Below are 99,118 nucleotides of genomic sequence, written 5' to 3' on the forward strand. Positions count from 1 at the left end.
CACCGAGGGTGCCGGGGGCGGGCACGCGCCGGACATCATGACGGTGGTCTCGCAGCCCAACGTGCTGCCCAGCTCGACCAATCCGACCAGGCCGTTCACCGTCAACACCGCCGAGGAACACCTCGACATGCTGATGGTCTGCCACCACCTCAATCCGGCCGTGCCCGAGGATCTCGCCTTCGCCGAGTCCCGCATCCGGCCGTCCACCATCGGCGCGGAGGACATCCTCCACGACCTCGGCGCGATCTCGATCATCTCCTCCGACTCCCAGGCCATGGGCCGCGTCGGTGAGGTCATCCTGCGCACCTGGCAGACCGCCCATGTGATGAAGGGCCGCCGGGGCGCGCTGCCCGGCGACGGCCGCGCCGACAACCACCGGGTACGGCGCTATGTCGCCAAGTACACGATCAACCCGGCGCTCGCGCAGGGCCTCGCCGCCGAGATCGGGTCCGTGGAGACCGGCAAGCTGGCCGACCTGGTGCTGTGGGAGCCGGCGTTCTTCGGGGTGAAGCCGCTGCTCGTGCTCAAGGGCGGCCAGATCGCCTACGCGCAGATGGGCGACGCCAACGCCTCCATCCCCACCCCGCAACCGATCCTGCCCCGCCCGATGTTCGGCGCGATCGGCCGGGCCCCGGCCGCCAACTCGGTCAACTTCGTCTCGCGGTTGGCGATCGAGGACGGGCTGCCCGAACGGCTGGGCCTGGGCAAGGAGTTCGTCCCGATCCAGTCCACCCGCGCGGTCACCAAGGCCGACCTGCGCGAGAACGACGCCATGCCGGACGTACGGATCGATCCCGACAGCTTCGCCGTGCACATCGACGGCGAGCTGGTCGAGGCGGTACCGGCGGCCGAACTCCCCATGGCCCAGCGCTACTTCCTCTTCTGAGGTCACGGATGTCCAGAGCAGCGCTGCTCGTCCTGGCCGACGGCCGCTTCCCCGCCGGAGGGCACGCCCACTCCGGCGGGGCGGAGGCCGCCGTCAAGGCGGGCCGCATCACCGACGCGGCGACCCTGGAGCACTTCTGCCGGGGACGCCTGCACACCACCGGCCTGGTCGCCGCCTCCCTCGCGGCGGCGGCCGTACTCGGCGTTCGGGCAGGGGAGTTGGACGCCGCCGCCGACGCCCGCACCCCGTCACCGGCCCTGCGCACCGCCGCCCGGCGGCTGGGCCGCCAGTTGGTACGGGCGGCACGCGCCACCTGGCCGTCCCCCGAACTGGACGCACTGACGCGTGAGTTCCCGAAGGGAGCCCACCAGCCCGTCGTCCTCGGCCTCACCGCCCGCGCGGCCGGTCTGGAGCCGCTGGACGCCGCCCACTGCGCGCTGTACGAGAGCGTGAGCGGCCCCGCGACCGCCACCGTACGGCTGCTCAGCCTCGATCCGTTCGACGCCACCGGCGTCCTCGCCCGGCTGGCACCCGAACTGGACCGGGTGGCGGACCGTGCCGTGGAGGCCGCCCGGCGCGCACTGACCGAGGGAGTGGACGCCCTGCCCGCCGCGTCCGCGCCCCTGCTGGAGATCGGCGCACAGGCGCACGCCGCCTGGCCGGTCCGCCTCTTCGCCTCCTAGAGGCCCCGCGACAACGTCACTTGGAGCCGCACATGCATCTCGACCACACCCACACCGGCCCGGAGGCCGTCAGCGCCGACGCGCACCGCCCCGACGGCAACCGGCGCGCCCTGCGCATCGGGCTCGGCGGTCCGGTCGGCTCGGGGAAGACCGCGACCGTCGCCGCGCTGTGCCGGGCGCTGCGCGACGAACTCTCCCTCGCCGTCGTCACCAACGACATCTACACCCGCGAGGACGCCGAATTCCTGCTCCGTGAAGCCGTGTTGCCGCCCGAGCGGATCACGGCCGTGGAGACCGGCGCCTGCCCGCACACCGCGATCCGCGACGACATCTCCGCCAACCTCGAAGCCGTGGAAGACCTGGAGGACGCCGTCGGCCCGCTCGACCTGATCCTGGTGGAGTCCGGCGGCGACAACCTCACCGCGACCTTCTCCAAGGGCCTGGTGGACGCCCAGATCTTCGTGATCGACGTGGCCGGCGGCGACGACATCCCGCGCAAGGGCGGACCCGGCGTCACCACCGCCGACCTGCTCGTGGTCAACAAGACGGACCTCGCCCCCTACGTCGGCTCCGACCTCGCCCGGATGGCCGCCGACGCCAAGGCCCAGCGGGCCGAACTCCCCGTCGTTTTCCAGACGTTGCGCGTCGAGAACGGCGTCGGTGAGGTGGCGGGCTGGGTGCGCGAGCGGCTCACCGCGTGGACGGCGTGACCGCCGCCGGCGTCCGCGCCCGCGCCCGGATCGAGGCCCGCGCCGACGGCCGGGGCGGCACCGCCCTCCCCGTGCTGGAGGGCGACGGCCCGCTCGCCCCGCGCCGCACCCGCGCCCACGGCACCGAGGCCCGTGTCCTGCTGGTCGGCGCGATGAGCGGACCGCTCGGCGGTGACCGTTTCTCCGTCGAGGCCCGGGTGGGCGAGGGCGCCCGGCTGCACCTCGGCTCGGCCGCCGCCACCCTCGCGCTGCCCGGCCAGGCCAAGGGCGAGGCCCGCTACGACGTACGGCTCGACGTGGCCGCCGGGGGAGAGCTGCACTGGCTGCCCGAGCAGCTCGTCTCGGCCCGGGGCAGCGACCTGCGGGTCACCACGTGTGCCGAACTTGCGCCCGGTGCCCGGCTGTTGCTGCGCGAGGAACAGGTGCTCGGCCGGGCCGGGGAGGAGCCGGGGCGGCTGATCAGCAGGCTCACCGTCCGCCTCGCGGGCACCACGCTGCTCGACCAGGAGTTGGGCTGCGGCCCCGGAGCGCCGGGTGGCTGGGACGGGCCGGCCGTGCTCGGGGGGCATCGCTCGGTGGGGCAACTGGTGCTTGTGACGCCCGAATTGCTGGAAAACCCGGCGGAAGCGCGGATGCTGGGGGAGGGCACCGCACTGATGCCGCTCGCCGGACCGGCGGTCCTCGTCAGCGCCGTGGCACCCGACGCGCTCACCCTGCGCCGCCGTCTGGACGAGGCTCTGGCGCTCCTGACCGCCGATCGGAACTGACCATCCGTTTATCGGATTGGTAAAGAAGGTCGACCAACCCTGTTCTCAGACGGCTCACAGCCGAGAGGATTCCCCGCCTGACCACTCGCAGTGAAGTCACGGGGAGGGGACCCCTTGAGGGAGAACAAGCCGAAGAGCCGTCTGCTGGCGCTGAGTTCGGCCGGCGCGCTCGTCACCGCCACGCTGATAGCCGGCGCGGTGACCGCGCCCGCGGCCAGCGCCGACAGCGGCCGGGGCCAGGACCGCGAGGCCCTCGGCGCCGCCACGGCCGCCGCCCGCGCCGCAAAGGCGGGCATCGACTGGCAGGACTGCCCCGCCGACTGGGGGCTGGAGAAGCCCATCCAGTGCGGCTGGGTCTCGGTGCCGCTGGACTACGCCAAGCCGGACGGCAAGCAGATCAAGCTCGCCGTCGACCGCATCGGCAACACCGGCACCAAGGAGGAGCGCCAGGGCGCCCTCATCTACAACCCCGGCGGCCCCGGTGGCTCCGGCCTGCGCTTCCCGCGCCGGGTCACCACCAAGAACGCGCTGTGGACCAACACCGCCAAGGCGTACGACTTCGTGGGCTTCGACCCGCGCGGCGTCGGCCACTCGGCCCCCATCTCCTGCGTCGACCCGCAGGAGTTCGTCAAGGCGCCCAAGGCCGACCCGGTGCCCCGCGACGAGGCCGACAAGCTCGCCCAGCGCAAGCTCGCCCGCGAGTACGCCGAGGGCTGTGCCGAGCGCAGCGGCGCGATGCTGCCGCACATGACCACGCCGAACACCGCCCGCGACCTGGACGTCATCCGGGCCGCGCTCGGCGAGAAGAAGCTCAACTACCTGGGCGTCTCGTACGGCACCTACCTCGGCGCCGTCTACGGCACGCTCTTCCCGGGCCACATCCGCCGGATGATCGTCGACAGCGTCGTCGACCCCGCGCGCGAGAACATCTGGTACGAGGCCAACCTGAACCAGGACATCGCCTTCGAGCGCCGCTGGAAGGACTGGCAGTACTGGGTCGCCGCCAACGACGCCGCCTTCCACCTGGGCACCACCCGCGCCGCCGTGCAGGAGCAGTGGCTCAAGCTGCGTGCCACCGCCGCGAAGAGCCCGCTCGGCGGAGTCGTCGGCCCGGCCGAGCTGATCTCCTTCTTCCAGAGCGCCCCGTACTACGACTCCTCGTGGGTGCCGGTCGCCACGGCGTTCAGCAAGTACGTCGCCGGTGACACCCAGGCCCTCGTGGACGCCGCCGCGCCCGACCTGTCGGACACCGCGGGCAACATCTCCGCGGAGAACGGCAACGCGGTCTACACCGCCGTCGAGTGCGCCGACGCCAAGTGGCCCACGAGCTGGCAGAAGTGGGACCGGGACAACACCCGGCTCCACAAGGACTACCCGTTCATGACCTGGGCGAACGCCTGGATGAACCTGCCGTGTGCCACCTGGCCCGCCAAGCAGCAGAACCCGGTCGAGGTCGGCACCCGCAAGGGCCTGCCGCCCGTGCTGATCGTGCAGTCCACGCGGGACGCGGCCACTCCCTACGAGGGTGCCGTCTCGCTGCACCAGCGGTTCAAGGGCTCGCGGCTGATCACCGAGGAGGGCGCCGGCTCGCACGGCGTGACCGGCCTGGTCAACCCGTGCGTCAACGAGCGGGTCGACGCCTATCTGCTGACCGGCGAGCTGGACGGCTCCGACGTCACCTGCGCACCGCACGCCACGCCCAAGGCGTAGCAGCGCGGAGCATGCATGAAGGAAGGGCGGCCGGAGGATCTCCGGCCGCCCTTCCCGCGTCTCCGTCTCAGTGCCGCCGGGTGAACCGGCGTGTCTTGGCCGCCTCCGCCTCCGCCTTCACCTCGGCGGCGTAGCGGTCCACGTACTCCTGGCCGGACAGCTCCAGCACCGCGCACATGATCTCGTCGGTGACGGCCCGCAGGACCGCCTTCTCGTCCTCCATCCCCGCGTAGCGGGAGAACTCCAGCGGCTCGCCGAAGCGGATCGAGATCGGGCGCAGCCTCGGAATCTTCCGGCCGGGCGGCTGGGCCTCGAAGGTGCCGATCATGGCGCAGGGCACGACCGGCGCCCCGGCCTTCAGCGCCATCACCGCGACCCCGACCTTCCCCTTGTACAGCCGTCCGTCGTGCGAGCGGGTGCCCTCGGGATAGATCCCCAGCAGCTCGCCCCGGTGCAGCACCTTCAGCCCCTCGCGGACGGCCGCCTGCCCGGCCTCCTTGCCCGAACGGTCCACCGGGATCTGGCCCGCGCTGCGGAAGAAGAAGGCCGTCAGCCGGCCCTTGAGCCCCGGACCGGTGAAGTACTCCGCCTTGGCGAGGAAGGTGATCCGCCGCTTCAGGATGGCGGGCATCAGAAAGTGGTCGGAGAATGAGAGATGGTTCCCGGCGATGATCGCCGCGCCCGACTCCGGCACATGGTCGAGCCCCTCGATGCGGGGGCGGAAGACCAGTCGGAGTACCGGGCCCAGCAGCACGTACTTCAGCAAGTGGTAGAACAACGGCTCCCCCTCGCTCGCAGCGGCCTGTGCAGACACCTGTTACCGCCGGACACCGGGCTCATGCTCAGCGCGCGGCGAATTCGCGGAAGCGGCCCTGTCGGCGGCGCTTTCCGGCGGCTCTGTCCACAGGCCAGAACACGCTGCATCCGCAGCCGTTACATTGGGCGAAATAGTGACAGATCAGCCGGAGAGCGGCTGACCCGGCGAAGAGGAGGGCCCGTCCATGCTGACGGTCGACCTGGCCAGGTACCCCTTGCTCCTGGCCGCCGCCGCGGAGCCGGACCAGCTCCTGCCCGCCAGGGAGCAGATGGCCTTCACGCTGGGCTTCCACATCATCCTGGTGCCCTTCGGCGTGGCCCTGACCTCCCTCATGCTCATCGCCAACTACCGGGGGCTGCGCAAGGGGGACGAGGCGGCGCTGGTGCTGGCCCGGCGCTGGTCCAAGGTGGCCGCCGTCCTCTTCGCGGTCGGCGCCATCACCGGAACGGTCCTCTCCTTCGAGCTGGGTCTGCTGTGGCCGGGGCTGATGGGGAAGTACGGCGCCGCGTTCGGGTTTCCCTTCGCCATCGAGGGCCTGTTCTTCTTCCTCGAGGCCATCTTCGTGGCCATCTACATCTACGGCTGGGACCGCATGCGGCCCTGGGCCCACTTCTGGTCGGGCGTGCCGGTGGCGCTGGCCAGCATCGGGGGAGCGGGCGCCGTCATCGCCGCCAATAGCTGGATGAACCAGCCCGGCGGCATCACGGTGCGCAACGGCCAGGTGGTCGACGTCCGGCCGGGCGAGGTCTTCTTCAACAACGCCTTCTGGCTCCAGTTCTGGCACATGCTGCTCGCCGCCTACATCGTGGCCGGATTCGTGGTGGCCAGCGTCTACGCGGTCGGCATGATCCGGGGCCGGCGCGGCCACTACCAGAAGCTCGGCTTCCTGATCAGCTTCGTCACCGCCGCCGTCGCCCTGCCGGTGCAGATCTTCGTCGGGGACACCATCGCCCGTCAGGTCTTCGACTCCGAGCCCGCCAAGTTCGCCGCCATCGAGCTGCTGCCCACCACCGGCACCCACGTCCCCGAGACCCTCGGCGGGTTCCTCATCGACGGCGAGGTGCGCTACGGCATCTCGGTGCCCTGGGTGGCCTCCATCCTGGCCGGATTCAAACCCTCGACCCGCATCCAGGGGCTCGACGCCGTTCCCGCCGACGTCAGACCCACCACCGCCCAGGTCAACATCGTGCACTGGGCGTTCGACATCATGGTGGGCACCTCCATGCTGATGCTGGCCGTCGCCGCCTGGTTCGTGTGGCTGTGGTGGAAGCGCAGGAACACCCTCCAGACCAACCGCTGGTTCCTGGGCGCCGCCTCCCTGTGCGGCATCGTCTCGATCGTCAGCCTGGAGAGCGGCTGGGTGGTCACCGAGGTCGGCCGCCAGCCGTGGATCGTCGTCGGGCTGCTGCGCACCAGAGACGCGGTGACCACCCAGGGCAACCTCTGGCCCACCTTCGCCGGGGTGCTGGTGCTCTACACGGCGGTCGGCATCGGAGCCATCTGGGTGCTGCTGTCGATGAAGCGACGCTGGCACAAACAGGGCGACGAGAACGTCCACGTGCCCTACGGCCCCGATGCCGCCTCCGGCTCCCGGCGTGAGCGCTCCGATGGGAAGGTGCTGTAAATGGCCGAGCTGGTCGCGGTATTCCTCTTCATCGGCGTCGTCGCCTACGCGGTGCTCGGCGGTGCGGACTTCGGCGCGGGCTTCTGGGACCTGATCGCGGGCGGCGCCAAGCGCGGCCGCGAGCCACGCCACCTGATCGACGTCTCCCTCGCCCCGGTCTGGGAGGCCAACCACACCTGGCTGATCTACTGCCTGGTCGTCCTGTGGACCGGTTTCCCCTCCGCCTTCGCCGCCATCACCACCACCCTCTACATCCCGATGATCCTGGCCCTGCTCGGCATCGTCCTGCGCGGCGCCGGCTTCGCCTTCCGCAAGGCCACCGTCCGCACCGAGGAGCAACGCCTGTACGGCGCGGCCTTCGCGCTGTCCTCGGTCCTGACGCCGTACTGCTTCGGCGCCATCGCGGGCGGCCTGGCCTCCGGCCGCGTGCCCACGGCGGGCAACGGCGACGCGGTGTCGAGCTGGGTCAACCCCTCCAGCATCCTCGGCGGCATCCTCGCCGTCCTGGCCTGCTCCTACCTCGCGGCCACGTATCTGACCGTGGAGGCGCTGCACCGCGACGACCACAAGCTCTACCGGTACTACCGCGACCGGGCGATGGCGGCCGGAGCGGTCACCGGCGCGGTCAGCATCGCAGGCATCTTCGTCCTCCAGGCCGACTCGCCGCGCCTCTTCGACCGGCTCAGCGGTCCGGCGCTGCCCCTGGTGGTCCTCGCGGCCGTCGGCGGCCTGGCCGGACTGGGCCTGCTGTGGGCCAGGCGGACCATCGGGACCCGGGTCGCGGCGGCGGGCGCGGTCGCGCTGGTCGTGGTCGGCTGGGGCGTGGCCCAGACCCCGTACCTCCTGGGCACCCACCTCTCCATCACCGAGGCCGCCGCACCGAACGCCTCTCTGGCAGTCGTCGTCGGCGTCGCCATCGTCGCGGGCCTGCTGATCGTGCCGTCGCTGGTGCTGCTGTTCCGGCTCAGCGGCCGGGGCGACGTGGGCGTGGGCGACCGGCCCTTTCGGGGCGGCGTGACGGAGGACCGCCGGGGCATGGGGGAGGGCACGACCGAGGGCGAGCGCGGTGCCGACCGGAACGGCGTGGGCGAGGCCGGCCGGGGTGCCGGGGGCAGGGGAGGCCGGGGTGCCGGTGCCGCGCTGGCCAAGGGTGCCCGCAGCACCGCGGCGAAGGCCGGCCACACCCCCGCCGTACCGCCCGGTCCGACCGCCGTGCAGAACGTGCGGCCCCGGCACCGCTGGGTGCCCTACGCGCTGTGCGCCGGAGCCGTGACGGCGACGGCGGTCGCGGGTGCGCGGGCCACGCGGCCGGACGCCCGTTGGTACCGCGAGCTGAACACCCCCGACTGGCAGCCGCCGCCCTGGGCGTTCGGCGCGGTCTGGACCCCGCTGTACGCCTCGATCGCCGTGGCGGGCGGCCGCGCCCTGAACGCGGCTCGCGGGCCGGAACGGAAGGCCCTGGCCGGGGAGTTCGCCGCCAACCTCGCCCTGAACGCAGGCTGGAGCAACCTCTTCTTCCGGCTCCGCAGCCCCCTCGCCGGTCTCGCGGGCACGCTGCTGCTGGACGCGAGCAACATCCGCCTCCTCACCCGCGTCGCCCGTACGGACCGCAAGGCGGCCATCACCCTGGTGCCGTACGCCGTCTGGTGTGCGTACGCCACCTGCCTGAACGCCTCGATCGTCGCCCGCAACCACGAACCCCGGCACCGGGGGCCGGCCAGGAGCTGAGCGGCGAGTCCCACTGCGACCCGCGCGAGGTGCGCTCGTAGGATGACCGGCATGCCCGGCACCACCCACGAGCGCACCTCGCGACCGCCCCAGCGGCGCTCGCCCGCGCTGCTGGTGCTCGCGGTGCTGGTCGGGCTGCTCGGCATGCACGCACTCGCACCGGTCGGCGGCACCGGGCACCCGGAGCACACCCACGCAGTCCACGCGGGCGCCGTCATCGACGCGCCCGGCGACTGCCCCGACGGGCACTGCGGCGGCCACCAGCTCCATCACGCCGACCCGGCCTGCGCCTCCGGCGCCGTGACCGGCGGCCCCGAGCTGCCGGTGCCCCTCGCGGGCGTGGCCCACGCAATCCAGCCATGCGGCGACCCCCGCACCCGCGCCGCCACCGCGCCGGACGGCGCCCGCGCACCACCCTCCCTGGCGGAACTCCAACTCCTGCGGATCTAGAGGCACCCACGACCGCGCCCCCGGTGGCGTGGCCGTCCGCACGCGTGCCCGACATCCCTTTCACCCACAGGAGTTCCAGCATGACCACCTACCACGCGATCCGCCGTGCCGCGCTCGGTGTCGCCACCGCCTCCGCCGTCGTCCTCCTCGCCGCCTGCGGCGCGGACAAGCCGACCGGCACCCACACGGCCCACGGCGCCCCGGCGGCGTCGGCCACGGCCGGCACCCACAACGCCCAGGACGTCACCTTCGCGCAGGGCATGATCCCGCACCACCAGCAGGCCCTGGAGATGGCCCGGCTCGCCCCCGGCCACGCCGCCTCCGCCGAGGTGAAGGCGCTCGCCGCCCGGATCGAGAAGGCGCAGGACCCCGAGATCCGCACCATGACCGGCTGGCTGAAGTCCTGGGGTGAGGAGCCCCCGATGGCCGGCATGGACCACTCGCGCCACGGCGGCATGGCGGGCATGTCCGGGATGATGAGCGCCGACGACATGACCGCGCTGGAGAAGAGCACCGGCGCCGACTTCGACGAGAAGTTCCTGACCCTGATGATCATCCACCACCAGGGCGCCGTGGAGATGGCGCAGACGGAGAAGGCCAAGGGCCGGGACAGCCGGGCCACCAAGATGGCGGACGACGTGATCGCAGCGCAGAGCGCCGAGATCAAGCAGATGAAGGGCCTGCTCGCCCAGAAGTGAGCAAGAGGGCGGGGCCGGGACTGCGAAAAGCCCCGGCCCCGCCCGTACAGCCGGGGATCAGCCCGCCTGCCCCAGCACCTTCTCCAGCGTGCCCAGCGCGGAGCGCAGCTCGTCCGCCGTGACCGTCAGCGGGGGAGCGAGCCGGATCGTGGAGCCGTGGGTGTCCTTGACCAGGATGCCCTCGCGCATCAGCCGCTCGCTGATCTCCCGGCCGGTGCCCAGCGCCGGGTCCACGTCCACGCCGGCCCACAGACCGCGCGCCCGGAACCCGGTCACCCCGTGCCCGGCCAGCGCCTGAAGCCCCTCGCGCAGGACCACGCCCAGCTCATCGGCCCGGCGCTGGAACTCACCCGTCTCCAGCAGCCCGACCACCGCCGTGCCGACCGCGGCCGCCAGCGGATTGCCGCCGAAGGTGGAGCCGTGCTCGCCCGGACCCAGCACGCCCATCACCTCGCGCCGGGCCACCACCGCCGACACCGGCACGATGCCGCCGCCCAGCGCCTTGCCCAGCAGCAGCACGTCCGGCACGACCGACTCGTGCTCCACGGCGAGGGTGCGCCCGGTGCGGCCCAGTCCGGACTGGATCTCGTCCGCGATGAACAGGCACCCCTCGCGCCGGGTCAGCTCTCGCACCCCGGTCAGATAGCCCGCGTCCGGGATGATCACCCCGGCCTCGCCCTGGATGGGCTCGATCAGTACCGCGGCCGTGTTCTCGTCGACCGCCTCCTCCAGCGCGGCCAGGTCGTTGTACGGCACGATCTTGAAACCGGGCGTGAAGGGGCCGAAGCCCGCCCGCGCCGACTCGTCGGTGGAGAAGCTGACGATGGTCGTCGTACGGCCGTGGAAGTTGTCCGCCGCGACCACGATCGTGGCCTGCCCGTCGGGCACGCCCTTCACGTCGTACGCCCATTTGCGGGCCACCTTGATGCCGCTCTCCACCGCCTCCGCGCCGGTGTTCATCGGCAGCACCATGTCCAGACCGGTCAGCGCGGCGAGCCGCTCGGCGAACTCGGCCAGCCGGTCGTTGTGGAAGGCGCGGGAGGTCAGGGTCAGCCGGTCGAGCTGGTCGTGCGCGGCCTGGATCAGGGCCGGGTGGCGGTGGCCGAAGTTGAGGGCCGAGTAGCCCGCCAGCATGTCGAGGTACCGGCGGCCCTCGACGTCCTCCACCCAGGCGCCCTCGGCCCGTGCCACGACGACGGGCAGCGGGTGGTAGTTGTGCGCGAGCACCGGCTCCTCCGCCCGGATCAGGTCGGCGGACGTGCGCGCGTGCGCGGGTGCGGTCATGAGCGGATCTCCTGAGTGCAGCACTTGATGCCGCCGCCTGCCTTGTGCAGTTCGGACAGGTCGACGGGCACGGGGTCGTAGCCATGGGTCGCCAGGCGCTCGGCGAGCACCTCGGCCTGGGGGGCGATGAAGACGTGCCGGCCGTCGGACACGGAGTTCAGGCCGAAGGCCATCGCGTCGTCACGGGTGGCCAGCACCGCGTCCGGGTACAGCCGCTGGAGCACCTCCCGGCTGCCCGCCGAGAAGGCTTCCGGGTAGTAGGCGATGTTGTCGTCGTCCAGCACGAACAGCGCCGTGTCCAGGTGGTAGAAGTACGGGTCCACCAGGGTCAGCGTGATCACCGGGTGGCCGAAGAACTCCTGCGCCTCCCGGTGGGCGTCGCGGGTGGTGCGGAACCCGGTGCCGGCCAGCACGTACCGGCCGGTCCACACGAGGTCGCCCTCGCCCTCGGTGACCGCCAGCGGGCGGTACACGTCGTACCCCGCCGTCTGGAACCAGGAGTCGTAGTGGAGCGACTCCGGGCGGCGCTCCGGGGCGTGGAACAGCGAGCCGAAGACGCGGCCGCCGACCACGAAGGCCGCGTTGGCCGCGAAGACCATGTCCGGCAGGCCCGGCACCGGCTCGACGGCGTCCACGGTGTGCCCGTGGGCGCGGTAGGCGTCGATCAGCGCCTGCCACTGGGACTGGGCGCGGTCGACGTCCACGGGCGTGTCGGGACGCATCCAGGGGTTGATCGCGTACTGCACGGTGAAGTGCCTGGGTTCGCAGACCAGAAAGCGCCGGGGGCGCTGCACACGGGTATCGGCCACAGAGGGTTTCCTCCGCTTTCCAGTGTGTTACTCACGGGGGTGACACCACGGTAGAAACTCCGGCCGAGGCACGACAAGCGACGAAAGCTGCGTGATCGCGCAGGATCGCTGCGCATCCGCCGGGCAGAACGCACGAGACCTGCGCGTTCAGCGGGTTTGACCGGCGATCACTCGGGTGCGGCCTGGGTGGCGCCCGCCTCGGGGCTCTCCGGGAGGAGGTGGGACAGCACCATCACGCTGATCGTCTTCCGGATGAACGGCTCGGCGCGGATGCGCTCCAGCACACCCTCGAAGTGCTCCACGTCCCGCGCCCGCACGTGCAGCAGGGCGTCCGCGCCGCCGGTCACCGTCATGGCCGCGGTGATCTCCGGGTGGTTGCTGACCACCTCCGCGAGCCGCCGGGGCGGGGCGGCGCCCTCGCAGTAGACCTCGACGTACGCCTCCGTGCGCCAGCCGAGCGCCGAGGGTTTGACGGTCGCCGTGAACCCGGTGATCACCCCGGTCTCCCGCAGCCGGTCGACCCGCCGCTTGACCGCCGTGGCCGACAGCCCGACGGCCGCGCCGATCTCGGCGAAGCTGCTGCGGGCGTTCGCCATCAGCGCGGTGATGATCTTGCGGTCGAGGTCGTCGAAGGACGCGGCCCTGCTGTTCACGCGGCCACTGTAATCACCTCTGCGTGACCGCCAGCGCCACCGTCAGCAGCCCCAGCACCACCCAGCCGAACCACAGCCAGCCGTTGCCGCCGAGCGCGACCGTGTACGCCGTGACGACGACCAGACCCCCCACGGTCAGCGCCCCCATCACCCTGGTGGAACCGTCCGCCTTGCTGGAACCTCGCATGGAACCCGGCATCGCGGCACCCTCCTCGTGGTCCGTCCACCACCATCGTGCCCCGGTTCCGCTGCCACCGGCACTCCGATGGCCGAGCCGTTCCGTGCGGGTCCGTGCGGGATCAGCCCTCGCGCGCGCTCAGCGAGGCCAGATAGGCGTTGTACGCCTCCAGCTCCTGGTCGCCGTTCCGGTCCGCCGCCCGGTCCTTGCGGCGGGCCTGCCGCTGCTCGGAGCGGTACCACTGGAACAGCAGCGCGATCAGCACCAGCACCGACGGGATCTCGCTGAACGCCCACGCGATACCGCCGGCCGCGCCCTGGTCGGAGAGCGCGTCGATGCCGAGCGAGGCGGGCGGGTTCTTGAAGGTCTCCACCATCGGCTCCGACGCCATCATCAGCGCGATGCCGAAGAAGGCGTGGAACGGCATGCCCGCGAACAGCTCCAGCATCCGCATCAGATGGTTCGGCCGGTGCGGGCCCGGGTCGACACCGATGATCGGCCAGAAGAACACCACGCCGACCGCCAGGAAGTGCACCATCATGGCGATGTGCCCGGCCTTGGACCCCATCAGGAAGTCGAAGACCGGCGAGAAGTACAGCGCGTAGAGGCTGGCGATGAACAGCGGGATGGTGAACGCCGGATGCGTGATGAACCGCATGTACCGGCTGTGCAGCAGCGCCAGCAGCAGCTCACGCGGACCGGTCCGGCCCCGCCCCGCCGTCGGCAGCGCCCGCAGCGCCAGCGTCACCGGAGCGCCCAGCAGGATCAGGATCGGCGACAGCATGCTGATCACCATGTGCTGCACCATGTGCACGCTGAACATGACCATGCCGTAGTCGTTCAGCCGGGTGCACATCACCAGCGCGATGGTCAGCACACCGACGACGTACGACAGCGTCCGCGAGACGGGCCAGGCGTCCCCGCGCCGCCGCAGCCGCAGCACACCCCAGCCGTACAGGGCGAGGCCGGCCAGGCAGGCGACCAGGAAGAAGGGGTCCGCGGACCACACGAGCCCCCGTCCCAGCGTGAACGGCGGCAGATCCGGCATCATGCCGTGCCCGCTGTGGTCCATCCGGCGGCTCCTGGTTCGTGGGGGTTGAGCGGTTTCTGTCCGCACTCAGGGTACGGGCGCCTCCGCGCCCGTCCGTGAGCGGGGTCCGCCCGGCCCCGCGCGCCCCTACAGCACGCACTCCGCCTCGGCGTACCGCTCCGCCGGAACCGTCTTGAGGGTGCTGACCGCGTCGGCCAGCGGCACCATCACGATGTCTGTACCGCGCAGCGCGGTCATCCGGCCGAACTCCTCCCGGTGCACCGCCTCCACCGCGTGCCAGCCGAACCGGGTGGCCAGCACCCTGTCGTACGCCGTCGGGGTGCCACCGCGCTGCACATGGCCGAGGATCACCGGCCGGGCCTCCTTGCCGAGCCGCTGCTCCAGCTCGACGGAGAGCTGGCGGGCGATCCCGGCGAAGCGCTCGTGGCCGTAGATGTCCCGGCCGCCCTCGTCGAACTCCATGGAACCGGCCCGCGGCTTGGCGCCCTCGGCGGCCACCACGATGGCGAACCGCTTGCCCGCCTCGAACCTGGCACCGACACGGCGGGTCAACTCGTCGATGTCGAAGGGCCGTTCCGGGACCACGATGGCGTGCGCGCCGGCCGCCGTGCCCGAGTTCAGCGCTATCCAGCCGGTGTGGCGGCCCATGACCTCCACGATCAGCACCCGCTGGTGGGACTCGGCGGTGGTCTTCAGCCGGTCCAGCGCCTCGGTGGCGACGCCGACGGCCGTGTCGAAGCCGAAGGTGACGTCGGTCGCCGAGATGTCGTTGTCGATGGTCTTGGGCACGCCCACGATGGGCAGCCCGCTGTCCGACAGCAGCCGGGCCGCCTTCAGCGTGCCCTCACCGCCGATCGGGATGATCGCGTCCAGCCCGAGTTCCTCGACATGGCCCTTGACCCGCTCCACCCCGCCGCGCAAGTGCTCGGGACGGACGCGGGAGGAGCCGAGGATCGTGCCGCCGCGCGCCAGGATGCCGCTGACGGCGTCCAGGTCGAGCTTCAACCAGTCGCACTCCAGCAGGCCCTTCCAGCCGTCGCGGAAGCCGATGACCTCGTCGCCGTGGTCGACGACGGCTCGGTGCACGACCGACCGGATGACGGCGTTCAGGCCGGGGCAGTCGCCGCCGGAGGTGAGGACACCAATGCGCATAGCCCGAATTACCTTCTCGACGTGGGCCGGGAGGCCGGACCACGTTGTCCGGCGGGTTCCCGGCCACACTACCGGCGGCAGGGGCCCCTCACCCAGCGGGCGTCCGCCTGCTGGACGCACCCGCACAGGTGAGCGGACGACACGTCAGGCGGGCCCCTGAAAGCTCACGGGCCCGCCTGACGGGTGTGTCGATATGCGGTTGTACGCGCCGGTTACGCCGGCTGCTGCGCCGCCGCGATGCGCTCGTCGCGCAGCGCCTCGTACCAGCGGTCGTCGATGGGCGGCAGCGCGTTCACGTCCAGCGCCAGCTTCAGCAGCAGGTCCGCGATCTGCGGGTTACGGGCCAGCACGGGGCCGTGCATGTACGTGCCGAACACGGTCCCGTTGTACGCGCCCTCGGTGCCGTCGCCGGTGCCGTTGCCCCGGCCCATGGTGACCTGGGCGAAGGCGCGGGCGGTCGGGCCCAGATGGGTGACGCCCTGGTGATTCTCGAACCCGGTCAGCGGCGGCAGACCGAGGCGCGGGTCGATGTCGCCGAGCACGTCGCCCACGCACCGCTCGCCCTCGCCGCGCGTCGACATCACGTCGAGCAGGCCGAGGCCCGGCTCGCGCTGGCCGAGGTCGTTGATGAACTCGTGGCCGAGGATCTGGTAGCCGGCGCACACGGAGAACACGATCGCGCCGTTCTCCACCGCACGCTGGAGGTGTCCGTCGCGGCGCAGCCGCTCGGCCGCCAGCCGCTGCGGACGGTCCTCACCGCCACCGATCAGGTAGATGTCGCCGGAGGTGGGGATCGGCTGGTCGCTGCGCACGTCGAGACGGGCCACGTCCAGGCCGCGCTGACGCGCCCGGCGCTCCACGACGAGGGCGTTGCCCTGGTCGCCGTAGGTGCTCAGCAGGTCGGGATAGATCCACACCAGCCGCAGTTGGTTGTCGCTCATGAGGAGGTGTTCGCCCTTCTGGCTCAGTTGCCGACGCGGCGGCGCAGGTCCTGGAACGCGGTGTAGTTGGCGATGACCTCGATACGGCCCGGCGGGGCCGCGGCGACGGCCTCGTCGAGGTTCTCGCACACCTGGAAGTGCTGGTTCGCCACTTCCAGGCGGACGGCGAGGTCCAGCTTCCGGTCACCGATGACGAAGATCGGGTGGCCGGTGAGCCGGGTGTAGTCCACGTCCCACAGCCAGGAGGTGTCGGTGCCGTCCGCCCCGCGCGCGTTCACGGAGAGGATCACCGGGGTGGGCGGCGGGTCGATCAGGGAGAAGGTCTCCAGCCAGCCGGCCGGGTTCTTCGCCAGCAGCAGGCGCAGGTCGCGGTTGTGGAACTGGACCACGTCGTAGCGTCCGGCGACCGCCTGCACCTGGTACATGCGCTCCAGCGCCACCTGCGGCGGCACCCCGAACACGGCGGCGACGGCGGCCGAGCTGGCCGCGTTGGCCTTGTTGGCGCGGCCCGGCAACTGGAGGTGGATCGGCCAGGCCGAGCCGTGCGGGTCGAGGACGTGGTCGCCGGAGAGCGCCCAGGTCGGCGTCGGACGGCGGAAGCCGCACTCGCCGCAGAACCAGTCGTCGCCGGGGCGCTGCATCACACCACCGCAGGACGGGCAGGACCAGGCGTCGTCCTTCCACATCTGGCCGGCCGCGACCCAGACCACGTTCGGGGAGGACGAGGCCGCCCACACCACCAGCGGGTCGTCGCAGTTGGCGACGACGACGGCCTTGGAGCCGGACAGGCCCTCGCGCCAGTTCTCCGCGAGCATCCGGGTCTCGGCCGCGCGGTCCAACTGGTCGCGGGAGAGGTTCAGCAGCGCGATGCACTTCGGGCTGGTGTCACGTGCCACACCGGCCAGGTACTTCTCGTCGACCTCGATGACACCGAACTTGGCGTCCGAGCCGCCCGCGAGGGCGGAGGTGATACCGGCCGGCATGTTGGCGCCGAGCGCGTTGGACACCACCGGACCGGCGGCGCGCAGGGCCTCCGCGATCAGCCGGGTGGTGGTGGTCTTGCCGTTGGTCGCCGACACCAGGACCACGTCCAGGTGGGTGGCCAGCCGGGCCAGCAGGTCGGGGTCGAGCCGCAGGGCGACCTTTCCGCCGATCACCGACCCGCTGCCGCGTCCCGCGGCGCGCGATGCCGCCGCGACCGCCTTGCCCGCGGTCACGGCCAGCTTGGCCCGCGGCGAGAGCGGGTCCGAGTTGCCTGCCATCAGTCCTCGATCCTCCTTGCGTACGCGCCGCGCCTGGGGCCATCCGGCAGCGTGGTGGGGGCCTCAGCCTATCGAGAACCGTTCGCACACCCGAATCCCGGTCCGCCCGGCCCGCCCTCGCGCGCTCGGCGCGGGCCGAACGAACCGTACCCTTGCCGCCATGCGACACCGCTCGATACCGGGTGCCCACGGGCGCGTCCGGCCCCTCACCCTCCTCGGCGACCCCGTGCTGCACGCACCCTGCGGGGACGTCACCGACTTCGGCCCGGAACTCGAGGCACTCGTGGCGGACTTGTTCGCCACCATGTACGCCCATGAGGGCGTGGGCCTGGCCGCCAACCAGATCGGCGTGAACCTGCGGGTGTTCGTGTACGACTGCCCGGACGACGACGAGGTCCGCCACCTGGGCCATGTGGTCAACCCCCGCCTGGTGACCGCCGACGGCCTGGAGTTCCTGGGCCCCGAGGGCTGCCTGTCCCTGCCGGGCCTGGAGGCGGGCACGGAGCGGTACGACCACGCGGTGGTCGAGGGCGTCACGATGACGGGGGAGCCGGTCACGATCGACGGCACCGGGTTCTTCGCCCGCTGCCTCCAGCACGAGTGCGACCATCTGGCCGGTACGGTCTACGCCGACCGCGTGACGGGCCGCCGCCGGCGCAAGCTGGACCGCCAGATCGGCAAGGCCCCCTGGCGCCGGTGAGGCGGGCGGGTCAGAAGCCCGGACCGCCCACGCGGTCCCCGGCGGCCGCGAGCCGTCCCCACAGCAAGTCGGCCAGCGAGCGCACCAGTTCGGCCCGCGAGCAGGGGCGCTCGCCCAGCCACCAGTCCCCGGCGGCGTGCATCATGCCGACGATCCCGTGCCCCCAGACGCGGGCCAACTGCTGACTGCCCGGACCGAGGTCCACCCGCTCCTCGATGACCTGGGCCAGCTCCTCGCCCATCCGGCGCAGCAGCGGGGCGCTGTGCTTGCCGACGTCGAAGCCGTGGTCACCGCCCTGGCCGCCCTCGGAGGGGTGCATCAGGAACCGGTACACCTGCGGCCGGGCCTCGATGGCGGCCAGGTAGGTGTCGAGCGTGGACTCCACCCGCTCGCGCCGGTCGGACGGTGCGTCCAGCGCTGCGCGCAGCGAGTCCAGCAGGGCGTCGGTGTGCCGCATGGCGAGGGCCGCGTAGAGGCCGCCCTTGTCGCCGAAGTGGCGGTAGAGGATCGGCTTGGTGATGCCCGCCTCCGCGGCGATGGCGTTCATCGACGCCTGCGGGCCGTCGCGCAGCACCACCCGGTCGGCGGCTTCCAGCAGTTCCCGCCGTCGTCGGTCGGCGGACCTCTGCTGATCGGTCCGCTGTGTGGTGTCCATGTGGTCTCCCCACCCGTGCTGATTCGGTGACGCCTGCGCAAACTAACACTCACCGCGGGCCCGCCATCGAACGGGATACCGAGCCGTCATCCGGAGTTGACTTCGGCTACCCGCCGGTAACATACTTCGGTTACCGCTAGTAACACCGTACGCGCCGCCGCTGGAGGGGACATGGCCGAGTTCACCATGGAGCTCAACGACGAACAGAAGGAGGTCCGGGACTGGCTGCACGGCTTCGCCGCCGACGTGATCCGGCCCGCGGCCGCCGAATGGGACGAGCGTGAGGAGACTCCCTGGCCGGTCATCCAGGAGGCCGCCAAGATCGGCGTCTACTCCCTCGACTTCTACGCCCAGCAGTACTTCGACCCCACCGGCCTCGGCATACCGATGGTCATGGAGGAGCTGTTCTGGGGGGACGCGGGCATCGCCCTCTCCATCGTCGGCACCGGCCTCGCGGCCGTGGGCGTCCTCGCCAACGGCACCGAGGAGCAGATCGGCACCTGGATTCCCCAGATGTACGGCGATGTGAACGACGTCAAGGTCGCCGCCTTCTGCTCCTCCGAGCCCGACGCCGGCTCCGACGTGGCCTCCATGCGCACCCGCGCGGTGTACGACGAGGCCAAGGACGAGTGGGTGCTGAACGGCACCAAGACCTGGGCCACCAACGGCGGCATCGCCAACGTCCATGTCGTCGTCGCCGTGGTCGACCCGGAGCTGGGCTCCAAGGGCCACGCCTCCTTCATCGTGCCGCCCGGCACGCCCGGTCTCAGCCAGGGCCAGAAGTTCAAGAAGCACGGCATCCGCGCCTCGCACACCGCCGAGGTCGTCCTGGAGAACGTGCGTGTGCCCGGGGCCTGCCTGCTCGGCGGCAAGGACAAGCTGGACGAGCGGCTGGCGCGGGCGCGGGAGCGGGCGCGCAGCGGGGGCGAGCGGGTGAAGAACGCGGCGATGGCCACGTTCGAGGCGTCCCGGCCCGCCGTGGGGGCGATGGCCGTGGGCACGGCTCGTGCCGCCTACGAGGTCGCGCTCGAATACGCCACCACGCGTGAGCAGTTCGGGCGGCCCATTGTTGACAACCAGGGGGTCGCCTTCCAGCTCGCCGACATGCGGACGTCCATCGACGCGGCCCGGCTGCTGGTGTGGCGGGCGTCGTGGATGGCGGTCAACGGCAAGCGGTTCACCGCGGCCGAGGGGTCGATGTCCAAGTTGTTCGCCAGCGAGACGGCGAAGAAGGTCACCGGGCAGGCGATTCAGATTCTTGGGGGGAACGGGTACACGCGGGAGTATCCCGTGGAGCGGATGCATCGGGATGCGGCGATCTACACGATCTTCGAAGGGACCAGTGAGATTCAGAGGCTAGTGATTGCGCGTACGTTGGCCGGGGTGCCTATTCGGTAGCGCCGGGGGCGCGGGGGTGGGTCTCGGGCTGGCCGGCCGTTGTGGCTGGTCGCGCCCGCGCGGCGGAGCCGCATATGAACACAGCCCCGCGCCCCTGAGGTACGAACTCTCACCGGTGTTTCAGAGGTGTGAGTTGGTCTATGTCGTAGCGCTTTCTGAGTGCCTCTATCGCCTCCTGGTCCGGGGGGCCGCCCGCGTCCAGGATTTCCAGGAGTTCCTCGAAGTAGCGTTCGTGGTCCGGCGGGGGCGATGCCTGGAAGAACATGCGGGCCGGGGTGTCGGTGGGGTTGGCGAAGGCGTGGGGGCAGCCGGGCGGGACGACGATGACCGTGCCCGGCGTCGCCCGGACCACCCTGGTGCCCGAACTCGACTCCCACTTCTGCCAGTTGTCGGGGGTGCGGACGCGGGGCTCGAAGGCGAGGACGTCGAGTTCTCCGTCCAGCACGTAGAACAGCTCCTCGCTCCGCGTGTGCACATGGGCGCCCACGTCGAAGCCCGGCGGGACCTCCACCTCGAAGGTGGAGGCCGTCCGCGAGTGGGTGCCGGTGACCTTGAACGTGACCCGCTGGGCGGCCGTCGCCACGACCCGGCCGTGTCCCGGCGGTACGAGCAGTCCCTCGGTCGTCGTCATGACCGGCTCACCAGGCCACCGGCAGGGCCTCGGGCCCCCGGATCAACGCGCCCTTGCGGAAGGGGACTTCCTCCGGCGGCACCGCGAGCTTCAGCCCCGGCACCTGGTCCAGCAGGACGTCCACCAGCAGCTCGGACTCCAGCCGGGCGAGCATCCCGCCCGGGCAGTAGTGCGGGCCGAAACCGAACGCCACATGCGGGTTGGGGCTGCGCTCGACGTCGATGGTGTCCGGGTCGGGGAACACCTCGGGGTCGCGGTTGGCGGCCAGGTAGGAGTTGTAGACCGCGTCGCCCGCACGGATACGGACGCCCCCGATCTCCACGTCCTCCAGGGCGATCCGGGACAGGCCGACCGCGTTGCGGTGCGGGATGTACCGCAGCAGCTCGTCGATCGCCTTCGGCCGGATCTCCCGGTCCGAGCGCAGCCGCTCCACCAACTCCGGCCGGGTCAGCAGCAGATAGAACATCTGCCCGCTGTTGTTGGTGACCGCCTCGCCGCCGATCTGGAGCAGCACGGCCAGGCCGACCGCCTCCACCAGCGTGATCTCGTCCCGGTCCACGGCCTCGCTCAGCAGCGAGCAGACCGAGCCCTCGGGGCCGCGCGCGCCGTGCCCGATGAGATCGGTGAAGTAGGCGCTCATCTCGCGCTTGGCCCGCTCGCTGACCTCCTTGCCGTGCGCGGAGGACAGGATGAGCTGTGTCCAGTCGTGCATGGAGTGCCGGTCGGCGGCCGGGACGCCCATCAGCTCGCAGATCACCGCGATGGGGAACGGGCCGAGCACCGCGCTGGTCAGGTCGGCCGGCGGCCCGTCCTGGAGGAGTTCGTCCACCAGCTCCTCCAGCATGGCCCGCGACCGCTCCCGGACCCGCTCCACGCCCCTGGCGGTGAACGCGGCGGCCACCGAGCGGCGCAGCCTGGTGTGGTCGGGCGGGTCGAGGAAGCCGACCGCGCCCCGGTCCGGGATGAAGTGCGGGGCGAGCCGGGTGACCTGCTTGTCCATCACCGCTTCCCGGCCGAAGCGTGGGTCGTTGGTCACCATGCGTACGTCGTCGTACCGGGTGACCAGCCACGCCCAGCCCTCGCCGTTGGGCAGTTGGATGCGGGTGACCGGGCCCTCGTTCATCAGCTCGGTCAGCACCGGGTCGAAGTCGGTGCCCGCCAGGTCGGTGGCCGGCCACTGCCGGATCGGAGGCAGGGTGTCGGTGAGCGTCTCGTCGGTCATGGCGCCCCTCCTATTCCCGGCCGACCCAGCGGCCGACGGTCATCTCGGCGGTGATGCCCGGCCCGAACCCGGCCAGCAGCCCGCGCGCCCGGTGCTCGGCACCCCCGTCGTCGAACAGCCGGCGCAGCGCGTCCAGGACGACGGCGCTGGCGATGTTGCCGTACTCGGTGAGCGTGGCCCGGCTGAACCGGAACGCGTGCGGCTCGACCTTCAGGAACTTGCTGAGGTCGTCGAGTATTCGGGGACCGCCGGCGTGGATGATGTAGAAGTCCAGGTCGGAGGCGTTCCAGCCGTGGGTGCCCGCGAGGTCCTGGAGCGCCGGGGCCAGCGGCTCCATCGTGGTCGGCACTCGCTTGTCCAGCAGGAAGTGGAACCCGGTGTCCCGGACGTCGTACGAGATCCAGTCCTCGGTCTTCGGGATCAGGTACGAGCCGTTGCGTTCGAGCTGCACACCCGTGCCGCCCCGGCCGCGCACCACGGCGGCCGCGATGCCGTCGCCGAACAGGCCGTTGGAGAGCAGGGAGCCGACGCCGAGGTCGGTGGGCTGGTAGCACAGCGAGCAGAACTCGCAGGCCACGATGAGGGCGTTGGCCTCCGGGTAGGCCGAACAGAAGTCGTGCGCCCGGTTGATGGCCGCACCGCCGGCCGCACAGCCCAACTGGGCGATGGGGAGCTGCCGGGTGGTGCTGGAGAAGTCCATCTCGTTGATCAGCCACGCGGTGAGCGACGGCATCATGAAGCCGGTGCACGACACGTAGACGATGACATCGATGTCAGTGGTGAGGAGTTCGGCCGAGTCGAGCGCCTCCTGGATCACCGCGGGAACCCGGGCCTTCGCCTCGGACTCGTACAGCTTGTTGCGCTGTTCGAAGCCCGGGTGCTTCAGGGTCTCCTCGATGGGCTGCACGATGTGCCGGGTGCGCACTCCGGTGTTCTCGATCAGACGGAGGGCCAGCGGGAGCTGTGGGTTGTCCGCGTGGTGCGTGCGGGCCAGCTCCAGGGTCTCCTCCATGGTGATCACGTGTTCCGGCACGGACACCGAGGGTCTGCACAAAGTCGCCATGAGCGGTCCCTGCTTTCGCCGTCCGGCGGGCCTTCGTCCGCCGGTCAGAAGGTGGTCCACCCACACTCACCCGGAAGGCCGACGATCTCGCGCCGAATTACTCCGAACCGGCGAGAACAGAGAGTGATGAAGGGCCGTTTTCGCAGCTCAGCCCCGCTGTAATAGGGGCGCGGGGAACTGCGCGACAAGCCACGACGGCGCAGCACCCACAACGCACCCCCAGCCCCTACGGCGCCCCACTGCTATGAGCGATGCACGCCACATCGATCCGGTCCGCCAACTTCGCCAACTCGATCGTCAGCTCGGCAACGGTCTCCTCGTCGAGCCCCCGCTCACCGGCCTCCACCAGATGCACCCACCGCGCGCCCACGCTGCGCAGCAACTTGCTGACGTCGCCCGCCGACACCCGCAGCGCACCACGCTCGTCCACGATCAGAGGGAGGGTCACTTCGCCGTTCACAGAGCGGATCGTATCCGTGCGATCCTCACGCTCCCTGCCAAACGGTGGTGATGTTGCAGAACTCCCGGATTCCCTGCGCCGACAGCTCCCGGCCGTACCCGGACCGCTTGATCCCCCCGAAGGGGAACGCGGCGTGCGAGGCGGTCATGCCGTTGACGAACACGCCCCCGGCCTCCAGGTCCCGCGCGCAGTGCGCCATCTCGTCCTCGTCCCGCGTCCACACGCTCGAACTCAGCCCGAACGGCGAGTCGTTGGCGATGAGGATCGCGTCCTCCAGGTCCTCCGCCCGGTACACCGTGGCCACCGGCCCGAACGCCTCCTCGCGGTGGATGCGCATCTCGCGTTCGACGCCCGCGATCACGGTCGGCGGGTAGTACCAGCCCACCCCGCCCGGCCGCTCGCCCCCGCACAGGATGTCGGCCCCGCTGCGGCGCGCGTCGTCCACCAGTTCCTCCACGTCGGCCCGGCCCTGCTCGGTGGCGAGCGGCCCGATGTCGGTGTTGTCGTCCATGGGGTCACCGACGGTCAGGTCCTTCATCCCGGCGACGAACTTCTCCAGGAACGCGTCGTAGACGTCCGCGTGGACGATGAACCGCTTGGCGGCGATGCAGGACTGCCCGTTGTTCTGCACCCGCGCGGTCACCGCGACCCGGGCCGCGCGGTCGAGGTCGGCGGAGGGCATCACCAGATAGGGGTCGCTCCCGCCCAGCTCCAGCACCGTCTTTTTGATCATCTCGCCGGAGGTGGCGGCGACCGCACGCCCGGCCGGTTCACTGCCGGTGAGGGTGGCGGCCTTGACCCGCTCGTCCCGGAGGATCTCGTCGACGGCGGCCGAGCCGACCAGCAGCGTCTGGAAACAGCCGACCGGGAACCCGGCCCGCTGGAACAGGTCCTCCAGGTACAGGGCGGTCTGCGGCACGTTCGAGGCGTGCTTGAGCAGGCCGACGTTGCCCGCCATCAGCGCGGGCGCGGCGAACCGGATCACCTGCCAGAGCGGGAAGTTCCACGGCATCACCGCGAGCACCGGGCCCAGCGGCCGGTAGACCACCCGGACCCGCGAGGCTCCGGAGTCCTTCACGTCCGCCTCGTCCGGCACCTCGTCGGCGAGCAGCCGCTCGGCCCGCTCGGCGTACCAGCGCATCGCCTTGACGCACTTGGCGGCCTCCGCGCGGGCCTGCGCGAGCGGCTTGCCCATCTCGGTCGTCATGATCCGGGCGACCTCGTCGTTGTCCGACTCCAGCAGGTCGGCGGCCCGGTTCAGATGCTCGGCGCGCTCGGCGAACGACGTCGTGCGGTAGGTCCGGAAGGTGGCCTCGGCGAGCTGGAGCCGGCGCTCCACCTCGGCGTCGTCCATCGGCTCGTACGTCTTGACCGTCTCGCCGTTCGCCGGGTTCACCGTGGCGATGGGCATGGCTAACCTCCTGGTGCGGGGTGTGCGTCGACCTTCGCGCGCGGCAGGCGGTGCCGCAACGCTTCGATCCCCTGTTCAGCCCGAGTGCTCCGCCAGACGGTCCAGAAACGTGCCCTGTCCGGAGACCATCAACGGCCTGGCCTCCTCGGGGGTGAACCAGGCCACCCGGTCCAGCTCGGGGAACTCCTGGACACGGCCCGAGTGGGGCGGCCACTCCATGGTGAAGGTGCCGGGCGTGATCGTCGCCGGGTCGAGGTCCGCCTCCACCGCCCAGGCGGTGACGATCTTGCCGTTGCGCTGCGCGATCTCGCCCAGCGGCAGCGCGGGGCCGTCCGGCGGGGCGATGCCCAGCTCCTCCTGGAACTCCCGGCGGGCCGCCTCCCAGGCGGGTTCGTCCGCCTCGTACTCGCCCTTGGGGACCGACCAGGCACCCTCGTCCTTCGTGGCCCAGAAGGGGCCGCCCATATGGCCGAGCAACACCTCCAGCCCTCGGCTGGTGTGGCGGAACAACAGCAGTCCCGCACTGCGCTTCGTCGCACGCACTGTCACGCCTGGACCTCCGGGTGGGCCGCGAGCAGGGCCTCCACCGTATCGGCGTCCTCGGGCCGCTTGTCCTCGCGGTAGCGGATCACCCGCGCGAACCGCAGGGTCACCCCGGCCGGGTAGCGGGTGGAGCGCTGGAGCCCGTCGTAGGCGATCTCCACGACGAGTTCGGGGCGTACGGTCACGCCCCAGCTCTTCTCCTCCACCGCGAGTTCGCCGAGCCGTTCGGTCTGCCAGGCGAGCATCGCGTCCGTCATGCCCTTGAAGGTCTTGCCGAGCATCGCGTAACCGCCGTCGGCCGTGCGGGCCGCCAGGTGGAGGTTGGAGAGCTTGCCGGTGCGGCGCCCGTGGCCCCACTCGGCGGCCAGCACCACCAGATCGAGAGTGTGCACGGGCTTGACCTTCAGCCAGGACGCGCCGCGCCGGCCCGCGCTGTACGGCGCGTCGAGCCCCTTGGCCACGATGCCCTCGTGCCCGCGCGCCAGGGTCGCGGCCGAGAACTCCTCGGCCGCCGCGAGGTCCTCCGGCCCGGCCACCAGTGCCCGGCGCACCCGCATCGGCTCCGGCACCAGCCGGGCCAGCTCCGCGTGCCGCTCGGCGAAGGGCAGGTCCAGCAGGTCGCGGCCGTCCACCGAGAGGGCGTCGAAGAACACCGGGGAGACGGGGACCTCCTCGGCGGCCCGGGCCACGTCCACCCGCGAGCCGACCCGGCCGGCCGTCTCCTGGAAGGAGCGGGGGCGCCCGTCCGGCCCGAAGGAGATCACCTCGCCGTCCAGCACGAACCGCTCGCCCGGCAGCTCCCGCGCCGCCGAGGTCACCTCGGGCAGCCGGTCGGTGATGTCGTCCAGGGTCCGGGTGTAGACGCGCACCTCGTCACCGTCCCGGTGCACCTGGACGCGGATGCCGTCGAGCTTCTCCTCCACCGCGCACGCCCCGAGTTTCTCCACCGCCTCCGCCACCGAGGACGCGCTGCGGGCCAGCATCGGCAGCACCGGGCGGCCCACCGTGAGCCGGAACCCGTCCAGCGCGGCGGGTCCCTCGGCGAGCAGGGCCTGGGCGACCGTCTGGAGCGAGCCGGCCAGCATCACCGCCCGCCGTACCGTGGCCGGGTCGGCCTCCGTGGCGCGGGCCAGCCCCTCCACGGCGAGCGCGTCCAGGGCGCCCTGGCGGACCTCACCGGTCAGCAGGCCGCGCAGGAAGCGCTGTTCGTCCTCGGTGGCGGCGCCCATCAGCTCGTCGACGATCCGTGCCCGCTCGGCCTGCGAACCGGCCCCGGAGACCGAGGCCAGCCCGGTCAGCAGGGCGTCCACCCCGCGCACGGTGAGCGTGGGTTCGGCGGCCGGCGGCACCTCGCGGCCGAGCACCTTCCAGCCGACCCCGATCCGGCCCTGCGGCAGCCGTCCCGCGAGATACGGGATGACCACGGGCACGTCGTCGGGTTCCGCGTCCCGGAAGAGTTCCGCGAGCAGATCCGTCTTGCGGGTCCGGGACGCCGTGGCGGCGACCTGACCCGACACCTCCGCGAGCCGAGTGAGCAGCATGCAGCATGGGTGCTCTGCGAAGGCCCTGCTCACACCTGCCGGATTGACAAACCACCTTGCCGAATCTGCAATACGGGCATGAGTGAGACGAGCGACGCGGGCGCGGAGAGCACCGACGAGGTACTGGCCGCCGTGGGCCCGAGACTGCGCCGCATCCGTAAGGAACGGGACGTGACGCTGGCCGCGCTGTCGGAGGCCACCGGCATCTCGGTCAGCACCCTCTCCCGGCTGGAGTCCGGCCTGCGCCGCCCCAGCCTGGAGCTGCTGCTGCCCATCGCGCAGGCCCACCGGGTCCCGCTGGACGAACTGGTCGGCGCCCCGCCGGTCGGTGACCCGAGGGTGCGCACCGAGCCGGTCAAGCGCGACGGCCGCACCTTCTACCCCCTCACCCGGCGCCCCGGCGGCCCCCAGGCGTACAAGGTGATCGAACCGCGCCGCGACCGGCAGCCGGACCCGCGCACTCACGAGGGGTACGAGTGGCTGTATGTCCTCTCCGGGCGTCTGAGGCTGGTCCTCGGGGACCACGACGTGGTGCTGGGGCCGGGGGAGGCCGCCGAGTTCGACACCCGCGTCCCGCACTGGTTCGGGTCGGCGTGGGACGGGCCGGTGGAGTTCCTGAGCCTGTTCGGGCCGCAGGGGGAGCGGATGCATCTGCGGGCGCGGGCGGGGCGGCGGGCCGAGGGGGACGGCTGAGGAGTTCCGTTGCCCGGCGAGGGTTCTCTTGCCCGGCGACTGTTCCCTGATCGGCAAGCGACCGCTTAGTATGCCCAGGACCCCGGTTCAGACGACGCAGTCCCGTGGAGGCCCGGCATGCAGGCATGGCAAGTGCACGAGAACGGCGAGCCGCGCGAGGTGATGCGCCTGGCGGAGGTGGAGACCCCCACGCCCGGTGAGGGCCAGGTGCTGCTCCGCGTGCGTGCCGCCAACGTCAACTTCCCGGACGCCCTGCTCTGCCGGGGCCAGTACCAGATCCGGCCCCCGCTGCCCTTCACGCCCGGCGTGGAGATCTGCGGCGAGACCGAGGACGGCCGCCGCGTCATCGCCAACCCGGCGCTGCCGTACGGCGGTTTCGCCGAGTACGCGCTCGCCGACGCCCGCGCGCTGCTGCCCGCGCCCGAGGCGCTGGACGCCGCCGAGGCCGCCGCGCTGCACATCGGCTACCAGACCGGCTGGTTCGGCCTGCACCGCCGGGCGCACCTGGAGGCGGGGGAGACCCTGCTGGTGCACGCCGCCGCGGGCGGTGTCGGCAGCGCCGCCGTCCAGCTCGGCAAGGCGGCCGGGGCGCGGGTCATCGGTGTGGTGGGCGGCGCGGAGAAGGCCGCCGTCGCCCGCGAGCTGGGCTGCGACGTCGTCGTGGACCGCCGCGCCGAGGACGTGGTCGCCGCCGTCAAGGAGGCCACCGGCGGCAAGGGCGCCGACGTGATCTACGACCCGGTCGGCGGAGAGGCGTACGCGCAGTCCGCCAAGCTCGTCGCCTTCGAGGGACGGATCGTGGTCGTCGGCTTCGCCGGCGGGACCATCCCGAGCCCCGCGCTCAACCATGCCCTGGTGAAGAACTACTCGATCCTGGGCCTGCACTGGGGCCTGTACAACACCAAGAGTCCCAAGCTGGTGCTGCGCTGCCACGAGGAGCTGACCGAGCTGGCCGCGCGCGGCGCGATCAAGCCGCTGGTCAGCGAGCGCGTACCGCTCGCCGGGGCGGCCGACGCCGTGCAGCGGGTCGCCGACGGCGTGACCACCGGCCGGATCGCCGTCCTGCCGCAGAACGGAGCCACCGCATGACCGACGCCGGTGAACTGCGCCGCCGCACGCATGAGTTGCTCGCCGCGCACCCGCCCGCCACCACCGACCGCCTCGACTTCCTCCGGGCCCGCTTCGACGCCGGGCTCGCCTGGGTGCACTACCCGGAGGGTCTCGGCGGACTCGGCGCCCCGCGCTCGCTGCAGGCCGTCGTGGACGAGGAGCTGGCCGCCGCCGGCGCCCCCGACAACGACCCGCGCCGCATCGGCATCGGCCTCGGCATGGCGGCCCCGACCGTGCTGCGCTACGGCACCGACGAGCAGAAGGCCCGCTTCCTGCGCCCGCTGTGGACCGGCGAGGAGGTGTGGTGCCAGCTCTTCAGCGAGCCCGGCGCCGGGTCCGACCTCGCCGCGCTCGGCACCCGTGCCGTGCGGGACGGCGAGGACTGGGTGGTCGACGGGCAGAAGGTGTGGACCTCCAGCGCGCACCTGGCCCGCTGGGCCATCCTCATCGCGCGCACCGACCCGGACGCGCCCAAGCACGCGGGCATCACCTACTTCATCTGCGACATGACCGACCCCGGCGTGGAGGTCCGCCCGCTGCGCCAGATCACCGGCGAGGCCGAGTTCAACGAGGTCTTCCTCACCGGCGTCCGCATCCCCGACAGCCGGCGCCTCGGCGAGGTCGGTGACGGCTGGCGGGTCGCGCAGACCACGCTGATGAACGAGCGCGTCTCCATCGGCGGCATGCGCCTGCCCCGCGAGGGCGGCATGATCGGCCCCGTCGCCAACACTTGGCGCGAACGCCCCGAACTGCGCACCCACGACCTGCACCAGCGGCTGCTCGGGCTCTGGGTCGAGGCCGAGGTGTCCCGGCTCACCGCCGAACGGCTCCGCCAGCAGCTCAACGCCGGCCAGCCCGGCTACGAGGGCTCCGGCATGAAGCTCGCCTTCGCCCGCCTCAACCAGGAGATCAGCGGCCTGGAGGTCGAACTCCGGGGCGAGGAGGGGCTGCTCTACGACGACTGGACCATGCGCCGCCCCGAACTGGTCGACTTCACCGGGCGGGACGCCGGGTACCGCTATCTGCGCTCCAAGGGCAACAGCATCGAGGGCGGGACCAGCGAGGTCCTGCTGAACATCGTCGCCGAGCGCGTCCTCGGCCTGCCCGCCGAACCGCGCACCGACAAGGACGTCCCCTGGAAGGACCTGGCCCGATGAGCACGCCGAACGCCGAGCCCGACCTCCTGTACTCCGAGGAGGAGGACGCGCTGCGCGCCGCCGTCCGCGACCTGCTCACCGACCACTGCGGGCCCGCCGCGGTGATCGCCCGCACCGAGTCGGACACCCCGCACGACCCCGCCCTGTGGAAGCTGCTCGCCGAGGGCATGGGACTGGCGGGGCTGCTGATCCCCGAGGCGCGGGGCGGCCAGGGCGCCTCGCACCGCGAAGTCGCCGTCGTGCTGGAGGAGTTGGGGCGGTCCGTGGCGCCGGTGCCGTACCTCACCAGTGCCGTGGTCGCCACCGAGGCGCTGCTCGCCTGCGACGACACCGAACTGCTGGAGCGACTCGCCTCCGGCCGCACGGTGGGCGCCCTCGCCGTCTCCCTGACCACCGCGCCCGGCGCCGCCTTGCGCACCGTCCGGGTCGAGAACGGCGTACTGCACGGCGAGTTGACCTCCGTGGCGGACGCGGTCGCGGCCGACGTGCTGCTCGTCCCGGCCGACGACGGCGAGCTGTACGCGGTCGCCGTCGACGCGGTCACCGTGACCCCGCAGATCCCGCTCGACCTCACCCGCCCGCTCGCCACCGTCACGCTCGACGGCGCCCCCGGCCGTCGCCTCGGCCCCGCCGAACCCGCCGTGCGGCGGGCGCTGCGGGCCGGTGCGGGACTGCTGGCCTCCGAGCAACTGGGCGTCGCCGACTGGGCGTTGACCGAGACCGTGCGCTACCTCAAGGAGCGCAAGCAGTTCAACCGGCCGGTCGGCGGATTCCAGGCGCTCAAGCACCGGCTCGCCCAGCTCTGGCTGGAGGTGGTCAACCTCCGCGCAGCCGCCCGCGCCGCGGCCGACGCGCTCACCACGGGCCACGACACCGACCTCACCGTCGCCGTCGCCCAGTCCTACGCCTCTCCCGTCGCCGTCCACGCCACCGAGGAGGCGCTGCAACTGCACGGCGGACTCGGCATGACCTGGGAACACCCCGTCCACCTGTACCTGAAGCGGGCGAAGGCCGACTCCCTCGCGTACGGCAGCGCGGGCGCCCACCGCGAGGCCGTCGCGAGCCTGGCGGACCTCCAGGCTCCCTGACACCACCCTTACGGGGGACACGTCAGCGCACCGGAACAACCCTCCGCTACGCCACACTTGCGGCCGAACGCCGCACACCGGGCGTGGCGGAGGAGGTTCCGATGGCTGTTTCCATCTCAGTGGTGCTGCTGCTCCTGATCCTGGCCGTGGTCTTCATGCGCAACGGCGCGTTGAAGATCTCGCACGCCCTGGTCTGCATGATGCTCGGCTTCTACCTGGCCAGCACCAGCATGGCGCCCACCATCAGCAACGGCCTCACGGCCACCGCGGACCTGGTGAGCGGGCTGCGGCCGTGACGCGGAGACGCTAGGTGCCGATCACGCGGGACCGGATCAGGAAGCGGACGCCCTCCGGGGCCTCCAGCGAGAAGCCGCCGCCCCGGCCGGGAACCACGTCCACGATGAGCCGGGTGTGGCTCCACAGGTCGTACTGGGACCTGGACATCCAGAAGCCCACGGGTTCCGGGACGCCGTCCAGGGTCAGTTCGGCCAGCAGGACGTCGGAGGCGCCGGTGCGGAACTCGCCCTCGGGGTAGCACATGGGGGCGCTGCCGTCGCAGCAGCCGCCGGACTGGTGGAACATCAGCGGGCCGTGCTGCTCGCGCAGCCTCCGCACCAGTCGGGCCGCCTCGGTCGTGAACTCGACGCGCTGACTCTCTTGCGTTTCCACGGTCACCGTCCAGGAAGAGCGGGGCGTCCGACACCCCCAGTCTGGGCGCTGATCCGGAGGCGGTCCAGTGGTGGGGCCACCGGGGCCGTGCGGTCCTCGTCCATCAGGCTCAGCGGCCGGTGCCGGCCCCCGAGGGACCGGCACCGGCCGCAGTTGTCAGTTCTTGGTCTTCGGCTTGGCCGGTTTCGGCGCACCGGCGGCCGCCGGAGGCTCCTGCACGTCCACGTCGCTCGCCCGCACATAGGCGAGCCGGTGGTCGAGCTGGATCTCGTAGTACTCCTCCTGCCCCTTCACCACCGGCGCCGGGGTGTCGCCGAACGAGGACCGGTCGACGTAGGTGCCGTGCACGACGGACTGGGTCACATACCGCTGACCCTCCTCGATCGTGTACGGCAGCGGCGCCTCCTGCTGCTCGTCCACCCCCTCCGGGTAGGCCGACTCCTCCGGGAGCGCCCGCCCGAACACCGGGATCTCGTGGCGCCCTTCCTTCGGCGTGACGGTCCGGGCGCGCTCGCCCACCGCGGTCGGCTGGTCCTTCGGGTTCTTGAACCACGCCTTGTGACCCTGGAACCAGATCGCCGTCCAGTCGCCCTGCCGTCCGGCCACCGCGAACACCTGGCCCGCCGACACCCGCGAACCCAGGTCGTTGACGTCCACCGTGGTGTCGTCGCCGTCCGGCTTGCGGCCCGGGTCCTGGATCAGCCCGGAGTCCTCGCTCGGCTCGGTGTGCAGCCGGACCGCGCTGGAACCGTGCGGCGCGCACTTCTCGCCGCTCTCCACGCAGCCGGTGAACACCGGCTTGTGCCTGGCGTACTCCGGAAGGATCATCACCGTGTCGCTGTCCGGCCCCGCCGTCGCCTTCAGCGGGGCGCCCAGCAGATCGAAGTAGTGCCGCCAGTCCCAGAACGGCCCCGGGTCGTCGTGCATGTCCGGGATGGTGTCCTCCGTCGGCGCCGGCACGTTGTCGTGGCCGAAGATGTGCTGACGGTCCAGCGGGATGTCGTACTTCTTCGTCAGATACTTCACCAGCCGGGCGGAGGAACGGTACATCTGCTCCGTGTACCAGGCGTCCGGCTGCCGCAGGAAGCCCTCGTGCTCGATGCCGATCGAGCGGCCGTTCACGAACTGGCTGCCCGAGTGCCAGGCCGCGTCCTTGGTCTTGACGTGCTGGGTGACACTGCCGTCGCTGGAGCGGATCGAGTAGTGCCAGGACGCCTCCGTCGGGTCCTGGACGGTCAGCAGCATCGAGGCCAGCGGCGCCTCGGTGTCATGGATGACGATGTACTCGATCTTCTGGTCCTTGGGCCGGTCGGCCAGGTCGTGGTTGCCGTACGCCTCGTCGTCGATCCGCACGTACGGCGCGCTCAGCCAGGAGCACGACAGCTCCGCCGGGCACTCCACGTTCTTCGAACGGGACGCGCCCGCCGCCCCGGCCTTGGGGCGCACCTGGGGGCTCGCGGCCAGGACCACGTGCTGACCGGCGTCCGTCACACGGTTCGCGCCCCTGCGGATGATGTCGAAGACATCGTTGGCATAGGCGGCCGCCGAGCCCGCGTCACTGGAGCCCGGGAAGCGCGACACCGCGTCCCACCAGTCGGCCGGGTCGGTGCTGAGCGGCTTGCCGAGCTTCTGCTGCGCCGCCGCGAGGAGGGCAGCGCCGCCGCGCACATTGGCGGCGTCGTCGGTGCGCAGCCGCTCCACCGGGAGGCCGACCAGATCGGCCGCCCGGCGCAGGTCGGCGGAGCGCTGAACCTCCTCGGCCGCCTTCTGCGCCGGGGACGGGCTGGCCTTCCGCACCTTCGGATGGGGCGTCACATGGTGCGGCGGGGTGGCGGCCGGCGGCCCGGCCGAGTCCACCAGGTGCATCGGCCCGTAGCCGCCGATGACGCTCGGCGCGCCCTGGTGGGAGTCCCACCGGGACTGGAGGTAGGACACCCCCATCAGGACGCTGCGGGGGACGTGGAACTCCTTCGCCGCGGCGGTGTAGTCGTCCTGGAGGCGTTGGTCGGTGGGACCGCCGGAATCGTCCGAGCGGTCGATCAGCAAGGGCACCAGAAGCGCCGCCGACGCGGCGGTCACGCAGACGATCCGCCGATGCCCGCGCACGGCACTGGACAGGCGGGGGGCGACGCGTTTTCTCATACGGGTGGCTCCAACGAGGTTCGGCGCGGCCGGAACATGCGGCCAGGGCGCGAAAGGAGGGCGCGCCCCGCATGTCACCCCGCTCACGTTTCCTTGCCTCGCGCGCCGCGTCGCGCCGAGCGTCACTGGCGTGGACCAGCCCCCGCGCCCAGGCCACCCGGTCGGCGGCAGTGGACCCCGCCGGGTGGGGGCAGCCCTTCACCCCCGCACCTCTCACTCCTCCCCGACCGGGTCCACCCGCCAGTCCGGGCGGTTCGGCATGGGCGGGGTGTGCGACCCGTACAGCCACGGGGTCAGAAAGCCCGTCAGGTCCTGGCCGGCCACCTCGGAGGCCAGCCTGACGAAGTCCCGGGTGCCGGCCACCCGTCCCCGATACGTCGTCACCCAGGCTTTCTCGATGCGCTCGAAGGTGTCCGTGCCGACCTTCTCCCGCAGCGCGTACAGCACCAGCGCCGAGCCGTCGTAGCGCATCTGCCGGAACAGGCCCTCCTCGTGCGGCTCGGCGGGGGCGCCGTCGTCGTGCCGCCACTGGTCGTGCCGCTCGTAGGCCGAACGCATCATGTCCTCCAGGCCCGGACCGCCCCGCGTGTCGGCGTACAGCAGCTCGTAGAACCGGGCGTGACCCTCGCTCAGCCACAGGTCCGACCAGCGGCGGATCGCCACGCTGTCGCCGGTCCAGTGGTGGGTCAGCTCGTGCACGAGATTGCGTTCGGCGGCGACCTGATCCCCCAGCAGGTCCGTGCTCGGCACCACCGAGAGGGACTGCGTCTCCAGCGCCACCGGCAGCTCGGTGTCGCCCACCAGCACGCCGTAGCGCCGGAAGGGGTACGGGCCGAGCCGCTGCTCCAGCCAGGCGAGATGGTCCGGCGTCAGCGCCCGGTACGCCTTGGTCTTTGCCACCAGCCCCCGCGGCACCACGTCCCGCAGCGGGAGCCCGTGCGGGCCGGTGCCGTCCACCACGTCGAACCTGCCGATGGCCAACTGGACCAACTGCGGGGCGACCGGATGCTCCGAGTCGTACGTCCAGCGGACCCGGCCGTCGCGCTGGGGCGCTCGGGTGACGAGCCGTCCGTTGGTCACCGCCGTCAGGCCGGGCGGGGTGGTGATGTGGAAGGTGAACGGCGCGCGCAGGCTCGGGTGGTCGTCCGCCGGGAAGATCATCCGTGCGCCGTTCGGCTGCGGGGACAGCACGGTGCCGTCGGCCGTGGGGACCCAGCCGTAGTCCTGGATCGCGTCGGTGCGGTGGCGGTGCCGCGTGGGGTCGGCGGTGTAGGCGACGCGCACGGTGAAGGCGCGGCCGCGTGCGAGCGGTTTCGCCGGGGTCACGACGAGTTCGTCGCCCCGGCGCGCGGTCTTCGCGGGCGCGCCGTCGACGGTGACGCCGCGCAGGGTGTTGCCCGCGAAGTCGAGGTCGAAGCGGGAGAGGGCCTGGGTGGCCGTCGCGCTGATCGTGGTGGCGGCGGCGAACGGCGTCCTCGGCGCCTGCCAGTCGAAGTCCAGCGTGTAGCGGCGGACCGTGTAGCCGCCGTTCCCGTCCAGCGGCATGAGGGGGTCGCCGATGCCGGGGGCGCCGGGGGAGGGGACGTCCTTCGGGCCGGGGGCGGGGTGGCCCGGGAGAGCGGCGGGGGAGCGGGGCTCGTGCTCGGTCAGGTCCAGCGCGAGGACGACGCCGCCAGTGATCCCGAGGACACAGGCCAGCGCGAGCACCGTGCGACGGCGGCCGCCGCCCCGCCGCGAGCCGTTCTGAGGGGGCGTGAGGGTCATGCGCGGCACTATGCCAGCGATGGGGCGATATGCGGCTTATATGGCTCCCGGTTCCGTGGGGCCGTAGAGCGCGGTGGGATTGTTCGTCTGGAGCGCCCAGTAACGGTCGCCCCAGCTCCAGTGCCACCACTCCGTCGCGTAGTTGACCAGGCCCGCCTCGGACAGGACCGCGGCCAGGGTGTTCCGGTTGGCCGTGGCCTCGGCGCCGATGTTCGTGGCCGAGGTGTAGCAGGCGCCCTCGCTCTCCACCGGGTCGGCGTTCATCCGGGTGCCCAGGTCCAGTTCGCTGCCGTCGGCGTCCATCAGGGTGAGGTCCACGGCCGCGCCCGCGCTGTGCGGGGCTATCTCCGGCGGGGACACGAACCGGCTCGCCTCGTCCCGGACGCGGGCCGGGGACCAGCCGGGGTTGTCCCGGCCGAGCGCGCCCGCGTACTCCTCGAAGTACCGGCGCTGGAGAGCGGGCGGCCGGTACCCCTCGACGTACAGCAGCCGCAGGCCGTCCGGCAGGAGCGACTGGGCGTGCAGCAGCCGGTGCAGGACCCCCTGGCGCAGGTACGCGAAGGCGCCCGAGGCGTCCTCCTTGCGCGGGTCGACCCGGAGCGCGCCGTGCGCCCGGACGTCGACCAGAGGCTCGCCGCACTCCCGCACCGGGACCGCCGCCACCCGCCGGTCCGACATCAGCACGACGCTCATTCCGTCCCCCAGTCCCAGGTGTCGAAGTAGGCGGCCACACCGGTGCGGCGGGCCTCCATCACCGCACTGAGCCGCGCGAAGTCCCGCGCCGGCATCAGCGGCCGCCACTCGGCCAGCGGCAGCACCCGCACCTCGTCGTGCTCGCGCGGGTCCAGCACGATGTCCCGGAGCCGCGCCTCGTCCAGCCGCCCGCCGTCGAAGACGAGCCCCATCGTGCTGTACGGCCACTCGGCACCGGGCAGCCCGTACACCGTGGCCAGCAGCCGGGGCGGGCCGGTGAGTTCGATGCCGGTCTCCTCCCGGCACTCCCGCACGGCCGTCTCCCACGGCCGCTCACCGGGGTCCATCGTGCCGCCGACCAACTGCCAGGGGTGGGTCGCGCTGTACACCCCGTGGAGCTGCACGGGCCGGTCGTGGGCGTCGGTGAAGAGCACGCAGGCGAAGCCGGTGGCCTTCATCACCGTCTCCGCGTACTGCTCCGGCGGCAGCCAGACATGGCCGGTCTTCTCGTCCACCCGCCCCCGGACCGAGGGCTCCGGCCAAGTCATCCGCATGGCCGCCAGGCTGCCGCAGAATCCCGAGGCACGGAAGAGCGCCCCCGCGGTGCCGGGCGTGTCGGCCTCGACGGGCTTCACGCCCTCCGCCCGGAGCCGGTGGAGCAGCGCGGTCAGAGCCGCTCCGGCGTATCCCCGGCGGCGCCACGAGGGATGCGTGGCGACCGCGTGCACCCGCGCCGCCCGCCCGGTGGGGGACGCCGGTTCAGGCAGTACGGGGTGGAGCAGCGCGAGGGCGCAGGAGGCGAGGGTGCCGTCCGGGGCGTCGACGACACAGGCGCGCGCGTCGCCACCGGGGGCCAGCCGGGCGGCCAGTTCGGCGCCGGAGCGGACGATCCACTCCTCCGGGAGCGGCTCGGCCAGGACGAAGGCGGACCGGAGCCGGACGACGCCCTCCGCGTCGGCGGGCGTGGCGAGCCGTGCGGTGTGCGCGGTGCCGGGGTGCTGGGGGCGGGTGTGCAGGGCCTCACTGCTCACGATGCGTCTCCAAGGGGCGGGGCGGGGCCGAACTCCGCTGGGCCGGCAGGGGATTGACGCCGGGGACGACCAGGAGCCGGTCGGTGGCCGGGTCGTGGGCGACCGGATCGCCCGGCCGCTGGAAGTGCACGGCCAGGTGCTCCCCGGCCCGGTAGGCGTCCAGACCGGCCCGGCAGTACGCCACCGTCGCGGCGGGCAGCGAGTCCAGGGGGACCCAGGTCATGGCGTCACAGACGTCCGGTTCCATGACGCGGGGCTCGCCCGCCCACCGCCGTACCTCGAAGAAGAAGCCGACGCGGGCCGAACCGCCGGGGGCGCGGTGGTGGACGGTGACGGCGGCGCGCACATCGGCCCGGTCGATGACGACACCGGTCTCCTCCCGTGCCTCCCGGACCACCGCGTCGACCACGTCCTCGTGCGGGCCGTCCAGGTGCCCCGAGGGCAGATGCCACAGCCCGGCCGCGTACACCGGCCCGGCCCGGCGCGACACCAGCACCTCGCTCCCGCGGCGAAGGATCAGATGGACGTCCACCGGCACGGTGTGCCGCCGGTGCCCGCTCATGCCGGGCACCAGCCCAGCTCCGAGTAGGTCCGGCCGGCGCGGATGCCGTCGATGGCGGTGCGGGCGTAGGGGACGAGCGGCTCCGGCAGCGCGTCCGGGTCCCACCAGCGCCAGGCGAGGCACTTGTCCGGCTCCCTCAGCGACGGTGTCCCGTGCAAGCGGTGGGCACGGAACACCAGTTGCATGCGCGGCCGCGCGCTCGGCCTGTGCAGCACGTGCACCACATGCGCCAGCTCCAGCCCGTCGGGGTCGACGACCAGTCCCGCCTCCTCGTACGCCTCCCGCACCAGGCACGCGACAGCCGACTCCCGCTCGCAGTGTCCGGCCAGGAAGTGCCAGGTGGAGCCCGCGAAGGCCGCGCCGGGGTGGCGCAGGCCGAGCAGTACGCGGCCGTCGTCGTCCTCGGCGTACAGATGGACGCCGACGATGTTCAGCTCCGTACCGCTCGCGTCCGGTGCCTTCGCCGGGCGGGGCACCACCGGGGCCCGCGCGGCCGGGCCCGCCGCATGGCGCAGGATCAGCTCACGCGTCCCGGCGCTCAGCCGCAGCCGGTGCAGCATGTCCGGGCGGAACCAGCGCAGCAGCACCCCCTCCGTCAGTTCCAGCCCCTCCGCATCGCCGCTCCAGCGGCCGGAGAAGACCTGCACCGGCACGCACAGCCCGTCGGCACCCGTGGCCTCCTCCACGGCGTACGGCTCCAGTCCGGCCGGGTCGAGTCCCGGTACCTCCTCGGCCAGCTCGCGCCGGAGGGTGTCCTCCAGCGTGCGGTCCTGGGGCTCCCGGCCGCCGCCGAGCAGGGCGAAGGCTCCCGGCTCACAGATGCCGGGGATGTTGTCGCGCAGGTGGAGGAGGTAGCGGCCGTCGCCGTCGTGGATCAGCGCCGAGGCGTTCACCGGCTCCGGTCGCCCGTCCAGCTCCAGCGCGCTCAACCTGTCTTTCAACGATCCCGGTTCGAGTCGCTCGACCGGTAACCAGTCCGCGCCCGGCAGCGGTTCGGGCAGGGCGCGGGCCAAGTAGAGGGCGAAGGTGAACGCGTAGTGGCCCGCTCCGACCGCCTCGACATGGACCGGGCTGGTCAGCAGCTCCGGGGTCAGGCACAGGTCACCCCGTGCGAGCCCGGTCCGCTCGGTCACCGCCCGCAGCGCGGCCTCCAGCAAGGTGCGGTCGCCCGCCTCGGCCCGCGCGCCGGGCAGCCCGGCCGGGTCCCGTACCCGCAGGACCCGCCGCTCGCGGTCGACGACGAGCGCGCGGCAGGTGAGGTGGGCTGAACCGGGGGCGAACGTACTCATGTCGTCGACCTCCTCCATCCGAGTGGGAAGTGAACTGGTGCTCTAAAAACGCCCCGGAGACCGGCCTTGTTACGGCTCCGGCGAGGCAATTTCCGGAACGCGTGTTCCCATCCCCCGCTCGGCCCGGCGCGCCAAGGGTCGCCGTTCCCAAACTCGTTCGATCGAGGGAAACGCACGTCACATCTCCGCGCTCCGCCGTGCGCCCCCCCGTCAGAGACCCGTCAAAGCGGCGCCCCTGCCCGTATGAGAGGCGTCAACGCGGGGCTCCGACCCCGTGGAGCAGGGGTTTCCTCGAAGCGTTCCCCTTATCGACCCCGAGTCCGTTCAGGAGTCCCAAGATGGCCGACCTGGCCTTCGTCGTCACCGTGCTCGCGGCCTTCGCGCTGGTGGCACTCGTCGCCAAGGGGGTGACCAAGCTGTGACCGCCGAGAACACCGTCGGCCTGATCGTGGCCGTCGCCCTGCTGGGCTATCTCGTCCTCGCCCTGATCTTCCCGGAGAGGTTCTGAGAACAGACATGGGTTCCGTACTCGCGGCCGTGCTCCAGCTCCTCGCCCTCATAGGCGCGCTGGCCCTCGTCCACGCGCCCGCCGGCGCCTACATGGCCAAGGTGTACTCCTCGCGCCGCCATCTGCGCGTCGAGCGGTGGATCTACCGGGCCATCGGCGCCGACCCCGACACCGAGATGCGCTGGCCGGCGTATCTGCGCGGGGTGCTCGCCTTCTCCCTCGCCGGCGTCCTCTTCCTCTACCTGCTCCAGCGGCTCCAGGGGGTGCTGCCCGGCTCGCTCGGATTCTCCTCGGTGAACCCGGCGCAGTCCTTCAACACCGCCGTCTCCTTCGTCACCAACACCAACTGGCAGTCGTACTACGGCGAACAGACCATGGGCCATGTCGTGCAGACGGCGGGGCTCGCGGTGCAGAACTTCGTGTCCGCCGCCGTGGGCATGGCCGTCGCGGTCGCCCTGGTGCGCGGCTTCGCCCGGTCCCGCTCCGGCGAACTGGGCAACTTCTGGGCCGACCTGGTGCGCGGCACGCTGCGCGTCCTGGTCCCGGCGGCCGTGCTCGGCGCGCTGGTCCTCGTCGCGTGCGGCGCCGTCCAGAACTTCTCCGGCATCCATGAGGTCGGCCAGTTCATGGGCGGCACCCAGCAGTGGAACGGCGGCGCGGTCGCCTCCCAGGAGGCCATCAAGGAGCTGGGCACCAATGGCGGGGGCTACTTCAACGCCAACAGCGCCCACCCCTTCGAGAACCCGACCCCCTTCACCAACCTGTTCGAGATCTTCCTGATCCTGGTCATCCCGTTCTCGCTGACCCGCACCTTCGGCCTGATGGTCGGCAGCGTCCGGCAGGGCTACGCGATCCTCGCCACCATGGCCACCATCTGGCTGGGCTTCACCGCCCTGATGATGGCAGCCGAGTTCAGCCACCACGGCCCGGCGCTCCAGGCCGCTGGCGGTGCCATGGAGGGCAAGGAGGTCCGCTTCGGCGTCGGCGGCTCCGCGCTCTTCGCGGTGTCCACCACGCTCACCTCGACCGGCGCCGTGGACTCCTTCCACTCCTCCTTCACCGGGCTCGGCGGCGGCGTCGCCATGCTCGGCATGATGCTGGGCGAGATCGCGCCCGGCGGCACCGGCTCCGGGCTGTACGGCATGCTGATCATGGCCGTGATCGCGGTGTTCCTCGCCGGTCTGATGGTCGGCCGCACCCCCGAGTACCTGGGCAAGAAGATCGGCGCGCGCGAGATGAAGCTCGCCGCCTGCTACATCCTCGTCACCCCCGCGCTGGTCCTCGTGTTCACCGCGGCCTCGCTGGCCCTGCCGACCCCGCCGCACTCGGTGCTCAATCCGGGTGCGCACGGGTTCTCCGAGGTGCTGTACGCCTTCACCTCGGCCGCCAACAACAACGGCTCGGCCTTCGCCGGGCTGAACGCCAACACCGACTGGTTCAACACCACGACCGGGCTCGCCATGCTGCTCGGCCGCTTCCTGCCCATGGTGTTCGTCCTGGCGCTGGCCGGCTCGCTCGCCGCGCAGCGGCCGGTCCCGGAGAGCGCGGGCACCCTGCGCACCGAGAAACCGCTGTTCGCGGGCCTGCTGGTCGGGGCGATCCTCATCATCACCGGCCTGACCTACTTCCCGGCGCTGGCGCTGGGACCGCTCGCGGAGGGGCTGGCATGACACCTTCCCGTACCGACACGCCGACCACCCGTACCCACGACCCAGAGGGCGCCATGTCCACAGTCACTCCCACCCGCGTGCCGCACGACGAGGCGGCGGCCGGGGGCCCGTCCGGCGGGGGCCGGGTCGGCGCGGGACTGTTCGATCCCCGGCAGTTGCTGAGATCGCTGCCCGACGCCTTCCGCAAGCTCGATCCGCGGGTCATGGTCAAGTCGCCCGTGATGTTCGTGGTGTGGATCGGCTCGGTGCTGACCACGGCGTTCTCCTTCACCGATCCCACCGACTGGTTCGGCTGGACGATCAGCGTCTGGCTGTGGCTGACCGTGCTCTTCGCCAACCTCGCGGAGGCGGTCGCCGAGGGCCGGGGCAAGGCGCAGGCCGACACTCTCCGCAAGGCCCGGGCGGACACCGTGGCCCGCCGGCTGACCGGGACCGCCGAGGAGCACGTCTCCGGCACCGAGCTGCGCGTCGGTGACCTGGTCGTCTGCGAGTCGGGCGACGTGATCCCCGGTGACGGCGATGTCGTGGAGGGCGTCGCGTCGGTGGACGAGTCCGCGATCACCGGCGAGTCGGCGCCGGTCATCCGGGAGTCCGGGGGCGACCGCAGTGCCGTCACGGGTGGCACCAAGGTGCTCTCCGACCGGATCGTCGTCCGGATCACGACGAGGCCGGGGGAGACCTTCATCGACCGGATGATCGGACTGGTGGAGGGCGCGGCCCGGCAGCGCACGCCCAACGAGATCGCGCTGAACATCCTGCTGGCCTCGCTCACCATCGTCTTCCTGCTGGCCTGCGCCACGCTGCCGCCGTTCGCCGCGCACGCGGGCACCCACCTGACGATGGTCGTGCTGGTCGCCCTGCTGGTGTGTCTGATCCCCACCACCATCGGCGCCCTGCTCTCCGCCATCGGCATCGCCGGCATGGACCGCCTGGTCCAGCGCAATGTGCTGGCCATGTCGGGCCGGGCCGTGGAAGCGGCCGGTGACGTGTCGACCCTGCTGCTCGACAAGACCGGCACCATCACGCTCGGCAACCGCCGGGCCGCCGAGTTCGTGCCGGTGGGCGGGGCGGGCGAGGCCGAACTCGCGGACGCGGCCCAGCTCTCCTCGCTGGCCGACGAGACCCCCGAGGGTCGTTCCGTCGTCGTCCTCGCCAAGGAGGCGTACGGCCTGCGCGAGCGCCACCAGGGCGAGCTGGCCGGCGCCGAATGGGTCGCGTTCACCGCGCAGACCCGGATGTCCGGCGTCGACGTGGACGGGCGCAGCGTCCGCAAGGGCGCGGCCGCCTCGGTGCTGCGCTGGGTGCGCGAGCAGGGCGGCACGGTCCCCGAGGACACGGAAGGAGCCGCCGACCGGATCTCCCGCGCGGGCGGCACCCCGCTGCTGGTCGCCGTGCGGGACGGCCGGGGCGCCCGCGTGCTGGGCGTCGTCCACCTCAAGGACGTCGTCAAGGACGGCATGCGGGAACGGTTCTCCGAGCTGCGCCGGATGGGTATCCGCACCGTCATGATCACCGGGGACAACCCGCTGACCGCCAAGGCCATCGCGGAGGAGGCCGGCGTCGACGACTTCCTCGCGGAGGCCACCCCCGAGGACAAGATGGCCCTCATCAAGCGGGAGCAGGCGGGCGGCAAGCTCGTCGCCATGACCGGGGACGGCACCAACGACGCCCCCGCGCTGGCCCAGGCGGACGTCGGCGTGGCCATGAACACCGGCACGTCGGCCGCCAAGGAGGCCGGAAACATGGTCGACCTGGACTCCGACCCGACCAAGCTCATCGAGATCGTCGGGATCGGCAAGCAGCTCCTCATCACCCGGGGCGCGCTGACCACGTTCTCCATCGCCAACGACGTCGCCAAGTACTTCGCGATCATCCCGGCGCTGTTCGCCGCCGTCTATCCGGGGCTCGACCGGCTGAACATCATGCGGCTGGCCTCGCCCGACTCCGCGATCCTCTCGGCGGTCGTCTTCAACGCGCTGATCATCATCGCGCTGGTCCCGCTCTCCCTGCGCGGGGTGCGGTACCGGCCGGTCAGCGCCGACCGCCTGCTGCGGCGCAACCTCGCCGTCTACGGCCTCGGCGGACTCGTCGCGCCCTTCGTCGGCATCAAACTCATCGACCTGCTCATCTCCTTGATCCCCGGGATCGGCTGACCATGAACACCTCCCTCACCGGCAAGATCCGGTCCCTCGGCGCCGGCCTGCGCGCCCTGCTCGTGCTCACCCTCGTCACCGGCGTCCTCTATCCCCTCGCCGTGACCGGCGTGTCCCAGCTCCTCATGCCCGGCCGCGCGAACGGCTCCGAGGTCCGGGCGGACGGACGGGTCGTCGGCTCCTCCCTCATCGGGCAGTCGTACACCCTGCCCCTGAAGAAGGGACAGGAGACGCCGGCGCCGGACCTCAGGTGGTTCCAGGGGCGCCCGGCGGCCGGGCTCGGCACCAACACCGAGAACACCCGCTACTCACTGCTGCTCTCCGGCGCCACCAACCTCGCCGCCGACAACAAGGTCCTGGTCCAGCGGGTGGACGATGCCAAGGCCGCCGTCGTCCGGGACAACTCCGTACCCGGCCGTCCGGTGAGCCCGGCCGACGTGCCCGCCGACGCGGTCACCTCCTCCGGCTCCGGCCTCGACCCGGACATCTCCCCGGAGTACGCCCGGCTCCAGACGAACCGCGTCGCCGCCCGGAACCACCTGCCCGTGCCCGAGGTCGCCCGGCTCGTCCGCGACCACACCGAGCACCGCACCCTGAGTTTCCTGGGCGAGCCCCGCGTCAACGTGCTGGAGCTGAACATCGCCCTCAAGGAGCTGGCCGCCCGGCACTGAGCGGTGTCCGGAAGCCGCACCCGGACCGCCGACTCCCGCCCCGATGCCGTAAGTTGCTGGCGTCGGTCCCCCGAGGCGTACGACAGGAGGGCGCGAGTCCATGACACGGGTGCTCGTGGTGGAGGACGACCCGCAGCTCGTACGGGCCCTCGTGATCAACCTCCAGGCCCGCCGGTACGCCGTCGACGCGGCCCCGGACGGCGCCACCGCGCTCCGGCTCACGGCCGACCGCGGGCCGGACGTGGTCGTGCTCGACCTCGGACTGCCCGACATGGACGGCGCCGACGTCATCCGGTCCCTGCGCGGTCGCCGCAGCCGGGTGCCGATCCTCGTCCTCTCCGCCCGCCAGGCGTCCGAGGAGAAGGTCGCCGCGCTGGACGCCGGGGCCGACGACTATGTCACCAAGCCGTTCAGCATGGACGAGCTGCTGGCCCGCCTCCGCGCCGCCGTCCGCCGCACCGAGGCCGACCGGGCGGCCCCGGAGACCACTGTGGTGCGGACGGCGGAATTCACCCTCGATCTCGCCGCCAAGAAGGCGGTGCGCAACGGGCGTGACGTCCGCCTCACCCCGACCGAGTGGCATCTGCTGGAGATTCTTGTCACCAGCCCCGGCCGCCTGGTGAGCCGGAAACACCTGCTGCACGAGGTCTGGGGAGTCTCTCTGAGCGACCGGACGAACTATCTGCGCGTCTACATGGCCCAGCTCCGCCGCAAGCTGGAGGCGGACCCCTCGCACCCGCGCCACCTCATCACCGAGCCGGGCATGGGCTACCGCTTCGAGGGATGAACCCTCACCGGCCGGCACCGGGTCTTCGCGTTCGGGCCCGGATGGGTGAATGATGTCACCCGGACTGGTCACGCCCGGATCTTCGCACTGAGTATGCTCATCCAATGTTGTCGGTCGACAACTTTTGGTGGCGGGCGGCACGAGCGGAGCGGAAAGGGCGTGACCATGGTGACGTCGCGGGCTGATGCCGATGAGCTGATGCCGGTGACCGTGGACGGGATCGACACGGAGTGGGACGAGCGACAGCCGTCGGTCCTCCTGGTCGAGGACGATGCCGGTGACGCGCTGCTGGTCGAGGAACTGGTCGCCGACAGCGCCCTGAAGATGCGGCTGCGCTGGGTGCGTTCGATGTCCGAGGCCGCCGGGGTGCTCGCCACCGAACGTCCGGACTGCGTCCTGCTCGACCTGCACCTGCCGGACGCGAGCGGCCTCGAAGCGGTCTCCCTGATCAAGGCGCACGCCGACCGGGTGGCCATCGTCGTCCTCACCGGCCTCGCCGAGGAGCAGACCGGACTCGCCGCGGTCACCGCCGGCGCCCAGGACTACCTGGTCAAGGGCCGCGTCGAGCCCGAGCTCTTCGGCCGCGCGATCCGCTACGCGATCCAGCGCAAGCAGGCCGAGCAGTCCGCGGTGGCGCTCCAGGCCAGCCTGATGCAGGCCCAGGAGAACGCCCGCCTGGAACGCGGCCTGCTGCCCCGGCCGCTGCTGCGCGCCGAGGGCGTCCAGGTCGTCGCCCGCTACCGCCCCGGCCGCGCCCAGGCCCTGCTGGGCGGCGACTTCTACGACATCGTGCAGAGCGCCGACGGCACCGTGCACGCCGTGGTCGGGGACGTCTCCGGGCACGGCCCGGACGAGGCCGCCCTCGGTGTCGCCCTGCGGATAGCCTGGCGCACACTGGTCCTCAGCGGCATCACCGGCGTCGAGCAGGTGGCCCGCCTGGAGGAGATCCTGGTCGCCGAGCGCGCCCGGGACGAGGTCTTCGCCACCCTGGTCAGCCTCTCCGCCGTACCCGGCGAGCAGCGGGCCACCATGGTGCGGGCCGGTCATCACGGCCTTCTCCGGCGCGGTGCCCACGACGTGGACTGGGTCGAGGTGCCGGGCGGGCCCGCGCTGGGCCTCGTCCCCGGCGGCGCCCGCTGGCCCACCGCGGAACTGCCGGTGCCGCCGGGAGCCTCCGTCGTCCTGTTCACCGACGGGCTCTTCGAGGGGCACGTCAGCCGGGGACCGCAGCGCCTCGGCGAGGAGGGGCTGCTCGAACTCGCCCGCGAGGCGGCCGGACTCGCGCCCGACGAGTTCGTGGACCGGCTCATCGGCGAGGCCGAGGGACTGGCCGAGGAACAGGGCGGGCTCGCGGACGACGTCGCCGTCGTCCATGTGAGCTGGAACTGAGAAACGTGAGACGAGAGAAACGAGTGGGACGCGTGAGTGACGAGTCGGTACGGAGCACACGGTGAAGAACCTCGCGCGCAAGCCGTGGACCGGGCGCCGCCTGACCGTGCAGGGCTGGTTCTACCTCGTGCTGTCGCTCATGGCCCTCCTGGTGCTGCTCGGCACCGTGGTCGGCGCCAACCTGCTCAACCGCACGGCCGACGCGACCGACGAGCTGCTGCTGCGCGTCCAGCCCGCGCAGACGGAGGCGTACCGGCTCCAGGCCGCCCTGGTCAACCAGGAGACCGGCGTCAGGGGCTACGCCATCAGCGCCGACAAGCGCTTCCTCACGCCGTACACCGAGGGCAAGACGAACGAGGCGCAGTCCGCCGACCGGCTGCGCCGCCTGGTCGGTGACCGCCCCGAGCTGCGCGCCGACCTGGACACCGTCGAGCGCCAGGCGGCCGAGTGGCGCCTCACCTACGCCGAGCCGCTCGTCGGCTCCGTCACCCCCGGCGCCCCCAAGACCGTCGACCGGCGCAAGGTGGAACGCGGCAAGGCGGAATTCGACAAGCTCCGGACGAGCTGGGCCGACCAGAACGCCCGCCTGGCTCAGGTGGTCACAGACGGCCGCGCCCACATCGACCACGAGCGCACCCTGCGCAACTCGGTGCTCGTCGCCATGGTCGCCGCGTTCCTGCTGACCGGCCTGGTCCTCGCCGTCTTCGTACGGCTGCTCGTCACCCGGCCCCTGGAGCGGCTGCGGACAGCCTCCCGCCGGGTCGCGGGCGGCGACTTCGGCCACGTCATCACCGGCGCCGGGCCGGCCGACCTGACCGCCGTAGCCGTCGACGTGGAGGGCATGCGCAAGCGGATCGTGGCCGAGCTGGACGCCTCCCACACCCAGCAGCGCATCCTCACCACCCAGGCCGCCGACCTGGACGCCCAGGCGGTCGAGCTGCGCCGCTCCAACGTGGAACTGGAGCAGTTCGCCTACGTCGCCTCGCACGACCTCCAGGAACCGCTGCGCAAGGTCGCCTCCTTCTGCCAGCTCCTGGAGAAGCGGTACTACGACAAGCTGGACGACCGCGGCCGGCAGTACATCGACTTCGCGGTGGACGGCGCCAAGCGCATGCAGGTGCTCATCAACGACCTGCTCACCTTCTCCCGCGTCGGCCGCCTCACCGACGACCGCGTGCCCGTCGGCCTGGACAAGTCGCTGGAGAAGGCGATGATGAACCTCGCCGCCGCCGTGGAGGAGTCCGGCGCCCGTGTCGAGCGGCCGCGGGAGATGCCCGAGGTGGTGGGCGACCCGACCCTGTTCACCATGCTCTGGCAGAACCTGATCGGCAACGCCCTGAAGTTCCGCCACCCCGACCGCGCCCCGCACGTCACCGTCACCTGCGAGCCCGACCCGGACGAACCCGGCAGCGTCCAGCTCAGCGTCACGGACAACGGTATCGGCATCCCCGGCGAGTTCGCCGACAAGGTCTTCGTCATCTTCCAGCGACTGCACAGCCGGGACGCCTACGGTGGCACCGGCATCGGTCTGGCACTCTGCAAGAAGATCGTGGAACATCACGGCGGCCGGATCTGGCTGGACACCGAGCACACCGACGGCACTCGTTTCCGCTTCACCCTGCCCGTGGCGGCCACCCCCGTCGAACCTGGCATCAACTCGGAGGAGAAGGCCCTCACATGACGACTCCCGACGCCACCCCGATCGACGTCCTCCTGGTGGAGGACGACCCCGGTGACGAGCTGATGACCCGGGAAGCGTTCGAGGACAACAAGATCGGCAACACGCTGCACGTGGTCCGGGACGGCGAGGAGGCGCTCGACTTCCTCTACCGGCGCGGCAGCCACACCGGCGCGCCCCGGCCCGACCTGATCCTGCTCGACCTGAACCTGCCCAAGTACGACGGGCGCCAGGTCCTGGAGCGCATCAAGTCCGACCAGGACCTCGTGGACATCCCGGTGGTCGTCCTCACCACCTCGGCGGCCGAGGAGGACATCCTCCGCAGCTACAAGCTGCACGCCAACGCGTATGTCACCAAGCCGGTCGACCTCGACCAGTTCATCGCCGCCGTCCGCCAGATCGACGACTTCTTCGTCCAGGTGGTCCGCCTGCCCCGGCGGAGGTGAGCCCGGTACGCGAAACACCCCCCGACCGGCCCGGTCGGGGGGTGTTCTGTCTCGCTGTGTTCAGCCGGCGGCCGGGCGGCGTCCACCACGGCGGTCGGCGCCGCCGGTGCCCGCCGCGCGGTCACCCGGCGCCCTGCGGGCGGTACCGCGCGCGGCCGCCTTGCCGGGAGCCCCGCCACCGGCGGTACGGCGCCCGGAGGCGCCCCCGCCCTTGGCGCCCTCGGCGCTCGTACGGCGGCCACCGGACGCACCGGCGCTCGCCGCGCCCGGCTTGGAGCGGCCCTCGGGCTTGCGGCCCTGACCGCCCGTGCCCTCGCCGGCGCCGACCGGACGGCGTCGGCGGCTGGGACGGCCGGCGCCCTCGGCACCGGCACCGGACCTGCGGGCCGGACGCGCCTTCGGGGGCGTGGGCTCCGGGGCCGCGATGACCACGGCCACGCCGGAGGGCTCACGGGCGCCGGTGATGGTGACCAGCTCCGGGGCGCTGGAGGTGACGCGGGCGGTCTTCGGGCGGATGCCTGCGGCCGACATGAGCTGGTTGACCTCCCGCTTCTGCTCGGGCAGCACCAGCGTGACCACGCTGCCGGACCCACCCGCGCGGGCGGTGCGGCCGCCGCGGTGGAGGTAGTCCTTGTGGTCGGTCGGCGGGTCGACGTTCACGACGAGGTCGAGGTCGTCGATGTGTATACCGCGCGCCGCGACGTTCGTCGCCACCAGCGCGGTGATCTCGCCGGTCTTGAACTGCTCCAGGGCGCGGTTGCGCTGCGGCTGGGAGCGGCCGCCGTGCAGCGCGGCGGCGCGGACGCCGACCGACAGCAGCCGCTTGGCGAGCCGGTCGGCGGAGCGCTTGGTGTCCAGGAACAGGATGACCCGGCCGTCACGGGCCGCGATGCGGGTGGTGACGGCCTTCTTGTCGGTCTCGTCCTGGAGGTGGAGCAGGTGGTGCTCCATCGTGGTGACGGCACCGGCGGACGGGTCCACCGAGTGCACCACGGGGTCGGTGAGGAACCGCTGCACCAGCTTGTCGATGTTCCGGTCCAGGGTGGCCGAGAACAGCATCCGCTGGCCGTCGGGGCGCACCTGCTGGATCAGCCGGGTGATCTGCGGCAGGAAGCCCATGTCCGTCATCTGGTCGGCCTCGTCCAGCACCGTGATGCGGACGTCGTGCAGCACGCAGTCGCCGCGCTCCACCAGGTCGTTCAGGCGGCCGGGGCTCGCCACCAGCACCTCGACGCCGCGCCGGAGCGTGGCGGCCTGCTTGGTGATCGACAGACCGCCGACCACGGTGGCCATCCGGAGGTTGACCGCCGTCGCGTAGGGGGTCAGCGCGTCGGTCACCTGCTGGGCCAGCTCGCGGGTGGGCACCAGGATCAGTGAGAGGGGGGCCTTGGGCTCGGCGCGCTGTCCGGCCGTACGGGCGAGGAGGGCGAGGCCGAAGGCGAGGGTCTTGCCGGAGCCGGTGCGGCCGCGGCCCAGGAGGTCCCGGCCTGCCAGCGAGTTGGGCAGCGTGGCGGCCTGGATGGGGAAGGGGGTGGTCACCCCTTGCGCGGTGAGCGTCTTCAGCAGTGCCGCGGGCATGTCGAGGTCGGCGAACTCGGCGACGGCGGGCAGTGCGGGCGTCGTGCTCTCCGGCAGGCGGAATTCCTGGGGAGCCTGGGGAGCAGACGAGGGCCTGGACGGCGACGAGCCGCGGTTCGGCTTCTGATACCTGCGGGTCATGCGGTTACTGCCTTCCTCAACACAGCACAAACCGGGGTCCGCACCATGACGGTGCGGACCCCGGTGAGCGGAATACGCGTCCCGCAATTAGGCGGGAACGATGTTCTCGGCCTGCGGGCCCTTCTGGCCCTGCGTGACGTCGAAGCTGACCCGCTGGCCCTCCTGGAGCTCACGGAAGCCCTGGGTGGCGATGTTCGAGTAGTGGGCGAAGACGTCCGGACCGCCACCGTCCTGCTCGATGAAGCCGAAACCCTTTTCAGAGTTGAACCACTTGACGGTTCCCTGTGCCATGACTTTCTCCTTCTGATGGCAGAGGCCCCATCCGGAAGATGCCGGAAAACAAAATGCGCCCAAAGAGAAAACATTTCCCGTCAGGCGCACATAAAGTTCATGGGTACCACAACTGCAACAAGAGAAAGACTAGCACACGTGTCGCTCGGCGGAGGGTGTGGATCTCACCTCCCGGCGTGTCGGGGTCGATCTTGCGACGGACCATCGACGCCGGTCGGCGGGGGTGGAAGCATCGCCGGGGTACGAAGATCCGATGATCCTCGACCCCTCTCGCCCCCCCGCTCGCCCCCGTGGAGGACCCATAACCGCCCACGCCGTAGCCCATCTCCGCGAGGCCGCGCTGATCATCGGCTTCCCGGGCATCGCCGAGGCGCGGGCCTGGTGGGACTCGCCCGCCTACCAGGAGATCGCCCCGCTGCGCTCCCGGCACATCGCCGGCGACATCATCCTGGTCGACGGGGTCCCCGAGGGGTACGACCCGGGCACCACCGCGAAGGCGCTGCGCGAGGCGCCGGGCGCCGAGTAGCCGGGCGGTCGTGCACAGCCGTGTGACCGGTTGTCAGTGCGAGTTGGTAGAACTTTCCCCGTACGCCGTGGACCGCACACGTTCGCGCCCATCGCACGTCAGGAGCAGCCCGCATGACCATCGGTCACCACCTGGAGGAGCTGTACGGCCTCCCCGCGTTCGCCTTTCCCGGACCCGACGCGAAGGCCGAGCTGCCCGAGCCCGAGGCCGTCGCCTGGCGGATCGCCGGGGACGTGTACGACGCGGACGAGGAGTGGGAGGACGCCTTCGCCCGCTTCCTGGCCACCGTGGACACCACACGGGTGCGGGCGCTGATCGTCGGCGCCTGGACGGAGGCGTACGAGACGGACTCCTCCGCCGTGATGGCGGCACTGCTCGCCGCCCGCGACCGGCTGCCCGCCCTGCGCGCGCTGTTCCTGGGCGACCTCGTCATGGAGGAGGCCGAACTCTCCTGGATTCAGCAGACCGACGTCACCGGACTGCTCACCGGCTTCCCGGAGCTGGCCGAGTTCGGCGTGCGCGGGGGCACCGGCCTGGAGTTCCCGGCCGTGGAGCACGCCGCGCTGCGCAAGCTGGTCGTGGAGACCGGCGGTCTGCCGGTGCAGGTCGTGCGGGGCATAGGCGGCAGCGACCTGCCCGCGCTGGAGCACCTCGAACTGTGGCTCGGCGACTCGACGTACGGCGCCGACACCACCGTGTCCGACCTGGAGCCGATCCTCTCCGGCACCCGGCTGCCCGCCCTGCGCCATCTCGGGCTGCGCAACAGCGAGATACAGGACGAGATCGCGGCCGCCGTCGCCGCCGCGCCCGTGCTGGCCCGGCTGGAGACGCTGGACCTCTCCATGGGCACCCTGGGCGACGAGGGCGCCGCCGCGCTGCTCGCCGGCCGGCCGCTGACCCACCTGACCTTCCTCGACCTGCACCACCACTACATCACCGAGCCCCTCCAGCAGCGCCTCCGCGAGACCCTGGAACCGGCCGGCGTCCGGCTCGACCTGAACGAGGACGACGCGGACTCGTACGAGAACGAGGACGGCACCGTGGAGCGCTTCGTGGCCATCGGCGAGTGAGCGTCCTGCCATGAACCGGTGTTTCGCGGTCGTCGGCAACCCCGGGGGCCGCAGGGTGACCCTGTTCGCGGAGGCCGTCCGGGCCGCCGGGCTGCCCGCGCCCCGCGTGGTGCCCTGGCTGGACGTACTGCGCGCGGGCGGGGCGGAGTTCGGGGACGAGGAGATCGTCCGCGTGGACTCGCCCGGCGAGGACCCCGAGGTCGACCTCCTGCTGCGGGCCGTGCCCGACCCGACGCGCGTGGAGGGCACGGCCCGCTGGTACGAGCGCTTGACTGCGGCCCTGGGCACCCTGCGCGGCGGCATCCGGCTGGACGGCGCCGCCGACGTGGCGGTCATGTTCGACAAACGGCGCTGTCACGCGGTCCTCGCCGAGGCGGGCGTACCGGTCCCCGCGTCGCCCACCTCCGGGGCGGCCGGTGCCCCGGTGCGCGGCTGGGACGACGTGCGGGCGCTGATGCGGGAGCACCGGATGCCCCGGCTGTTCGTCAAGCCCGCGCACGGCTCGTCGGCCTCCGGGGTGCTCGCCGTCGACTCGGCCGGGGGAGGCAGGATCAGGGCCACCACCTCCGTCGAACTCGACCCCGAGGGGCGGCTGTTCAACTCCCTCAAGGTGCGCAGGTACCAGCGGGAGCGGGACATCGCCGCCATCGTGGACGCGCTCGCCCCGGACGGGCTGCACCTGGAGCGCTGGGTGCCCAAGGCGTCCCAGGACGGCCGCGCCGCCGACCTCAGGGTGGTCGTGGTGGACGGCCGCGCCACCCACGCGGTGGTCCGCACCAGCGCCGGACCGCTCACCAACCTCCACCTCGGCGGCCGCCGGGGCGACCTGGCCGGGGCCCGGCACGCCGCCGAGAGCGCGGGACTGCGCTGGCCGGAGGTACTCGGGATCTGCGAGCGGGCCGCGGCCTGCTTCCCGGACACGCTCTGCGTCGGCGTCGACCTGCTGCCCGTCGTCGGCTGGCGGCGCGCCTTCGTCGGCGAGGTCAACGCCTTCGGCGATCTGCTGCCCCGGCTCACCGGACTGCCCGGCAGCGGCGCCGAGGGCCTCGACACCTACGCGACGCAGGTCGCCGCCGCCCTGCGCCGGGCCCCGCTCACCGGGCGGCCCGGCCCGCACCACCCGCACAGAACAGGAACCACCCATGTCAGCGCCTGACCCGGCCACCGCCCGCCTGCCCGAAGTGGCCCCCGGCATACCGGACATGAACCGGATCGTGGGCAGCCACGACATCCTGCTGGTCACCCTCGACACGCTCCGCTACGACGTGGCCGCCGAACTCGCGGCGGCCGGCCGCATCCCGCACCTGGCCCGCCATCTCCCCGGCGGCCGCTGGGAGAAGCGGCACGCGCCCGGCAGCTTCACCTACGCCTCCCATCAGGCCGTCTTCGCGGGCTTCCTGCCCACCCCGGCCGAACCCGGCCGCCATCCGCGCCTGTTCGCCGCCGCCTTCGCGGGCAGCGAGACCACGGCCGACGGCACCTTCGTCTACGACACCCCCGACCTGGTCTCCGGCCTCGCCAAGGCGGGCTACCGCACGGCGTGCGTCGGGGGAGTGGGCTTCTTCAACAAGCAGGGCGCGCTCGGTTCGGTGCTGCCCGGACTCTTCGAGGAGTCGCACTGGGAGCCGGAGTTCGGGGTCGCCTCCCCGACCTCCTTCGAGTCACAGGTGGCCCGCGCCGAGGAGATCGCCGCCCGGACGGCACCGGATCAGCCGCTGTTCCTCTTCGTCAACGTCTCCGCCCTGCACCAGCCCAACTGGTTCCACCTGCCCGGCGCGACCGAGGAGGACGGCGACTCCCGCGCCACCCACGCCGCCGCGCTGGAGTACGTGGACCGGCACATCGGCCGCCTCTTCACCGCCATGAGCAGCCGCCGCCCCTGCCTCGCCGTCGTCTGCTCCGACCACGGCACCGCCTACGGCGACGACGGCTGGACCGGCCACCGCATCGGCCACGAGTCGGTGTGGACCGTTCCCTACGCCCACTTCCTGCTCGACCAGGGGGCCACCCGATGACCACCGCCACCGCCCCGGCCCCGTACCAGAGCTATGTGTACGCCTACCCGCACAAGACCGCGTACCGGAGGCTCACCGACCGGCCGCTGCTGTCGGATCTCTGGGCGGGCGAGCCCAAGGACGCGCTCTCGCTCTATCTGCACATCCCGTTCTGCGAGGTGCGCTGCGGGTTCTGCAACCTGTTCACCCGTATCGGCGCACCGGACGGACTCACCGGCGCCTATCTCGACGCGCTGGAGCGGCAGGCGGGCGCGGTGCGGGAGGCGCTGGGGGAGCGGGAGCCGGTGCGGTTCGCCACCGCCGCCTTCGGGGGCGGCACCCCGACCTTCCTCACCGCCGCCGAGCTGACCCGGCTCTGCGACATCGCCGAGCACCGGATGGGCGCCGACCTGCGCGCCGTCCCGCTCTCCGTGGAGGCGTCCCCGGCGACGGCCACCGCCGACCGGCTCCAAGTCCTCGCCGAGCGCGGCGCCACCCGCCTCAGCCTCGGCGTGCAGAGCTTCGACGACACCGAGGCACGGGCCGCCGTACGCCCGCAGCGCCGGGCCGATGTGGAGGCGGCGCTCGGGCGGGTGCGTCAGGCGGGGATACCCGTGCTCAACATCGACCTGATCTACGGCATCGACGGGCAGACCGAGCGCACCTGGCTGCGCTCGCTGGACGCCGCGCTGGCCTGGCGGCCCGAGGAGCTGTACCTCTACCCGCTCTACATACGCCCGCTGACCGGCCTCGGACGGCGCGGCGACGCGGCCGACCCGGAGTGGGACGAGCGGCGGCTGCGGCTGTACCGCGCCGGACGCGACCATCTCCTCGCGCACGGCTACGAGCAGCGGTCGATGCGGATGTTCCGCCGTGCCGACGCCCCGGCCGAGGGCGCCGACGACTACGCCTGCCAGACCGACGGCATGATCGGGCTGGGCTGCGGGGCCCGCTCGTACACCGCCGGGCTGCACTACTCCTTCGACTACGCCGTCGGCATGCAGCAGGTCCGCGCGATCATCGACGACTACATCAGCCGCCCCGCCGCCGACTTCGCGCACGCCGAGTACGGGCGGCGGATGACCGGGGACGAGCCGCGCCGCCGGCATCTGCTCCAGTCGCTGCTCCAGGCGGACGGGCTGGCGGTGGCCGACTACCGGGCCCGGTTCGGCGGCCGTGCCCCGGCCGAGGACTTCCCGGCCGAGCTGGCACGGTTCGCGGACCTCGGCTGGCTGGAGGACGGCCCGGTGCTGCGGCTGACCCCGGAGGGGCTGGCCCACTCCGACGCGCTGGGCCCCGAGCTGTTCTCCCCGGCCGTGCGGGCCGCGATGGCCGCCTACGAGCGCAAGTGAGCCGCCCGTCATGGACCTGACCCTGCTGTACCGGGGGCCGCTGGCCTCCTGCGACTACGACTGTCCGTACTGCCCGTTCGCCAAGCGCCGGGACAGCCGGGAGCAGTTGCGGGCCGACCGGGCGAGCCTGGAGCGGTTCGCCGACTGGGCCGCCGGGCGCACCGAGGACCGGCTCTCGGTGCTGTTCACACCCTGGGGCGAGGGGCTGGTGCGGTCCTGGTACCGGCGCGCCCTGACCGACCTCTCCCGCCTGCCGCACATCCGCCGCGTCGCCATCCAGACCAACCTGAGCTGCCGCACCGACTGGCTGGCCGACGCCGACCGCGACACCCTGGCGCTCTGGTGCACGTACCACCCCGGCCAGACCCCGTACGAGCGGTTCCTCGGCAAGTGCCGGGAGCTGGACCGGCTCGGGGTGCGGTACAGCGTCGGCATCGTCGGGCTGCCCGGGCACCTTCAGGCGGCCCGGCGGCTGCGGGCCGAGCTGCCGGAGCGGGTGTACCTGTGGGTGAACGCGGCCGAGGGGCACACCTACACCGACGCGGAGGCCGAGGTGTGGACCGGTCTCGACCCGCTCTTCCCGTACAGCAGGCACCCGCACGCCAGCGCCGGGCTGCCCTGCCGTACCGGGGAGTCCGTGATCTCGGTGGACGGCGACGGCACCGTCCGCCGCTGCCACTTCGTCCCGGCCGAACTCGGCAACCTCTACGACGGCTCCTACCGGGCCGCGCTCCGCCCCCGCCCCTGCCCGCTGACGAGCTGCGACTGCCACATCGGCTACGTCCATCTGGAGACGCTGCCCCTGTACGACGTGTTCGCCGGCGGGGTGCTGGAAAGGATTCCGGCCGCCGCCGAATGAACCGGGGCCAAAGGGGCAGCCGGTGCAGGTAAGACCGGTGCCCGAGGCCGCCGCGAGCGGCCCGCGCACCGGGAAGCAGGGGGAGACGGGAGGAGTACGAACTCATGGCTCTCGACGGCAAGAGCGTCCTCGTTCTCACGACGAACTACGGGACGGAGCAAGACGAACTGCAGAAGCCGGTGGCGGCCCTGCGCGACGCGGGTGCCCGCGTCGTGATCGCGGCCCAGAAGCCGGAGGCCATCGCCACCCTCGTCCTCGACAAGGACCCCGGCGACAAGGTCGAGCCCGACACCACCCTCGCGGAGGCGACGTCGGACGGCTACGACGCGGTGGTGGTCCCCGGCGGCACCCTCAACGCCGACCAGTTGCGCATCGACGAGGACGCACAGCGCCTGGTCACCGCGTTCGCGCGGGAGGGCAAGCCGGTGGCGTCGGTCTGCCACGGTCCCTGGCTGCTGGTGAACAGTGAACTCACCGAGGGCCGCGACATGACCTCCTACCAGACGCTGATGGAAGACCTGGTCAACGCGGGCGCCACCTGGACGGACCAGGAGGTCGTGGTCGACACCGAGGGCGCCCACACGCTGATCACCTCCCGCCACCCCGGTGATCTCGACGCCTTCTCCTCCGCGATCATCCGCACCCTGGAGGGCTGAACCGACAGGGGCCCGCCGGAGCGGGGCGGTCAGCGGTTTCCCACCGCTGCCGCCCCGCTCCCGCGCGTCAGGGTCCGCTGCACCAGGGACATCACCTCCGCGAAGGAGCGACGGATGCCCAGGGCGGCCCGCGCCGCGTTGGCACCGGGGGCGCCGTGCACGCCGCCGCCGGGATGCGCGGAGGACGAGGCGAGATACAGGCCCCGCACCGGTGTCTCCGGACGGCCCGTGCCGGGGATCGGCCGGAACACCGCCTGCTGGTGCAGCGCGGTGGTGCCGCCGTTGAGGGCGCCCACGCTGAGGTTGGCGTCCTCGGACTGGAGCGTGGGCGGCGACAGCACGCGCCGGCTCAGAATCCGCGAGCGGAAACCGGGCGCGAACTGCTCCACCCGCTGCTCCATCCGGTCCGCCATGATCTCCCGCTCGGCCGCGTCCCAGGAGCCGGTGAGCCCGGCGTCCCCGGCGTCGCCGCGCACCACGCGGGGCAGATGGGTGTAGGCCCAGGCGGACTCGGTGCCCGCCGGCGACCGGGTGGGGTCGGCGGTGGTCATCTGCCCGACCAGCAGGAACGGCTTGTCGGGGATCTGCCCCATGGCGATCTGGGCGGCGAACCGGGTGAGGTCGTCCACGCTGTCCGCCAGGTGCACAGTGCCCGCGCCGCTCGCCGCCCCGGCCTTCCACGGGATGGTGGAGTCCAGCGCCCAGTCCACCTTGAAGGTGGCGAAATCCCACTGGAAGCGCCGCATGTCGTCGAGGACCTGCGAAGGCAGATGCTCGGCGGCGACCAGATGGCCGTAAAGGGCGGGCGCGGAGACGTCCGCGAGGACGGCGCGCCGGGCCGGGACCGTGTCGCCGCCCGCCGTACGGACCGCTACGGCCCGGCCGCGCTCGACCACGATCTCCGTCACCGGCTCCCCGCAGCGGATGACGCCGCCCCGCCGCTGAAGGCGGCCGACCAGCGCGTCCGTGAGGCCGACCGCGCCGCCCACCGGCACGGGAAAGCCGAACCGCTGGCCGAGCATCGACATGATCCAGCCGAAGCCGCCGCCGATCGCCGACTCCGGGCCCAGGTCCGCGTGCAGGGCGTTGCCCGCGAGCAGCAGCCTGGCTCCCTCACCGTCGAACTCCTCCTCGCCCAGGCGGCGCACCGGCAGCAGCATGGAGCGGGCGAGGCGCAGGGCGCCGCCGCCGCGCAGCTTCAGACCGAGCCCGGCGAGCGCGCGGACCGGCGGCATCGTGGTGAACAGCGCTTGGAGGAGGTCGGGGCCGACCCGGTCCCAGGTGCCGACCTGGGCGCGCCAGGAGCGGCCGTCCCCGGGGCAGAGTTCGTCCAGGCACTCGGCGGTGACGTCCAGGTCCCGGTCGATGAGCGCGCAGCGGCCGTCGGGCAGCGGGTGGGCCAGCACCTGCGGGGCGTGCGTCCAGCGCAGTCCCTCGTCCTCCAGCCGGAGCCCGTCGATCACCGGGGAGGCGGCGGCCAGGGGGTAGAAGGAGCTGAAGACGTCGTTGACGAAGTCGGGGTGGACCCCGCGGTCGCTGTACACGGCGCCGCCGGGCCGGTCCTGGGCCTCCAGCACCTCCACGCGCCAGCCCTGGTCGGCCAGGATGTTGGCCGCTACCAGGCCGTTCGGGCCCGAGCCGATGATCACCGCGTCACTCATGGGTCACCTCCTCGGCGCCCATGGGCCGCGGGCTCTGCCGCTCGACCAGCTTGGCCAGCCGCCCCAGCATGTCCCGGTGCCGGAGCTGGATCACGGCGTCGAGAAGGACGTTGTGCAGCTTGCCACCCAGCCCTCTCAGCGGGTGCTCGTCCACGATGACGAGGGATTCGCCGCCCCAGTCGCGTACGTCGATGGCGATGCGCGCGTCGCCGAAGGGGGCCTTGGCCTCCAGTTCCAGGTACCGCGGCGGCTCGTAGCGGCGCACCACGGTGTAGCCGTCGACGTGCCACGGACCGATCTTGATGTTGTAGGCGAGGGACGAACCCAGCTCGGGCCAGTCGCCCTCGCGGGGTGCGGTCTCGTGGGTGCCCACGACCCAGTCCGCGTAGCAGGAAGGCTGTTCGAGCACCTTCCAGACGGCGGCCGGCGGACGCCGGATGAGCTGGTACCGAATGGCCACGGTTTCCTCCTTCGCACAGCACCCGGCGCGGGCCGAAACCGCCCGCGCACTGCCGCACGAGTAACCCGGAGACCACGGATCACGCGTCCCCGCCCCGAACGGATGACACGAGCCGCCGCGCGGCCTCGGCACCCCGGCACCCCGAGTCGAAGTACGCCTCCAGGGTCCGCGGCAGCACCGGGTACACCAGCAGGTCGCGGGTCGGGCCTAGAAGTCGATCTCCTTGGCCGGTACGAGCCGGGCGCCCATGTTGCGCTCCATCATCTCCAGCGCGGCCGACTCCAGATGGGGGTGGATGGAGGCGACGGCGTCCGGCGGCACGGTGACCTCCAGATGGCGAATGTGGGCGTCCAACGCGGAGTACAGCACGCACTGTTCGGTGACCTGACCGCACAACACCACGTGCCGGACGCCCAGTTGCCACAGCAGATAGGTCATCGGCGTCTCGTAGAAGATGGAGTGGCGGGCCTTCACCACGAACATCGAGTCGTCGTCCGGCCTGAGGGGTTCCACCAGGGCGCTGTGCGGGCCGGCCAGCGCGGCGTCGACCAGTTCCCCGTGGTGGGAGCGCCACTGGCCCAGGTTGTCGTTGGCGTAGATCACCGGTGCGTCCGCCGCGCGGGCGCGGGCGATCAGGTCGGCCACCACGGGCACCACCCGCTCGGCCGAGGGCACCAGCAGCTCGGCGTCCTGGTGCTCGTACGTGTTGATCATGTCGATCACGATCAGTGCGGGGGCGGTCATCTCACTCCTTCCCGCTCGGCTCCGGCCGAGTACCCGCTTTCCCCAAGTGGTGTGAAGCCGTGGCGGGGGGTACCCGGCAGACGCCTTGCACGCAGCGACGAGAAAGGAGGCCGGTGATGGCGCAGCATGTGCGCGACATCATGACCAGTGACCTCGTGACCGTGGAACCCCAGGCTTCGGTGGCGTCCGTGGCCCGGCTGATGCGCGACGAGGACGTGGGCACCGTCCTGGTGACCGAGAACGGCCAGTTGAAGTGCCTGGTGAGCGATCGCGACCTGGTGGTACGCGCCTTCGCCGAGGGCGTGGACCCGGACCGGACCACCGTGATCCAGGCCGCCTCGGACGACCTGGTCACCATCGGGCCGGACGAAAGTGTCGACCACGCCGTGGAGTTGATGCGCGAACACGCGGTCCGCCGGCTCCCCGTCGTGGAGGGCGACGAGGCGGTGGGCATCATCGCGCTCGGCGACCTGGCCATCGAGCGGGACGAGACCTCGGCCCTGGGTGACATCAGCGCGGCCAAGCCGAACGACTGACGGGCACATCCTCCGCCCGGCGACCGCGCGGGCGGCCGCCGGGCGAAGGCCGTCAGTGGGCGGCGGCGCCGAACTCCGCGTGCTGGGTGCGCAGAGCCACCGCCGAGTCCTCGGGCGGCCGGCCGTACCGCAGCCGGCGTGCCTCCTGCCGGGCCTCCCGCATCAGCTCACGGAACTCCTCCTCCGTGAGCCGGCGCCGGGGGCGGGGCAGATCCGTTGCCCCGGGTTCCTCGCTGTTCCGTTTCTCCGGCATCTCCGGGTCCCCCCTCACACCTGCGTCGGATCTATCGGCCACGGCGTCTTCCGGCCGGCCCGTTCGGCCGCCTCCCAGCGACGGCACGCCCGCACCACCAGACCCACGAGCCCGGCCACGGTGAGCAGCCACACGCCCGCGATCGCCCAGGTCAGGTACGACTGCCGCAGGGCGATGTCGAGGCCGAGCAGCGTCAGGGTCACCACCGCGCCGAGGGTCACCCACAGCGCGAGCGCCCGGCGCCGTGCCCGCCGCGCCCAGGTCGCCGGCCGGCTCGAGACGCGCATGGTGCTCAGCCGCCGGGCGAGCCCCTCGTCCTCGCTCAAGCTCTCCTCTATCTCCGCCAGTCTGCGCAATTCCTGCGGGGTAAGGCTCGCTGCGCCCACCGTGAACACTTCCTCTGAGCTGTTGGTACGACTGCGTGCGGGTATCCGTCTGCTTTGTCCTGAAACGTGTTCGTCCTGAAACGTGAAAGGTTCAATCTCAGGTGCCGTGTTCCGCGACCACCCGCACGGTCTTCAGGCCGGGGTCGGCCGCGTCCGGCAGGTTCATGCCCGCCCGGACACCGGTGACGAGATAGCGCAGCACGGGCTCGGTGAGCCGTTCACCCGGCAGCACGGCCGGGATGCCCGGCGGGTACGGGGTGATCATCTCGGCGGCGACGCGCCCCGCCGCCTGCTCCACCGGCACGTCGGTGTGGTCGTCGAAGTAGGCGTCGCGCGGCAGTACGGCCTGGTCCATGCGGAGGTCGTGCGGCGCCGGCACCTCCACACCGGGCGCGTCACGCAGGCCGTCGGCCTGCCGCACCAGGTCCTTCAGTGCCGTCAGCAGCCGGTCGGCGGTCTCGGCGTCGTCGGCGTGGGTGAACTGGGCGCTGATCCGCCGGTGGTCGAAGAGGTGCAGGTCGATGTGGTGGTGCTCGCGCATCCAGTCACCGGCCCGGTAGCCGGTCGTGCCCAGGGCGCCGATGTCCATGACGCAGGGCAGCGGATCGAAGTCGGCGGCGAGGCCGGGACCGCAGAAGTCGTGCGCGTCGTCGACGTGGATGCCGTCGATGGACTCGATCTCCTCCCGGACCCGGCCGGCGAGTTCGAGGGCGCGGCCGATCAGCCGGTCCCCGTGCTGCACCATCTGCCGCCGCCAGGCGTCCATGCCCGCGTACAGCAGCACATTGGGGCTGGTGGTGCCGAGCAGATCGGCGCGGGAGGCCAGCTCGGCCGGGTCGATGAGATCGCCCTGGAGGTGGAAGACCGACCCCTGCTCCAGGCCGCTGCCCATCTTGTGGATGCTGGTGACACAGACGTCCGCCCCGGCGTCCATCGCCCAGCTCGGCAGACCGTCGTGGAACGGCAGATGCGCGCCCCACGCCTCGTCGACGATGAGCGGCCTGCCCCGGCGGTGGCAGACCTCGGCGATGGCGCGCAGGTCCGCCGCCGCGCCGTACGGGGTCGGGCTGGTGACCAGGGCACCGTCGGCCTCGGGATGCTCGGTGAAGGCGCGCTCGTAGGCGGCGGGGGACGGGGGATGGGCCAGGTGCCGTTCCGCGTCCCACTGGGGCTCGACCCAGACCGGGCGCACCCCGGAGAGGATGAGCCCGGCGATCACCGACTTGTGCGCGTCCCGGCCGACGAGCAGCTCGCGGTGCGGCCGGGTCACCGCCAGCATCGCAGCCTTCACCGACAGCGAGCTGCCGCAGGTGGAGAAGAAGGTGTGCTCGGCGTGGACCGCGTCCGCCATCAGCGCCTCGGCCCGTTCGAGGACACGGCCGCCGCTGAGCCTGCTGTCCAGGCCGCCGCTGGCCAGGACGTCCCCGGCGAACACCGCCTCGCCCAGCACGGCCACCGCCCGCGGATCGGCTCCGCGTGCCTGCTTGTGGCCGGGCGGGGTGAAGCCCAGCTCCTTCGCCGCGTGGTAGTCGGTCAGTGCGTCCAGTACGGGTGCTTCCTCGTGGTTGAAGGCCATGTGTCCCGGAGTTCCCGATCGTCTGCCGATCATGCCCGCTCCGGTAGGCACCTCCGGCCCGGCGGCGGGCGGTTCATCTCACCCGGCACATCTCACCCGGCACATCTCACCCGGCACATCTCGTCGGACGTCTCACGCGGTACGTCTCGCGCAGTACGTTTCGAGAGATGAACGTGGCACCGCCGCCGGGCCCGCCCACGCGCGGATTCGGGGAGTTGCGGGGGCTCCCCGCCGGTGGACGGCCCCCGCGACACCGCGGCAGGAATCGACGTGTGAACCCTGCCGGCCTGGGAACCCCGTGACAGTGCCGCCCCGAACGGCGGACCGCGGAGCGGGCCACGTTCCGCATCGCTCCTGCGATCACTTCACATCCGCAGCTCCCCCCACCTCCCCGTGCGAGCGCGCGTCTCCCCCGCAGTGACGGTCCGTCCCCTGGCGTACGGACCGGTGCGACTCGGCGCGGGACCGAGGACTCCCATGACTGATGCCACGCCTTCCACACCCTGGCGGCGTGCCGTGGTGACCGGCGGTGCCGGTTTCCTCGGCAGCCATCTGTGCGAGCACCTCCTCGACCACGGCGTCGCGGTCGACTGCGTCGACAACCTGTCGTCCGGCTCCCGCGCCAACATCGCCCATCTCGTCGGCCGCCCCGGCTTCCGCTACTACGAGCAGGACGTCTGCGCCGACGGCACCCCGGACCGGCTGCCCGGCCCCTACGACCTGGTCCTGCACTTCGCCTGCCCCGCCTCCCCGGCCGACTACCTCCGGCTGCCGCTGGAGACCCTGGACGCCGGGAGCCTCGGCACCCGCAACATGCTGGCCGTGGCCGAGCGCGACGGCGCCCGCTTCCTGCTGGCCTCCACCTCCGAGGTGTACGGCGACCCCCTGGTGCACCCCCAGCGCGAGGACTACTGGGGCAACGTCAACCCGGTCGGCCCGCGCAGTGTCTACGACGAGTCCAAACGGTTCGCCGAGGCGCTGGTCACCGCCCATGTGGGCGCCCACGGCGCGGACGCGGGCATCGTCCGCCTGTTCAACACCTACGGCCCGCGCATGCGCCCGATGGACGGCCGGGCCGTGCCCGTCTTCGTCTGCCGGGCCCTGGCGGGGGAGCCGCTGCCGGTGGCCGGGGACGGCAGCCAGACCCGGTCGCTGTGCTACGTCGACGACACGGTGGACGGCATCCTGCTGGTCGCGGCCAGCCGGTCGGTACGGCCGGTCAACATCGGCGGCACCGACGAGGTGACCGTCCGCGACATCGCGCTGCGCGTGGTCGAACTCGCCCGCTCCGCCTCCCCGATCGAGTACGTGGACCGCCCCGCCGACGACCCGCAGCGCCGCCGCCCCGACACCACCCTGGCCCGCGAACTGCTGGGCTGGACCCCGCAGGTGCCCTGGGAGGAGGGCATCCGGCGGACCATCGACCACTTCGCCGCCGCCCGCTTCGGCGCACCCGCGCCCGCCCCGGCGCCCGCCTCGCCCAACGGCGACCACCCGGAGCCGTACGGGCAACCCGCGCCGAGCCGCCTGCCCTCGTAGCGCCCGCGCTCCATCCCTCCCCCCCCAGCACACGGAGGCACCGCATGCGCGTCCTCGGCATCAACTCCCTCTTCCACGACCCGGCCGCCGCCCTGATCGTGGACGGCCGTGTCGTGGCGGCGGCGGAGGAGGAGCGGTTCAGCCGGCGCAAGCACGGCAAGCGCCCGGTCCCTTTCTCGGCCTGGGAACTGCCGGAGCTGTCCGCCCGCTGGTGCCTGGACCTCGCCGGGCTCGACCCCGCCGGCCTGGACGCCGTCGCCTACTCCTACGACCCCCAACTGGCCCGTCCGGCCGACGAGTTGGGCCTGAACGACCCCTGGGACCGGCTGCGGCAGGAGTACGCCCGCGAGGCCCCCGGATTCCTCGCCGAGGCGCTGCCGGGACTCGACCCGGCCAAGGTGCGCTTCGTCCCCCACCACGTGGCCCACGCGGCCTCCGCCGGGCAGGCGTCCCCCTACCCGGACTGCGCCGTGCTGGTGCTGGACGGGCGCGGCGAGTGCGGCTCCCACCTGGCCGGCCGCTACACCGGCCGCCGCCTCGACGTACTGGCCGCGCAGTCCCTGCCCGACTCGATGGGCCTGTTCTACGAGGAACTCACCGAGCACCTCGGATTCCTGCGCAGCAGCGACGAGTTCAAGGTGATGGCGCTCGCCTCCTACGGCAAGCCCCGCTTCCTCGACGAACTGCGCCGATACGTCGGCACGGACGGCGAGGGCCGGTTCCGGGCCCGCTCGGTGCCCTGGGCCGAACTCGCCCCGCCCCGGCCCGCCGGGGAACCGTGGACCGAGGAGCACGCCGACCTGGCCGCCAGCGCCCAGGCATGCCTGGAGGAGGTCCTGCTCGGCCTCGCCGGGTGGCTGCACGAGCGCACCGGCGACCGGGTGCTGACCCTCGCCGGGGGCGTCGCCCTCAACTGCGTGGCCAACACCCGGCTGCACCGCGAGGGCCCCTTCGACACCGTCTGGGTGCAGCCCGCCGCCGGGGACGCCGGTACCGCGCTCGGTGCCGCCCTGCATGTGGCCCACCGTCAGGAACCGGTGGAGGCCATGCCGACCGCCGCGCTCGGCCGGGAGTGGAGCGTGCCCGAGCTGCGCGCCTGGCTGGAGGGGGCCGCCGTACCGTACGAGGAACCAGAAGACATCGCGGAGACGGCCGCGGAGGAACTCGCCCGCGACGGCATCGTGGCCTGGTTCCAGGGGCGCAGCGAGTACGGGCCGCGTGCGCTCGGACACCGGTCGCTGCTGGCGCACCCGGGCCGTGCCGCCAACCTCGAACGCCTCAACGCGGTCAAGGGGCGCGAGGAGTTCCGGCCCGTCGCGCCGATGGTGCTGGCCGAACGCGCCGCCGAACTCTTCGACGGCCCGCTGCCCAGCCCGTACATGCTCTTCGTGCACGAGGTCGCCGAGGCGTGGCGGGCGCGCATCCCGGCCGTGGTGCACGTGGACGGCACCGCGCGCATCCAGACCGTGGACCGGGCCGAGGAGCCCCTGGTGGCGCGCATGATCGAGGGGTTCGAGCGGCGCACCGGGCTGCCGGTGGTGGTCAACACCAGCCTCAACACCGCCGGACGTCCGATGGTCGACGACCCGCGCGACGCGCTGGAGTGCTTCGGCTCCGCCCCCGTGGACCTGCTGGCCCTCGGGCCCTTCGCGGTCCGGCGCGCGGAGGTCTTCGCATGACGGCCGCCCCCGCCTACAGCGTCGTCGTCCCGACGATCGGCCGCGCCTGCCTCGCGGACTGCCTGCGCGCGCTGGCCGAGGCCACCGGACACCCGCCCGAGGAGATCGTCGTCGTGGACGACCGTCCCGACCCCGCCGGCCCGCTGCCGCTCGCCGCCGCGGGAGCGCTGCGGAACCGGGTGCGCGTGCTCGGCACCGGCGGCCGGGGACCCGCCGCCGCCCGCAACACCGGGTGGCGCACGGTGAGTTCGCCCTGGACTGTCTTCCTCGACGACGACGTGCAGGTGCTGCCCGACTGGTCCCGCCGGCTCGCCGAGGACCTCGCGCGGGCCGAAGCGGCCACCGGGGGCGTCCAGGGACGGCTGACCGTGCCACTCCCTGCCGGGCGCAGGCCCACCGACTTCGAACGCGGCACCGCCGGTCTGGAGACGGCCGCCTGGGCCACCGCCGACATGGCGTACCGGACGGCCGCGCTCACCGCCGCCGGCGGCTTCGACGAACGGTTCCGCCGCGCCTTCCGCGAGGACGCCGACCTCGCGCTGCGCGTGCTGGCGGCGGGCTGGACGCTGCACCGGGGCGGGCGCACCACCCGGCATCCGGTGCGGGCCGCCGGCCCCTGGGTCTCGGTGCGGGCGCAGCGCGGCAACGCCGACGACGCGCTGATGAACCGGCTGCACGGCCGGGACTGGTGGGCCCGCGCCCAGGCGCCCCGAGGGCGGCTGCCGCTGCACGCGCTGGTCACGGCAGCCGGGCTCGCCGCACCGGTCCTCGCGCTCGCCGGGCGGCGCCGGGCCGCCGTGGTCGCCGGAGCCCTGTGGGCGGCGGGCACCGCCGAGTTCGCCCTCGCCCGCATCCTGCCCGGCCCGCGCACCCCGCGCGAGACCGCGACCATGGCCGTGACCAGCGTCGTCATCCCCCCGCTCGCCGTCGGCCACCGGCTCACCGGCCGGATACGGCACCGCGCCGCCGCACCGCTGAGGAGGGTGCCGTGAACCGCCAGGACACCCCTGCGGCCGTGCTCTTCGACCGTGACGGGACCCTCGTCGCCGACGTCCCCTACAACGGCGACCCCGGCCGGGTCCGGCTGCTGCCCGGCGCCCGGCGGGCGGTGGACCTGCTGCGCGCCGCCGGGATCGCCACCGGTGTGGTGAGCAATCAGTCGGGCGTCGGCCGGGGCCTGATCTCCGACGCCGCCGTACGCCGTGTCAACGCCCGTGCCGACGAACTGCTCGGCGGCCTCGGTGTCTGGGTCTACTGCCCGCACACACCGGAGGCGGGCTGCGACTGCCGCAAACCCCGGCCGGGACTGGTGCTCCGGGCCGCCGAGGCCCTCGGACAGGCACCGCGCGACTGCGTGGTCATCGGTGACATCGCCGCCGACACGCGGGCCGGCCGGGCCGCCGGGGCGCGCGCCATCCTCGTCGCCAACGCGGCCACCCGGCCCGAGGAGGTCGCGGCGGAACCCGACACCGCCGCCGACCTGCTCACGGCCGTACGGTCGCTGCTGCCCCCGGACGGGGGTGGGCGGACATGACGGCACTGGTCGTACGGCTCGACAGCTTCGGTGACGTGCTGCTCGCCGGCCCCGCCGTACGCGCGGTCGCCGCGCACCACGAGCACGTCGCCCTGCTCTGCGGCCCGCGCGGGGCACCGGCCGCCCGGCTGCTGCCCGGCGTCGACGAGGTGCTGGTGTGGGAGGCGCCCTGGGAGGGCTTCGAGCCGCCCGACGTCCAAGTGGCCGACATCGAGGACCTGTTGGGCCGTCTGCGGGCGGTCGGGGCGGACGACGGGCTGATCCTCACCTCCTTCCACCAGAGCCCCCTGCCCACCGCGCTGCTGCTCCGCCTGGCCGGAGTGGCCCGCACCGGCGCCGACAGCACCGACCACCCCGGCCGCCTCCTCGACGTACGGCACCGGCGGCGGCCGGGGCGGCACGAGGCCGAGGCCGGGCTCGACACCGCGCTCGCCATGGGGTTCACCCCGCGCCCCGGCGACGAAGGACGGCTGCGCGTGCTACCGCCCCCCGACACCGCCGCCCTCACCGGCAACGGCCCCTACGTCGTCGTCCACCCCGGCGCCAGCGCCCCGGCCCGCGCCTGGAGCCCCGAGCGGTGCGCCGAGGCCGTCGCCCTGTTCGCCGACGCGGGACACCGGGTGGTCGTCACGGGCGGACCCGAGGAGGGCGAGCTGACCCGGCGGGTGAGCGGGGACACCGCGATCGACCTGGGCGGCCGCACCGACCCGCGCACCCTGTCCGGCGTGCTGCGGCTGGCCGACGCCGTGGTGTGCGGCAACACCGGCCCGGCCCATCTGGCGGCCGCCGTCGGGACACCGGTCGTGTCGCTGTTCGCCCCGGTGGTCCCGGCCGGGCGCTGGGGCCCGTACGGGGTGCCGAGCGTGCTGCTCGGCCGGCAGGACGCCCCGTGCGCGGACAGCAGGGCCCGGCAGTGCCCGGTGCCCGGCCATCCGTGCCTGGACGAGGTGACGGCGCACGACGTGCTCAGCGCCGTCCAGAAGCTGCTCCAGCCCGCGATGTGAGGAGGGCGCACCATGAACATCCTGGTATGGCATGTGCACGGCTCATGGCTGACGGCGTTCGTGCAGGGCCGCGCCACCTTCCTCGTCCCGGTCACCGAGGACCGCGGCCCCGACGGACTCGGCCGCGCCCGCACCTGGCAGTGGCCCGGCACCGTGCTCGAACGCACCCCGGAGCAACTGCGGGAGGCCGGCATCGACCTGATGGTGCTCCAGCGGCCGCACGAACTCGAACTGGCCCACCGCTGGACCGGCCGCCGGCCCGGCATCGACGTGCCCGCCGTCTACGTCGAGCACAACAGCCCCCACGGAACGGCCGTGGACACCCGGCACCCGCTGGCCGGCCGGTCCGACATCCCCCTCGTGCACGTCACCCACTTCAACCACCTGATGTGGGACAACGGGCGGGCACCGACGACGGTGATCGAACACGGCATCATCGATCCCGGCCACCGGTGGACGGGGGAGGAGCCGCGCGCCGCGGTCGTCGTCAACGAGCCCGTGCGCAGGGGCCGTACCACCGGCACGGACCTGCTGCCCCGGTTCGCGTCCTGGGCACCGCTGGACGTCTTCGGCATGCGCACCGAGGGGCTCGCCGGACACCTCGGGCTGCCGCCCGAGCGCTGCCGCAGCCGGGACCTCGCACAGAGCGAGCTGCACACCGCGATGGCCCGCTGTCGCCTCTACGTACACCCGATCCGCTGGACCTCGCTGGGGCTGTCCCTGCTGGAGGCCATGTTCCTCGGCATGCCGGTGGTCGCGCTCGACACCACCGAGGTGCGCGAGGCGGTGCCCGAGGGCGCCGGGGTCGTCTCCAACCGCCCGGAGGTGCTCGGCTCCGCCGTACGCGCCCTCCTGGCCGACCCCGGCCTGGCGCGGCGGACCGGCGAGGCGGCCCGGACGGCCGCGCTGGCCCGCTACGGAGAGCGGCGGTTCCTGGACGACTGGGAACGCCTGATCAAGGAGGTCACCCGATGACTCACCACCACACCCAGGCCCGCGTCGCCATGGTCTCCGAACACGCCAGCCCCCTGGCCGCGCTCGGCGGCCCGGACGCGGGCGGCCAGAACGTCTACGTGGCCCAGCTCGCCGCGGTACTGGCCCGCCGGGGCCACCACGTCACCGTGTACACCCGCCGCGACTCGCCCCGGCTGCCGGACCGGGTGCGCACCGCCGACGGCGTCGAAGTGGTCCATGTGCCCGCCGGACCGGCCGCGCCCGTGCCCAAGGACGAACTCCCGCCCTACATGCCCGAGTTCGGCGCCTGGCTGGGCCGGGAGTGGGCCGAGCGGCGCCCCGACGTGGTGCACGCCCACTTCTGGATGTCCGGCACCGCGGCCCTCGCCGGCGCCCGTGAACTCGGTGTGCCGGTGGCGCAGACCTACCACGCCCTGGGCACCGTGAAGCGGCGGCACCAGGGGGACGCCGACACCAGCCCCGCCGGCCGGATCGCCACGGAGACGGCCGTCGGACGGGCCTGCGACGCGATCATCGCCACCTGCGCCGACGAGGTGGCCGAACTGGAGGCCATGGGGCTGCCCCGCGACCGTACGCACGTCGTCCCCTGCGGTGTCGACCCCGGGCAGTTCGCCCCGCGCCCCCGGCCCGCCCGCTCCGCCGGGCGCCGCCTGCTCACCGTGGGCCGGCTGGTCCCGCGCAAGGGCTTCGACCGTACGATCCGCGCCCTGGCCCACGTCCCGGACGCCGAACTGCTCGTCGCGGGCGGCCCGGAACCGGCCCTGCTCTTCGCCGAGCCCGAGGCGGAACGGCTTCTCGCCCTCGCCGGGGAGTACGGCGTGGCCGACCGCGTCACCCTGCTCGGCGGGGTCGGCCGCGACGACATGCCCGCGCTGATGTCCGACGCCGACCTGGTCCTCTCCCTGCCCCGCTACGAGCCGTTCGGCATCGTCGCCGTCGAGGCCATGGCCTGCGGGACCCCGCTCGTCGCCACCGCGGTCGGCGGCCAGCTCGACACCGTCGTCGACGGCCGCACCGGCGTCCTGGTCCCGCCCGGCGACGGAGACGAGGCCGCGATCGGCGCCGTCGTCCGCGAACTCCTCGCCGACCCCGCCCGGTTGGCGCGCTACGGCGCCGAGGGGCGGCGGCGGGTGCTGGAGCGCTACACCTGGGACCGCGTCGCCGACGGGGTCAGCCGCGTCTACGGCGCGGTGTCGTCCGTACCCTCGCTCACCGGAGTCGTCCGATGAACACCGCCACCGACACCACGCACTGCGACGACCTGATGACGGCGCTCACCGTCTTCCGCGAGGACGCCGCCCGCGTCCACCGCTGGGGCGGCACCCTCGCCGCCCACCTCGCCGACGGCTCACGGCTGCTGGTGGCGGGCAACGGCGGCAGCGCCGCCCAGGCCCAGCACCTGACGGCCGAACTGGTGGGCCGCTACCGCGCCGACCGGCCGCCGTTCTCCGCGCTCGCCCTGCACGCCGACACCTCCGCCACCACCGCCATCGCCAACGACTACGGCGTGCAGGAGATCTTCGCCCGCCAGGTCGGCGCCCACGGCCGCAACGGCGACCTGCTGATGCTCATGTCCACCAGCGGCGCCAGCGCCAACCTGCTCGTCGCCGCGACCGAGGCGCACCGCCTCGGCATGACCGTCTGGGCCCTGACCGGCCCCGCCCCCAACCCCCTCCAGGCCGCCGCCGACGACGCCCTGTGCGTCCGGGCCGACAGCACCGCCACCGTGCAGGAACTGCACCTGGTCGCCGTGCACATGCTCTGCGAGTCCTTCGACAGCGCGATCGAACGCCACACGGCGCGCCCACGGCGGGCACCGGCCCGGCGGCACTGGGCGGTGACCGGGAAGGAACGCCCATGACCACCCCGGCCCCGCTCCTCGTCGTGGGGGACGCCCTCCTCGACCACGACCTGTTCGGCCGCGTCGAACGGCTCGCGCCCGACGCCCCCGTACCCGTCGTCAGCGACGTCCGCCGCGCCACCCGGCCCGGCGGTGCGGCGCTGGCCGCCTGGCTCGCCGCCGCCGACGGCCGGGAGGTCACCCTGGTCACCGCCCTCGGCGACGACCCCTCCAGCGCCGAACTCCGGGCGGCGCTCGGCGACCGGGTCCGCCTGCTGGCGCTGCCCCTGGATGGGACCCTGTCCACCAAGACCCGCGTCCTCGCCGAGGGCAGGCCGCTGCTGCGCCTGGACGACGGCGAGGGCCGGGCCGAGGAGGCGACGGCCGAGGCACGCCGGGCCGTCGCCACCGCGGGCGCCGTCCTGGTGGCCGACTACGGGCGCGGCTGCGCCGACGTCCTGCGCGCCGCGCTCACCGAGGCCGCCGCCCGCGTCCCCGTCGTCTGGGACCCGCACCCGCGCGGTCGCCCGCCCGTGCCCGGCGTCCGCCTGGCCACCCCCTCCGCCACCGAGGCCCACACCTTCGCCGCCCGCAGCGGCGGCCCGGCGGGGGACACCGACGACGAACTGCGTGTCGCCGCCCAGGACGCGCACCGGCTCGTCGGGGACTGGCGGGCCGCGTCCGTCGCCGTGACGATGAGCGGACGCGGCGCCCTCCTCTCGCACGGCGGCACCCCGCTCATGGTCCCCTCGCCGGTCACCGCCCAGGGCGACGCCTGCGGCGCGGGCGACCGCTTCGCCGCGACCGCCGCCGCACTGCTGGCCGACGGCCAGCTCACCGAGGCCGCCGTGCGCGGCGCGGTGCACGCCGCCACCCGGTACGTCGCCGAGGGCGGCGTCCGCACCCTGGACGCCGGCCGGACCCCCGAACCCGCGCCCCCGGCCGCCGTCGGCGCCCCCACCGACGAGGCGCTGCGCGCCGCCGCGCGGGTCCGGGCGGCGGGCGGGACCGTCGTCGCGGCCGGCGGCTGCTTCGACCTGCTGCACGCCGGTCACGTCGCCCTGCTCCAGGCGGCCCGCCGCACCGGCGACTGCCTGGTGGTGTGCGTCAACTCCGACGCCTCCGTACGCCGCCGCAAGGGCGACGGCCGCCCGCTGGTCCCGCTCGCCGACCGGGTACGGGTCCTGCGCGCGCTGGAGTGCGTCGACGCGGTGGCCGTCTTCGACGAGGACACCCCCGAACTCCTCCTCGCCCGGCTCCGCCCCCACATCTGGGCCAAGGGCGGCGACTACGCCCGCACCGACCTCCCCGAGGCGTCCCTGGTGGCGAGCTGGGACGGCCAGGTCGTGCTCTTCCCGTACCTCGACGGCCGCTCCACCAGCGGCATCGCCGAACGCGCCGCCCACGCGCCGGGCGGCACCGAGGGAGTGCGCCGATGACCCCTCCGCCCGACCGCCCCGGCGTGCTGGTGCTGCGCGCCCTGGGCCTGGGCGACCTGCTGGCCGGGGTGCCCGCGCTGCGCGGCATCCGCCGGGCCTTCCCGGCCCACCGGGTCGTCCTCGCCCTGCCCCCCGCGCTCACCGAGGCGGCCCTGGCCACCGGCACGATCGACGCCGTACTGCCCGCCGAGGCGCCCGGCCGCGCGGTTCCGGCGCTGACCCACTGGCCCGGCCCGCCCCCCGACCTCGCGATCGACCTGCACGGCAACGGACCCGAGAGCCGCGACGCCCTCGCCACCCTGCACCCCCGCCACCTGCTGGCCCACGCCCACCGGGGCCCCGGCTCCCGGCCGCCGCCCGCCTGGCGGGCCGACGAGCACGAACGGGCGCGCTGGTGCCGCTTCCTGGCCGCCTACGGCATCCACGCCGACCCGGCCGACCTGCGGCTGCCCCCGCCGGCCGGACCCACACCGGCACCCGGCGCCGTCGTCGTCCACCCCGGAGCCGACGCCGTCGCCCGGCGCTGGCCCGCCGGACGCTTCGGCGCCGTCGCCCGGCGGCTGCGCGACCTCGGACACCGGGTCGTCGTCACGGGCGGCCCCGGCGAGGACCGGCTCGTCCGGGACGTCGCGGACAGCGGGGGCGTGCCCGACGGCGACCTGCTCACCGGCGGGCTGCCCTTCGGCGTCCTCTCCGCGCTCGTCGCCCACGCCGCGCTGGTCGTCAGCGGCGACACCGGGATCGCCCACCTGGCGGCCGCCCACGGCACCCCCTCGGTGACGCTCTTCGGGCCCGTGCCCCCCGCCCTGTGGGGGCCGCCCCCGCTGCCGCGGCACCGCGTGTTGTGGCGGGCCGGGCCGCCCGGCGACCCGCACGGCACGGTCACCGACCCCGCTCTGCTGCGGATCGGCGCCGAGGAGGCCGTCGTCGCCGCGCTCGCCCTGCTGCCGCCCGCCGGACGGCCGAGAGGAGACGGCGTCGATGCCGGTGCCCTCCACCTCTGACCCGGCCGCCGGCCGCCCCGACACCGCCGAGGACCGGGTCACCGTCGCCGTGATCACCCGCGACCGGTGCGCCAGCCTCGTGCGCACCCTCGACGCCCTGACCGCACTGCCCGAACGGCCACCCGTCATCGTCGTCGACAACAGCACCGGCGACGCCTCCCTCCGCGCCGTCCGCCGCCACCCCGGCGCCGCCCGGCTGCTGCGCCCCCGCGCCAACACCGGGGCGCTCGGCCGCAACCTGGCCGTGGACCGCGCCGACACCCCCTACGTGGCGTTCAGCGACGACGACTCCTGGTGGGAGCCCGGCGCCCTGCGCCGCGCCGCCGACCTGCTGGACGCCCACCCCCGGCTGGGCCTGGTGGCCGCCCGCACCCTGGTCGGCCCCGAGGGCGCCGAGGACCCCCTCAACACCGTGCTCGCCGCCTCCCCGCTGCCGGCCGAGCCGGACCTGCCCGGGCGCCCGGTGCTCGGCTTCCTCGCCTGCGCCTGCGTGGTCCGCAAGGACGCCTTCCGCGCGGCCGGCGGCTTCCATCCGGTGCTCTTCTTCGGCGGCGAGGAGACCCTGCTCGCCTACGACCTCGCCGCCGGTGGCTGGGGCGTCGTCCACGATCCCGCCCTGACGGCCCGCCACCACCCCGACCCGGCAGGCAGGCAGGGGCGCGACCCCCGGCTGTGGCGCAACGAGGTCCTCACCCTGTGGCTGCGCAGGCCGCTGTTCGTCGCCCTCGCGGCCAGCGTCCGCCTGGCGGTGGCCGCCGCCACGGGCCGGCCGGGAGCCGCACCCGCGCTGCGCGAACTCCTCCTCCGGCTGCCCGCCGCGCTGGCCCGCCGCCACCGGCTGCCCCGCCCGGTCGAACGGGCGGCCCGGCTCGTCGACACCGACCGGGCCGCGCGGGCCCGCGGGGAGGGACCGGCATGACCACCGCGGCACCGGACACCCGCACGACCGTGGTGGTCATCACCCACAACCGGCGGGACGAACTGCTGCGCACACTGGGCCAGTTGGCGAAACTGCCGGAGCAGCCCGAGGTGATCGTCACCGACAACGGCTCGGACGACGGCACGGCCGGGGCGGTCCGCCGGGACTTCCCCGGCATGCGGCTGCTGGAGCCCGGCCGCAACCTGGGCGCCGTCGGCCGCAACCTCGCGGTGCGCGAGGTCCGCACGCCCTACGTCGCCTTCTGCGACGACGACTCCTGGTGGGAGCCGGGCAGCCTGCGCCGGGCCGGGGACACGCTCGACGCCCGGCCTGGGCTCGCCGCCGTCACCGCCCGCATCGTCATGGAACCCTCCGGCGCCGAGGACCCGGTGACGGCGGAGCTGCGGGACTCGCCGCTCACCGGCCCCGACTGGCTGCCCGGACCGGCCCTGGGCTCGTTCCTCGCGGCCGCCACCGTGCTGCGCGCCGACGCCTTCCGGGGCGCGGGCGGCTTCCATCCCGGGCTGTGGCTCGGCGGCGAGGAGGAACTGCTCGCCACCGACCTGCAGCGCCAGGGCTGGTGGCTCAGCTACCTGGACGACCTGACCGCCCATCACGAGGCGTCCGTACGGCGGGACAGCACCGAGCGCCGGGTGCTCGGGCTGCGCAACACCCTGTGGTTCACCTGGCTGCGGCGCCCCCTGCTGCCCGCGCTGTTCCGCACCGGCGCCCTGCTGGCCACGGTGCCCCGGGACACCGCCACGCTGCGCGCCGTCGGCCGGGCGCTGGCCGGGGTGCCCTGGGTGCTCCGGCAGCGCGACCCGGTCCCGCCCGAGCTGGAGCGACGGCTGAGCACCCTCCAGCGGGCCCGCCGGGGCTCGACCGCCCGCAGATATGTGGGCTGACCGGTCTCGATCGGGCGCGCCGAAACCCCGCATGCTCCCGCCCCCACGGGGTACCCGCGACGGACCGCCCGACCGGAACCGGCAGACGAGGAGAAGCCATGACGGAGCACCGCGACACCCATGCCCGGCGCGTCCCCCGGGACCTGCCCGACCAGCAGGCGAGCCACGACAACGACCGCTGGGACGTCCCCGCGCAGGACGACACCCGCGAGGTGCCCGGCACGGACGAGGCGGGCGCCGGGCCGCGCGGCGCTCCGGAGTCCGCCGGGGTGCGCTCGGACCAGCCCGTGCCGGACGAGCCCTCCGGCTGACCCGTTCGAGCAGCCGGCTCAGTGCTGGCAGTCCGGGCACCACAGCGTGCGGCGGCCGGAGACGCGCCCCGAGCGCAGCTCCGTGCCGCAGCGCGGGCAGGCCGGGGACGCGTCGTCCCGGCGCCCGGTGAGCCAGGTACGGCGCGGCGGCACCCGCCCGGCGCGCACGGCGGACGCCAGCACGCGCCGCATCGCCGTGTACACGCCCCGCGCCTCGCCCTCGTCCAGGTCCTTCGCCGGGCGCTCGGGGGCGATGCGGGCCCGCCACAGGATCTCGTCGCTGAGCAGGTTGCCCAGGCCCGCGATGAGGGACTGGTCCATCAGTACGCTCTTGACCGCGCCCCGCCGCCCGGCCATCAGCTCCAAGAACCCCGTGCGGTCCAGGTCGAGCGCGTCCGGCCCGAGGTCCGCCTCCAGCTCGGCCACCGCCTCCCGGTCCTCGGCGAACCGGATGCCCTGGAGCTTGCGCTGGTCGCGGTAGCGGAGCTGGCGGCCGCCGTCGAGGGTCAGCACGACCCGGTCGTGGTCGTGCGGGGGATCGTCGGCAAAGGCGGCGACCAGCTCGCCGGTCATCCCGAAGTGCCAGACCACGGCGGACCCGTCGTCCAGCGGTGCGATCAGCAGCTTGCCGTGGCGGCGCGGCTCGCCGAACCGGTGGCCCTCCACCCCGCTGCGCAGGCGCCGTGCGCTGACCCCGCGCAGCACGCCCGCGTCCCGGACGTCCACCTTCTCCACGGGGTGTCCCTGGCCGAAGGAGCGCAGCACCCCGCGGAACGCCTCGACATCGGGGAGTTCCGGCATGCCCGCCTCCTCACGTGGTCCGGGCTCACGAGGCGAGCGGCGCCGTGTCCATGCCCGCGCGCTCCCGCAGCCCTGCCAGGAACTCCCCGAGGGCCTCCACGGCCGTGTACCGGGGCTCCCAGTCCAGTTCCGTCCGTGCGCGGGCGGAGTCCAGCAGCGGCAGCCGCAGCACCGCGTCGAAGAGGTCCGGCGAGGCGGGCACCAGCCGCAGCCGCCACGCCGCCGACAGCGCGGCCCGCAGCGGCGGCAGCGGGACGCGCAGCGGGCGCGCCCGCAGCAGCCCGGCCAGGGTCGCCGCGTCCACGGGCGGATCGGCGGCCAGGTTGAAGGCGCCGCGCACCGGGCGGAGCACCGCCTCGGTGAACGCGGCGGCCGCGTCGTCGGTGTGCAGCGCCTGGAACTTCAGCCCCGGCAGATCCGGGATCGCCGGCACGAACGGCGGCCGCACCCACTGCGTGGGCAGCCACGACCCGGCGAAGATCCGCCGCTGCTCCGAGGCCGCCTCCCGCTTGAACAGGAAGCCCGGCCGCATCCGCACCACCCGCGTCTGCGGGTGTTCCAGCTCGTAGGCGTCCAAGTACCGTTCCAGATAGGACTTCTCCCGGCAGTACGCGGCCTGCGGCCAGCCGTGCGTGGGCCAGGACTCGTCCACCTCGCGGTCCTTGGGGCCCGGCGAGTAGGCGCCGACCGACGAGGCGTGGACCAGCGCGGGCACGCCTGCCTCCGCCGCTGCCTCGAACACCCGGACGCTGCCCAGGACGTTGGTCCGCCAGGTCGTCACCGGGTCGTGGGTGGGCTGGAACTTCCACGCCAGATGCACCACCGCGTCCGCCCCCTCGAAGAGGGACACGAGGTCGTCGCCGTCCGGGTCGATGTCGGCCGCCACCCAGGTCGTCCCCTCCGGCTGCCAGTCGGGGACCCTGCGGGCCACGCCGGTCACCGACGCCACCTCGGGGCGCCCGCGCAGCGCCTCCACCACGCTGGTGCCGACATTGCCGGTGGCGCCGGTCACCACCACCCGGAGCCCGCCGTTCGCCGTGCCGGTCATGACAGCCGCCTTCCCTCAAGTCCGCGCGGGCGTGCCGGGTACCCGTGGCACGGGCCGTCATGCGCCGGGTAAGTACCGGAGCGCCGGGTACCCGGCACGGGAGCGAGCCGCAGCACCTACGAACCTTGGAGGAGACATGCGTGCTCTCACCTGGCAGGGCAGGAGGGACGTCCGGGTCGACACCGTGCCCGACCCGCAGCTCCAGGACCCCACCGACGTCATCGTGCGTGTGACGTCCAGCGGGATCTGCGGATCGGATCTGCATCTGTACGAGGTCCTCGGCCCCTTCCTCGACGCCGGCGACATCCTCGGTCACGAGCCCATGGGCATCGTGGAGGAGACCGGCTCCGAGGTGACCTCCCTCGCCCCCGGCGACCGCGTGGTGGTGCCCTTCAACGTCTCGTGCGGCCAGTGCTACATGTGCGGCCAGGGCCTGCACTCCCAGTGCGAGACCACCCAGGTGCGCGACCAGGACAAGGGCGCCTCCCTGTTCGGCTACACCAAGCTGTACGGCCAGGTCCCCGGCGGCCAGGCGCAGTTCCTCCGGGTCCCCTTCGGCGACCAGCTCCCCGTCAAGATCCCCGACGGGCCGCCCGACCAGCGTTTCCTCTACCTCTCCGACGTCCTGCCCACCGCCTGGCAGGCCGTCGAGTACGCCGACGTCCCGCCCGGCGGCACTCTCGTGGTGCTCGGCCTCGGCCCGATCGGCGAGATGGCCTGCCGCATCGCCCGGCACCGGGGCGTCGAGAACGTCATCGGCGTCGACCTCGTCCCCGAACGCCTCGCCCGCGCCCGGGAACACGGCATCAAGGTCTACGACCTCGGCGAGTACGGCGACGACCTCGCCGACGCGATCCGCGACGTCACCGACGGACGCGGCGCGGACGCGGTCATCGACGCCGTCGGCATGGAGGCACACGGCGCGCCCGTCGCCAAGGCCGCCCAGTGGGCCACCGGCCTGCTCCCCGACGCCCTCGCCCAGCGCCTGATGGAGAAGGCGGGCGTGGACCGGCTCGGGGCGCTGCACCTGGCCATCGACATCGTCCGCCGGGGCGGCACCATCTCGCTGTCCGGCGTGTACGGCGGCATGGCCGACCCGATGCCGATGCTGACCCTGTTCGACAAGCAGATCCAGCTCCGCATGGGCCAGGCCAACGTGCACCGCTGGGTCGACGACATCCTCCCGCTGCTCACCGACGACGACCCGCTGGGCGTCGACACCTTCGCCACCCACATCCTCCCGCTGGAGCAGGGCCCGCAGGCGTACGAGACGTTCCAGGCGAAGAAGGACGGCATGATCAAGGCCGTTCTGGAGCCCTGGTGAGCCGCGTCCCCGGTCAGCCGCGTCGCGGCACGTCCCCGTCCGCGAGGACGTCCGCGACGATCCGGAGGTCGGCCACCAGGCCGTCGTAGACCGCGTCGCGGTCGTCGGCCCGCAGTACGGCGGAGGGGTGGATCGTGGCGAGCAGCCCGGCGATCCCGTCCCCGGCCGCCTCGCCGTCCAGGCCGGGCCAGGGCAGCAGGGCGCCGCGCCGCTCGGTGACCCGGAAACCGGAACCGAGCAGCGCCTTGCCCGCCGTGGCACCGAGCGCCACCACCACCCGCGGTGACACCAGCCGCAGTTCGGCCAGCAGCCAGGGGCGGCACGCCGTCATCTCCCGCAGGGTCGGGGACTTGTGGATACGGCGCTTGCGGCCGGGCTGGACCGTGAACTTGAAGTGCTTGACCGCGTTGGTGACATAGGCGTGTTCCGGGTCGACGCCCGCGTCCGCGAGGGCCCGGTCCAGCACACGGCCGGCCGGGCCGACGAACGGCCTGCCCTGCCGGTCCTCCTGGTCGCCGGGCTGCTCACCGAGAAGCAGGACCGGCGCGTTCGGGTCGCCCGCCCCGAACACCGTCTGCGTGGCGTCCTCGTACAGCGGGCAGCCGTGGCACTCGGCGGCCGCCCTGCGCAGTCCGGGCAGGGCCGCCCGGCGGCCGGGGAGGAAGGGCGTGGCGTCGTAGCCTCGCCCGTCCGCCGTGTCCCCGCTCATGTCCGGCGGGCGTGCTCGCGCGCGAGGCGCAGCAGGACCACCACGAGGTCCACGGCGGCGAACAGCGCGAGGACACCGCAGATGACGGCCAGGACCGTGAGCTGGGTGGGGTCCGGCACGTCCCGCTGCCGCACCGCGCCCGCCCAGACGGCGAAGAGCACCGTACCGAGCACGAAGACCAGCAGGCCGGTCACGCTGAGCACCAGGCGCAGCTTCAGCGGGCTGCGGGCGGTGACCGGTTCGGTACCGGTGCGTTCCCGGCGGCGGCCGATCGTGCCCGAACGCGCGCGCGGCACGCGTGCCGTGTCGTCCGGAGTGTGTCGTCGGCTCATGCCCTCATCCCCGTCCGGGTCGTGGGAGTCGTCGAGGACTCCGAGGAGGGAGGCGGCCCGTCGCACGACGGACGCCGGGCCGCCCGGTGCCGCCTCCGCGTACCCGCCCCCGCGCCCGGGCAATCACCGCCCCGCGCGCCGGGACGGGGCGGTGTGCGGGAACGGGGCCGGGGTACTCGGGCGGAGTAACCGGCAGGCCGTCGACCCGGCCGCCCACCGTCCAACTCAACCAGCGGGAGAGGCGATGTCCACCGCAACACTGCTCGCCATCGTGATTCCCATCGTGGTCATCCTGATCCTGATCGCCGCGGGAGTGTCGCTCGTGACGCGCCGCCGCAGGCGCCGCCTCCAGGAGAGGTTCGGCCCCGAGTACGACCGGGCCGTGCAGTCCGGCGAGAGCAGGCGGGAGGCCGAGCGCGAACTGCAGGCCCGCGAGAAGCGCCACCGCGACCTCGACCTCAAGGAGCTGTCCCCCGAGGAGCGGGACCGCTACGCCACCGAGTGGAGGGGCACGCAGGAGCGGTTCGTCGACCATCCGGCGCAGAGCGTGGACGACGCCGACCGCCTGGTCACCCAGCTCATGCGCGACCGCGGCTACCCCACCGAGGGCTTCGAGCAGCAGATCCGGGACCTGTCCGTCGAGCACGCGCAGACCCTGGAGCACTACCGCGACGCCCACGACGTGAGCGTGCGCAACGAGAACGGCGAGGCGACCACCGAGGAGCTGCGCGGCGCCATGGTGCGCTACCGCACCCTCTTCGACGACCTGCTGGGCGGCGGTCGTCCCCCGCACCACGAGAGCACCGGGCACGACGCGGCCTGACCCGGCGCGCACCACCATCACGGCACCAGCGGAAACGAGGTTGTCATGTCAGACCGGCACACCAACAGCGGCCCCGGCGAGGGTGAGTTGACCACGGAGGACCTGGCCCGCCCCGGCCGGGAGAGCCGTCCCGACGCCCGCTCCGGCCCCCTGTCCGAGCCGCGTCCGGACGCACCGTCCGACACGGGCCACGACGCTCCGCCGGACGCCCGCTCCGGCCCGCTGTCCGGGGCACGCCCCGACCGCGCGGCCGATCGCGGGCCCGAGCGCTCCGCCGACGCGCCCCCGCCGGCCTATCCCGGCGAGGCGTCGGCCGTCTCCGACGACGCACGGGACGTCCCCGGCGGGCGTACCTCCACCGGCGAGCGGGAGAACGTGCCCGAGCGGACCGCCACCGGCGAGCCGGGCGGCACCCCGGAGGGCGAGCGGGACGAGCGCGACCGGCGGCAGGGCGGAGAGCAGCCGCGTTCGGTGGACGAGGGCGCCGACCCGCTGATCGCCCACCAGGAGGCGCAGAACTACCGGGAGCGCTGGGCGAAGATCCAGGGCACCTTCGTCGACGACCCCAAGGACGCGGTCCGTTCGGCGGACGCGCTGGTCGCCGACGTCATCCAGTCGCTGGCCGCGACCTTCGCCGACCACAAGAAGGAACTCGAGGGTCAGTGGAGCCGCGGCGAACAGGTCGAGACCGAGGGACTCCGCGTGGCGCTCCAGCAGTACCGCACCTTCTTCAACCAACTGCTGGACGCCTGAGCACCGTTCACCTCGCACGACACAGCGGCCCGGACCTCGTCGGTCCGGGCCGCTCGGCGTTTTCCGCGGCTACGGCAGCGGCGTGCCGCCCGTCGCGTTGAGGATCTCCGCCGTGATGAAGCTGGCGTGCGAGGAGGCCAGGAAGACGTAGGCCGGGGCCATTTCGGCCGGCTGGGCGGGGCGGCCCAGCGGGGACTGCTTGCCGAACTCGACCGTGTCCGGCATCGTCGCCGGGATCAGCGGCGTCCACACCGGGCCCGGCGCCACGGCGTTGACCCGGATGCCGTCCTCGGCGACCATCTGCGCCAGCCCCTGGGTGAAGGTGACGATCGCGCCCTTGGTCATCGCGTAGTCCAGCAGATGCGGACTCGGCTTGTACGCCTGCACGGACGTGGTGTTGATGATGGAGCCGCCCGACGGGATGTGCGGCAGCGCCATCTTGCTCAGCCAGAACATGCCGTACAGGTTGGTGCGCACCACCCGGTCGAACTGCTCGGTGGTGATCGACTCGATGCCGTCCGGCTGGGACATCTGATAGGCGGCGTTGTTCACCAGGATGTCGATGTGCCCGAACTCGTCCACCGCCCGCTCGATCAGCCGGCGGCACTGCTCCTCGTCCCGGATGTCACAGGGCACCGCGACCGCCTTGCGGCCGGCCTCCTCGATCAGCCGGCTGGTCTCGGCGGCGTCGTCGCCCTCCTCCGGCAGGTAGGTGAAGAGCACGTCCGCGCCCTCGCGCGCGTAGGCGAGCGCCACGGCACGGCCGATGCCGGAGTCGCCGCCGGTGATCACCGCCTTGCGGTCGGTCAGCAGCCCGCTGCCCTCGTAGGACTCCTCGCCATGGTCCGGCGGGGGGTCCATCGGGCCGGTCCAGCCCGGATGTTCCTGCCCCTGGTCCGGGAACTCGGGGCGGGGATGCCGGTGGAGCGGGTTGTCGGTCACGGGGACTTCCTTTCCTTCTCGCCCGGCGGCGGTGTCCGCAGGGCGCTGTGCTGTTGCCGCCACGCCTTCAGCACCTGCGCGCCGAACCGGTCCTCCAGCAGACCGGTGGCGTGCACGCCGAAGGCGATGTCGGCCTCCAGATGCGGTTCGTCGGCCAGCAGCCCGCCGACCACGTCCCGGCGGACCACCTGCTCGTGCACGGCGTCCGCCTCCACGTGCTCGTCGTAGAACCGCTGCGCCGCCTTCCCCGCGCCGGTACGGCGCAGAGCCGCGGCCATCCGGCGCGAACCCGGCGACGAGGTCACCTCGACGGTGGCGAAGTGCCCCACCAGGGCGCCCCGCAGCGCGCGGTGCAGCCCGAAGAGGGACATCAGGTTGACCGTGGCCAGCGCGACCGCCGGCGCCTGGTCGAGATAGTGGCCGTAGGTGGTGTCCAGGCCGAGGTCGCTCATCAGGTCGGCGTAGAGCCGCGCGTGGATCTCCTCGGGCCTGCCCGCGCCGAACTCGTCGAACTCGACGGCCACCATGCCCGCCTTGGCCCGGCCGCGCAGCCTCGGGATGACCCAGGCGTGCGGGTCGGCCTCCTTCAGGTGGTACAGCGAGCGCAGCGCCGCGTACTCGGTGAGCTGCCACAGCTCGCCGTCGCGCTGGAGGTGGTGGCTGACGCTGCTGTCGTCGTACCCCACGGGTTCGACCAGCAGCGCGTCCAGCGCCTCCTCGGCGCTGGTGCCCGGCGGCACGTCCCTGCGCAGGGCCGCGAGGAACGGCCGCTCCAGCGAGCGGCGCAGCGCCAGCAGGCCGGGGTCCCACTCCAGCTCGTCGGGGACGCCCTCGAAGCCCCGGTAGTGCAGCTCGTAGAGCACGTACAGGGCGAGCTGGAGGTCGTCGCCGTACGGGTCGGCGGTGGCCGCGAGCGTGCTGTCGAGCGCGGTGTCACCGCTGCCCAGCGCGGCGATCACGGCCGCGGACAGGCCGCCGCGCGGCTGGGGGAGTGCGGGCCCGGTCACCGGGTCTCCTTCGCGTTCCTCGTGCGGCGGCGGTGGCTCGTGTCGCACCAGGGGTAGATGCGGCTGCGGCGGCAGGTGCAGAGCGCGACCGTGAAGCGGCGCGAGGTGACGACCGTGCCGTCGGGCAGCGTCACCTCGACCGGGCCGGGCAGGAGCAGCGGCCCGTCGGGCGTGATCGTCACGCTCGTCGCGTTCTCGGCTTCTCGGCCCACGGCCGGCCACCGTCCTCTCGGCTCGGGTACTGGGGTCCGTGCTGCACGAGTACCCGCTGAAAGCCGCCGAAACGGGCCGTCCGGGTCAACGGCGCACGGCGCGGACCACCACCAGCTCCTCCTCGTCCTCGTGCCGGTCGCGCAGCATGCCCCGGCTGTGCAGCCAGGAGCGGCGCTCGCGCAGCACGGGACCGAAGGGCACGGTGGCCCGGTCCACCACGGTGGCGTCCAGTCCGGAGGCGGCGAGGCGGTCCAGGGTCGGCGCGGTGCCGCACAGCGCGGAGTGCACCAGGAGCAGGACCCCGCCCCGGTTCAGCACCCCGGCGGTGCTGTCGCAGATCCGGTCCACGAAGAGCCGCCCGTCCGGCCCGGCGTCCCAGGCGCGGGCCGAACCCCGGCTCGGCGGTCTCAGGGCGGGCGCGGGCACGTAGGGCGGGTTGCTCACCACCAGGTCGTACGTCCGGCCCGGCACGGCCGAGACCAGGTCGCCGTGGCGCACGGTGATGCGCCGCCCGCTGAGCAGCCCGTTGCACCACGCGGTGGCCAGGGCGCGCCAGGAGACGTCGACCGCGGTGACCCGCGCCCCGCGCGCGGCGGCCCGCACGGCCAGCGCTCCGCTGCCGGTGCACAGGTCGAGGACCTCGGAGTCGGCGTCCAGGTGTTCCTTCTCCATGACGCGGGCGAGGAGATCGGTGTCGTGCTGCGGGGTGTACACGCCCGGCGGTGTCGGCAGGGCTGCCAGTGGTCCCATGTCGGCCTCCAGGGCGCTGGGTGTTGCTCGTGCCGTGTCTGAGTGCCCTGCGTAGCGATCGCCACACCTCGGGGAGCCGGACCGGGCCGGGTGGTCACGGTGCGGAAGCGGCCGGTGACGCACGAGCGCGCCACGGCCGGGGTGGCCGTGGCGCGCTCGTGGGTGTCGCCCGGGTCAGCAGTAGAGGTTGCCGCCGGGGGAGACGCCGAGGATCTGCGAGAAGCGCTGGTAGGCGTCCACGCGGCTCTGCACCTGGGCCGGGTTGCGGCCGTCGCACTCCAGGGAGCCGTTGATGCTGCGGATGGTCTGCCCGAAGCCCGCCTGGTTGACCATGGCGTTGTGCGGCGTCATGGAGCCCGGACCGGACTGGGTGTTCCAGTACCAGAGGCCGGTCTTCCAGGCGACGGCGCTGTCGTTCTGCACCAGGTTCGGGTTGTGCAGCAGGTCGATGCCGAGCGCGTCGCCCGCCGCCTTGTAGTTGAAGTTCCAGCTCAACTGGATCGGACCGCGCCCGTAGTACGCCGCCTGTCCGGCCGGGCAACCGTACGGCTGGCTCCAGTCGCAGTACGTCGGGTAGTTCGCGGTGTTCTGCTCGACCACGTAGACCAGGCCGCCGGTCTCGTGGTTCACGTTGGCGAGGAAGGCCGCGGCCTCCTGCTTCTTCACCGTGTCGCTGCCGGTGCTGGCGAAGCCGGGGTACGCGCCGAGCGCGTTCACCAGCCCGCTGTAGGAGTAGAACGAGTTCCGGTTCGGGAACATCTGGTTGAACTGGGCCTCGGAGACCACGAAGTTGCCGACGGGCGTGGTCCCGCCGCCGTCGCAGTTGTACGGGTCCCAGTACCAGGTGCTGATGATCGGGTCGTAGCCCGGGTTGTCGTGCTCGGCGATGTACGCCTTGCCGTCGGTGTACCGGACGATGTCACCGGCCCGGTACGACTTGCCGGCCACCCAGTTCGGGTAGCTCGAACAGGAGGCCGCCGGCGCGGCGGAAGCGGCCGGCGCCGGCAGCAGCACGGGTGCCACGGCGAGGGCGAGCGCGGCCAGCGCGGCGGAGATGTGCCGTCTCGACACTGAATCAACTCCTAGATGTGCCACGGCCGTTCCAGCGCGGGGCGGAACGCGGGCGCGCTCGCTTTCGTGCATGCCGGAGACACCGGCGAAGGCGTGGGGGGCGGCCGTGATGGGGGGTGTGAGGCCACACTCAAACGCATTGGTCTGTACCAGTCAAGGGGATGCGCGGGGGAGGGGCGAAGTTCGGTCAACTCCCCTACGTGCAAAGGGAGTCGGGTGGTCGGAAGACGGCAGACAAAAGGGTGCGGAGGGCTTCTGCGATGCCCTCCGCACCCCGCAGCCGATGCTCACCGTCGGCGAGGTAGCCCGGAGGGTCCATCGCCTCGACCAGCTCGGGCCACAGCACGCCCTGGCTGCGCACCTTCTCGCCCCCGGTCGACGAGTCCGCGGCGCAGCTCGGTGAAGTTGTACGCCTCCCCCGAGTGGACCAGGGCGACGTTCCCCCGAGGCATGCGCACCGACATCGGCTGACGTCCGCCGGGCAGGTCGATGACGGCGAGCCGCCGGTGCCCGAGCGCGGCGGGCCCCTCCGCCCAGACGCCCCGGTCGTACGGGCCCGTAAGCTCCACGACACGCGGCGGGCGCTCACCCGGCCACAGACAATCCACGGGGTGGGTTGCAGTGCCCGCTTTGGGGGCGTTATCTGGAAGCAACGGCGGTGAAGCGAGGGCCACGGGCCCCGACACGGCCGCGCCAGCCCGCGCGTCCGGCACCGGCCCGCCCCGTCACCGTGATCCGGCACGAGACGCGGAGGTGACACAGGTGAAAGCCGTTGTCTACGAAGGGCCCTTCAGCGTCACGGTGCAAGAGGTCGACGATCCGCAGATCCAGCACCCCAACGACGTGATCGTCCGCATCACCTCGTCCGCGATCTGCGGCTCCGACCTGCACATGTACGAGGGGCGCACGGCGGCCGAGCCGGGCATCGTGTTCGGCCACGAGAACCTGGGCGTGATCGAGGAGGTCGGCGACGGGGTGACCTCGCTGGCCGTGGGCGACCGCGTGGTGATGCCGTTCAACGTCGCGTGCGGGTTCTGCAAGAACTGTCTCGCCGGCGAGACAGGGTTCTGCCTGACGGTGAACCCCGGCTTCGCGGGCGGCGCGTACGGCTATGTGTCCATGGGGCCGTACACGGGCGGCCAGGCGGAGCGGCTGCGGGTGCCCTTCGCCGATTTCAACTGCCTGAAGCTGCCCGAGGGCGACGAGAACGAGACCGACTACATCCTGCTGGCCGACATCTTCCCGACCGGCTACCACGGCTGCGAACTCGCCCAGGTCTCCCCCGGCGAGACGGTCGCGGTGTACGGGGCCGGGCCGGTGGGCCTGATGGCCGCCTACTCGGCGCTGCTGCGCGGCGCGTCCAAGGTGTTCGTGGTCGACCGGGTGCCCGAACGGCTCGCCAAGGCCGAGGAGATCGGGGCCATCCCGATCGACTTCACGAAGGGCGACCCGGCCGAGCAGATCAAGGCGCAGACCAACGGCGAGGGCACCGACAAGGGCATCGACGCCGTCGGCTACCAGGCCCAGAAGGGCGACGAGAGCGGCCACGAGGAACCCGCGATCGTCCTCAACCAACTGGTGGAGACGGTCCGTCCCACCGGCCGCCTCGGTATACCGGGCCTGTATGTGCCGTCCGACCCCGGCGGGCCCGACGAGCACGCCAAGCACGGCCAACTCCTGGTCTCCATCGGCAAGATGTTCGAGAAGGGCCAGAAGATGGGCACCGGCCAGTGCAACGTCAAGAAGTACAACCGCCAGTTGCGCGACCTGATCGCCTCCGGCCGCGCGCGGCCCAGCTTCGTGGTCTCCCACGAACTGCCGCTGGACGACGCCCCGCAGGCGTACGACAAGTTCGACAAGCGGATCGAGGGCTACACCAAGGTGGTCCTGCACCCGGGCCACGACCTCGCGGCGTGAGCCGGTGCTCCGGTCCGCCGGTCAGGCGTGCTGGGCGGTGATCTTCCGTCCCGGCGCCGCGTGGTGGGCCGGAGCGTCCTCGTCGGAGGTGCGCAGCCGCTGCAGCCAGAGCGTGGCCGTCACCAGCAGCCCGGAGAACAGCGTGAGGAGGAGCACGGAGACCCACATCTGACGGCTGCCGGGATGCATCCAGCCCGTCCAGATCGCGGCGGTGAGCCACAGGGCGACGCCGGTCGCGTAGAAGGCACGTACCCGGCGCAACTGCCGTACGGCCCGCAGGATTCGGGAGTGATCGGTCTTCGCTGCCATGCGGCCCCTGTACCCCCGATCCCGCCCCGCACGACCCCTTGATCCCACACTCTTGCCGTCCGGCAACTTCGCCCAGGTCAGAGGCATACGACGACCAGGGCGGTGTCGTCCGTCATACCCCCGGCGGGGAGCAGATCGGACAGAACGGCGTCGGCCAGCGCCTCGGGCGACGTCATGTGCCGGTGCTCGTCGAGGGAGTCCACGAGCTGGTTCAGCCCGGTGTCGATGTCCTGGTTACGCCGCTCGATGAGACCGTCGGTGTACAGCACCAGGGTGTCCTTCTCGCTGAAGCCGAGGGTGGCCTCCGGGCGGGGGCGCGGCTCGAAGGCGGCGTCCAGCGGCGGATCGGTCGCCCGGTCGAGCAGCTCCGCGCCCCCGGCACCGCGCAGCAGCACCGGCGGCGGGTGTCCGGCGCTGGAGTAGGTGAGGGTGTGGTGGTCCCAGTCGATGAAGACGGTCACCGCGCTCGTGGACTGGGCGCCCTCCAGGGAGTGGGCGTAGCGGCCGAGGACTTCGAGGGCCTGGGCGGGTCCCCTGGCGACCCGTGAGGTCGCGGACAGCGCGCTGCGGAGCTGGCCCATCACCCCGGCGGCCTCCAGGCCGTGGCCGACGACATCGCCGACCGCGACGGCGATCCGGTCCCCGTCGGTCAGCCCGACCAGGTCGTACCAGTCCCCGCAGACGTTGAGCGAGCCGACGGCGGGCCGGTAGCGGACGGCGACCCGGTGGCGGCCGACCGGCACGGGCGCCGGGAGCATGGCGCGCTGGAGGGAGAGGGCGATCTCGCGCTCGCGGGCGTGCGCCTTGCGGAGCCGCTCGTTGACCTGGTGCAGCTCCCGCATCCGGCTGTACAGCTCGGCCTCCAGATTGCGCTCGCCGCCCGGCCGCCCGGTGACCCGGAGCAGCTCGGTGACCTCCTCCACCCGGTGGATCAGTACGGCGATCTGCCCGTCCGGTCCGAACACCGGCGCGTTGACGGGGCTCCAGTACCGCTCCTCCCACCGGCCGTCCTGGTCGGCGGACTCCACGTCGTACCGCTGCAACGCCATGGTGTCGGGCTCGCGGTTCAGCATCACCCGGCGCAGGGACGCCTCCAGGTTCCGGGCCCCGGAGGCGCCGGGGTCCGCCGGGTTGTCGGGGAAGGCGTCGAAGAGGTAGCGGCCCACCACCTGATCGCGGCTGCGGCCCGCCTGCGTCAGGAACGCCAGGTTGGCATCGACGAAGACCAGATCGGCGCTGAGCAGCGCGACCGCGCCCGGCAGAGCCTGGAACACGGCCGCGTAGTCGATTGCCATCGCTCCAGAGTAGCCAGAAGCGCACTTTTATGGATTATCGGCACATATTGGGGCGGGCAAGTGTGTTCCGGGCCTGCCCACGGGTAACTGGTCTGCCGTGCCGTACCGTCCGGTAATGCCCGGCCGCCGCCACCCACTCGCGGCTTTCCGGACCGGAGAACGAGAGGACGTCATGGAGCACTACCGAATCGTCAACCCCGCCACCGGCGAGACCGAGCGGGAGTACCCGACCGCGACCGACGCCGAACTGCGCGAGGCGATCGAGGCCGCCGACACCGCCCAGCGCGAGTGGGCAGCACGGCCGCCCGCGGAGCGCGCGGCCGTGCTGCACCGGGTGGCCGACCTCTACGAGGAGCGCAAGGACCAGCTCGCCGCGATCATCACCCGCGAGATGGGCAAGCCGGTCCGGCAGGGCCTCGGCGAGATCGACATCGTCGTCTCGATCTACCGGTACTACGCCGACCACGGCGAGGAGTTCCTGAAGGAGGAGGAGCTGGACGTGGCCTCCGGCGGGCGCGCCGTCATCCGCAAGGAGGCCGTCGGCACCCTGCTCGGGATCATGCCGTGGAACTTTCCGTACTACCAGGTCGCCCGCTTCGCCGCGCCGAACCTGATGCTCGGCAACGCGATCCTGCTCAAGCATGCCCCGCAGTGTCCCGAGTCCGCGCTGGAGATGGAGCGGATCTTCCAGGACGCCGGGCTGCCGAAGGGCGCGTACATCAACATCTTCGCCACCAACGAGCAGATCGAGGACGTGATCGCCGACGACCGTGTCCAGGGCGTCTCCCTCACCGGCTCCGAGCGGGCGGGCGCGGCCGTGGCCGAGATCGCGGGCCGGAACCTGAAGAAGGTCGTGCTGGAGCTGGGCGGCTCCGACCCGTATCTGATCCTCGGTGTCTCGGACATGTCCCGTGTCGTGAAGAACACCCTCCAGGGCCGCATGCTCAACGCGGGCCAGGCGTGCAACGCCTCCAAGCGGATCATCGCGCTGGACGAGTACTACGACGACTTCGCCGAGCAGTACACCGAGGCGATCCGCCGTATCGTCCCCGGCGACCCCACCGACCCCGGCACCTTCATGGGCCCCCTCTCCTCGGAGAAGGCCGTCCAGACCCTGGACGAGCAGGTCCAGGACGCCGTCTCCAAGGGCGCGACCGTGCTGGCCGGCGGCCGCCGCATGGACCGGCCGGGCGCCTGGTACGAGCCGACCGTCCTCGCCGGCATCACGCCCGACATGCGGGCCTACCAGGAGGAGCTGTTCGGCCCGGTCGCGCTGCTGTTCAAGGTCGGCTCCGAGGACGAGGCGGTCGAGTTCGCCAACAACTCGCCGTACGGGCTGAGCGCCTCGGTGCAGACCGACGACGAGGAGCAGGCCGAGCGGGTGGCCCAGCGCCTCGCCACCGGCATGGTGTTCCTCGGCGGCCCGGCGGGCACCGCCGCCGAGCTGCCCTTCGGCGGCGTCAAGCGGTCCGGCTTCGGCCGCGAACTGGGCCGCTTCGGCATGGAGGAGTTCGCCAACCACAAGCTGGTCCGCATCACCCGCTGACCGGGCATCAAGGCCGGCCGAAGGGGCACGTCCCCGAGCACCCGGACGCCCTCGTCGACGACCGCTTCGCCCACCTGGACGTCGTGATCGCCGTCGAGGGCCCCTTCGGCGGCACTTGCCTCAACGCGGGCTGCGTCCCTCTGAGTCTTGCGTCCGCCGCGTCACGTCCGCTGGAAGAACTCGACCTCCGCCAGTGCCACGTGCCGCCCGCCGGACAGGCCGACCGGGTCGCTGAGCGTCAGCCGGACCGAGGTGACCCGGCTCATGCCGACCGCGATGGGCTGTGGCCCCGGCTTGTCGCTCAAGCCGATCTCCTTGCGCTGGACTTGGCCGTCCTCCGAGTAGACGTCCATGGCCAGGTGGAGGGCGCGGGCCTGGGTGCCGTAGTCCTCGGCGTTCTTGGACGCGCCGTTGGTGACGATCACGTCCACGAACCGGAACGGCTTGGCGAAGGCGTACGTCACCGACGCACCCTTGCCGGGGATCGCCCAGTAGCGGTTGGTGAGCCCGTCCGTGGTGAGCCGGGCGGAGTGTCCCGGCAGCTCGGCCGTGGCGGTGACACGGGAGGGGCTCACCGCCTTCGGCTTGCCCAGCTTGTCCCGCGTGTCCTCGATCAGATGCCGTCCGGCCGGGAGCAGCAGGAACCCCGCCACGCCGAGCGCCAGCACCACCGCCAGGATCACCAGCAGCCGCACCAGCCGGCCGGAGCCGCCTCGGGCGCGCCGCCGGAACGGCCATATGGTGCGCCACCACGGCAGCGGCTCCGGCGCCGCCACGGACGCCAGCGGCGCGGCGCACTTGCGGCAGAAGCGGCGGTGCGGCGGGTTGGGCGTACGGCAGACGGGACACGGGATACCGGAGGTGTCCTCGTCCGCCGGCAGCGGGCGCACCACCGGACGGGGCGCGACCGCCTTGGCCGGCTTGACGGGCTGGGGAGCGGTCGGGGCGACCGGGGGAGCGGGGGGTTCGGGGGTCACCGGGCGGGGCGGGTCCGGAGTGCGCTCGGGAGCCGGTGTCGGTGCCGGTGTGGGCGTGGGCGCTTCGGCTCGGTCGGTCCGGGCCGGCTCGGGCCCGGCAACCGGCTCGGGCGCGGGCGCAGACGCGGGTTCCGGTTCCGCGGGTACCGCGGCAGCCGCCCCGCTCCGGCCGCGTGACGGCCCTCCCGACCCCTCCGACCAGCCCAGGTAACTCCCGCAGTTCCCGCAGAAGTCGTCCGTCGCCTCGTTCGAAGCCCCGCAGGCGGGACACTCGCGCATGGCCGTCACTCTCCTTCGCCGGAGCCGGAGGGCGCGGTGGAAAGGACCTCCACCCGGCATCGCGTGTGCACCGGGACCAGGGCCCGGACCAGTTCATGAACCCGTGACTCCTCGACCGCCGCATCCCGGCCGGGCCACACCCGTACGACGATCTCGGCGTCCGGAGCGGGCGGCAGCTCGCTGCCGGGGGTGGTGGACCAGACGGCGGCACCGTCGCCCACCACCTCGGCCCGTACCCCGAGGATCAGATGGAGCGCCTCCACCAGGCCCCCCTTGGTACCGCGCCGCCGGTGCAGTTCCATCGCCCGTACCGTGGCCTCGCGGCGCAGCTCCAGCGGCCAGCGCGGGTCGTCCACGCCGCCCACCCAGGAGGCGAGCCAGGCCACGAAGTCGGCCGGGGCCACCCGTGGATCGAGGTAGGCGGGCAGGTTGTCGAGCGTGCTGAACACCGGGGCCAGGACGGTGTCCAGACCGGCGGTGAACCGCTGGGCGAAGTCGTCCTCCGCGTACAGCGCGGGCAGTTGGCCGCCGATCGGATGGCGGCTCGGCAGACCGGGGACCGCGGCGCGGCTCATACCCGCGCCTCCGGCTCCGCCGCCGTGACGACCACCTGGTGCTGGTACGGGAAGACCAGCGCGCCCGCGCCGATGTCGACCCGGTCCACCGGCGTACCGCGCCGCCCGGTCACCGGGTCGGCCGGGAACAGCCGGATGTCCTCCACCAGCACGTCCCCCACGGCACGCTGGAGCACGCCGAACATCTCCCCGTACTGCACCGGCCGTCCGAACGGCCAGCCCGTGCCGTCGGGGCCGCCGTGCAGCGGGTCCAGGTGGTCGTAGAGCGCGGCCAGGGCGGTGGCCCGTACCCGGTCCGCGACGGCGGCCGGGGCGGTGAGCCGGGCCACCACGGTGACGCCCTGGTAGACCGGCGGTTCCACCACGAGACGGGTGCCGATCAGGCGCCGCTCGTCCAGGGCCCCGGTGATCGCGGCGAGCACCTGGTCGGACGGGATGAGCTGCTCGAAGCGGACCCGGCCGTCGTCGTCGGGCACCGCGTCCGGCACCACCAGCACCCGGACCGCGCCCGGCTCGTCGGCGGCCGGCAGACAGCGCACCCGGCGCACCGAGGGCGCCGCCTGCCGGGCGATGATCTCGTGGTCCTCGGCGGTCACCGCGCGCTCCTGCATGCGCAGCGCCTGCGGGGCGCGCAGCCGGGCGTTGGCCACCGTCTCGCCCGCGACCCCGCCGCGCGCCGCCTCCCGGTTGCCGACGCGGGCCACGTACGGCACCGAACTGCGCAGCACGTTGATCGCGCCGCGCGCCACGTTGCCCGCCGGGCCGCCGCCGGTGCGGTAGCGGGCCACGCGGACCTGGGCGCCCTTTGGCGGTACCGCGCCGCACGGGCGCAGGGTGCCGTCGGGCTCGCGCAGTGCGGGCGCGAAGCCGAACTCGCCCGAGGTGGCGTCCACCCGTACATGCCGGTCCTCGGGGCCGGAGCGGCCGAAGTGCTCGACGACCTGCCAGCGCTGCCAGCCGTCGGCGGAGGACACCTCCACCACGGGCGGCTCACCGTCCAGCAGCACCGGCGGCCGGTCCAGGCGGAACGTCTGCCCGGCGACCCCCTCGGAGACGCCGAGCGGCACGTCCGTCACCGTCTCCGCGTGTTCCACCGTCATGGTGCCGCCCACCGTGAACACGGCGGCCTCCCGCACGGTCGGCGACTCGGAGTAGAACGGCTGGCCCGGTTCGGCCGGCACCACCCGGCAGCGCAGCCAGCCCGCGTGCGTCCCGCCGATCACGGACGCCGTGTGTGTGGCCGGGACGTACACGATGATCTCGCCGGGCCGGTTCAGACCGCCCGTGGTGTCCTCGCCGGTCTCGCACCGCAGCCAGCGCGTGCCGTCCCACGCCTCCCAGACCAGCGGGGGCTGGCGCGGATCGACGCCGACGCCCTCCACCCGGCTGTCCAGGCGGACGGCGACCACACAGCGCGGTACGGCCGTCGGCAGCCCGAACAGCAGCGCGTCACCGGGCTCCGGCGTCGTCTGGAAGCAGGGCACGTCCCGGCCCTCGGCCAGCGCGTTCGTCCGGTCGGTCTGCTCACCGCCGCGCGGCGCCGTCACCAGCCGGATCAACTCGCTCGGCACGATGCGAAGTTCACCGGTGGTGGCGAAGACCACGGCGTCCTCGTCCTCACCGGCCGCCGTCGTCACCTCGGTGCCCTCGGTCAGCGTCACCGGCTCCGGCTGCGGCGCGGAGAGCCAGAAGTCGACCTCGGCGGACGCGGCCGACGGCGGGAACAGCCGGATGCCCAACAGGTCGAGAAAGGCCAGGTAGTTCTTCTCCGGCACCCGGTTCAGCCGGTAGAGCAACTGGTCCACCAGATAGGCGAACGTCTCGATCAGCGTGACCCCGGGGTCCGACACATTGTGGTCGGTCCACTCGGGGGCACGCTGCTGCACATACCGTTTGGCCTCGTCGACGAGCTGCTGGAAGCGCCGGTCGTCCAGATTGGGGGAGGGCAGGACCATCAGTCGCCGACCACTTCCTCGACACCCTCCTCGGAGGGGATCGTGTAGAACGGAAACACCAGATTGCGCCGGTCGTTGGTGGAACGCACCGTGTAATGCACGTCGATGTAGAGCGTCCCGGCGTCCACCGCGTCGAAGGCCACCACCACCTCGTCCACCGAGATGCGCGGCTCCCACCGCTCCAGGGCCTCCCGGACCTGCTGCGCGACCCGGCCGGCCGTGTCGCCGTCGCCCGGCGCGAACACGTAGTCGTGGATGCCGCAGCCGAACTCGGGCCGCATCGGCCGCTCGCCGGGCGCGGTGCCGAGGACCAGCCGGATGGCCTCCTCGATCTCCCGCGCCCGCTCCACCATGGCGATGCCGCCGGTGGGGCCGACCCGCAGCGGGAACGCCCACCCCCGGCCGATGAACCGCTCGCTCACAGCACGCCACCTATCTCCACGCTCAGCTCACCCATCACGATCTGCGCCTGGCACGCCGTCCTGTCGCCCATCGTCGCGGCCGGCAGCCCGCCGATCAGCACGCCCTCGCCGGCCAGCGCCATCGGGTCCGGCATGATCACGTTCAGCGGCCCGGTGGCCGCGTGCGGCGGGACCACGCACACGTGCAGGCTCCCCACCACGGCGGCCGGACGGCCCCCGATCAGCACGGTCGCCACCCGCGCGGCGGCCGCGGGCGGCGGGGTGGTGATCCGGCCGCCATGGCTGGTGGGATCACCGGTACGGGCTGCGGCCGGCATCGTGAACTCCTCGGTCATCGACAACAACAGACATGCGGGACAGCTCAGTTGATCCGGATGAGCTTGGCCTTCAGGACACCCAGCAGACCACCGTCCACCTCGACCGACGAGCGCCCGGTCACCGCCACCGCGCGCCCGGCGACGGACACCCGCGACTGCCCGTCGATGGTCACCCGGCGCCCCTTCAGGGTCACTTCACCCCTCGGCGCGCTCAGTGTGATGTTCTCCTTGTCCAGCACCATCGAGGTGCCCGCCTGACCCGGCGAGCGGTACACGGTCACCTCGATCCGGTCCTCGCGGTCGTCCATCCGGACCTCCAGCCGCTTGTCCGCCGTCACCAGCCGCAGCCCCGACGGACCCGGCCGGGGCGCGTCCAGCAGCTCCAGCCGGTGCCCCGAACGCGACACGATGGAACGCCGGTTGACCTTCCCGCTGGTCTTGTCCACCAGCGGCACATCGTGCTTCGACGGCTTGTCCACGCCGTTGTAGAGCCCGCCGAGGACGTACGGGCTGTCCAGCAGACCCTGTTCGAACCCGACCAGCACCTCGTCGTTGACCTCGGGGCTGACCACACCGCCACCGCCCTTGCCGCCCCACTGCACGGTACGCGTCCAGTCCGACACGTAAGTGTCGTCCAGCCAGGGGAACTTGAGCCGCACCGCGCCCTGCTCCGCGCCGTTCGGCTCGCGCACGTCGGTGACCACGCCGATCGCCAGACCCGGAATGCGCGCACCGCGCGAGCCGGCCGCCCCGGCACCGGACAGCCCGGTCAGCGAGGGGTCCGGCCGGGAACTGACCCAGAGGGTCGTCCGGTAGCCGCCGTGCGGCTCCAGCACATGCTGCACCGCCGTCGCCGTGTACCGCCCGGAGAACGCCGGGCCCACATTGCCCAGCGCGACCGCCTTGCCCGCGCGCAGCGCCGGATTGCCGGTGGTCAGCGCCTCCAGGTCGCCGTAGGACGCGCTCACCTGCTCCGCCGTCGCCCGCGCCACCGCCGCCGCCTCCGCCTGCGTGCGGTAGGGGGTGTCGGCCACCGTCACCTGCGTCTTCCTGCCGAACCGGTTCACCGACGCCGGGTTCAGACCCGGTACGACCGTGCCGCTGGTGATGGACGCCTGCTCGGCCACCACCGCCCGCTTGGTGGTCGCGTCCCAGCCGCGCACCTGCACCTTCTGCGCCGCGTCCGCCATCGACAGCGACGCCCTGAGCGCCAGCAGGTTCCGCCCGTACTCCAGCACCAGCGGGCTCCGTGTCGCGGGCGTCGACGGAGCGGGCGCGCCGGACGCCTTCACCGGGCGGGTGAACTGGAGGACACCCTTGTCGTCCACCCGAACCTGCGCACCGCACTCGCCCGCCAGATACTGCAGGAAGTCCCAGTCGGAGACGTTCGCCTGCGAGAGCTGCTTGTGCGTGACCGCCGGGGCCTCCACCTTGCCGCAGGCCAGCCCCGCCGACGTGGCGACCTTGCGGATGATCGCCGCCGTCGTCATGTTCCGGTACGCCACCACCTTCCGGCCGCGCTGCAGCCGGTGCGCCTTGGAGTACGCCCGCACCACGGTGAACGTGCCCGTGCCGTCCCGGTCCAGCTCCAGCGCCGTCACCTCACCGCTGAACAGCGGCTCCCGCGCCTGCCCCTTCACCGTCACCACCGACACCTTCAGCGGGGTGCCGATCGTGACGCCGGTCGCGGCGAGGAACTCGTGCTGCGGATCGCGGTAGGTCAGCACCGCCGTGTCCGGCAGCCCCACGCTCTCCTCGATCACACAGCTCACGAGCTGCGTCGCCCAGGTCTTCGGCAACTCGCCCGGCGCCTCGACCACCGGATCGGCCGCGAACGACCGGACATCACCCGACTCGGCGGCCGTCACCGCTCCTCCTCCTCGTACCCGGCGTCCCGCAGTCCGGGCACCACCAGTTCGGTGCCCGGCTCCAGCGCCATGGGATCGTCGATGCCGTTGGCCTCGGCGATGGCCCGCCAGGCCGTCGCGTCCCCGTACTCCCGCCAGGCGAGCATCGCCAGGCTGTCGCCCGCCACCAGCGTGTGTGTGCTGCGCGCCGTCCGCGCGCCCGAGGTGGGGTTCTGCCCCGGCGGATCGACGCTCGCCTCCTCGATGGAGAGCGAGCAGGTGGCCCGCAGCGGCTTCCCGTCCACGTCGAACAGCGTGTACGACACCGACAGGCTGGACAGCACCCCGTCGAACGACGTCGTACGCGCCGTGCCCCACTCGAACCGCACCCACGGGCTCGCCGGCTTCTTCCGGCCGAGGCTCGCCTGCGTGGGCACGCACGCCTTCATCAGCTTCTCCACGGCCTGCTCCACGGAGTTGTCATGGGTCGCCGTCGCGTCCAGGAACACCTCCAGGCTCAGCATCCTCGGACCGCTGCCGACGAACTCCGGCAGCGCCGACTCGCCCGCCATGCGCGCCGGGGAGCGCCGCCACTCGGTGGACTTGCTCAGCTCCAGCGTCGACGGGTTGAACTGGAGGTCGAGCCGTGCGAGCGTGCCGCCGGGCTTGGCGCCGACCGAGGCCGGCGGCTCCTTGAGGGTGAGCTGCGCCCTGGCCCGGCTGGCGCGGACCGATGGGGACATGGGGTGGTTCCTTCCTGGGTTACGGGGGCTTCGCGGGACGAGCGGGCGGTCAGGAAGGAACCAGCCCCTCGTGCGCGATCTCCAGCGTCTCCACCGCCGCCTGCGAACTCGCCGGGTCGAACGACGGTCCCTGCCAGCGCACCGGCACGATCCCGTACACCTGCCAGCCGATGATCCGGCTCAGGTCGGGGCGCAGCGCCACGATCTCGCCGTCCTTCGGCTCCACCCGCCGCAGCGTCTCGTCCAGCCACCGGCCGATCTTCGCCGTGTCCGCCGTCACCGGCCGGGTCAGCGTGATGTTCGACCAGGTCACCCGGCCCGGCAACTGCCAGGTGAACCCGTTGTTCCCGCCCTCCGCGTACGTCTCCATCTCGACCTGCGCCCCCATGCCGGAACACGTGTGGAACGCGCCGAGGTCGTTCCCGCCGATGGCGAGCCGGAAGAACACGCTCGTGGCGAAGATGTTGTCGGTCATGCTGCTCGGGTTCCGTCCGTGGGGCGCTCAGGGGTGGCGGGGTGTGTGGAGCCGGTGTCTCGGGGGCGGGTGCCTCAACGACGGCCGTCGAAGGGACGTCCCGTGCGGTCCCGGCCCCGGCGCAGTTCGTTGCGCAGGAGACGGGAGACGGGGTCCAGCAGGCGGCGGGCCAGGTCGTCGAGGTCTGGGGAGGACTCGGGGGCGGGGGGTTTGGCTCGGGTGGGGTTTTTGGTCTGCTTCGTGCTCGCGGGCTCGGTAGTGGGCTTGCCCTGGGCGGGCGGGGTGGTGGTGCCCCCCTTGTCCCGCTGGATCTGGGTGTGGACCACCGGAGGTGTGGGGGTCGGTGCGGTGGGGGCCGCGTCACGCTGGATCTGAGCGGGGCGGACCAGCGGGGGCGCGGTGGGGCTTCCGCCGGTGTCCCGCTGGATGTGCGCGGGGCGGACCAGGGGAGCCGGGGCGGCCTCGCGGGCGGGGGCGTTCACCAGGAAGGGCTGGACGGCCGGGGGTTGAGGCGCGGTGACCGGGAGCGGGCGGGGCGCGGGGGCGCTGGGGGTCGCGGTCAACGGGGTGGGGCGGGCGCTGCGGGAGGGAGAAGGGGTGACCGGGGACTGGGGCGCGCGTTGGACCGGCGCCCCGGCCGTCTCACGTGCCCAGCGGGCGGCCACCACCGGTCGTTCGGACGCCTTGCGTTGCACGGGCGCGGCGATGGGGGGTGCCTCCTCGGTGCTCAGGGTGAGGGGGCGGGCGGGGAGGAGGTTCAGGGTCGGGGAGGGCCTGGTGGTGGCCGTGGGGGCGGGCTGTCCGGCGAGGGTCACGGACCGGGCTACTACCAGGGGGGTGGTGCCGGGGGTGCGGGGGGCCGAGGTCGGGGTGGTGCCGGGGGTGCGGGGGGCCGAGGTCGGGGTGGTGCCGGGGGTGCGGGGGGCCGA

101 protein-coding genes and 2 pseudogenes (1 of these 103 running past the window's edge) are annotated in these 99,118 nt (G+C 72.9%); 50 read left to right on the forward strand and 53 right to left on the reverse strand.

The window, feature by feature from the left end; genetic code table 11:
• The 5 genes from ACZ3HQ_RS27545 to ACZ3HQ_RS27565 form a co-directional block, all read left to right on the forward strand.
• A protein-coding gene (locus ACZ3HQ_RS27545) for an urease subunit alpha (protein ID WP_467514962.1) crosses the window boundary here: on the forward strand, positions 1-886 show its 3' portion. 836 nt of this gene lie to the left of the window's left edge; only the last 886 of its 1,722 coding nucleotides appear in the window; its start codon lies off the left edge, out of view; the stop codon is at positions 884-886.
• 8 nt (positions 887-894) lie between these two features.
• Positions 895-1,569: an urease accessory protein UreF gene (locus ACZ3HQ_RS27550; RefSeq protein ID WP_467514964.1), complete on the forward strand. Its 675-nt coding sequence runs from the start codon at positions 895-897 to the stop codon at positions 1,567-1,569.
• Positions 1,570-1,601: 32 nt separating this feature from the next.
• Positions 1,602-2,279, forward strand: coding sequence for an urease accessory protein UreG (gene ureG, locus ACZ3HQ_RS27555; RefSeq protein ID WP_467514966.1), 678 nt, complete (start codon positions 1,602-1,604; stop codon positions 2,277-2,279).
• Positions 2,276-3,046, forward strand: a complete 771-nt coding sequence (locus tag ACZ3HQ_RS27560; protein ID WP_467515119.1) for an urease accessory protein UreD — start codon at positions 2,276-2,278, stop codon at positions 3,044-3,046. Before ureG ends, ACZ3HQ_RS27560 begins: the two co-directional genes overlap by 4 nt.
• Before the next feature lie 114 nt (positions 3,047-3,160).
• Positions 3,161-4,756, forward strand: coding sequence for an alpha/beta hydrolase (locus ACZ3HQ_RS27565; protein ID WP_467514968.1), 1,596 nt, complete (start codon positions 3,161-3,163; stop codon positions 4,754-4,756).
• A gap of 67 nt (positions 4,757-4,823) precedes the next feature.
• Here the strand turns inward: ACZ3HQ_RS27565 and ACZ3HQ_RS27570 are convergent, their stop codons facing one another.
• On the reverse strand, positions 4,824-5,534 hold the full coding sequence (locus ACZ3HQ_RS27570) for a lysophospholipid acyltransferase family protein (RefSeq protein ID WP_467514970.1): 711 nt from the start codon (positions 5,532-5,534) through the stop codon (positions 4,824-4,826).
• A 223-nt stretch (positions 5,535-5,757) separates the two neighbouring features.
• On the opposite strand from ACZ3HQ_RS27570, the gene ACZ3HQ_RS27575 reads away from it, so the two are divergent.
• The 4 genes from ACZ3HQ_RS27575 to ACZ3HQ_RS27590 all read left to right on the forward strand — a co-directional run bounded on the left by ACZ3HQ_RS27575 (position 5,758) and on the right by ACZ3HQ_RS27590 (position 10,073).
• A complete protein-coding gene (locus ACZ3HQ_RS27575; protein WP_467514971.1) occupies positions 5,758-7,197 on the forward strand; it encodes a cytochrome ubiquinol oxidase subunit I in 1,440 nt (479 codons plus the stop codon).
• Positions 7,198-8,925 (forward strand): cytochrome d ubiquinol oxidase subunit II, encoded by a 1,728-nt coding sequence (locus ACZ3HQ_RS27580; RefSeq protein ID WP_467514972.1) that lies wholly within the window; start codon positions 7,198-7,200, stop codon positions 8,923-8,925.
• Positions 8,926-8,976: 51 nt separating this feature from the next.
• On the forward strand, positions 8,977-9,375 hold the full coding sequence (locus tag ACZ3HQ_RS27585) for a DUF6153 family protein (protein WP_467514974.1): 399 nt from the start codon (positions 8,977-8,979) through the stop codon (positions 9,373-9,375).
• Between the two features lie 80 nt (positions 9,376-9,455).
• On the forward strand, positions 9,456-10,073 hold the full coding sequence (locus ACZ3HQ_RS27590) for a DUF305 domain-containing protein (protein WP_467514975.1): 618 nt from the start codon (positions 9,456-9,458) through the stop codon (positions 10,071-10,073).
• A gap of 57 nt (positions 10,074-10,130) precedes the next feature.
• Here the strand turns inward: ACZ3HQ_RS27590 and rocD are convergent, their stop codons facing one another.
• From rocD to ACZ3HQ_RS27630, 8 genes are all read right to left on the reverse strand, one after another.
• Complete coding sequence (rocD, locus tag ACZ3HQ_RS27595) at positions 10,131-11,357, reverse strand: ornithine--oxo-acid transaminase (protein ID WP_467514977.1); 1,227 nt, start codon at positions 11,355-11,357, stop codon at positions 10,131-10,133.
• On the reverse strand, positions 11,354-12,166 hold the full coding sequence (gene ddaH, locus ACZ3HQ_RS27600; RefSeq protein WP_467514978.1) for a dimethylargininase: 813 nt from the start codon (positions 12,164-12,166) through the stop codon (positions 11,354-11,356). Before ddaH ends, rocD begins: the two co-directional genes overlap by 4 nt.
• Before the next feature lie 167 nt (positions 12,167-12,333).
• On the reverse strand, positions 12,334-12,819 hold the full coding sequence (locus ACZ3HQ_RS27605; protein ID WP_467514979.1) for an Lrp/AsnC family transcriptional regulator: 486 nt from the start codon (positions 12,817-12,819) through the stop codon (positions 12,334-12,336).
• A gap of 13 nt (positions 12,820-12,832) precedes the next feature.
• Positions 12,833-13,018: a hypothetical protein gene (locus ACZ3HQ_RS27610; RefSeq protein WP_466638455.1), complete on the reverse strand. Its 186-nt coding sequence runs from the start codon at positions 13,016-13,018 to the stop codon at positions 12,833-12,835.
• A 100-nt stretch (positions 13,019-13,118) separates the two neighbouring features.
• Positions 13,119-14,069, reverse strand: coding sequence for a cytochrome c oxidase assembly protein (locus tag ACZ3HQ_RS27615; protein WP_467514982.1), 951 nt, complete (start codon positions 14,067-14,069; stop codon positions 13,119-13,121).
• 105 nt (positions 14,070-14,174) lie between these two features.
• The gene (locus ACZ3HQ_RS27620; protein ID WP_467514984.1) at positions 14,175-15,200 is read right to left on the reverse strand and encodes a 6-phosphofructokinase; all 1,026 of its coding nucleotides are present in this window, start codon (positions 15,198-15,200) and stop codon (positions 14,175-14,177) included.
• A 212-nt stretch (positions 15,201-15,412) separates the two neighbouring features.
• Positions 15,413-16,141, reverse strand: a complete 729-nt coding sequence (locus tag ACZ3HQ_RS27625; RefSeq protein ID WP_030809066.1) for a type 1 glutamine amidotransferase — start codon at positions 16,139-16,141, stop codon at positions 15,413-15,415.
• Between the two features lie 23 nt (positions 16,142-16,164).
• On the reverse strand, positions 16,165-17,403 hold the full coding sequence (locus ACZ3HQ_RS27630) for a DUF1727 domain-containing protein (RefSeq protein ID WP_467514985.1): 1,239 nt from the start codon (positions 17,401-17,403) through the stop codon (positions 16,165-16,167).
• 160 nt (positions 17,404-17,563) lie between these two features.
• On the opposite strand from ACZ3HQ_RS27630, the gene def reads away from it, so the two are divergent.
• Positions 17,564-18,103, forward strand: coding sequence for a peptide deformylase (def, locus tag ACZ3HQ_RS27635; protein ID WP_467514986.1), 540 nt, complete (start codon positions 17,564-17,566; stop codon positions 18,101-18,103).
• 10 nt (positions 18,104-18,113) lie between these two features.
• Here def and ACZ3HQ_RS27640 read toward each other — a convergent pair whose 3' ends face one another.
• On the reverse strand, positions 18,114-18,758 hold the full coding sequence (locus ACZ3HQ_RS27640) for a TetR/AcrR family transcriptional regulator (protein ID WP_356427004.1): 645 nt from the start codon (positions 18,756-18,758) through the stop codon (positions 18,114-18,116).
• A 171-nt stretch (positions 18,759-18,929) separates the two neighbouring features.
• On the opposite strand from ACZ3HQ_RS27640, the gene ACZ3HQ_RS27645 reads away from it, so the two are divergent.
• The gene (locus ACZ3HQ_RS27645; protein WP_467514988.1) at positions 18,930-20,156 is read left to right on the forward strand and encodes an acyl-CoA dehydrogenase family protein; all 1,227 of its coding nucleotides are present in this window, start codon (positions 18,930-18,932) and stop codon (positions 20,154-20,156) included.
• 109 nt (positions 20,157-20,265) lie between these two features.
• Here the strand turns inward: ACZ3HQ_RS27645 and ACZ3HQ_RS27650 are convergent, their stop codons facing one another.
• The 7 genes from ACZ3HQ_RS27650 to ACZ3HQ_RS27680 all read right to left on the reverse strand — a co-directional run bounded on the left by ACZ3HQ_RS27650 (position 20,266) and on the right by ACZ3HQ_RS27680 (position 27,027).
• Positions 20,266-20,787: a cupin domain-containing protein gene (locus ACZ3HQ_RS27650; RefSeq protein ID WP_467514990.1), complete on the reverse strand. Its 522-nt coding sequence runs from the start codon at positions 20,785-20,787 to the stop codon at positions 20,266-20,268.
• Positions 20,788-20,794: 7 nt separating this feature from the next.
• On the reverse strand, positions 20,795-22,009 hold the full coding sequence (locus tag ACZ3HQ_RS27655; protein ID WP_467514992.1) for a cytochrome P450: 1,215 nt from the start codon (positions 22,007-22,009) through the stop codon (positions 20,795-20,797).
• Between the two features lie 10 nt (positions 22,010-22,019).
• Positions 22,020-23,072 carry a type III polyketide synthase gene (locus tag ACZ3HQ_RS27660; RefSeq protein ID WP_467514994.1) on the reverse strand — a complete coding sequence of 351 codons (1,053 nt, stop codon included), beginning with the start codon at positions 23,070-23,072 and terminating at the stop codon, positions 22,020-22,022.
• 226 nt (positions 23,073-23,298) lie between these two features.
• On the reverse strand, positions 23,299-23,532 hold the full coding sequence (locus ACZ3HQ_RS27665; protein WP_030809089.1) for a DUF6213 family protein: 234 nt from the start codon (positions 23,530-23,532) through the stop codon (positions 23,299-23,301).
• A 25-nt stretch (positions 23,533-23,557) separates the two neighbouring features.
• Positions 23,558-24,943, reverse strand: a complete 1,386-nt coding sequence (locus ACZ3HQ_RS27670; protein WP_467514995.1) for an NADP-dependent succinic semialdehyde dehydrogenase — start codon at positions 24,941-24,943, stop codon at positions 23,558-23,560.
• Positions 24,944-25,018: 75 nt separating this feature from the next.
• Positions 25,019-25,492 (reverse strand): NUDIX hydrolase, encoded by a 474-nt coding sequence (locus ACZ3HQ_RS27675; RefSeq protein WP_467514996.1) that lies wholly within the window; start codon positions 25,490-25,492, stop codon positions 25,019-25,021.
• The gene (locus ACZ3HQ_RS27680; protein ID WP_467514998.1) at positions 25,489-27,027 is read right to left on the reverse strand and encodes an ATP-dependent DNA ligase; all 1,539 of its coding nucleotides are present in this window, start codon (positions 27,025-27,027) and stop codon (positions 25,489-25,491) included. The genes ACZ3HQ_RS27675 and ACZ3HQ_RS27680 overlap by 4 nt, the downstream gene beginning before the upstream one ends.
• 78 nt (positions 27,028-27,105) lie before the next feature.
• On the opposite strand from ACZ3HQ_RS27680, the gene ACZ3HQ_RS27685 reads away from it, so the two are divergent.
• The 5 genes from ACZ3HQ_RS27685 (at position 27,106) to ACZ3HQ_RS27705 (ending at position 31,371) form a co-directional block, all read left to right on the forward strand.
• The gene (locus ACZ3HQ_RS27685; RefSeq protein WP_467515000.1) at positions 27,106-27,720 is read left to right on the forward strand and encodes a helix-turn-helix domain-containing protein; all 615 of its coding nucleotides are present in this window, start codon (positions 27,106-27,108) and stop codon (positions 27,718-27,720) included.
• 117 nt (positions 27,721-27,837) lie between these two features.
• Entirely contained in the window at positions 27,838-28,809 is a 972-nt protein-coding gene (locus ACZ3HQ_RS27690; RefSeq protein ID WP_467515002.1) for an NADPH:quinone oxidoreductase family protein, read from the forward strand.
• Positions 28,806-29,987: an acyl-CoA dehydrogenase family protein gene (locus ACZ3HQ_RS27695; RefSeq protein WP_467515003.1), complete on the forward strand. Its 1,182-nt coding sequence runs from the start codon at positions 28,806-28,808 to the stop codon at positions 29,985-29,987. Before ACZ3HQ_RS27690 ends, ACZ3HQ_RS27695 begins: the two co-directional genes overlap by 4 nt.
• Positions 29,984-31,075, forward strand: coding sequence for an acyl-CoA dehydrogenase family protein (locus tag ACZ3HQ_RS27700; protein ID WP_467515005.1), 1,092 nt, complete (start codon positions 29,984-29,986; stop codon positions 31,073-31,075). The genes ACZ3HQ_RS27695 and ACZ3HQ_RS27700 overlap by 4 nt, the downstream gene beginning before the upstream one ends.
• Before the next feature lie 101 nt (positions 31,076-31,176).
• Entirely contained in the window at positions 31,177-31,371 is a 195-nt protein-coding gene (locus ACZ3HQ_RS27705) for a hypothetical protein (protein WP_031181865.1), read from the forward strand.
• A gap of 10 nt (positions 31,372-31,381) precedes the next feature.
• On the opposite strand, the gene ACZ3HQ_RS27710 is transcribed toward ACZ3HQ_RS27705, so the two are convergent.
• The 7 genes from ACZ3HQ_RS27710 to ACZ3HQ_RS27740 all read right to left on the reverse strand — a co-directional run bounded on the left by ACZ3HQ_RS27710 (position 31,382) and on the right by ACZ3HQ_RS27740 (position 39,225).
• Positions 31,382-31,744, reverse strand: a complete 363-nt coding sequence (locus tag ACZ3HQ_RS27710) for a DUF779 domain-containing protein (RefSeq protein ID WP_467515008.1) — start codon at positions 31,742-31,744, stop codon at positions 31,382-31,384.
• Positions 31,745-31,900: 156 nt separating this feature from the next.
• Positions 31,901-33,886, reverse strand: a complete 1,986-nt coding sequence (locus tag ACZ3HQ_RS27715; RefSeq protein WP_467515009.1) for an N-acetylmuramoyl-L-alanine amidase — start codon at positions 33,884-33,886, stop codon at positions 31,901-31,903.
• Positions 33,887-34,099: 213 nt separating this feature from the next.
• Entirely contained in the window at positions 34,100-35,650 is a 1,551-nt protein-coding gene (locus tag ACZ3HQ_RS27720; RefSeq protein ID WP_467515011.1) for a M1 family metallopeptidase, read from the reverse strand.
• A gap of 36 nt (positions 35,651-35,686) precedes the next feature.
• The gene (locus tag ACZ3HQ_RS27725) at positions 35,687-36,343 is read right to left on the reverse strand and encodes a M15 family metallopeptidase (protein WP_467515012.1); all 657 of its coding nucleotides are present in this window, start codon (positions 36,341-36,343) and stop codon (positions 35,687-35,689) included.
• Entirely contained in the window at positions 36,340-37,374 is a 1,035-nt protein-coding gene (locus ACZ3HQ_RS27730) for a bifunctional GNAT family N-acetyltransferase/NUDIX hydrolase (protein ID WP_467515014.1), read from the reverse strand. The genes ACZ3HQ_RS27725 and ACZ3HQ_RS27730 overlap by 4 nt, the downstream gene beginning before the upstream one ends.
• On the reverse strand, positions 37,364-37,936 hold the full coding sequence (locus ACZ3HQ_RS27735) for an NUDIX hydrolase (protein ID WP_467515016.1): 573 nt from the start codon (positions 37,934-37,936) through the stop codon (positions 37,364-37,366). The genes ACZ3HQ_RS27730 and ACZ3HQ_RS27735 overlap by 11 nt, the downstream gene beginning before the upstream one ends.
• Positions 37,933-39,225 carry an NUDIX hydrolase gene (locus tag ACZ3HQ_RS27740; protein WP_467515017.1) on the reverse strand — a complete coding sequence of 431 codons (1,293 nt, stop codon included), beginning with the start codon at positions 39,223-39,225 and terminating at the stop codon, positions 37,933-37,935. Before ACZ3HQ_RS27740 ends, ACZ3HQ_RS27735 begins: the two co-directional genes overlap by 4 nt.
• Positions 39,226-39,643: 418 nt before the next feature.
• Here ACZ3HQ_RS27740 and kdpF point away from each other — a divergent pair, with 418 nt between their 5' ends.
• The 8 genes from kdpF (at position 39,644) to ACZ3HQ_RS27780 (ending at position 48,527) form a co-directional block, all read left to right on the forward strand.
• Entirely contained in the window at positions 39,644-39,733 is a 90-nt protein-coding gene (gene kdpF / locus ACZ3HQ_RS27745) for a K(+)-transporting ATPase subunit F (RefSeq protein WP_037761677.1), read from the forward strand.
• A gap of 8 nt (positions 39,734-39,741) precedes the next feature.
• Entirely contained in the window at positions 39,742-41,403 is a 1,662-nt protein-coding gene (kdpA, locus tag ACZ3HQ_RS27750) for a potassium-transporting ATPase subunit KdpA (protein ID WP_467515018.1), read from the forward strand.
• A 53-nt stretch (positions 41,404-41,456) separates the two neighbouring features.
• A complete protein-coding gene (gene kdpB / locus ACZ3HQ_RS27755) occupies positions 41,457-43,556 on the forward strand; it encodes a potassium-transporting ATPase subunit KdpB (RefSeq protein WP_467515121.1) in 2,100 nt (699 codons plus the stop codon).
• Between the two features lie 2 nt (positions 43,557-43,558).
• Entirely contained in the window at positions 43,559-44,227 is a 669-nt protein-coding gene (locus ACZ3HQ_RS27760) for a potassium-transporting ATPase subunit C (protein ID WP_467515020.1), read from the forward strand.
• 100 nt (positions 44,228-44,327) lie between these two features.
• On the forward strand, positions 44,328-45,014 hold the full coding sequence (locus ACZ3HQ_RS27765) for a response regulator (RefSeq protein WP_467515022.1): 687 nt from the start codon (positions 44,328-44,330) through the stop codon (positions 45,012-45,014).
• A gap of 165 nt (positions 45,015-45,179) precedes the next feature.
• The gene (locus ACZ3HQ_RS27770) at positions 45,180-46,403 is read left to right on the forward strand and encodes a PP2C family protein-serine/threonine phosphatase (protein ID WP_467515122.1); all 1,224 of its coding nucleotides are present in this window, start codon (positions 45,180-45,182) and stop codon (positions 46,401-46,403) included.
• Between the two features lie 139 nt (positions 46,404-46,542).
• Positions 46,543-48,084, forward strand: a complete 1,542-nt coding sequence (locus ACZ3HQ_RS27775; RefSeq protein ID WP_467515124.1) for a sensor histidine kinase — start codon at positions 46,543-46,545, stop codon at positions 48,082-48,084.
• Positions 48,081-48,527: a response regulator gene (locus tag ACZ3HQ_RS27780; protein WP_467515024.1), complete on the forward strand. Its 447-nt coding sequence runs from the start codon at positions 48,081-48,083 to the stop codon at positions 48,525-48,527. The genes ACZ3HQ_RS27775 and ACZ3HQ_RS27780 overlap by 4 nt, the downstream gene beginning before the upstream one ends.
• Positions 48,528-48,587: 60 nt before the next feature.
• Here the strand turns inward: ACZ3HQ_RS27780 and ACZ3HQ_RS27785 are convergent, their stop codons facing one another.
• Positions 48,588-50,246, reverse strand: a complete 1,659-nt coding sequence (locus ACZ3HQ_RS27785; protein WP_467515025.1) for a DEAD/DEAH box helicase — start codon at positions 50,244-50,246, stop codon at positions 48,588-48,590.
• Between the two features lie 87 nt (positions 50,247-50,333).
• Entirely contained in the window at positions 50,334-50,537 is a 204-nt protein-coding gene (locus tag ACZ3HQ_RS27790; RefSeq protein WP_007502648.1) for a cold-shock protein, read from the reverse strand.
• A 253-nt stretch (positions 50,538-50,790) separates the two neighbouring features.
• Between ACZ3HQ_RS27790 and ACZ3HQ_RS27795 the strand changes: the two genes are divergently transcribed.
• From ACZ3HQ_RS27795 to ACZ3HQ_RS27825, 7 genes are all read left to right on the forward strand, one after another.
• Positions 50,791-51,063 (forward strand): DUF1330 domain-containing protein, encoded by a 273-nt coding sequence (locus tag ACZ3HQ_RS27795; RefSeq protein WP_467515027.1) that lies wholly within the window; start codon positions 50,791-50,793, stop codon positions 51,061-51,063.
• Positions 51,064-51,176: 113 nt separating this feature from the next.
• Complete coding sequence (locus ACZ3HQ_RS27800; protein WP_467515029.1) at positions 51,177-52,133, forward strand: STM4015 family protein; 957 nt, start codon at positions 51,177-51,179, stop codon at positions 52,131-52,133.
• A gap of 10 nt (positions 52,134-52,143) precedes the next feature.
• Positions 52,144-53,289, forward strand: coding sequence for an STM4014 family protein (locus ACZ3HQ_RS27805; protein WP_467515031.1), 1,146 nt, complete (start codon positions 52,144-52,146; stop codon positions 53,287-53,289).
• A 46-nt stretch (positions 53,290-53,335) separates the two neighbouring features.
• Positions 53,336-54,148, forward strand: a complete 813-nt coding sequence (locus tag ACZ3HQ_RS27810) for an STM4013/SEN3800 family hydrolase (protein ID WP_467515125.1) — start codon at positions 53,336-53,338, stop codon at positions 54,146-54,148.
• Positions 54,145-55,479: an STM4012 family radical SAM protein gene (locus tag ACZ3HQ_RS27815; protein ID WP_467515033.1), complete on the forward strand. Its 1,335-nt coding sequence runs from the start codon at positions 54,145-54,147 to the stop codon at positions 55,477-55,479. Before ACZ3HQ_RS27810 ends, ACZ3HQ_RS27815 begins: the two co-directional genes overlap by 4 nt.
• Before the next feature lie 10 nt (positions 55,480-55,489).
• Positions 55,490-56,338 (forward strand): STM4011 family radical SAM protein, encoded by an 849-nt coding sequence (locus tag ACZ3HQ_RS27820; protein WP_467515035.1) that lies wholly within the window; start codon positions 55,490-55,492, stop codon positions 56,336-56,338.
• Positions 56,339-56,442: 104 nt separating this feature from the next.
• Positions 56,443-56,994 carry a type 1 glutamine amidotransferase domain-containing protein gene (locus tag ACZ3HQ_RS27825; protein WP_467515037.1) on the forward strand — a complete coding sequence of 184 codons (552 nt, stop codon included), beginning with the start codon at positions 56,443-56,445 and terminating at the stop codon, positions 56,992-56,994.
• Positions 56,995-57,023: 29 nt separating this feature from the next.
• Here the strand turns inward: ACZ3HQ_RS27825 and ACZ3HQ_RS27830 are convergent, their stop codons facing one another.
• The 3 genes from ACZ3HQ_RS27830 to ACZ3HQ_RS27840 all read right to left on the reverse strand — a co-directional run bounded on the left by ACZ3HQ_RS27830 (position 57,024) and on the right by ACZ3HQ_RS27840 (position 59,859).
• Positions 57,024-58,655, reverse strand: a complete 1,632-nt coding sequence (locus ACZ3HQ_RS27830; RefSeq protein WP_467515040.1) for a phytoene desaturase family protein — start codon at positions 58,653-58,655, stop codon at positions 57,024-57,026.
• Positions 58,648-59,115 carry an SRPBCC family protein gene (locus ACZ3HQ_RS27835; RefSeq protein WP_467515042.1) on the reverse strand — a complete coding sequence of 156 codons (468 nt, stop codon included), beginning with the start codon at positions 59,113-59,115 and terminating at the stop codon, positions 58,648-58,650. The genes ACZ3HQ_RS27830 and ACZ3HQ_RS27835 overlap by 8 nt, the downstream gene beginning before the upstream one ends.
• Before the next feature lie 207 nt (positions 59,116-59,322).
• Positions 59,323-59,859 (reverse strand): cysteine hydrolase family protein, encoded by a 537-nt coding sequence (locus ACZ3HQ_RS27840; RefSeq protein ID WP_467515045.1) that lies wholly within the window; start codon positions 59,857-59,859, stop codon positions 59,323-59,325.
• Positions 59,860-59,975: 116 nt separating this feature from the next.
• Between ACZ3HQ_RS27840 and ACZ3HQ_RS27845 the strand changes: the two genes are divergently transcribed.
• A complete protein-coding gene (locus ACZ3HQ_RS27845) occupies positions 59,976-60,395 on the forward strand; it encodes a CBS domain-containing protein (RefSeq protein WP_467515047.1) in 420 nt (139 codons plus the stop codon).
• Positions 60,396-60,447: 52 nt separating this feature from the next.
• Here ACZ3HQ_RS27845 and ACZ3HQ_RS27850 read toward each other — a convergent pair whose 3' ends face one another.
• The 3 genes from ACZ3HQ_RS27850 to ACZ3HQ_RS27860 form a co-directional block, all read right to left on the reverse strand.
• Entirely contained in the window at positions 60,448-60,648 is a 201-nt protein-coding gene (locus ACZ3HQ_RS27850) for a hypothetical protein (RefSeq protein WP_467515049.1), read from the reverse strand.
• A gap of 14 nt (positions 60,649-60,662) precedes the next feature.
• Complete coding sequence (locus tag ACZ3HQ_RS27855) at positions 60,663-61,043, reverse strand: DUF3040 domain-containing protein (protein ID WP_467515051.1); 381 nt, start codon at positions 61,041-61,043, stop codon at positions 60,663-60,665.
• A gap of 88 nt (positions 61,044-61,131) precedes the next feature.
• The gene (locus ACZ3HQ_RS27860; RefSeq protein WP_467515053.1) at positions 61,132-62,610 is read right to left on the reverse strand and encodes an aminotransferase class I/II-fold pyridoxal phosphate-dependent enzyme; all 1,479 of its coding nucleotides are present in this window, start codon (positions 62,608-62,610) and stop codon (positions 61,132-61,134) included.
• 477 nt (positions 62,611-63,087) lie between these two features.
• Between ACZ3HQ_RS27860 and ACZ3HQ_RS27865 the strand changes: the two genes are divergently transcribed.
• The 13 genes from ACZ3HQ_RS27865 to ACZ3HQ_RS27925 all read left to right on the forward strand — a co-directional run bounded on the left by ACZ3HQ_RS27865 (position 63,088) and on the right by ACZ3HQ_RS27925 (position 75,759).
• Complete coding sequence (locus ACZ3HQ_RS27865) at positions 63,088-64,149, forward strand: NAD-dependent epimerase/dehydratase family protein (protein WP_467515055.1); 1,062 nt, start codon at positions 63,088-63,090, stop codon at positions 64,147-64,149.
• Positions 64,150-64,193: 44 nt separating this feature from the next.
• A complete protein-coding gene (locus tag ACZ3HQ_RS27870; protein WP_467515056.1) occupies positions 64,194-65,828 on the forward strand; it encodes a carbamoyltransferase family protein in 1,635 nt (544 codons plus the stop codon).
• Positions 65,825-66,820 (forward strand): glycosyltransferase family 2 protein, encoded by a 996-nt coding sequence (locus ACZ3HQ_RS27875; RefSeq protein ID WP_467515058.1) that lies wholly within the window; start codon positions 65,825-65,827, stop codon positions 66,818-66,820. Before ACZ3HQ_RS27870 ends, ACZ3HQ_RS27875 begins: the two co-directional genes overlap by 4 nt.
• Entirely contained in the window at positions 66,817-67,362 is a 546-nt protein-coding gene (locus ACZ3HQ_RS27880; RefSeq protein WP_467515059.1) for a D-glycero-alpha-D-manno-heptose-1,7-bisphosphate 7-phosphatase, read from the forward strand. Before ACZ3HQ_RS27875 ends, ACZ3HQ_RS27880 begins: the two co-directional genes overlap by 4 nt.
• On the forward strand, positions 67,359-68,366 hold the full coding sequence (locus ACZ3HQ_RS27885) for a glycosyltransferase family 9 protein (RefSeq protein WP_467515061.1): 1,008 nt from the start codon (positions 67,359-67,361) through the stop codon (positions 68,364-68,366). Before ACZ3HQ_RS27880 ends, ACZ3HQ_RS27885 begins: the two co-directional genes overlap by 4 nt.
• A 12-nt stretch (positions 68,367-68,378) precedes the next feature.
• Positions 68,379-69,341 (forward strand): glycosyltransferase, encoded by a 963-nt coding sequence (locus ACZ3HQ_RS27890; RefSeq protein ID WP_467515062.1) that lies wholly within the window; start codon positions 68,379-68,381, stop codon positions 69,339-69,341.
• On the forward strand, positions 69,338-70,570 hold the full coding sequence (locus ACZ3HQ_RS27895) for a glycosyltransferase (RefSeq protein ID WP_467515065.1): 1,233 nt from the start codon (positions 69,338-69,340) through the stop codon (positions 70,568-70,570). The genes ACZ3HQ_RS27890 and ACZ3HQ_RS27895 overlap by 4 nt, the downstream gene beginning before the upstream one ends.
• Positions 70,567-71,202 carry a D-sedoheptulose-7-phosphate isomerase gene (locus tag ACZ3HQ_RS27900; RefSeq protein ID WP_467515066.1) on the forward strand — a complete coding sequence of 212 codons (636 nt, stop codon included), beginning with the start codon at positions 70,567-70,569 and terminating at the stop codon, positions 71,200-71,202. The genes ACZ3HQ_RS27895 and ACZ3HQ_RS27900 overlap by 4 nt, the downstream gene beginning before the upstream one ends.
• Positions 71,199-72,620: a PfkB family carbohydrate kinase gene (locus tag ACZ3HQ_RS27905; RefSeq protein ID WP_467515067.1), complete on the forward strand. Its 1,422-nt coding sequence runs from the start codon at positions 71,199-71,201 to the stop codon at positions 72,618-72,620. The genes ACZ3HQ_RS27900 and ACZ3HQ_RS27905 overlap by 4 nt, the downstream gene beginning before the upstream one ends.
• Positions 72,617-73,624, forward strand: coding sequence for a glycosyltransferase family 9 protein (locus tag ACZ3HQ_RS27910; RefSeq protein WP_467515069.1), 1,008 nt, complete (start codon positions 72,617-72,619; stop codon positions 73,622-73,624). The genes ACZ3HQ_RS27905 and ACZ3HQ_RS27910 overlap by 4 nt, the downstream gene beginning before the upstream one ends.
• Entirely contained in the window at positions 73,602-74,543 is a 942-nt protein-coding gene (locus tag ACZ3HQ_RS27915; protein WP_467515071.1) for a glycosyltransferase family 2 protein, read from the forward strand. The genes ACZ3HQ_RS27910 and ACZ3HQ_RS27915 overlap by 23 nt, the downstream gene beginning before the upstream one ends.
• On the forward strand, positions 74,540-75,448 hold the full coding sequence (locus tag ACZ3HQ_RS27920) for a glycosyltransferase family 2 protein (protein WP_467515072.1): 909 nt from the start codon (positions 74,540-74,542) through the stop codon (positions 75,446-75,448). The genes ACZ3HQ_RS27915 and ACZ3HQ_RS27920 overlap by 4 nt, the downstream gene beginning before the upstream one ends.
• Positions 75,449-75,546: 98 nt before the next feature.
• Positions 75,547-75,759 carry a hypothetical protein gene (locus ACZ3HQ_RS27925; protein ID WP_467515074.1) on the forward strand — a complete coding sequence of 71 codons (213 nt, stop codon included), beginning with the start codon at positions 75,547-75,549 and terminating at the stop codon, positions 75,757-75,759.
• 18 nt (positions 75,760-75,777) lie between these two features.
• Here the strand turns inward: ACZ3HQ_RS27925 and ACZ3HQ_RS27930 are convergent, their stop codons facing one another.
• Both ACZ3HQ_RS27930 and ACZ3HQ_RS27935 read right to left on the reverse strand, forming a co-directional pair.
• Positions 75,778-76,560: an Fpg/Nei family DNA glycosylase gene (locus ACZ3HQ_RS27930; RefSeq protein WP_467515075.1), complete on the reverse strand. Its 783-nt coding sequence runs from the start codon at positions 76,558-76,560 to the stop codon at positions 75,778-75,780.
• A gap of 25 nt (positions 76,561-76,585) precedes the next feature.
• Entirely contained in the window at positions 76,586-77,608 is a 1,023-nt protein-coding gene (locus tag ACZ3HQ_RS27935; protein ID WP_467515077.1) for an NAD-dependent epimerase/dehydratase family protein, read from the reverse strand.
• A gap of 136 nt (positions 77,609-77,744) precedes the next feature.
• Between ACZ3HQ_RS27935 and ACZ3HQ_RS27940 the strand changes: the two genes are divergently transcribed.
• A complete protein-coding gene (locus tag ACZ3HQ_RS27940; RefSeq protein ID WP_467515078.1) occupies positions 77,745-78,932 on the forward strand; it encodes a zinc-dependent alcohol dehydrogenase in 1,188 nt (395 codons plus the stop codon).
• A gap of 13 nt (positions 78,933-78,945) precedes the next feature.
• On the opposite strand, the gene ACZ3HQ_RS27945 is transcribed toward ACZ3HQ_RS27940, so the two are convergent.
• Entirely contained in the window at positions 78,946-79,641 is a 696-nt protein-coding gene (locus tag ACZ3HQ_RS27945) for a UdgX family uracil-DNA binding protein (protein ID WP_467515079.1), read from the reverse strand.
• Positions 79,638-79,973: a DUF6343 family protein gene (locus ACZ3HQ_RS27950; RefSeq protein WP_467515081.1), complete on the reverse strand. Its 336-nt coding sequence runs from the start codon at positions 79,971-79,973 to the stop codon at positions 79,638-79,640. Before ACZ3HQ_RS27950 ends, ACZ3HQ_RS27945 begins: the two co-directional genes overlap by 4 nt.
• 244 nt (positions 79,974-80,217) lie before the next feature.
• Between ACZ3HQ_RS27950 and ACZ3HQ_RS27955 the strand changes: the two genes are divergently transcribed.
• Both ACZ3HQ_RS27955 and ACZ3HQ_RS27960 read left to right on the forward strand, forming a co-directional pair.
• The gene (locus tag ACZ3HQ_RS27955; RefSeq protein ID WP_467515082.1) at positions 80,218-80,796 is read left to right on the forward strand and encodes a hypothetical protein; all 579 of its coding nucleotides are present in this window, start codon (positions 80,218-80,220) and stop codon (positions 80,794-80,796) included.
• A 45-nt stretch (positions 80,797-80,841) separates the two neighbouring features.
• Entirely contained in the window at positions 80,842-81,549 is a 708-nt protein-coding gene (locus tag ACZ3HQ_RS27960) for a hypothetical protein (RefSeq protein WP_467515084.1), read from the forward strand.
• Positions 81,550-81,618: 69 nt separating this feature from the next.
• Here the strand turns inward: ACZ3HQ_RS27960 and ACZ3HQ_RS27965 are convergent, their stop codons facing one another.
• From ACZ3HQ_RS27965 to ACZ3HQ_RS27990, 6 genes and pseudogenes are all read right to left on the reverse strand, one after another.
• Positions 81,619-82,491, reverse strand: coding sequence for an SDR family oxidoreductase (locus ACZ3HQ_RS27965; protein WP_467515085.1), 873 nt, complete (start codon positions 82,489-82,491; stop codon positions 81,619-81,621).
• Complete coding sequence (locus ACZ3HQ_RS27970; RefSeq protein ID WP_467515087.1) at positions 82,488-83,498, reverse strand: iron-containing redox enzyme family protein; 1,011 nt, start codon at positions 83,496-83,498, stop codon at positions 82,488-82,490. Before ACZ3HQ_RS27970 ends, ACZ3HQ_RS27965 begins: the two co-directional genes overlap by 4 nt.
• Positions 83,495-83,710 carry a CDGSH iron-sulfur domain-containing protein gene (locus tag ACZ3HQ_RS27975; protein ID WP_467515088.1) on the reverse strand — a complete coding sequence of 72 codons (216 nt, stop codon included), beginning with the start codon at positions 83,708-83,710 and terminating at the stop codon, positions 83,495-83,497. Before ACZ3HQ_RS27975 ends, ACZ3HQ_RS27970 begins: the two co-directional genes overlap by 4 nt.
• 85 nt (positions 83,711-83,795) lie before the next feature.
• The gene (locus ACZ3HQ_RS27980; protein ID WP_467515090.1) at positions 83,796-84,461 is read right to left on the reverse strand and encodes a HemK2/MTQ2 family protein methyltransferase; all 666 of its coding nucleotides are present in this window, start codon (positions 84,459-84,461) and stop codon (positions 83,796-83,798) included.
• Between the two features lie 174 nt (positions 84,462-84,635).
• Complete coding sequence (locus ACZ3HQ_RS27985; protein ID WP_467515092.1) at positions 84,636-85,532, reverse strand: glycoside hydrolase family 19 protein; 897 nt, start codon at positions 85,530-85,532, stop codon at positions 84,636-84,638.
• A gap of 368 nt (positions 85,533-85,900) precedes the next feature.
• Positions 85,901-86,089 (reverse strand): annotated as a pseudogene (locus ACZ3HQ_RS27990) (asparagine synthase (glutamine-hydrolyzing)); the annotation flags it as partial.
• A gap of 205 nt (positions 86,090-86,294) precedes the next feature.
• Here ACZ3HQ_RS27990 and ACZ3HQ_RS27995 point away from each other — a divergent pair.
• Complete coding sequence (locus ACZ3HQ_RS27995) at positions 86,295-87,449, forward strand: glutathione-independent formaldehyde dehydrogenase (RefSeq protein ID WP_467515093.1); 1,155 nt, start codon at positions 86,295-86,297, stop codon at positions 87,447-87,449.
• Between the two features lie 21 nt (positions 87,450-87,470).
• On the opposite strand, the gene ACZ3HQ_RS28000 is transcribed toward ACZ3HQ_RS27995, so the two are convergent.
• Positions 87,471-87,758 carry a hypothetical protein gene (locus ACZ3HQ_RS28000; RefSeq protein WP_467515094.1) on the reverse strand — a complete coding sequence of 96 codons (288 nt, stop codon included), beginning with the start codon at positions 87,756-87,758 and terminating at the stop codon, positions 87,471-87,473.
• A gap of 77 nt (positions 87,759-87,835) precedes the next feature.
• The gene (locus tag ACZ3HQ_RS28005; protein ID WP_467515096.1) at positions 87,836-89,053 is read right to left on the reverse strand and encodes a PP2C family protein-serine/threonine phosphatase; all 1,218 of its coding nucleotides are present in this window, start codon (positions 89,051-89,053) and stop codon (positions 87,836-87,838) included.
• 172 nt (positions 89,054-89,225) lie between these two features.
• On the opposite strand from ACZ3HQ_RS28005, the gene ACZ3HQ_RS28010 reads away from it, so the two are divergent.
• Positions 89,226-90,599, forward strand: coding sequence for an NAD-dependent succinate-semialdehyde dehydrogenase (locus tag ACZ3HQ_RS28010; RefSeq protein ID WP_467515097.1), 1,374 nt, complete (start codon positions 89,226-89,228; stop codon positions 90,597-90,599).
• A 161-nt stretch (positions 90,600-90,760) separates the two neighbouring features.
• On the opposite strand, the gene ACZ3HQ_RS28015 is transcribed toward ACZ3HQ_RS28010, so the two are convergent.
• The 9 genes and pseudogenes from ACZ3HQ_RS28015 to ACZ3HQ_RS28055 form a co-directional block, all read right to left on the reverse strand.
• Complete coding sequence (locus ACZ3HQ_RS28015) at positions 90,761-91,576, reverse strand: NADase-type glycan-binding domain-containing protein (protein ID WP_467515099.1); 816 nt, start codon at positions 91,574-91,576, stop codon at positions 90,761-90,763.
• A gap of 284 nt (positions 91,577-91,860) precedes the next feature.
• The gene (locus ACZ3HQ_RS28020; protein ID WP_467515100.1) at positions 91,861-92,430 is read right to left on the reverse strand and encodes a phage tail protein; all 570 of its coding nucleotides are present in this window, start codon (positions 92,428-92,430) and stop codon (positions 91,861-91,863) included.
• Positions 92,427-94,385 (reverse strand): putative baseplate assembly protein, encoded by a 1,959-nt coding sequence (locus ACZ3HQ_RS28025; protein WP_467515102.1) that lies wholly within the window; start codon positions 94,383-94,385, stop codon positions 92,427-92,429. Before ACZ3HQ_RS28025 ends, ACZ3HQ_RS28020 begins: the two co-directional genes overlap by 4 nt.
• On the reverse strand, positions 94,385-94,807 hold the full coding sequence (locus ACZ3HQ_RS28030) for a GPW/gp25 family protein (protein WP_350907100.1): 423 nt from the start codon (positions 94,805-94,807) through the stop codon (positions 94,385-94,387). Before ACZ3HQ_RS28030 ends, ACZ3HQ_RS28025 begins: the two co-directional genes overlap by 1 nt.
• Entirely contained in the window at positions 94,804-95,124 is a 321-nt protein-coding gene (locus ACZ3HQ_RS28035; RefSeq protein ID WP_467515126.1) for a PAAR domain-containing protein, read from the reverse strand. The genes ACZ3HQ_RS28030 and ACZ3HQ_RS28035 overlap by 4 nt, the downstream gene beginning before the upstream one ends.
• Before the next feature lie 44 nt (positions 95,125-95,168).
• Entirely contained in the window at positions 95,169-96,992 is a 1,824-nt protein-coding gene (locus ACZ3HQ_RS28040; RefSeq protein WP_467515103.1) for a VgrG-related protein, read from the reverse strand.
• Positions 96,989-97,714: a CIS tube protein gene (locus ACZ3HQ_RS28045; protein ID WP_376115243.1), complete on the reverse strand. Its 726-nt coding sequence runs from the start codon at positions 97,712-97,714 to the stop codon at positions 96,989-96,991. The genes ACZ3HQ_RS28040 and ACZ3HQ_RS28045 overlap by 4 nt, the downstream gene beginning before the upstream one ends.
• A gap of 49 nt (positions 97,715-97,763) precedes the next feature.
• Positions 97,764-98,189 (reverse strand): phage tail protein, encoded by a 426-nt coding sequence (locus tag ACZ3HQ_RS28050; protein WP_031181814.1) that lies wholly within the window; start codon positions 98,187-98,189, stop codon positions 97,764-97,766.
• A 74-nt stretch (positions 98,190-98,263) separates the two neighbouring features.
• Positions 98,264-99,118, reverse strand: a pseudogene (locus tag ACZ3HQ_RS28055) (hypothetical protein); the annotation flags it as partial.

The organism is Streptomyces sp. NPDC018263, from assembly GCF_055562575.1.

What these genes read in the sequence shown, in the direction of transcription:
- ACZ3HQ_RS27550 (WP_467514964.1), top strand. Translation starts at nt 895, where the DNA reads ATGTCCAGAGCAGCGCTGCTCGTCCTGGCCGACGGCCGCTTCCCCGCC.
- ureG (WP_467514966.1), top strand. Translation starts at nt 1,602, where the DNA reads ATGCATCTCGACCACACCCACACCGGCCCGGAGGCCGTCAGCGCCGAC.
- ACZ3HQ_RS27575 (WP_467514971.1), top strand. Translation starts at nt 5,758, where the DNA reads ATGCTGACGGTCGACCTGGCCAGGTACCCCTTGCTCCTGGCCGCCGCC.
- ACZ3HQ_RS27580 (WP_467514972.1), top strand. Translation starts at nt 7,198, where the DNA reads ATGGCCGAGCTGGTCGCGGTATTCCTCTTCATCGGCGTCGTCGCCTAC.
- ACZ3HQ_RS27585 (WP_467514974.1), top strand. Translation starts at nt 8,977, where the DNA reads ATGCCCGGCACCACCCACGAGCGCACCTCGCGACCGCCCCAGCGGCGC.
- ACZ3HQ_RS27590 (WP_467514975.1), top strand. Translation starts at nt 9,456, where the DNA reads ATGACCACCTACCACGCGATCCGCCGTGCCGCGCTCGGTGTCGCCACC.
- rocD (WP_467514977.1), bottom strand. Translation starts at nt 11,357, where the DNA reads ATGACCGCACCCGCGCACGCGCGCACGTCCGCCGACCTGATCCGGGCG.
- ACZ3HQ_RS27610 (WP_466638455.1), bottom strand. Translation starts at nt 13,018, where the DNA reads ATGCCGGGTTCCATGCGAGGTTCCAGCAAGGCGGACGGTTCCACCAGG.
- ACZ3HQ_RS27615 (WP_467514982.1), bottom strand. Translation starts at nt 14,069, where the DNA reads ATGGACCACAGCGGGCACGGCATGATGCCGGATCTGCCGCCGTTCACG.
- ACZ3HQ_RS27620 (WP_467514984.1), bottom strand. Translation starts at nt 15,200, where the DNA reads ATGCGCATTGGTGTCCTCACCTCCGGCGGCGACTGCCCCGGCCTGAAC.
- ACZ3HQ_RS27625 (WP_030809066.1), bottom strand. Translation starts at nt 16,141, where the DNA reads ATGAGCGACAACCAACTGCGGCTGGTGTGGATCTATCCCGACCTGCTG.
- ACZ3HQ_RS27630 (WP_467514985.1), bottom strand. Translation starts at nt 17,403, where the DNA reads ATGGCAGGCAACTCGGACCCGCTCTCGCCGCGGGCCAAGCTGGCCGTG.
- def (WP_467514986.1), top strand. Translation starts at nt 17,564, where the DNA reads ATGCGACACCGCTCGATACCGGGTGCCCACGGGCGCGTCCGGCCCCTC.
- ACZ3HQ_RS27640 (WP_356427004.1), bottom strand. Translation starts at nt 18,758, where the DNA reads ATGGACACCACACAGCGGACCGATCAGCAGAGGTCCGCCGACCGACGA.
- ACZ3HQ_RS27645 (WP_467514988.1), top strand. Translation starts at nt 18,930, where the DNA reads ATGGCCGAGTTCACCATGGAGCTCAACGACGAACAGAAGGAGGTCCGG.
- ACZ3HQ_RS27650 (WP_467514990.1), bottom strand. Translation starts at nt 20,787, where the DNA reads ATGACGACGACCGAGGGACTGCTCGTACCGCCGGGACACGGCCGGGTC.
- ACZ3HQ_RS27655 (WP_467514992.1), bottom strand. Translation starts at nt 22,009, where the DNA reads ATGACCGACGAGACGCTCACCGACACCCTGCCTCCGATCCGGCAGTGG.
- ACZ3HQ_RS27660 (WP_467514994.1), bottom strand. Translation starts at nt 23,072, where the DNA reads ATGGCGACTTTGTGCAGACCCTCGGTGTCCGTGCCGGAACACGTGATC.
- ACZ3HQ_RS27670 (WP_467514995.1), bottom strand. Translation starts at nt 24,943, where the DNA reads ATGCCCATCGCCACGGTGAACCCGGCGAACGGCGAGACGGTCAAGACG.
- ACZ3HQ_RS27680 (WP_467514998.1), bottom strand. Translation starts at nt 27,027, where the DNA reads ATGCTGCTCACTCGGCTCGCGGAGGTGTCGGGTCAGGTCGCCGCCACG.
- ACZ3HQ_RS27685 (WP_467515000.1), top strand. Translation starts at nt 27,106, where the DNA reads ATGAGTGAGACGAGCGACGCGGGCGCGGAGAGCACCGACGAGGTACTG.
- ACZ3HQ_RS27690 (WP_467515002.1), top strand. Translation starts at nt 27,838, where the DNA reads ATGCAGGCATGGCAAGTGCACGAGAACGGCGAGCCGCGCGAGGTGATG.
- ACZ3HQ_RS27695 (WP_467515003.1), top strand. Translation starts at nt 28,806, where the DNA reads ATGACCGACGCCGGTGAACTGCGCCGCCGCACGCATGAGTTGCTCGCC.
- ACZ3HQ_RS27700 (WP_467515005.1), top strand. Translation starts at nt 29,984, where the DNA reads ATGAGCACGCCGAACGCCGAGCCCGACCTCCTGTACTCCGAGGAGGAG.
- ACZ3HQ_RS27705 (WP_031181865.1), top strand. Translation starts at nt 31,177, where the DNA reads ATGGCTGTTTCCATCTCAGTGGTGCTGCTGCTCCTGATCCTGGCCGTG.
- ACZ3HQ_RS27715 (WP_467515009.1), bottom strand. Translation starts at nt 33,886, where the DNA reads ATGAGAAAACGCGTCGCCCCCCGCCTGTCCAGTGCCGTGCGCGGGCAT.
- ACZ3HQ_RS27720 (WP_467515011.1), bottom strand. Translation starts at nt 35,650, where the DNA reads ATGACCCTCACGCCCCCTCAGAACGGCTCGCGGCGGGGCGGCGGCCGC.
- ACZ3HQ_RS27725 (WP_467515012.1), bottom strand. Translation starts at nt 36,343, where the DNA reads ATGAGCGTCGTGCTGATGTCGGACCGGCGGGTGGCGGCGGTCCCGGTG.
- ACZ3HQ_RS27735 (WP_467515016.1), bottom strand. Translation starts at nt 37,936, where the DNA reads ATGAGCGGGCACCGGCGGCACACCGTGCCGGTGGACGTCCATCTGATC.
- ACZ3HQ_RS27740 (WP_467515017.1), bottom strand. Translation starts at nt 39,225, where the DNA reads ATGAGTACGTTCGCCCCCGGTTCAGCCCACCTCACCTGCCGCGCGCTC.
- kdpA (WP_467515018.1), top strand. Translation starts at nt 39,742, where the DNA reads ATGGGTTCCGTACTCGCGGCCGTGCTCCAGCTCCTCGCCCTCATAGGC.
- kdpB (WP_467515121.1), top strand. Translation starts at nt 41,457, where the DNA reads ATGTCCACAGTCACTCCCACCCGCGTGCCGCACGACGAGGCGGCGGCC.
- ACZ3HQ_RS27760 (WP_467515020.1), top strand. Translation starts at nt 43,559, where the DNA reads ATGAACACCTCCCTCACCGGCAAGATCCGGTCCCTCGGCGCCGGCCTG.
- ACZ3HQ_RS27765 (WP_467515022.1), top strand. Translation starts at nt 44,328, where the DNA reads ATGACACGGGTGCTCGTGGTGGAGGACGACCCGCAGCTCGTACGGGCC.
- ACZ3HQ_RS27770 (WP_467515122.1), top strand. Translation starts at nt 45,180, where the DNA reads ATGGTGACGTCGCGGGCTGATGCCGATGAGCTGATGCCGGTGACCGTG.
- ACZ3HQ_RS27775 (WP_467515124.1), top strand. Translation starts at nt 46,543, where the DNA reads ATGGCCCTCCTGGTGCTGCTCGGCACCGTGGTCGGCGCCAACCTGCTC.
- ACZ3HQ_RS27780 (WP_467515024.1), top strand. Translation starts at nt 48,081, where the DNA reads ATGACGACTCCCGACGCCACCCCGATCGACGTCCTCCTGGTGGAGGAC.
- ACZ3HQ_RS27785 (WP_467515025.1), bottom strand. Translation starts at nt 50,246, where the DNA reads ATGACCCGCAGGTATCAGAAGCCGAACCGCGGCTCGTCGCCGTCCAGG.
- ACZ3HQ_RS27790 (WP_007502648.1), bottom strand. Translation starts at nt 50,537, where the DNA reads ATGGCACAGGGAACCGTCAAGTGGTTCAACTCTGAAAAGGGTTTCGGC.
- ACZ3HQ_RS27795 (WP_467515027.1), top strand. Translation starts at nt 50,791, where the DNA reads ATGATCCTCGACCCCTCTCGCCCCCCCGCTCGCCCCCGTGGAGGACCC.
- ACZ3HQ_RS27800 (WP_467515029.1), top strand. Translation starts at nt 51,177, where the DNA reads ATGACCATCGGTCACCACCTGGAGGAGCTGTACGGCCTCCCCGCGTTC.
- ACZ3HQ_RS27805 (WP_467515031.1), top strand. Translation starts at nt 52,144, where the DNA reads ATGAACCGGTGTTTCGCGGTCGTCGGCAACCCCGGGGGCCGCAGGGTG.
- ACZ3HQ_RS27810 (WP_467515125.1), top strand. Translation starts at nt 53,336, where the DNA reads ATGAACCGGATCGTGGGCAGCCACGACATCCTGCTGGTCACCCTCGAC.
- ACZ3HQ_RS27815 (WP_467515033.1), top strand. Translation starts at nt 54,145, where the DNA reads ATGACCACCGCCACCGCCCCGGCCCCGTACCAGAGCTATGTGTACGCC.
- ACZ3HQ_RS27820 (WP_467515035.1), top strand. Translation starts at nt 55,490, where the DNA reads ATGGACCTGACCCTGCTGTACCGGGGGCCGCTGGCCTCCTGCGACTAC.
- ACZ3HQ_RS27825 (WP_467515037.1), top strand. Translation starts at nt 56,443, where the DNA reads ATGGCTCTCGACGGCAAGAGCGTCCTCGTTCTCACGACGAACTACGGG.
- ACZ3HQ_RS27830 (WP_467515040.1), bottom strand. Translation starts at nt 58,655, where the DNA reads ATGAGTGACGCGGTGATCATCGGCTCGGGCCCGAACGGCCTGGTAGCG.
- ACZ3HQ_RS27840 (WP_467515045.1), bottom strand. Translation starts at nt 59,859, where the DNA reads ATGACCGCCCCCGCACTGATCGTGATCGACATGATCAACACGTACGAG.
- ACZ3HQ_RS27845 (WP_467515047.1), top strand. Translation starts at nt 59,976, where the DNA reads ATGGCGCAGCATGTGCGCGACATCATGACCAGTGACCTCGTGACCGTG.
- ACZ3HQ_RS27850 (WP_467515049.1), bottom strand. Translation starts at nt 60,648, where the DNA reads ATGCCGGAGAAACGGAACAGCGAGGAACCCGGGGCAACGGATCTGCCC.
- ACZ3HQ_RS27860 (WP_467515053.1), bottom strand. Translation starts at nt 62,610, where the DNA reads ATGGCCTTCAACCACGAGGAAGCACCCGTACTGGACGCACTGACCGAC.
- ACZ3HQ_RS27865 (WP_467515055.1), top strand. Translation starts at nt 63,088, where the DNA reads ATGACTGATGCCACGCCTTCCACACCCTGGCGGCGTGCCGTGGTGACC.
- ACZ3HQ_RS27870 (WP_467515056.1), top strand. Translation starts at nt 64,194, where the DNA reads ATGCGCGTCCTCGGCATCAACTCCCTCTTCCACGACCCGGCCGCCGCC.
- ACZ3HQ_RS27875 (WP_467515058.1), top strand. Translation starts at nt 65,825, where the DNA reads ATGACGGCCGCCCCCGCCTACAGCGTCGTCGTCCCGACGATCGGCCGC.
- ACZ3HQ_RS27885 (WP_467515061.1), top strand. Translation starts at nt 67,359, where the DNA reads ATGACGGCACTGGTCGTACGGCTCGACAGCTTCGGTGACGTGCTGCTC.
- ACZ3HQ_RS27890 (WP_467515062.1), top strand. Translation starts at nt 68,379, where the DNA reads ATGAACATCCTGGTATGGCATGTGCACGGCTCATGGCTGACGGCGTTC.
- ACZ3HQ_RS27895 (WP_467515065.1), top strand. Translation starts at nt 69,338, where the DNA reads ATGACTCACCACCACACCCAGGCCCGCGTCGCCATGGTCTCCGAACAC.
- ACZ3HQ_RS27900 (WP_467515066.1), top strand. Translation starts at nt 70,567, where the DNA reads ATGAACACCGCCACCGACACCACGCACTGCGACGACCTGATGACGGCG.
- ACZ3HQ_RS27905 (WP_467515067.1), top strand. Translation starts at nt 71,199, where the DNA reads ATGACCACCCCGGCCCCGCTCCTCGTCGTGGGGGACGCCCTCCTCGAC.
- ACZ3HQ_RS27910 (WP_467515069.1), top strand. Translation starts at nt 72,617, where the DNA reads ATGACCCCTCCGCCCGACCGCCCCGGCGTGCTGGTGCTGCGCGCCCTG.
- ACZ3HQ_RS27915 (WP_467515071.1), top strand. Translation starts at nt 73,602, where the DNA reads ATGCCGGTGCCCTCCACCTCTGACCCGGCCGCCGGCCGCCCCGACACC.
- ACZ3HQ_RS27920 (WP_467515072.1), top strand. Translation starts at nt 74,540, where the DNA reads ATGACCACCGCGGCACCGGACACCCGCACGACCGTGGTGGTCATCACC.
- ACZ3HQ_RS27925 (WP_467515074.1), top strand. Translation starts at nt 75,547, where the DNA reads ATGACGGAGCACCGCGACACCCATGCCCGGCGCGTCCCCCGGGACCTG.
- ACZ3HQ_RS27930 (WP_467515075.1), bottom strand. Translation starts at nt 76,560, where the DNA reads ATGCCGGAACTCCCCGATGTCGAGGCGTTCCGCGGGGTGCTGCGCTCC.
- ACZ3HQ_RS27935 (WP_467515077.1), bottom strand. Translation starts at nt 77,608, where the DNA reads ATGACCGGCACGGCGAACGGCGGGCTCCGGGTGGTGGTGACCGGCGCC.
- ACZ3HQ_RS27940 (WP_467515078.1), top strand. Translation starts at nt 77,745, where the DNA reads ATGCGTGCTCTCACCTGGCAGGGCAGGAGGGACGTCCGGGTCGACACC.
- ACZ3HQ_RS27945 (WP_467515079.1), bottom strand. Translation starts at nt 79,641, where the DNA reads ATGAGCGGGGACACGGCGGACGGGCGAGGCTACGACGCCACGCCCTTC.
- ACZ3HQ_RS27950 (WP_467515081.1), bottom strand. Translation starts at nt 79,973, where the DNA reads ATGAGCCGACGACACACTCCGGACGACACGGCACGCGTGCCGCGCGCG.
- ACZ3HQ_RS27955 (WP_467515082.1), top strand. Translation starts at nt 80,218, where the DNA reads ATGTCCACCGCAACACTGCTCGCCATCGTGATTCCCATCGTGGTCATC.
- ACZ3HQ_RS27960 (WP_467515084.1), top strand. Translation starts at nt 80,842, where the DNA reads ATGTCAGACCGGCACACCAACAGCGGCCCCGGCGAGGGTGAGTTGACC.
- ACZ3HQ_RS27980 (WP_467515090.1), bottom strand. Translation starts at nt 84,461, where the DNA reads ATGGGACCACTGGCAGCCCTGCCGACACCGCCGGGCGTGTACACCCCG.
- ACZ3HQ_RS28000 (WP_467515094.1), bottom strand. Translation starts at nt 87,758, where the DNA reads ATGGCAGCGAAGACCGATCACTCCCGAATCCTGCGGGCCGTACGGCAG.
- ACZ3HQ_RS28005 (WP_467515096.1), bottom strand. Translation starts at nt 89,053, where the DNA reads ATGGCAATCGACTACGCGGCCGTGTTCCAGGCTCTGCCGGGCGCGGTC.
- ACZ3HQ_RS28010 (WP_467515097.1), top strand. Translation starts at nt 89,226, where the DNA reads ATGGAGCACTACCGAATCGTCAACCCCGCCACCGGCGAGACCGAGCGG.
- ACZ3HQ_RS28020 (WP_467515100.1), bottom strand. Translation starts at nt 92,430, where the DNA reads ATGAGCCGCGCCGCGGTCCCCGGTCTGCCGAGCCGCCATCCGATCGGC.
- ACZ3HQ_RS28025 (WP_467515102.1), bottom strand. Translation starts at nt 94,385, where the DNA reads ATGGTCCTGCCCTCCCCCAATCTGGACGACCGGCGCTTCCAGCAGCTC.
- ACZ3HQ_RS28035 (WP_467515126.1), bottom strand. Translation starts at nt 95,124, where the DNA reads ATGCCGGCCGCAGCCCGTACCGGTGATCCCACCAGCCATGGCGGCCGG.
- ACZ3HQ_RS28045 (WP_376115243.1), bottom strand. Translation starts at nt 97,714, where the DNA reads ATGTCCCCATCGGTCCGCGCCAGCCGGGCCAGGGCGCAGCTCACCCTC.
- ACZ3HQ_RS28050 (WP_031181814.1), bottom strand. Translation starts at nt 98,189, where the DNA reads ATGACCGACAACATCTTCGCCACGAGCGTGTTCTTCCGGCTCGCCATC.